The organism is Candidimonas nitroreducens (assembly GCF_002209565.1).
Lineage (GTDB): Bacteria > Pseudomonadota > Gammaproteobacteria > Burkholderiales > Burkholderiaceae_B > Candidimonas > Candidimonas nitroreducens.
Genome location: NZ_NJIH01000014.1, coordinates 1 through 115,343, shown reverse-complemented (window position 1 = coordinate 115,343; position 115,343 = coordinate 1). Strand labels below are relative to the sequence as shown.

General features: G+C 63.6%; 103 protein-coding genes, 1 other RNA gene and 1 pseudogene. 51 read left to right on the top strand and 54 right to left on the bottom strand.

The window, feature by feature from the left end; all coding sequences use genetic code 11:
• Positions 1-17: 17 nt before the first annotated feature.
• The 4 genes and pseudogenes from CEY11_RS22010 to CEY11_RS21995 all read left to right on the top strand — a co-directional run bounded on the left by CEY11_RS22010 (position 18) and on the right by CEY11_RS21995 (position 3,412).
• Positions 18-1,043, top strand: coding sequence for an ABC transporter substrate-binding protein (locus CEY11_RS22010; RefSeq protein ID WP_158215415.1), 1,026 nt, complete (start codon positions 18-20; stop codon positions 1,041-1,043).
• 122 nt (positions 1,044-1,165) lie between these two features.
• Positions 1,166-1,859, top strand: a pseudogene (locus CEY11_RS22005) (ABC transporter ATP-binding protein); the annotation flags it as partial.
• A 22-nt stretch (positions 1,860-1,881) separates the two neighbouring features.
• Positions 1,882-2,658, top strand: a complete 777-nt coding sequence (locus tag CEY11_RS22000) for an ABC transporter permease (RefSeq protein ID WP_158215414.1) — start codon at positions 1,882-1,884, stop codon at positions 2,656-2,658.
• Complete coding sequence (locus CEY11_RS21995; protein WP_158215413.1) at positions 2,651-3,412, top strand: ABC transporter permease; 762 nt, start codon at positions 2,651-2,653, stop codon at positions 3,410-3,412. Before CEY11_RS22000 ends, CEY11_RS21995 begins: the two co-directional genes overlap by 8 nt.
• A 44-nt stretch (positions 3,413-3,456) precedes the next feature.
• Here CEY11_RS21995 and CEY11_RS21990 read toward each other — a convergent pair whose 3' ends face one another.
• The 7 genes from CEY11_RS21990 to CEY11_RS21960 form a co-directional block, all read right to left on the bottom strand.
• A complete protein-coding gene (locus CEY11_RS21990) occupies positions 3,457-4,023 on the bottom strand; it encodes a MarR family winged helix-turn-helix transcriptional regulator (protein ID WP_088605573.1) in 567 nt (188 codons plus the stop codon).
• Positions 4,024-4,060: 37 nt separating this feature from the next.
• Positions 4,061-5,251 carry a Gfo/Idh/MocA family protein gene (locus tag CEY11_RS21985; protein WP_088605572.1) on the bottom strand — a complete coding sequence of 397 codons (1,191 nt, stop codon included), beginning with the start codon at positions 5,249-5,251 and terminating at the stop codon, positions 4,061-4,063.
• The gene (locus tag CEY11_RS21980) at positions 5,251-6,243 is read right to left on the bottom strand and encodes a PDR/VanB family oxidoreductase (protein WP_088605571.1); all 993 of its coding nucleotides are present in this window, start codon (positions 6,241-6,243) and stop codon (positions 5,251-5,253) included. The genes CEY11_RS21985 and CEY11_RS21980 overlap by 1 nt, the downstream gene beginning before the upstream one ends.
• 32 nt (positions 6,244-6,275) lie before the next feature.
• A complete protein-coding gene (locus CEY11_RS21975) occupies positions 6,276-7,265 on the bottom strand; it encodes an ABC transporter substrate-binding protein (protein ID WP_088605570.1) in 990 nt (329 codons plus the stop codon).
• Positions 7,266-7,313: 48 nt separating this feature from the next.
• Positions 7,314-8,603: a Rieske 2Fe-2S domain-containing protein gene (locus tag CEY11_RS21970; protein WP_088605606.1), complete on the bottom strand. Its 1,290-nt coding sequence runs from the start codon at positions 8,601-8,603 to the stop codon at positions 7,314-7,316.
• 279 nt (positions 8,604-8,882) lie between these two features.
• Complete coding sequence (locus CEY11_RS21965) at positions 8,883-9,617, bottom strand: class II aldolase/adducin family protein (protein WP_088605569.1); 735 nt, start codon at positions 9,615-9,617, stop codon at positions 8,883-8,885.
• A 184-nt stretch (positions 9,618-9,801) separates the two neighbouring features.
• Positions 9,802-10,698: a LysR family transcriptional regulator gene (locus CEY11_RS21960; protein ID WP_233155023.1), complete on the bottom strand. Its 897-nt coding sequence runs from the start codon at positions 10,696-10,698 to the stop codon at positions 9,802-9,804.
• Between the two features lie 235 nt (positions 10,699-10,933).
• Between CEY11_RS21960 and CEY11_RS21955 the strand changes: the two genes are divergently transcribed.
• From CEY11_RS21955 to fahA, 4 genes are all read left to right on the top strand, one after another.
• A complete protein-coding gene (locus tag CEY11_RS21955; RefSeq protein ID WP_088605567.1) occupies positions 10,934-12,994 on the top strand; it encodes a hydantoinase/oxoprolinase family protein in 2,061 nt (686 codons plus the stop codon).
• A 9-nt stretch (positions 12,995-13,003) separates the two neighbouring features.
• Positions 13,004-14,779: a hydantoinase B/oxoprolinase family protein gene (locus CEY11_RS21950; RefSeq protein ID WP_088605566.1), complete on the top strand. Its 1,776-nt coding sequence runs from the start codon at positions 13,004-13,006 to the stop codon at positions 14,777-14,779.
• A gap of 45 nt (positions 14,780-14,824) precedes the next feature.
• On the top strand, positions 14,825-15,805 hold the full coding sequence (locus tag CEY11_RS21945; RefSeq protein ID WP_088605565.1) for a Bug family tripartite tricarboxylate transporter substrate binding protein: 981 nt from the start codon (positions 14,825-14,827) through the stop codon (positions 15,803-15,805).
• A gap of 99 nt (positions 15,806-15,904) precedes the next feature.
• Positions 15,905-17,206, top strand: coding sequence for a fumarylacetoacetase (gene fahA / locus CEY11_RS21940; protein ID WP_088605564.1), 1,302 nt, complete (start codon positions 15,905-15,907; stop codon positions 17,204-17,206).
• A gap of 82 nt (positions 17,207-17,288) precedes the next feature.
• On the opposite strand, the gene CEY11_RS21935 is transcribed toward fahA, so the two are convergent.
• Genes CEY11_RS21935 through CEY11_RS21925 form a run of 3 tightly spaced genes read right to left on the bottom strand, consistent with a single transcriptional unit; the run spans position 17,289 to position 21,023 of the window.
• Entirely contained in the window at positions 17,289-18,698 is a 1,410-nt protein-coding gene (locus CEY11_RS21935; protein ID WP_158215411.1) for an FAD-dependent oxidoreductase, read from the bottom strand.
• A complete protein-coding gene (locus tag CEY11_RS25980) occupies positions 18,695-20,200 on the bottom strand; it encodes an FAD-dependent oxidoreductase (RefSeq protein WP_088605562.1) in 1,506 nt (501 codons plus the stop codon). The genes CEY11_RS21935 and CEY11_RS25980 overlap by 4 nt, the downstream gene beginning before the upstream one ends.
• Positions 20,187-21,023, bottom strand: coding sequence for an IclR family transcriptional regulator (locus CEY11_RS21925; RefSeq protein ID WP_158215410.1), 837 nt, complete (start codon positions 21,021-21,023; stop codon positions 20,187-20,189). Before CEY11_RS21925 ends, CEY11_RS25980 begins: the two co-directional genes overlap by 14 nt.
• A gap of 113 nt (positions 21,024-21,136) precedes the next feature.
• Here CEY11_RS21925 and CEY11_RS21920 point away from each other — a divergent pair, with 113 nt between their 5' ends.
• The 6 genes from CEY11_RS21920 to CEY11_RS21895 all read left to right on the top strand — a co-directional run bounded on the left by CEY11_RS21920 (position 21,137) and on the right by CEY11_RS21895 (position 28,313).
• Entirely contained in the window at positions 21,137-22,126 is a 990-nt protein-coding gene (locus CEY11_RS21920) for a Bug family tripartite tricarboxylate transporter substrate binding protein (protein ID WP_088605560.1), read from the top strand.
• A gap of 22 nt (positions 22,127-22,148) precedes the next feature.
• Positions 22,149-23,141: an NAD(P)H-quinone oxidoreductase gene (locus CEY11_RS21915; RefSeq protein WP_088605559.1), complete on the top strand. Its 993-nt coding sequence runs from the start codon at positions 22,149-22,151 to the stop codon at positions 23,139-23,141.
• 61 nt (positions 23,142-23,202) lie between these two features.
• Entirely contained in the window at positions 23,203-24,069 is an 867-nt protein-coding gene (locus tag CEY11_RS21910) for a fumarylacetoacetate hydrolase family protein (protein ID WP_088605558.1), read from the top strand.
• Between the two features lies 1 nt (position 24,070).
• Positions 24,071-26,146, top strand: coding sequence for a hydantoinase/oxoprolinase family protein (locus tag CEY11_RS21905; RefSeq protein ID WP_088605557.1), 2,076 nt, complete (start codon positions 24,071-24,073; stop codon positions 26,144-26,146).
• On the top strand, positions 26,143-27,918 hold the full coding sequence (locus tag CEY11_RS21900; protein WP_088605556.1) for a hydantoinase B/oxoprolinase family protein: 1,776 nt from the start codon (positions 26,143-26,145) through the stop codon (positions 27,916-27,918). Before CEY11_RS21905 ends, CEY11_RS21900 begins: the two co-directional genes overlap by 4 nt.
• 26 nt (positions 27,919-27,944) lie before the next feature.
• Complete coding sequence (locus tag CEY11_RS21895; RefSeq protein WP_088605555.1) at positions 27,945-28,313, top strand: hypothetical protein; 369 nt, start codon at positions 27,945-27,947, stop codon at positions 28,311-28,313.
• Positions 28,314-28,423: 110 nt separating this feature from the next.
• On the opposite strand, the gene ssrA is transcribed toward CEY11_RS21895, so the two are convergent.
• Positions 28,424-28,786, bottom strand: a transfer-messenger RNA (tmRNA) gene (ssrA, locus tag CEY11_RS21890).
• Positions 28,787-29,163: 377 nt separating this feature from the next.
• On the opposite strand from ssrA, the gene CEY11_RS21885 reads away from it, so the two are divergent.
• Together CEY11_RS21885 and CEY11_RS21880 are read left to right on the top strand one after the other, a co-directional pair.
• Positions 29,164-29,586, top strand: a complete 423-nt coding sequence (locus CEY11_RS21885; RefSeq protein WP_088605554.1) for an HIT family protein — start codon at positions 29,164-29,166, stop codon at positions 29,584-29,586.
• A gap of 273 nt (positions 29,587-29,859) precedes the next feature.
• Positions 29,860-31,041, top strand: a complete 1,182-nt coding sequence (locus CEY11_RS21880; protein WP_088605553.1) for an arabinose transporter — start codon at positions 29,860-29,862, stop codon at positions 31,039-31,041.
• 215 nt (positions 31,042-31,256) lie between these two features.
• Here CEY11_RS21880 and CEY11_RS25610 read toward each other — a convergent pair whose 3' ends face one another.
• The 4 genes from CEY11_RS25610 to CEY11_RS21865 all read right to left on the bottom strand — a co-directional run bounded on the left by CEY11_RS25610 (position 31,257) and on the right by CEY11_RS21865 (position 34,225).
• Entirely contained in the window at positions 31,257-31,421 is a 165-nt protein-coding gene (locus tag CEY11_RS25610) for a hypothetical protein (RefSeq protein ID WP_198958964.1), read from the bottom strand.
• 14 nt (positions 31,422-31,435) lie between these two features.
• Positions 31,436-32,515: a YeeE/YedE thiosulfate transporter family protein gene (locus CEY11_RS21875; RefSeq protein ID WP_088605605.1), complete on the bottom strand. Its 1,080-nt coding sequence runs from the start codon at positions 32,513-32,515 to the stop codon at positions 31,436-31,438.
• Between the two features lie 77 nt (positions 32,516-32,592).
• The gene (locus tag CEY11_RS21870; protein ID WP_088605552.1) at positions 32,593-33,528 is read right to left on the bottom strand and encodes a sulfurtransferase; all 936 of its coding nucleotides are present in this window, start codon (positions 33,526-33,528) and stop codon (positions 32,593-32,595) included.
• 259 nt (positions 33,529-33,787) lie between these two features.
• Positions 33,788-34,225, bottom strand: coding sequence for a nucleoside deaminase (locus CEY11_RS21865; RefSeq protein WP_088605551.1), 438 nt, complete (start codon positions 34,223-34,225; stop codon positions 33,788-33,790).
• 384 nt (positions 34,226-34,609) lie between these two features.
• Between CEY11_RS21865 and CEY11_RS21860 the strand changes: the two genes are divergently transcribed.
• Genes CEY11_RS21860 through CEY11_RS21850 form a run of 3 tightly spaced genes read left to right on the top strand, consistent with a single transcriptional unit; the run spans position 34,610 to position 37,687 of the window.
• Complete coding sequence (locus CEY11_RS21860; RefSeq protein ID WP_088605550.1) at positions 34,610-35,779, top strand: COG1470 family protein; 1,170 nt, start codon at positions 34,610-34,612, stop codon at positions 35,777-35,779.
• Positions 35,779-36,735 (top strand): ABC transporter ATP-binding protein, encoded by a 957-nt coding sequence (locus CEY11_RS21855; protein ID WP_143323017.1) that lies wholly within the window; start codon positions 35,779-35,781, stop codon positions 36,733-36,735. Before CEY11_RS21860 ends, CEY11_RS21855 begins: the two co-directional genes overlap by 1 nt.
• A complete protein-coding gene (locus tag CEY11_RS21850) occupies positions 36,725-37,687 on the top strand; it encodes an ABC transporter permease (protein WP_143323014.1) in 963 nt (320 codons plus the stop codon). Before CEY11_RS21855 ends, CEY11_RS21850 begins: the two co-directional genes overlap by 11 nt.
• Before the next feature lie 282 nt (positions 37,688-37,969).
• Here CEY11_RS21850 and CEY11_RS21845 read toward each other — a convergent pair whose 3' ends face one another.
• From CEY11_RS21845 to CEY11_RS21820, 6 genes are read right to left on the bottom strand one after another with little or no spacing between them, the layout of a single operon-like run.
• Positions 37,970-39,628, bottom strand: a complete 1,659-nt coding sequence (locus CEY11_RS21845; protein ID WP_233155019.1) for a 3-(methylthio)propionyl-CoA ligase — start codon at positions 39,626-39,628, stop codon at positions 37,970-37,972.
• 7 nt (positions 39,629-39,635) lie between these two features.
• Positions 39,636-40,610, bottom strand: a complete 975-nt coding sequence (locus CEY11_RS21840; protein ID WP_088605548.1) for a Bug family tripartite tricarboxylate transporter substrate binding protein — start codon at positions 40,608-40,610, stop codon at positions 39,636-39,638.
• On the bottom strand, positions 40,607-41,254 hold the full coding sequence (leuD, locus tag CEY11_RS21835; protein WP_088605547.1) for a 3-isopropylmalate dehydratase small subunit: 648 nt from the start codon (positions 41,252-41,254) through the stop codon (positions 40,607-40,609). Before leuD ends, CEY11_RS21840 begins: the two co-directional genes overlap by 4 nt.
• Before the next feature lie 10 nt (positions 41,255-41,264).
• The gene (locus CEY11_RS21830) at positions 41,265-42,665 is read right to left on the bottom strand and encodes a 3-isopropylmalate dehydratase large subunit (RefSeq protein WP_088605546.1); all 1,401 of its coding nucleotides are present in this window, start codon (positions 42,663-42,665) and stop codon (positions 41,265-41,267) included.
• Positions 42,658-43,548 (bottom strand): isocitrate lyase/PEP mutase family protein, encoded by an 891-nt coding sequence (locus tag CEY11_RS21825; protein WP_088605545.1) that lies wholly within the window; start codon positions 43,546-43,548, stop codon positions 42,658-42,660. The genes CEY11_RS21830 and CEY11_RS21825 overlap by 8 nt, the downstream gene beginning before the upstream one ends.
• A complete protein-coding gene (locus CEY11_RS21820) occupies positions 43,545-44,318 on the bottom strand; it encodes a Sua5/YciO/YrdC/YwlC family protein (RefSeq protein ID WP_088605544.1) in 774 nt (257 codons plus the stop codon). The genes CEY11_RS21825 and CEY11_RS21820 overlap by 4 nt, the downstream gene beginning before the upstream one ends.
• Positions 44,319-44,482: 164 nt before the next feature.
• Between CEY11_RS21820 and CEY11_RS21815 the strand changes: the two genes are divergently transcribed.
• The 4 genes from CEY11_RS21815 (at position 44,483) to CEY11_RS21800 (ending at position 49,121) form a co-directional block, all read left to right on the top strand.
• Positions 44,483-45,361 carry a LysR family transcriptional regulator gene (locus CEY11_RS21815; protein WP_088605543.1) on the top strand — a complete coding sequence of 293 codons (879 nt, stop codon included), beginning with the start codon at positions 44,483-44,485 and terminating at the stop codon, positions 45,359-45,361.
• 213 nt (positions 45,362-45,574) lie between these two features.
• Positions 45,575-46,378, top strand: coding sequence for a cysteine hydrolase family protein (locus tag CEY11_RS21810; RefSeq protein WP_088605542.1), 804 nt, complete (start codon positions 45,575-45,577; stop codon positions 46,376-46,378).
• A gap of 167 nt (positions 46,379-46,545) precedes the next feature.
• Complete coding sequence (locus CEY11_RS21805) at positions 46,546-47,436, top strand: amidohydrolase family protein (RefSeq protein ID WP_088605541.1); 891 nt, start codon at positions 46,546-46,548, stop codon at positions 47,434-47,436.
• A gap of 74 nt (positions 47,437-47,510) precedes the next feature.
• A complete protein-coding gene (locus tag CEY11_RS21800) occupies positions 47,511-49,121 on the top strand; it encodes an argininosuccinate lyase (protein ID WP_088605540.1) in 1,611 nt (536 codons plus the stop codon).
• Positions 49,122-49,151: 30 nt separating this feature from the next.
• Here the strand turns inward: CEY11_RS21800 and CEY11_RS21795 are convergent, their stop codons facing one another.
• Positions 49,152-49,967, bottom strand: coding sequence for an arylamine N-acetyltransferase family protein (locus tag CEY11_RS21795; protein ID WP_088605539.1), 816 nt, complete (start codon positions 49,965-49,967; stop codon positions 49,152-49,154).
• 164 nt (positions 49,968-50,131) lie between these two features.
• Between CEY11_RS21795 and CEY11_RS21790 the strand changes: the two genes are divergently transcribed.
• Together CEY11_RS21790 and CEY11_RS21785 are read left to right on the top strand one after the other, a co-directional pair.
• The gene (locus CEY11_RS21790; RefSeq protein WP_088605538.1) at positions 50,132-50,938 is read left to right on the top strand and encodes an SDR family oxidoreductase; all 807 of its coding nucleotides are present in this window, start codon (positions 50,132-50,134) and stop codon (positions 50,936-50,938) included.
• Positions 50,939-51,313: 375 nt separating this feature from the next.
• The gene (locus tag CEY11_RS21785) at positions 51,314-52,636 is read left to right on the top strand and encodes an MFS family transporter (RefSeq protein WP_088605537.1); all 1,323 of its coding nucleotides are present in this window, start codon (positions 51,314-51,316) and stop codon (positions 52,634-52,636) included.
• Positions 52,637-52,753: 117 nt separating this feature from the next.
• On the opposite strand, the gene CEY11_RS21780 is transcribed toward CEY11_RS21785, so the two are convergent.
• The 4 genes from CEY11_RS21780 to CEY11_RS21765 all read right to left on the bottom strand — a co-directional run bounded on the left by CEY11_RS21780 (position 52,754) and on the right by CEY11_RS21765 (position 57,886).
• On the bottom strand, positions 52,754-53,512 hold the full coding sequence (locus CEY11_RS21780) for an SDR family NAD(P)-dependent oxidoreductase (protein WP_088605536.1): 759 nt from the start codon (positions 53,510-53,512) through the stop codon (positions 52,754-52,756).
• A 171-nt stretch (positions 53,513-53,683) separates the two neighbouring features.
• Positions 53,684-54,694: a Bug family tripartite tricarboxylate transporter substrate binding protein gene (locus CEY11_RS21775; RefSeq protein WP_088605535.1), complete on the bottom strand. Its 1,011-nt coding sequence runs from the start codon at positions 54,692-54,694 to the stop codon at positions 53,684-53,686.
• 156 nt (positions 54,695-54,850) lie between these two features.
• On the bottom strand, positions 54,851-55,975 hold the full coding sequence (locus CEY11_RS21770; protein ID WP_088605534.1) for an alpha/beta fold hydrolase: 1,125 nt from the start codon (positions 55,973-55,975) through the stop codon (positions 54,851-54,853).
• 129 nt (positions 55,976-56,104) lie between these two features.
• Positions 56,105-57,886 carry an FAD-dependent monooxygenase gene (locus CEY11_RS21765; protein ID WP_158215409.1) on the bottom strand — a complete coding sequence of 594 codons (1,782 nt, stop codon included), beginning with the start codon at positions 57,884-57,886 and terminating at the stop codon, positions 56,105-56,107.
• 145 nt (positions 57,887-58,031) lie between these two features.
• On the opposite strand from CEY11_RS21765, the gene CEY11_RS21760 reads away from it, so the two are divergent.
• The 6 genes from CEY11_RS21760 (at position 58,032) to CEY11_RS21735 (ending at position 64,077) form a co-directional block, all read left to right on the top strand.
• Positions 58,032-58,556 (top strand): VOC family protein, encoded by a 525-nt coding sequence (locus CEY11_RS21760; protein ID WP_088605532.1) that lies wholly within the window; start codon positions 58,032-58,034, stop codon positions 58,554-58,556.
• A gap of 301 nt (positions 58,557-58,857) precedes the next feature.
• Positions 58,858-59,826: a Bug family tripartite tricarboxylate transporter substrate binding protein gene (locus CEY11_RS21755; protein ID WP_088605531.1), complete on the top strand. Its 969-nt coding sequence runs from the start codon at positions 58,858-58,860 to the stop codon at positions 59,824-59,826.
• Between the two features lie 180 nt (positions 59,827-60,006).
• Positions 60,007-60,801, top strand: coding sequence for an enoyl-CoA hydratase/isomerase family protein (locus CEY11_RS21750; protein WP_088605530.1), 795 nt, complete (start codon positions 60,007-60,009; stop codon positions 60,799-60,801).
• Between the two features lie 233 nt (positions 60,802-61,034).
• Positions 61,035-61,772, top strand: coding sequence for a gluconate 2-dehydrogenase subunit 3 family protein (locus CEY11_RS21745; protein WP_088605603.1), 738 nt, complete (start codon positions 61,035-61,037; stop codon positions 61,770-61,772).
• 10 nt (positions 61,773-61,782) lie between these two features.
• Positions 61,783-63,558: a GMC family oxidoreductase gene (locus CEY11_RS21740; protein WP_088605529.1), complete on the top strand. Its 1,776-nt coding sequence runs from the start codon at positions 61,783-61,785 to the stop codon at positions 63,556-63,558.
• A 120-nt stretch (positions 63,559-63,678) separates the two neighbouring features.
• The gene (locus tag CEY11_RS21735) at positions 63,679-64,077 is read left to right on the top strand and encodes a c-type cytochrome (RefSeq protein ID WP_233155018.1); all 399 of its coding nucleotides are present in this window, start codon (positions 63,679-63,681) and stop codon (positions 64,075-64,077) included.
• 170 nt (positions 64,078-64,247) lie between these two features.
• On the opposite strand, the gene copD is transcribed toward CEY11_RS21735, so the two are convergent.
• Together copD and copC are read right to left on the bottom strand one after the other, a co-directional pair.
• Positions 64,248-65,129 (bottom strand): copper homeostasis membrane protein CopD, encoded by an 882-nt coding sequence (gene copD / locus CEY11_RS21730; RefSeq protein WP_088605528.1) that lies wholly within the window; start codon positions 65,127-65,129, stop codon positions 64,248-64,250.
• A 16-nt stretch (positions 65,130-65,145) separates the two neighbouring features.
• A complete protein-coding gene (gene copC / locus CEY11_RS21725) occupies positions 65,146-65,526 on the bottom strand; it encodes a copper homeostasis periplasmic binding protein CopC (protein WP_088605527.1) in 381 nt (126 codons plus the stop codon).
• Between the two features lie 185 nt (positions 65,527-65,711).
• Here copC and CEY11_RS21720 point away from each other — a divergent pair, with 185 nt between their 5' ends.
• Positions 65,712-66,203, top strand: coding sequence for a DUF2165 family protein (locus CEY11_RS21720; RefSeq protein WP_088605526.1), 492 nt, complete (start codon positions 65,712-65,714; stop codon positions 66,201-66,203).
• Positions 66,204-66,211: 8 nt separating this feature from the next.
• Entirely contained in the window at positions 66,212-66,988 is a 777-nt protein-coding gene (locus tag CEY11_RS21715) for a transporter (protein WP_408608158.1), read from the top strand.
• A 19-nt stretch (positions 66,989-67,007) separates the two neighbouring features.
• Here the strand turns inward: CEY11_RS21715 and CEY11_RS21710 are convergent, their stop codons facing one another.
• The 3 genes from CEY11_RS21710 to CEY11_RS21700 all read right to left on the bottom strand — a co-directional run bounded on the left by CEY11_RS21710 (position 67,008) and on the right by CEY11_RS21700 (position 72,904).
• On the bottom strand, positions 67,008-70,229 hold the full coding sequence (locus CEY11_RS21710; protein ID WP_088605525.1) for an autotransporter family protein: 3,222 nt from the start codon (positions 70,227-70,229) through the stop codon (positions 67,008-67,010).
• A 340-nt stretch (positions 70,230-70,569) separates the two neighbouring features.
• On the bottom strand, positions 70,570-71,478 hold the full coding sequence (locus CEY11_RS21705) for an HpcH/HpaI aldolase/citrate lyase family protein (RefSeq protein WP_088605524.1): 909 nt from the start codon (positions 71,476-71,478) through the stop codon (positions 70,570-70,572).
• A 160-nt stretch (positions 71,479-71,638) separates the two neighbouring features.
• On the bottom strand, positions 71,639-72,904 hold the full coding sequence (locus CEY11_RS21700) for a CaiB/BaiF CoA transferase family protein (protein ID WP_088605523.1): 1,266 nt from the start codon (positions 72,902-72,904) through the stop codon (positions 71,639-71,641).
• Between the two features lie 295 nt (positions 72,905-73,199).
• On the opposite strand from CEY11_RS21700, the gene CEY11_RS21695 reads away from it, so the two are divergent.
• The 5 genes from CEY11_RS21695 to CEY11_RS21675 all read left to right on the top strand — a co-directional run bounded on the left by CEY11_RS21695 (position 73,200) and on the right by CEY11_RS21675 (position 77,501).
• Positions 73,200-73,379, top strand: a complete 180-nt coding sequence (locus tag CEY11_RS21695) for a YezD family protein (RefSeq protein ID WP_088605522.1) — start codon at positions 73,200-73,202, stop codon at positions 73,377-73,379.
• 93 nt (positions 73,380-73,472) lie between these two features.
• The gene (locus tag CEY11_RS21690) at positions 73,473-74,567 is read left to right on the top strand and encodes a sulfate ABC transporter substrate-binding protein (RefSeq protein ID WP_088605521.1); all 1,095 of its coding nucleotides are present in this window, start codon (positions 73,473-73,475) and stop codon (positions 74,565-74,567) included.
• An 80-nt stretch (positions 74,568-74,647) separates the two neighbouring features.
• Entirely contained in the window at positions 74,648-75,535 is an 888-nt protein-coding gene (gene cysT, locus CEY11_RS21685; RefSeq protein ID WP_233155016.1) for a sulfate ABC transporter permease subunit CysT, read from the top strand.
• On the top strand, positions 75,532-76,404 hold the full coding sequence (cysW, locus tag CEY11_RS21680; protein WP_088605519.1) for a sulfate ABC transporter permease subunit CysW: 873 nt from the start codon (positions 75,532-75,534) through the stop codon (positions 76,402-76,404). The genes cysT and cysW overlap by 4 nt, the downstream gene beginning before the upstream one ends.
• The gene (locus CEY11_RS21675) at positions 76,401-77,501 is read left to right on the top strand and encodes a sulfate/molybdate ABC transporter ATP-binding protein (RefSeq protein WP_088605518.1); all 1,101 of its coding nucleotides are present in this window, start codon (positions 76,401-76,403) and stop codon (positions 77,499-77,501) included. Before cysW ends, CEY11_RS21675 begins: the two co-directional genes overlap by 4 nt.
• Here the strand turns inward: CEY11_RS21675 and CEY11_RS21670 are convergent.
• The 8 genes from CEY11_RS21670 to CEY11_RS21635 all read right to left on the bottom strand — a co-directional run bounded on the left by CEY11_RS21670 (position 77,476) and on the right by CEY11_RS21635 (position 84,317).
• The gene (locus CEY11_RS21670) at positions 77,476-78,195 is read right to left on the bottom strand and encodes an ABC transporter ATP-binding protein (protein WP_088605517.1); all 720 of its coding nucleotides are present in this window, start codon (positions 78,193-78,195) and stop codon (positions 77,476-77,478) included. The genes CEY11_RS21675 and CEY11_RS21670 overlap by 26 nt on opposite strands.
• Positions 78,188-79,000, bottom strand: coding sequence for an ABC transporter ATP-binding protein (locus CEY11_RS21665; RefSeq protein ID WP_088605516.1), 813 nt, complete (start codon positions 78,998-79,000; stop codon positions 78,188-78,190). Before CEY11_RS21665 ends, CEY11_RS21670 begins: the two co-directional genes overlap by 8 nt.
• Positions 78,997-79,884, bottom strand: a complete 888-nt coding sequence (locus CEY11_RS21660; protein WP_088605515.1) for a branched-chain amino acid ABC transporter permease — start codon at positions 79,882-79,884, stop codon at positions 78,997-78,999. The genes CEY11_RS21665 and CEY11_RS21660 overlap by 4 nt, the downstream gene beginning before the upstream one ends.
• 9 nt (positions 79,885-79,893) lie before the next feature.
• Complete coding sequence (locus CEY11_RS21655) at positions 79,894-80,769, bottom strand: branched-chain amino acid ABC transporter permease (RefSeq protein ID WP_088605514.1); 876 nt, start codon at positions 80,767-80,769, stop codon at positions 79,894-79,896.
• A gap of 23 nt (positions 80,770-80,792) precedes the next feature.
• Positions 80,793-81,920 carry an ABC transporter substrate-binding protein gene (locus CEY11_RS21650; protein ID WP_158215408.1) on the bottom strand — a complete coding sequence of 376 codons (1,128 nt, stop codon included), beginning with the start codon at positions 81,918-81,920 and terminating at the stop codon, positions 80,793-80,795.
• A gap of 47 nt (positions 81,921-81,967) precedes the next feature.
• Positions 81,968-82,738 (bottom strand): SDR family NAD(P)-dependent oxidoreductase, encoded by a 771-nt coding sequence (locus CEY11_RS21645; protein WP_088605512.1) that lies wholly within the window; start codon positions 82,736-82,738, stop codon positions 81,968-81,970.
• A gap of 38 nt (positions 82,739-82,776) precedes the next feature.
• Positions 82,777-83,472 carry a dienelactone hydrolase family protein gene (locus CEY11_RS21640; RefSeq protein ID WP_088605511.1) on the bottom strand — a complete coding sequence of 232 codons (696 nt, stop codon included), beginning with the start codon at positions 83,470-83,472 and terminating at the stop codon, positions 82,777-82,779.
• A gap of 86 nt (positions 83,473-83,558) precedes the next feature.
• Entirely contained in the window at positions 83,559-84,317 is a 759-nt protein-coding gene (locus CEY11_RS21635) for a GntR family transcriptional regulator (RefSeq protein WP_088605510.1), read from the bottom strand.
• Between the two features lie 400 nt (positions 84,318-84,717).
• Between CEY11_RS21635 and CEY11_RS25840 the strand changes: the two genes are divergently transcribed.
• The 5 genes from CEY11_RS25840 (at position 84,718) to CEY11_RS21615 (ending at position 88,427) form a co-directional block, all read left to right on the top strand.
• Positions 84,718-85,230 carry a LysR family transcriptional regulator gene (locus tag CEY11_RS25840; RefSeq protein ID WP_233155015.1) on the top strand — a complete coding sequence of 171 codons (513 nt, stop codon included), beginning with the start codon at positions 84,718-84,720 and terminating at the stop codon, positions 85,228-85,230.
• Positions 85,231-85,265: 35 nt separating this feature from the next.
• Entirely contained in the window at positions 85,266-85,499 is a 234-nt protein-coding gene (locus tag CEY11_RS25835) for a type 2 periplasmic-binding domain-containing protein (protein WP_233155014.1), read from the top strand.
• 112 nt (positions 85,500-85,611) lie between these two features.
• Positions 85,612-86,499 carry an NAD(P)-dependent oxidoreductase gene (locus CEY11_RS21625; protein ID WP_088605509.1) on the top strand — a complete coding sequence of 296 codons (888 nt, stop codon included), beginning with the start codon at positions 85,612-85,614 and terminating at the stop codon, positions 86,497-86,499.
• Positions 86,500-86,634: 135 nt separating this feature from the next.
• The gene (locus tag CEY11_RS21620) at positions 86,635-87,216 is read left to right on the top strand and encodes an amino acid synthesis family protein (protein WP_088605508.1); all 582 of its coding nucleotides are present in this window, start codon (positions 86,635-86,637) and stop codon (positions 87,214-87,216) included.
• Positions 87,217-87,449: 233 nt separating this feature from the next.
• Complete coding sequence (locus tag CEY11_RS21615; RefSeq protein WP_088605507.1) at positions 87,450-88,427, top strand: 2-hydroxyacid dehydrogenase; 978 nt, start codon at positions 87,450-87,452, stop codon at positions 88,425-88,427.
• 558 nt (positions 88,428-88,985) lie between these two features.
• On the opposite strand, the gene CEY11_RS21610 is transcribed toward CEY11_RS21615, so the two are convergent.
• The 9 genes from CEY11_RS21610 to CEY11_RS21565 form a co-directional block, all read right to left on the bottom strand.
• Complete coding sequence (locus CEY11_RS21610) at positions 88,986-90,149, bottom strand: CaiB/BaiF CoA transferase family protein (RefSeq protein ID WP_158215407.1); 1,164 nt, start codon at positions 90,147-90,149, stop codon at positions 88,986-88,988.
• 58 nt (positions 90,150-90,207) lie between these two features.
• Complete coding sequence (locus CEY11_RS21605) at positions 90,208-91,431, bottom strand: CaiB/BaiF CoA transferase family protein (RefSeq protein WP_088605505.1); 1,224 nt, start codon at positions 91,429-91,431, stop codon at positions 90,208-90,210.
• A gap of 24 nt (positions 91,432-91,455) precedes the next feature.
• Positions 91,456-93,150: an FAD-binding protein gene (locus CEY11_RS21600; protein WP_088605504.1), complete on the bottom strand. Its 1,695-nt coding sequence runs from the start codon at positions 93,148-93,150 to the stop codon at positions 91,456-91,458.
• Between the two features lie 17 nt (positions 93,151-93,167).
• A complete protein-coding gene (locus tag CEY11_RS21595; RefSeq protein ID WP_088605503.1) occupies positions 93,168-94,343 on the bottom strand; it encodes an acyl-CoA dehydrogenase family protein in 1,176 nt (391 codons plus the stop codon).
• A gap of 204 nt (positions 94,344-94,547) precedes the next feature.
• Positions 94,548-95,336, bottom strand: a complete 789-nt coding sequence (locus CEY11_RS21590; RefSeq protein ID WP_088605502.1) for an enoyl-CoA hydratase-related protein — start codon at positions 95,334-95,336, stop codon at positions 94,548-94,550.
• A gap of 1 nt (position 95,337) precedes the next feature.
• Entirely contained in the window at positions 95,338-96,318 is a 981-nt protein-coding gene (locus tag CEY11_RS21585) for a Bug family tripartite tricarboxylate transporter substrate binding protein (protein ID WP_088605501.1), read from the bottom strand.
• 172 nt (positions 96,319-96,490) lie between these two features.
• Positions 96,491-97,378, bottom strand: coding sequence for a LysR family transcriptional regulator (locus CEY11_RS21580; protein ID WP_088605500.1), 888 nt, complete (start codon positions 97,376-97,378; stop codon positions 96,491-96,493).
• Between the two features lie 1,521 nt (positions 97,379-98,899).
• Positions 98,900-99,877, bottom strand: coding sequence for a Bug family tripartite tricarboxylate transporter substrate binding protein (locus tag CEY11_RS21570; RefSeq protein WP_088605499.1), 978 nt, complete (start codon positions 99,875-99,877; stop codon positions 98,900-98,902).
• A gap of 54 nt (positions 99,878-99,931) precedes the next feature.
• Positions 99,932-100,540, bottom strand: a complete 609-nt coding sequence (locus tag CEY11_RS21565; RefSeq protein ID WP_269845303.1) for an RraA family protein — start codon at positions 100,538-100,540, stop codon at positions 99,932-99,934.
• Positions 100,541-100,706: 166 nt separating this feature from the next.
• Between CEY11_RS21565 and CEY11_RS21560 the strand changes: the two genes are divergently transcribed.
• Complete coding sequence (locus tag CEY11_RS21560) at positions 100,707-101,606, top strand: LysR family transcriptional regulator (RefSeq protein ID WP_088605497.1); 900 nt, start codon at positions 100,707-100,709, stop codon at positions 101,604-101,606.
• A gap of 114 nt (positions 101,607-101,720) precedes the next feature.
• Here the strand turns inward: CEY11_RS21560 and CEY11_RS21555 are convergent, their stop codons facing one another.
• On the bottom strand, positions 101,721-102,398 hold the full coding sequence (locus CEY11_RS21555; RefSeq protein WP_088605600.1) for a Crp/Fnr family transcriptional regulator: 678 nt from the start codon (positions 102,396-102,398) through the stop codon (positions 101,721-101,723).
• A 398-nt stretch (positions 102,399-102,796) separates the two neighbouring features.
• Between CEY11_RS21555 and CEY11_RS21550 the strand changes: the two genes are divergently transcribed.
• The 7 genes from CEY11_RS21550 (at position 102,797) to mnhG (ending at position 109,716) form a co-directional block, all read left to right on the top strand.
• On the top strand, positions 102,797-103,204 hold the full coding sequence (locus CEY11_RS21550) for a hypothetical protein (RefSeq protein ID WP_143323011.1): 408 nt from the start codon (positions 102,797-102,799) through the stop codon (positions 103,202-103,204).
• Between the two features lie 232 nt (positions 103,205-103,436).
• A complete protein-coding gene (locus CEY11_RS21545) occupies positions 103,437-106,328 on the top strand; it encodes a monovalent cation/H+ antiporter subunit A (protein WP_088605495.1) in 2,892 nt (963 codons plus the stop codon).
• A complete protein-coding gene (locus CEY11_RS21540) occupies positions 106,328-106,669 on the top strand; it encodes a Na+/H+ antiporter subunit C (protein WP_088605494.1) in 342 nt (113 codons plus the stop codon). Before CEY11_RS21545 ends, CEY11_RS21540 begins: the two co-directional genes overlap by 1 nt.
• 160 nt (positions 106,670-106,829) lie before the next feature.
• Positions 106,830-108,446, top strand: a complete 1,617-nt coding sequence (locus CEY11_RS21535; RefSeq protein ID WP_088605493.1) for a monovalent cation/H+ antiporter subunit D — start codon at positions 106,830-106,832, stop codon at positions 108,444-108,446.
• On the top strand, positions 108,443-108,925 hold the full coding sequence (locus CEY11_RS21530; RefSeq protein ID WP_088605492.1) for a Na+/H+ antiporter subunit E: 483 nt from the start codon (positions 108,443-108,445) through the stop codon (positions 108,923-108,925). Before CEY11_RS21535 ends, CEY11_RS21530 begins: the two co-directional genes overlap by 4 nt.
• 103 nt (positions 108,926-109,028) lie before the next feature.
• Positions 109,029-109,310, top strand: a complete 282-nt coding sequence (locus CEY11_RS21525; protein WP_088605491.1) for a K+/H+ antiporter subunit F — start codon at positions 109,029-109,031, stop codon at positions 109,308-109,310.
• 76 nt (positions 109,311-109,386) lie between these two features.
• On the top strand, positions 109,387-109,716 hold the full coding sequence (mnhG, locus tag CEY11_RS21520) for a monovalent cation/H(+) antiporter subunit G (RefSeq protein WP_088605490.1): 330 nt from the start codon (positions 109,387-109,389) through the stop codon (positions 109,714-109,716).
• Positions 109,717-109,886: 170 nt separating this feature from the next.
• Here the strand turns inward: mnhG and CEY11_RS21515 are convergent, their stop codons facing one another.
• The 5 genes from CEY11_RS21515 to CEY11_RS21495 all read right to left on the bottom strand — a co-directional run.
• Positions 109,887-111,734 carry a potassium transporter Kup gene (locus CEY11_RS21515; RefSeq protein WP_088605489.1) on the bottom strand — a complete coding sequence of 616 codons (1,848 nt, stop codon included), beginning with the start codon at positions 111,732-111,734 and terminating at the stop codon, positions 109,887-109,889.
• Positions 111,735-111,798: 64 nt separating this feature from the next.
• The gene (locus CEY11_RS21510) at positions 111,799-112,857 is read right to left on the bottom strand and encodes a sensor histidine kinase (RefSeq protein ID WP_088605488.1); all 1,059 of its coding nucleotides are present in this window, start codon (positions 112,855-112,857) and stop codon (positions 111,799-111,801) included.
• A 205-nt stretch (positions 112,858-113,062) separates the two neighbouring features.
• Complete coding sequence (locus tag CEY11_RS21505) at positions 113,063-113,737, bottom strand: response regulator transcription factor (protein WP_088605487.1); 675 nt, start codon at positions 113,735-113,737, stop codon at positions 113,063-113,065.
• A gap of 221 nt (positions 113,738-113,958) precedes the next feature.
• Complete coding sequence (locus CEY11_RS21500) at positions 113,959-114,444, bottom strand: ExbD/TolR family protein (protein ID WP_088605486.1); 486 nt, start codon at positions 114,442-114,444, stop codon at positions 113,959-113,961.
• Between the two features lie 3 nt (positions 114,445-114,447).
• A partial coding sequence (locus CEY11_RS21495; RefSeq protein ID WP_408608157.1) for a MotA/TolQ/ExbB proton channel family protein occupies positions 114,448-115,343 on the bottom strand: 896 nt, incomplete at its 5' end.

Genomic DNA, 115,343 nt, shown 5'->3' with positions numbered 1-115,343 from the left:
ATAAGTGGAGACGAAACATGCACAAGCAAATCAGGGGCAAGCGGCCCTCAAAGGCCTGGATGGCGGCCGGTAGCCTCGTGCTCGGCTGTTTGATGATGGCGCTCAATTCCACGAGCGCCATCGCACAAGACGCGTCGGGCCCGACCAAAATCCGCTTCGTGGTCAGCCATCGAAGCGCACTGCTGTCCACCTTGCCAACGTATATTGCCGAAGACAACGGCCTGTTCAAGAAGCACGGGGTCAGCGTCGACTACATCAGCGGCAGCGGCGGCGGCAGCACCTTACGGCTGCTGTCCACGGGCGACGTCGACATGGCCGAAGGCGGTACGCCGGCGGCGATCCTGGCCGCCCATACCGACCCGAACATCGAACTGGTCGAAGGCTGGGCCCGATCGGCCAGCGTCATGGTCTGGATCGCCAAGAAGGCCAGCGGCATCACCTCGCCCGACGGGCTGGCCGGCAAGAAACTGGGCTACAGCAAGGCAGGCTCGGCGTCCCAGTGGCTGGCGGAAGAAAGCACGCACCGGGCCGGCGTCAAGAACGTCTCGTTCGTCTCGGTGGGCGGCATGGGCGACAACTGGACGGCCGTGAAAGGCGGCGTCATCACCGCCGGCTGGGCCATGGAGCCGTTCCTGAGCGAAAAGATCCACGACGACAACGCCGTCGTAGTGCTCGACCCCAGCCGCTACATCAAGCACTATTACCTCGAAGGCATCGCCGTCAACAAGAAGTTCGCCCAGAAGCACACGGCGGCCGTCAAGGGGCTGTTCGAAGCGCTGGACGAAGCCGTGCAGTTCATCAAGGCCAACCCTGAAAAAGCGGCGGAAATCGGCACGCATCACTACAAATCCTCGAAAGCCGTGCTGCTCTCGGGCATCCAGGCCTACCTGAAGAACGACGTGTGGAACATGAAGGTCGACACCGCCGCCTTCAATACCGTCATGAAGGGCATGGTCGACAGCGGCCTGATCGACAAAGAGCTGGACATGAGCAAGCTGGTCAAGCAGACTTACCTGCCAGAACGCCTGCGCACCCCCTTCTGACGGAACACCGCGATGTCCGCTACTGAGTTTCTCGAGTTGAAGGATGTCTCCAAGGTCTATGCCGTACGCCAAAAAGACGGCTCGACGCAACGGATCGAGGTGGTGCACGAAGTCACCCAGACCGTGCCGGAAGGCCACTTTGTCACGGTCGTAGGCCCCAGCGGCTGTGGCAAATCCACCCTGCTCAGCATGATCGCAGGGCTCAACTCGATCAGCAGCGGACAACTGCTGCTCAAGGGCAAACCCATTACCGCCCCACACCCGTCGCTGGGCATGGTCTTCCAGGAAGAGTCCATTTTCCCTTGGATGAATTCCCTCGAGAACGTGTCCTTCGGGCTGGAAATGCAAGATGTGCCCAAGCAGCAGTGCCGCGAACGCGCCCAAGAGGCGCTGAACCTGGTGGGGCTCAAAGGATTCGAGTATTCCTATCCCAAAGAACTTTCGGGCGGGATGCGCCAGCGTGTGGCGATCGCCCGGGCCCTGGCGCTGGATCCCGACATCCTGCTGATGGACGAGCCCTTCGCCGCGGTCGATCCGCAGTCGCGCATGTTCATCGGCACCGAACTGCGCCGCATCTGGAGCGCGACCGGCAAAACCATATTGTTCATCACCCACGACATCAACGAAGCCGTGTTTCTTTCCCAAGAGATCTGGGTCATGTCGAGCAGGCCGGGGCGTATCACCGAAACAATCAAGATCGACCTGCCCGACGAGCGCGACATCTCTATTCTTGGGTCGGATGCCTACACGCAATACACGGGCCACCTGTGGAACGCCATGCGTTCGGAATGGGAAGCCACCCAGGAATCCGCATAGCGCAGGGCATGGGGATCGCGACATGGACAAGCAGACATCCTGGTGGCCGTTGAAACCCAGGTGGGCCATCGCCTTACTCGTCCTGGCTCTTCTGGCCATCATCGAAGCGGTGACGCGGCTAGGCTGGGTGCCGGCCGTCATCCTCGCCCCGCCCACCAAGGTGGCCGGCGTCCTGTGGCAGATCGTGGCCTCCGGCAAGGTTTTCCCGCATCTGTGGCGCACGACCTGGGAAGTCGTGCTTAGCGTGCTGCTGGCCATAGCAGTGGGCGTGCCCATCGGCTTCGGGCTCTGGCGCGCCCCGCTGCTGGGCCGCGTGCTGGAACCCTATCTCGTGGGTACCTACGCGATGCCGCTGGTATTGTTCTACCCCTTCCTGCTGGTGATGTTCGGCCTGGGGGCAACCCCCATCATTGTCATCGCCGCGGCGATGGGGCTGATTCCCGTCATACTCAACAGCTGGGCCGCCTTCCAGCAAGTGCCCGACATCTACTTCAAAGTGTGCGCCAGCTTTCGCTGCACTGGCCCAAGAAAATTCTGGAGGGTGGTGTTCCCGGCCTCGGCGCCCATGATCTTCGCAGGCTTCAAGCTCTGCCTGATCTACGCCTTCGTGGGTGTCATCGTCATGGAATTCATGGTGGGCAGCGTGGGCCTTGGGTTCCAGGTCGCGTACGACTACGATGGATTCAAGATCAACGAGATGTACGCGTATGTCACCATCATCGTCGCGCTGGCCGCGGTCATTACGGCGATTCTGGCGCGCGGCGAAAAGCGCATCCGCGGGGAGATCGGCAATGGCTAGCAGCGCTCGACCGCAGGGCCGCGACTCTTACGCAATTCTGGGCGGGATGATTCTGGTCGCAATCGTCGTCTGCCTGCTCTGGCAACTGGTCTCGACCCTGATCTTCGCGGTACCCGCCCCCTTGAAAACGCTGGAGGCATTCGGCGGCATCGGCGGCGAGCTGGAGCCTGCCGTACGCTCGACCTTCGGCAACGCCGCGGCCGCCTTCCTGCTGGCCGTGGCCATCGGCACGATACTGGGCGTCGTCGTTGGCCGCAGCCCATACTGGTACGCGGTATTCAGCCCGCTGGTCGTGGTGGGCGGCGCCACACCGAAGATCATCATCTACCCCATTCTTTTGCTATTGCTGGGCCTGGGGCCGCGCTCGGTGATCGCCATGGGATTCATCGGCGGCATCTTTTCCATCCTGATCAACGTCATGGTGGCCATCAGGACGATGAAGCCGGTGTACGCCAAGGTGGCCTTGTCGTTGAACGTCAAGCCCTGGCGGGCGCTGACCAGGATCTACCTGCCGGCGGTGTCGCTGCCCCTGCTCACCGGAATACGGCTGTGCTTCGGGCTGACAGTAGTCAACGTCATATTCGCCGAGCTGTTCGCCTCCAAACACGGCATGGGTAAAGTCATCATGGACTATTACGGTGTCGGGCGCTATGCCGAAATGATGGCCATGATATTGATCTTGTTCTTCGTGGCCATGGGCGGCTCTATCGTGCTGTGGGCCCTGGAACGGCGCGTGCGGGGGCGAGTCAGCTAAGCCGGCGACTTATTTTCGGCGACTTATTCCATTTCCAAATCAAATCAGGCTTCGTTGGCGCGCAATTGCTCGGCCTGCTTGATCCAAACGGAAAGCTCCCGCGTGGACGGCAGGCGCCGCCCCACGTCTTCGAAACGCGCTTCGTCGTGGGCCATGTTGGACGCGATGCCCAGCAGCACCCTGCGGCAAGTCTGCACATCGTCGTCGGACAGGCCGCGCGTGCTGACGCTGTTGACCTCTTGGGCGAGCGGTACGAGCTTGTCTTGAAGCTGCTTGCCGGTTTCCGTCAAAAACACATACAGATTCTTGCGGTTGCCGGCCATGTGCTTGCGTTCTATGTAGCCCAGGGATTCCATGGCGCGCAGGGCCGAATAGGTCGTGGGCTCCATGAGCCCTGCCCGCTCGTTGAGTTCGTGCTGGGTCAGGCCGTCTTCTTCCCAGAGTATGCGCAGGAAAGCCCAATGGCCGAACAGCACATTGTGTTCCGCAAGGCGGATTTGCAGGCCACGCACCAGCGAGCGCGCCGCATGGCGGATGAGATGCGCCAGCCGGTCGTCGGGATCGATGTCCTGCCAGCGTTCCGAAACCTTGTTCTTTCCTTCCGAAACCATGTTATCTGCAATGGATAGTAAGCCTGCATCAATGATATCAGGTATGCCGCAAAGCCACGTCCTGCCGCGTTCGATGCGATTCCAGCATGGCCAGGCAGGCCTCGGTGGTGCCCCGGGCCCACTCGCCGGTATGGATGGGCGGCCGGCTGCCGGACACCGCGCCGAGCAGCTCGTCGATGACCTCGGCGCGGGGGACGGCACTGGCTTCCAGCGGCAGGAACGTATGCCGTTCGTCGGCATAGACTTCCAGGCCATGCGGCATGGGCCGGATATCGCCGTGTTCGCACGACACGATGATCGGGCCGAAATGCTGGAACAGCCTGGGCTCGCGAGCAATGCCCGGCGACACATAATCGGGCCCCCCGTAGGTTCGCGCTGCCTTCAGGCTGGCCTCTTGCTGCGCGGACTCGATAGCCTGCAGCCGCCGCCGCGCCGCGCCGTAGGCCGAGGGATTCTTGCTGTCCCCCATTTCCCCGATCCACCCCATCCACTCGTCGGTGTTGAAGTGACCATAGCCGTTGTAGCTGATGGACGCATAGGCGCCGCCCTCGAACCAGAGCAGCGCGCTGTAAGCCCCTTCGGTGGGGCGGGCAGGATCCCAATTGCCCAGCGCGCAGCGCACCCTCTCCAGGCGCTGCCCCGCAAGCAGGCGCACGATATCGACCTGATGCGCCGCCTGGCTGAAGACGGCGCCCCCGCCTTCGGCGGTGACCAGTTCTTCGGGCCGCCGCGGGCGGTACAGGTAATCGGTGTAATTCTGCGCCTGGATCATGGTGAGCCGGCCGAACTGCCCGCTGGCCACCAGGTCCCGCGCCCGCAAGTAAGGCGTATCGAAGCTGTGGCAATGCCCGACGATAAGATGCACGCCTGCCGCGCGGCACGCCGCGATCATGGCGTCACAATCGGCCAGGCTGAGCGCCATCGGTTTTTCCAGCAATACGTGCTTGCCCGCGGCGGCAGCCTGCAGCGTATGCCGCATGTGATGCTGATGCGGGCTGGCAATGTAGACGACCTCTACCGACGCGTCTTGCACAAGTTCGGCCGCGTCGGCATAGGTCGGGCCGCCGAAGTCGGCCGTGAACTGCCGCCGCGCCGCGTCGCGCGGGTCGCTGGCCGCGGCCAGGGCAATCCGCGCATCGGCCAGGAAAGTCGGCAGCATCAGGGTAAAGGCCCGGCCCAGGCCGATAACGCCAATTTTCAGCGGGGCGGGTGTTGGCGCGCCAGCCATCATAGATCCAGTACAAGCTTGTCGGATCGGGCCCTCGAAACACAGACCATGATCTGGTCGTCTTTTTCTTCAGGCATGAGCACCATGTCGCGATGATCCGCAACCCCTTCCAGCATATGCGTGCGGCAGGTGCCGCAGGTGCCGCTTTCGCAGGAACAGGGCACGGGCACGCCCGCCGCGTGCAGCACTTCCAGTATGGTTTTCCCGACGGGCACTTCCAGGCTGCGCCCGGAGCGCGCCAGCGCCACCGTGAAAGCCGTGTCGTCCGGCTTGCGCTCCCCTCCTTCGATGAAGCTTTCGAAGTGGACGCGGCTGCTCGACCAATGGCCCGACATGTCGCGGACGTCTTTCATCAGACTGCGCGGTCCGCAGCAATAGACGTGCCCTTTGTTCGGCTTTTCAAGCACGGGCCACAGATCGTAGCGATCGTGATTCGCCAGGCTGTGATGCAAGGTGACGTGGGGCCCATACGGAGGCGCTGAGAGCAGATCCCGGTATGCCGTGCCCTGCTCGTCGCACGTCAGATAATAAAGCGACCAGGGGATGGCCGAATCTTCACCCAGCGAACGGATCATCGACAGAATGGGAGTGATGCCGATGCCGCCGGCAATCAGGATCAGGCTGCCGGGGTCTTCCACCAGCGCAAAGGCATTGTCCGGGGCCTGTGCCGGCAAGATCTGGCCGGCAACGGTCTGATCCACCAGGCTGACGGAACCGCCGCGGCCCTGCTCGTCGCGCTTGACGGTAATGACGTAATGGCCGGCGTCGGCAGGCGCGTTGCACAAGGAATATTTGCGCCATTCGCCACTGGGTGCCAGCACGCGGATATGGGCGCCCGGCGTAAAAGCGGGCAGTGGCTCTGCGCCCTCCGCGACCAGCTCGAAGGCGTAGATGCCAGAGGCGATCTGATCTTTTTTGGCGATCCGCAGCGCCAGCGGCGCCGCAACGCCGCTGCCTGATCTAGCCCCTGCAATTTCGTCGAGTTCCAGCATAGTGCGGTGACCGCTCGCAATGGGATCCGCGTTCAGATCTTGAAGGATTCGTAGGTGCTGGGATGAAAGAGCTCTTCGATCGGTACCTGCCGGCAAGACAAGCCCTGCTGGAAGTGATGACGCGTGAAGGCTTCCAGGGTCTTGCGGTTCGCATGCACGCCGTATGACCAGAAATCTTCGCCCAGCGCCTCGCGGGCGGACTTGAGCTGCTCTTCGACAAACGGCAGCGTAACCTTGGTCGCCGACGTGTCGGACAGCTTTTCCAGCGCGCGCGCCTTGGACTGCTCGAAAGCCTTCAAAAGAGCGGCTGCCAGCCAGGGATGCTGGTCCGCCAGCGTCTTGCGCAGCCCCAGCAAGTGCATGATCGGGAAAATACCCGTACGCCGGTAGTAGTCCTTGGCAACCGCCGTGGGGTCGTCGAACAGCCAGCCGATGTCCGGATTGTGTTGCGCCGCCCCGAACGGCGCGCGGGGCGCCATGAAGCCATCTAGCTCCCCCCGATCCAGCATATCCGAAATCGTGGTGTCCGCGGGGGCATCCGTGAGGCTCACGCCGGCGGGCAGCGACAGCGATATCTTCTCGAGCCGCCCCGGCTCGTCGATGCCGCCGCGTACCCATTGCACATCGGACGGCTTGACTCCGTAGTCGTCCTCCAGCAAAGCCCGCGCCCAGACATTGGCAGTCAATTGATACTCGGGCACGCCGATGCGTTTGCCTCGCAGATCTTCCGGCGAGCGGATCCGGTCTTTGCGGACATAGATCGAAGTGTGCCGGAAGGCCCGCGACAGGAAAGCCGGCAGTGCAATATAAGGGCTCGTGCCTTGCGCTGCCTTGACCAGATAGCTGGAAAACGAAATCTCGCTGGCGTCGAAGTCTTGGTACCTGAAAGCCCGGAAGAACATTTCCTCGGGGCTGAGCAGCATGAAAGTCGGCTCGACACCGTCGATCTGAACTTCGCCGTCGTATAGCGGCCGGTTGCGATCGTAATCGCCCATCGCAATGGAAAGTGCTAGTTTGGCCACGCTTCCTCCTGTCTTTGTCTGGTGGGCATCGGCGATGCCCAATGCCGTCTACACAGCCTCTGTGCCCGTGACCGGGTGCACCTCACAGGCCCGCCAGTCGGTCTTCTTGGGGAAGATGCCCTGGAACGAGCAGACCGAAGTGCCGACATGGCCGCTGCCGGTTCCGATGGCCGGCTTGCCTGCCTGGAAGTCGCGCACCGCCTCCAGCATTACCCGGCGGAACTCCACCACGGCCAGATCGCCGGCCGCCAGAGTCTCGCCCTTGGAGGTTCTGTCGGCAATCGGCCCCAGGCTGATCCACATCGCCAAGTCCTGGTTGGGAAAACCCTTGATGCCGGTGAAATTGCCCGCCCGCATGGCCTGCCGGTCTTGCCAGAAGCGATTCTCCACGTTGCGATACGGCCGGTACAAGGGGTCGAGATCCGAACCCACGCTCTGGCCGAGGAAGCGGCGCCAAGCCTCGGTATCGGGCGTCGTCAGCGGATTGCCCCACGCCATGAAATAGAACACGGTGTGCGTGTCGTCGATGGGCACATTGAAGTTGGCGACGTTGTAGCGGTTGTTCGGCGGAATGAGCGCCGACGAAGGCGCGATGAAGACCGTCGAGCGGATATAGTCGGTTTCATCCGCATTCGTGATGGGGCGCCTGATGGCCGCGTAGCGAAAACCGTAAGAGGTGTGCTCTACCTGCAAACGCGGCGCCTTGTCCGTGGATGGGCGCAGCCACTTCTTGTCGGTTGCCTGGCCGCCGCCGACGCGCGCCGCCACCATGTCGGACGAGTGCAGGCTGGAACTATGGGAAGAGTCGATATTGCCTTCCAGGATCTGCGCCCAATTGCACGGCACGATGACCTTGGCAATGCTGACGCGCACTTGCTCGTCCGGCGCCCAGGGCGGCGGCACGAACTCGGGAACTTGATCCTGCGGGCCCATGTAGCCCCACACCATGCCGGCCCACTCTTTAGTCTGGTAAGCCCGATGCCGCACCTTGTTGGGCAAATCGCTGGAGGCCGGTTCGGACACCATTTCCAGCACCTTGCCGTCCACGTCCATCTTCCAGCCGTGGTACAGGCAGCGCAAACCACATTCTTCGTTGCGGCCATAAAAGAGCGAAGCCCCCCGATGCGGGCACCGTTCGTCCATGACCCCTACCCGGCCCTTGCTGTCGCGAAACACCACAAGGTCTTCGCCCAGGATCCGGGCACGCACCGGATCGCAATCGGGCTCGCTGACCTCTTCGGCCAGACAGATGGGCAGCCAGTGCCGGCGCATCAGCTGCCCCATCGGAGCATCACCCTCGATACGGCACAGCAGCTCGTTTTCTTCGTTGGTCATGATTCGAATGCCTCCTACAATTCGTCGCCCGACGCCGCCCTGGGATGCGATGAACACGCCAGGGTCACCACGCCTGCTTGCTGTTCGACTTGTCGGGCAGGCCCTTGGCCCTCGATCAAGCACCGGGCAACTCAATAATATTAGATCTCTAAAATTATTTCAAGATATCCGGCTGCGAACTAGCCCAAACTGAGAGAACGAGGTGAACCCGGGCCTGTCGACACTACAAGGAGCGCCGCGCCAAAGGAGCAGCACCCTCTCGCAACGAGCCCTGGACGGCGCTCATGCCTTGGGATTCTTCGCCCTTGCGGTCCACAGGCCCCACGGACGCTGCATGACCGTCTGGATCGAGCGATCCGCCAAGCGGCCTTCTTCAGGGTCGAGATAGCGGATCTCGCCCCCCAGATTGGTGGCCGTTTCCTGCAAGGCCGCGTTCTGCTGCGTGTAAATGGCGCGATAGACGGCAATCGGAAGCGTGCTTCCCACCGCGACGAAGCCATGCCCGCGCATCAGCGAGCTCGCCGCCTCGCCCAACGATTCGGCCAGGGCTGCCCCATGCTCGTGGCACGTGACCAGCATGTCCGTGTGCCCGAACTTCTCGGCAATATCGAAAACCGGCGCGCCATCGGCAAGAAACCCGGCCATATGGTAGATGGGCTTCAATGGAACCGATGAGACGGTGAAAGGAACCACCGTCGCCGAATGGCTGTGGACGATCGCCTGCACATCCGGGCGCCGGCGATAGATTTCGCCATGGATGAATCGCTCTAGATAGAGCTTGCGCTTTTCCGCAGCAACCGGATTGGAATCCAGGTCGAATTCGACCAGGTCTTCCAGCGTCACGATGCCCGGAGCCAGCGACCGGGAAAGGTAATAGCGGTCGGCCCGCGCCGGGCTGCGCAGGCTGACATGCCCGAATCCGTCCAGCACCTGGTTCTCGGCAAGAATCCTGTTTGCCAGCACCAGATCCTCCAGCCCCGCACGCGTGGCGTCATCCGTGATGTTGTCCTGCGCCATGATTCGTCTGTCTCCTGAAACAGCTATCGTTTTTTCGGCCGCGCAGTCATGGCGGCCGTGATGGGTGTCCATACTCTTATATGATCTTATTTGGCCATAATATTAGAGATCTAAATGTATATCAAGCAGCGAAGACAACGCACTGCCTGTCAGAATCAAGAGACTGAAGATCGAGCAGTTACCGCTAGCTCAATTGGCGACGTTCCAGCACTTTGGCCAGATAATCTATCAGGACTCGGGTGCGATAAAGAACCTTCCGGTTGGGGTAAAGAATCCAGAGGCCCGGCAGCTCGCCGTTGGAGTAGACGGACTCGAATTTGGGGAGAATTTCGACGAGCCGCCCCGACGCCAGGTCATCCTTGACGACGTTGCGGCTGAGGCGGGCGATACCCAGGCCCTGCCGCGCCATTTCGATCAGCAACAGATGGGTGTCCGTTTCGATATATGGCGTGATCGCATGAGCGATTAGTTTCTTGCCCTGCCTGAAGAACCAGTTTTTCGGTTCGTTGGTGGAATGAACCAGGCAATCATGGTTGTCCAGGTCGCCGATCTGCTTGGGCACGCCTCGCCGCGCGAGATATGCCGGAGCGGCGCAAAGCACCCGCTGGAATTCGTCGACGCGAACACCCACCACGCCGGCATCCGGCACCCGGCCCGAATGGACAGCGAGATCGTAGCCCTCTTGCACAAGGTTGACGGGACTGTCTGTCGTGGTAATCGACAGACGAATCTCGGGATACTCGCGGCAGAAGTTCACGAGAATCGGCGGGAGATAAACGGTGGCGGCGAAGTGGTTGATGGCAATGCGGATGACGCCGGCCGGCCGTGCCAGCAAAGAGGCCAGATCGTCGTTGATATCTTCGTAGTTCTGCAGCGTCGCCTTCGCCCAGTTCCATGCGACACGGCCCGGTTCCGTCAGTTTGACGCTGCGGGTGGTGCGTTCGAACAGCCGTACCTTGAGGGCCTTCTCGAGCGTGGCGATTTTCCGCGTCGCCAGGGACGGAGATGCGTTCAGGCGACGCGCGGCCCCGGCAATACTGCCCGCGTCGACAATTTCACAGAACAGGCGCAAAAGCTCCATCGACACCGACGATTCTCTTTTCGCCCTATCCGCGGAAACAGATTCCCTGGGGTAGGTACTTATGCCGCTCGCCATTTCAGGATCACGATCGGGAAAGAGTTGAAATTATTGCATGATTTGCACAGGAGGTAGTCGGAATTAGGCATTTTTTTGACGACAATCCTTCTACATAATGCTCCAGGAAACGGGCGGCCCATGAGGGCGGCCGGGCAAAAGCAGAAACAGGAACAAGCGTATGCGCTATATGGTTGCGGCTGACACCGGAGGCACTTTCACCGACGTCGCGGTATACGACGCCGAAAAAGGCGAAGTCAAGTACGGCAAGACGCTGACCAATTACGGCAATCTGGTCGAAGGAGCGCTGGACGGCCTGAACGTCACGGGCGTGGCCCTGGAAGATGCCATCCTGTTCAAGCACGGCACGACCCATGTCATCAACACTTTCATCCAGCGTACCGGCGCGAATACAGCGCTGATCGCAAGCCGCGGCTTCCGCGACACCCTGGAGATCGGCCGAGGCAATCGCCCGGTGCCCTTCGCGCTCGAGTACCGCCGCGATGAACCCCTGGTTCCACGAACCCATCGATTCGAGGTCGAGGGACGCATGGATGCCCAAGGACGAGAGATCCGGCCGCTGGACACGGCAGGCCTGCAGGCCCTTGCCGAACGCTTCAAGCACGATGGAACCGAAGCCGTTGCCGTCTCGTTCGTCAATTCCTATGCGAATCCGGCGCATGAGGAAGCGGCGGTGTCGCTGCTGCGCAAGGCCCTGCCCGGCGTCTACATCACCTGCGGAACCGCCCTGACCCGAGAGTGGTTCGAATACGAACGGGTCTCCACGGCGGCGGCCAACGCGTATGTCGGCTCTCAAATGGAAGAATATATCGGCACCTTCGATGCCTGCCTACGCGAGCGCCGATTCGAAGGTACGTTCTACATGATGGGCTCGAATGGCGGCGTTCTTTCAGTAGACCGCACCCTGGAACAGCCGGTGGCGCTGGTGGAATCGGGGCCCATCGGCGGATGTATCGGCGCCGCCGCCTATGCGCGTGCGCTGGGCATGCCGAAAGTCATAGCCTTCGATATGGGCGGCACGACGGCAAAGTGCGCGCTGATCCAGGACGGCCAGTTCGAAGTCCAGCCCATCTATTATGTCGGCGGCTACGACCATGGCTTTCCGCTCAAGACCCCCGTCCTCGACATTGTCGAAGTAGGCGCCGGCGGCGGATCGATCGCCGCGGTCGACGCCAGCGGCATCCTGACCGTGGGGCCGCGCAGCGCCGGTTCCGAGCCCGGGCCCGTGGCCTTTGGCAGAGGCGGCGTCGAGCCGACGGTTACCGACGCGAATCTGGCATTGGGGCGCATCTCGGGCGGCAACTTCATGCAGGGCAGGCTCAGCCTGGATGACGAGGCATCGCGCGCCGCGATTCGCCGCCAGGTGGCCGACCCCCTGGGATATCGGGGAGAGCCCGGCACCGATGCCGCGGCACAGGGAATACTCGATCTGGCCACCACCACGATGGCCTCGGCAATCAAAGAGATCACCATCGAACGCGGCCACGACGTGCGCGAATTCGGCTTGTTTGTCTTCGGCGGCGGCGGCCCCTTGTTCGGCTCCATCCTGGCACGCAGCCTGCGCATCCCCGAGGTGATAATTCCTCCGCATCCCGGCAATTTTTCCACACTGGGGATGCTGATCGCCGGCGCCCGGGTCGACCTTGCGCGTACAGTCGTGACCGCCGCCTCGGGCAATGCCCTGGAACTCGTCAACGCCGCCTTCGCGGAACTGGAAGCCAGCGCCGAAGCCACGCTGAACGCCGAACTCGGGGCGCAACAGATCCGCTACGAACGAGCCCTGGACATGCGCTATCGGGGACAAAAGCACACCGTACGCGTACCGTTCGAACCGGGCCAGACGATCGAGTCCCTCGTAGCGTCGTTCGGCGACATTTACAAGCGCCGCTACGGCCATGCCAACGAAAAAAACCCGGTCGAAGTGCTGGGTGTCCGCCTCGGCACCGAAGTGGAAATTCCCCGCCCCGAGCTGGCAGGCCTGATAGGCGCCCATGCAACCGCGGGCACGCCCGAGCCCACCGGCCGGCGCTCGGTCTACTTCCCTGCCCCGCACGGCCGCGTCGACGTCCCCGTCTGGCGCCGGGACACCCTGCCGCCGGGCTTCCTGCTGGACGGCCCGGCCGTCATCGAAGAATACAGTTCGACCACGATCCTGATGCCCGGCGATCACGCACGCATCGGCGAATTGGGCGAAATCGTCATTCGTTGCGGCACGGAATAAGGATCCCCCATGAACGCAGTCTCCGAATCCTCCATGGTCGCCGAACGCACGGCTTTCGATCCCATCACCATGGAGATCATCAAGCACGAACTGGTCTCCATTCCCAACCAAATAGATAAAAACATCACGCGCACGGCCTTTTCGCCGCTGATCAACGAATACAAGGATTACGCTGTCGGCATCGTCGATTCGCAAGGGCGACTGATTTCCCAATCGCGCGGCAGCCTCGCGATCTTCGTCGCCAACGCACTGGGCACGGCGGTAAAGGACGGCATCGCCCTGTTCGGGCTCGATCAGCTTCGCCGCGGGGACATCGTGATTTCCAATCACGCGGGTACGCTGGGCCAGCATCTGAACAACGTGGTGATGTATACGCCGGTGCGCGTCGACGGCGACGATGGGGAAGTCACCGCCTTTTTCTGCGTGCTGATGCATTGGATCGACATCGGCGGCATCATGGTGGGATCGTGCAGTTCCACCACCACCACCGAAGTCTTTCAGGAAGGTGTCCAGTTCCGCAGTGTCAAGCTGTTCGATCGCGGCGAACGCCGCGCCGACATGTTCCGCATGATCGAATACAACACGCGCTTTCCCGAAATGCTGCTGGGCGATGTAGAGGCTCAGATCGCCGGCTGCCTCATGGGGCGCGACATGGTCGCCGAAATCGTAAACAAGTACGGAAGCGCGACCTACCATGCCGCCGTCCATTCGATGTGGGACATTGCCGAGCAACGCGCCCGCGCCGCCATCAAGGCCGCGCCGTCAGGCGATTACACCGCCGAGTCCTTCCTCGACAACGACGGCCTTTACCTCGACAAGATTGTGCCCATCAGCGTGCGCGTCGTGGTCGACGGCGATCGGATCAAGGTCGATTTCTCCAATGTGGCGGATCAGTTGCCCGGCCCTCTCAACGCAGGCCGCAACGGGGGTGCCGTAGCGGCCGCCCGCATCGCAATCAAATACTTGTTTTCTCCCGACGATCCGGTCAACGAAGGAGACTTCCGGCCCCTGGAAGTCGAGATTCCGGAAGGCAAGTTCCTTTCGGCGCGCCCCGATGCGGCCATCGGCGGTTCGGGCAACATGATCCCCACCGTGGTCGACACCATTCTGAGAGCGATGGCCGACGCCTTCCCCGACAGAGTCGCCGCGGCCCACCACGGCACCTACGGCGTGCACGCCTTCCATGGCATCAGCCCCGCGACAGGGGCGCAATTTTTCCACCTCGACACCTGCGTGGGCGGCTGGGGCGCCACTTCCTCGATGGATGGCTACGGCCCGTCCCGCTCGAATGTCCACGGCGACACCTCCGACGTGCCGGTGGAAATGCAGGAGGCTTTTCACCCCTATCGCCTCGAATCCTATGAAATCCGTCAAGATTCCGCGGGCCCGGGCCGCATGCGCGGAGGGGTCGGAGTGATCAAGCAATACCACATCACGGGCCCCTGCCGGCTCAACCTGAAAATCGACCGAACCAAGTGCCCGCCATGGGGCCTCGCCGGAGGCGGCGCCGGAAAGCCTGGCGACGTGGAGATCCACCGGACCAGCGGCGAAATCCTGAGAGTCCTCAAGGATGATCACGAACTGAACGCCGGCGATCGGGTGATTATCAAGACGGGCGGAGGCGGCGGCTACGGGCCGGCACGCGAGCGGGATCCCGAACGGGTTCGCAGAGATGTCGAGAACGGCTACGTCTCGCGCGAGGCCGCACGCCGCGACTACCTGGTGGAAATCGACGAACAAGGCCGATTGGATCCAGACATTACGGCAAAACTGCGGCGCGCATGAGTTGGCGCGCCCTCATTCTAGAACAGGCAAACCGGAGACAATGACATGAAACGCTGGAAACTCGTTCTTACAAGCCTTATGGCCGCCACCTATCTGGGGTCGGGCTGTGCGCAAGCCCAGGGCGCGGGCGACTACCCGAACCACCCTATCCGCATCATCGTGCCGTTCGGCGCAGGCGGCGTCACGGATGTGCTTGCCCGGGTTCTGGGCAAAGAGATCGGCAAGGATTTCGGCCAGCCGGTCGTGGTGGAAAATGTCGTGGGCGCCACCAGCATCATAGGCACGCACAAGGTTGCTCGAGCCGAGCCCGACGGCTACACGCTGCTGCTGACGTCCAATGCCTTTACGATCAATCCGGCGCTACGAAAATCGCTGCCCTTCGACCCGATCAAGGACTTCACGCCGATAACGTTACTGGCGGCTTCGCCGAACATGCTGGTGGTCAGGAGCGACTCTCCGTACGACACCGTGGCGAAATACATAGCGGCGGCCAAGGCCGCGCCGGGGAAAATCACTTTCGCATTCTCGGGCATCGGCACCTCGCTGCACATCGCAGGGGAACAGTTCAGTCTGATCACCGGAACCCGCTACAATGCCATCCCCTATGCCGCGTCGAATCAATCGATCCAGGCTGTCATCGGAGGCCAGACCGATTCTTCCTGGTCGGCGGTCAATTCAGCCCTTCCTTTTGTCCAGAACAAGCGCTTGAAGGCACTTGCCATCGCTACCGACAAGCGCTCTTCATTCGTGCCGGATGTCCCGACTTTTTCCGAGCTGGGCATCAAAGGCATGAAAAGTGAAACCTGGCTGGCACTGCTCGGCCCCGCCCATCTGCCGCAGCCCATTGCGATCAAGCTGGATACCGAGCTGAAGAAGCTGCTCGCACGGCCGGATATCATGGAAAAAATTGTCTCCCTGGGCGCCGAACCCGTCGGCACGGAACTGGACAAGTTCGGTGCACAGATCCGCGAGGAAATCGCGATGTACCAAAAGATTGTCAAATCCGCCGGGATCACACCTAATTGATATAGGCATGATGCCGCGGCTTTGTGAGGCCCCGCCGCGGCATCCGAAAGCAGCGCGACTGCGGGCCGCCCAAGGGCCCATTTACAGGGGAATCGCGACATGCCGGTTGAACTGAACGAAACGCATGACCCGCTATTGACGAGTTGGGTCGCCGGCGCAAACGAAGCCGGCACCGATTTTCCGATTCAGAACCTTCCTTACGGCGTTTTCGCGCGCGCAGGCAAGCCGCGAGTAGGCGTCGCAATTGGAGACAGCATCCTGGACGTAGCCGAGGCTGCACAGGCCGGCTCGTTCACGGGAATGGCGGAAGTCTCCGCAAAGGCCTGCCAAAGCGGGCAACTCAATGCATTGATGGAACTCGGCCCCGACTATTGGGCCGCGCTGCGCCTGGGTCTTTCCAGGCTGCTCAGGCAGGGTGGCGCCACAAAAGCGGCGGAAAGCTGCCTCGTGGATCGCAAATGCGCGCAAATGCGGCTTCCCGCGAGCATCAGCAATTTCACGGACTTTTACACCTCCATCCATCATGCCACCAACGCCGGCCGGATGATGCGCCCCGATGCGCCGCTGCTGCCGAATTTCAAGCATATGCCCATTGCCTACCATGGACGGGCGTCGTCGGTGGCGGTCAGCGGAACGTCGGTCAGACGGCCCAAAGGGCAGTCGCGCGCCAAGAACGCCAGCCTACCGTCTTACGGCCCGACCCAGCGCATGGATTTCGAGCTGGAGGTGGGCTTTTACGTCGGCCCAGGCAATGCCATCGGCGAAACCGTCGCCCTGGCCGACGCGCCGGGCCATATCTTCGGTTTGAGCCTGGTCAACGACTGGTCTGCCCGGGATATTCAATCTTGGGAATACCAGCCGCTCGGCCCATTTCTTGCCAAGAGTTTCCTGACGTCGGTCTCGCCCTGGATCGTCACGCTGGAAGCGCTGGCCCCATTTCGCGTGGCGGCTGCCGACCGGGGCCGCGACGCCCCCGACCTGCTCGCCCATCTCGACGATGCGCAAGATCGCACGCATGGCGGAATACACCTGCAGCTCGAGGTTTTTCTGCAGACACCGAAAATGCGCGGCGCAGGCATATCTCCTGAGAGAATCAGCGGGTCGAACTTCGACGGCCAATACTGGACGATTTTCCAGATGCTCGCACATCACACCAGCAACGGATGCAATCTGCTTGCCGGCGATCTAGTGGCCAGTGGCACCGTGTCCGGTTCCGGCCTGTCCGAAGCCGGGTGCCTTTTGGAAATGACGCTGGGAGGAACGCGCCCTCTGGCATTGCCCAATGGGGAAACCCGGAGCTTCCTGGAAGACGGGGACGAGATCCTTTTTCGAGGGTTCTGCGAACGCACCGGCGCCGCGCGTATCGGTTTTGGCGAATGCGCGGGCCGCATCGAAGGGTAAGCCGGAGGAGCCCTGTTAAGGTTCCCTGTAAGCTCGAGCATCGGCCTTCCCGGATTACCGGGTCGGCGCCGTACTTCCTCAGCTAACGTACACGGGCCGATGCTGCTGCCTGGGCGCCGGCCTTGCGTCCCGTAACGAGTGCGCAGGCCAGCCCTCCCATATAACCACGGTTGCTCAATCCTCCGACATCGCACCCCGCCGCATAAAGATTCGGAAAGGCACAATAGTCGACGTCCGCGGTGTCCGCCAACAACATCGGAAGCGTGGAAACCGTTCCAGTTCGCCGCAGAACCCGCATATCCACATCCGTGGCGAGGCCGCCGCAAGTGAAAGTGATGCCCGCCCGCACCTTGACGGCAGTGAATGGCGCCGTTGCTATGGGGTGCAAGTTACGCCTTCTTGGCGGCACGAGTTGATCGGCCGTACCGGCCGCCAATGCAGTGTTGAATGCCTGAATCGTATTCAACACTTCTTGCGCGGGCAGGCCCCAGGCCTTTAGCGAATCGGCCAACGCCTCTATGCTGTCCTTCCGTAAGACCGAAGCGCCAGCGGCCTCGGCACGGGTCACGCTGACATGAGGCGGCGCAAGTACGAATTCACGCGACATCGCTGCAATATCGTTGTCGATAATGTATATCGCCGTCGCTTTTTCCTGTCTGGCTATCTCGGCATTCAGCGCTTCCTCTCCGGTGCCGGCCGACTCGTCCACAAAGCGGCGGCCGCTGAGATTCAATGCCAATGCATAGTTTCCGTATCGTTGCGTCATATCGGAAAATTGCCGCGGCCCGAAGCGCGCGGGCGGCGCGGCCATGGCATGGCCATAGAACTCGCCCATGCCTCTCGTCAAGGCCGCGCCCAGCTCCATCGCAGCGGTCAGGCCGTCTCCGGTGCTCCACGGATTGGCGCGTAGATAGATATTGTCCGTCTCGGAAGTGATCCAGCGTGCAACCAATTCCGGGTTGCCCTGAAATCCGCCCGTCGCAAGAATGACGGCATCCGCCTCCAGCGTGCTCGTGTCAGTCTCGGATAAGTACACATCCACCTCGTAGCCCCAGTTGCGCACGGGCCGCAGCCGGTGCATTGCAACGTCCGTCCGGATCCGGCCGCCCAGCAGCTCGACCCGGCGAACCATGGCAGAGATCACCTGATCCGGCGCCACCGTCCGCCCCTGGCCGTACCATTGGAACGGACGAACCGGGCCGCATTCGACGCCTTGGCTCTCGAGCCAGCCAAGATCCTGAAGATGGCTCTCGAACACCATATCCTGCAAAGACTCGTTGCCGCGAACTTCGCTGCGAAGCGCAGAAGCTTCCTTGAATGTCCACACCAGGCCATTCGACAACCGCATCGATCCGCCCAGCCGTTTGCTTTTTTCTATGACGGTAACGGCCGCGCCCGCCTCGAGCGCCGAAACGGCGGCGCACAATCCTGCCATACCGCCGCCCACGATCAGGACGGCCGGGGCATCTGTCGGTTTCGCTTCCAGCTTCAAGCCTCGCCTCGCTTTGAAACGCATGTAAAGGGCGACACCGGCACGACGCCATGACGCACCTCGTCGGCCGCCAGCCGGCCCGCTATACGGCCAGAGACGAACGCCCATGCAAGATGGTGGCCGTGTCCCTTGAGCAGCAGCCCCCCCTGCCCGGCCGATCCCGCCGCATACAGGCCGGGAATAGGTGCGTCTGCGGCATCGAGAACCTCCAGGCGTGGACTGACCGCCAGCCCGCCATCCGCAATCACCGTCACCGCGTGGATGGGCCCCAGCAATAGATATGGGCCGCTCTCGAAACCTGCCGATTGCGCCGCCTGTTGCAGCGCCTCCACCGGCATGTTGTTGCGTACCGCAAGTGTCCGGACTTCCTTGCCCCGCGTGCACAGATCGGGGCGGTTGCGCTCATAGTCATCAATGTAGGCGTACGCGACACCTGGCGCGGTGGAAACGAAGTTCGGCCAGTGCGAACAAAGCTGCAGCCGAGGGCCGTCCATGAACAGCCAGGCGGCATTGTCCGGCTGCCTGGCGATGCCATGGCCGATCTTCTCGCCTTCGCGCAAGAATGTTTCACCGTTTTTATTTACCAGCACGGCGCCCAACTTGAGCAGATGCGCTTCGGGAGCCAAGGCCGTCGTGACGAAACTCATGATGAACGGACGCGCCAGCCTTGGCGGCAACACGCGCATCGCCCATCGCATGATGGTAGTGATCGGCCGAACGGGAGGCAGCGACAAGAACCAAGGCCGGCGTGCAGGCGGCGCAAACCTGAAACGCGGGTCGTTGAGCGCAATGTCGCCATTGACGATCCGGCCTCCCACCACACGCCCCATCCGTTGACAGTCTCCGGTAGCAAGACTGTTGACCGCAGGGATGCCCGTCTGATCCGCATTGCCGAACTCAATCTTGAATTCACGGCTGGCGTTGAAATCGCCGCCAGCCAGCACAACGGCCTCCGCACTCAGGATCCGGGACTGTCCATCCGGCCCGCAGGCCTGGACGCCCACGACGCGGCCATCGGCATCTTGCAGCAGTTTCTCGGCCCGGGTCTGCAGCAGGCACTGCACGCCGGCTCGGCGCGCCCGTCGCGACAAATGGTAGATGTATGAACCAGAGTTGGGCAGCACATTATGCATGCGCGGCTTTCTGTGGGGCGGTTCTTCGAAGACGCCGATGAATTCCACGCCGCTTTCGCGCAGCCAGGCGACGGCGTCGGCCGCATGGCGAGTCAGCACTTCGCACAAGGCCATGTTGTCCCGCGCGGCCAGATCTGCGGCCCAAGCCGGCATATCGGCCAGATGATCCTTCCAGGAGTCCTGGATCCCTGCCGCACGCTGATCGGGCGTTCCCGCCGCCGTGATCGAGCCGATCGACCACCCCGTGCTGCCGCCCAGACGCTCGCCTTTTTCGAGCAGCAGAACCGAGCGGCCGGCCTCGGCTGCCGTGATGGCCGCGGCCAGGCCAGCACCGCCGCCGCCGATCACGAGAACATCAGGCTTCTTCATGAAGTTCTCCTACGCGGACTTGCGGCCAGACGGCGGCCAGCTTCTCTGCCGCGGCTATGACCTTGGGCGCGCACTGCTCCAGGGCAGGGCGATCCATATGAGCCACCGGCGCGGCCAGGGTTATGACCCCCACGCACAAAGGCTCGTCCTGATCGAACGGCCGGATAAGGATCGGAGCGCCTACCGCCCCCACGCCCAGGCCGTGTTCCTCGTACGAAATGGCGTAGCCCCTTTCGGCCGTCAGGCGCAGGTCGGCCATGATCTTCTTGATGTCCACCAAGGAATGCGGAGTCATACGCGGCAGCCCACGCGCAAGAATCAGGCGGCGCGCATCGGCTGGGTCGAGTGTGGCCAGCCATGCCTTGCCAGCGGCGTGCGTATGAAAGGTGATTTCCGTACTGTAGTTCGGGTCGATCTGGAGTATTCGCTTCTTCGTCAGAATCGACATCACCCACGTGATGGCGTCCTGTTCGACAACGGCCAGCCGAATGAACTCTCCGGTCTGATCCGCCAGTTCGCGCAGAATCACCTGGCTCTGATTCAACAGCCGCGAACGCGACATCTTTCTCATGCCGACATTGCTGATCCGGTAGGTCAGGCAGTAATTGCCGCTGTGCTCGTCTTTGAAGACGTACTGGGTTGCGATGAGGGTGTTGAGCAGCTTGAACGCGATGGATTTATTCACTCCAAGCAGATTGAGGATTTCTGTGAACGACAAGCCCTCCCGTGAATCGGCCAGTCGTTCGATGATAAACAAGGCCCTCTCTACGCCGGCGATGGTCTCGGTCTGTTTCTCTTCATGGATTTCCGGGATCTTGCTCATATGTCTCGCCCCTTGGTTGACAGAGTTAAGGTAACCCATGTTACCATACGATCGGTTTCATTGGTAACCATGGTTACCTTAAAAGCAAACCACCCTTATCATCGGAGACAGACATGCCCATCGACCTACCCCGTCGAGCACTAATTTGCAGCACGCTGGCTTTCGGAGCGCTTGGCGTGCAGATACAGGCCCACGGCGCGGCAACAGAGCGTTTTCCTTCCCGCCCAATCAAACTCATCGTTCCATATCCTGCAGGCGGCTCCACCGACCAGCTGGCGCGCATGATTGCCGAACCAATGTCCAAATCGCTGGGCCAAGCGGTCTACGTGGAAAATCGCGGCGGGGGCAACACCATGATCGGCTCGGCCGCAGCCTCGCGCGCGCCGGCGGACGGCTACACGCTGCTGGTCAACAGTCTGGCATTCTCTGTCAACGTGTTGGTGACCAAGCATTCGTCCTACCGCACAGACGATTTCATACCCGTGGCGCCCCTGGTAACAACGCCTTATGTGTTGAGCGTCAATCCGGGCGTACCGGCCCAGTCGCTGCAGGAATTGCTCGATTACGCAAGACGCGCGCCCGACAAGGTCAACGCAGTCTCGCTGGGGGTGGGCGGCGTCACTCACCTGCTCAACGAGCGGCTGGCTGCAGCGACCCATGTCCCTATCACCAGTGTGCATTACCGCGGGGCGGGCCCCGCAATGATCGACCTGCTGTCGGGCCAGGTTCAATTTTTCATCGATACGGCCGTGACTTCCATGCCGAACTTGCGCACGCACAAATTGCGGCCACTCGCGGTTACCTCCGCGGAGCGAATGAAGCTACTGCCCGAAGTGCCGACATTCAAAGAACTAGGCTACCCGGAAATGACGCAAGAGTCCTGGTTCGGCGTATTCGCGCCGAAGGGAACGCCAGCCGACATCGTGCAACGGCTCAACGTCGAGGTGCGAAAGGCCATGGCCTCGCCCGCAGTCCAGCAGATCATCACTCATGACGGCCTGCAGGCGCCCCAGTGGACGCCGCAAGAGTTCGACCAGTTCATACGTCGGGATTCCGCAACATGGGCCGCCATCGTAAAGAAGCTGAACATCCAATTGGACTAGGCCAACACTGACTGCAGAATCCATGAAAGCCATTGAAATCAGCCAACCTGGCGGGCCTGACGTACTTCGCTTGTGCGAGCGGCCAGAGCCCAGCGTCGGTCCACACGACGTACTCATCCGCGTAGCGGCGGCTAGCGTGAACCGCCCGGACGTGCAACAACGCAAGGGATTGTACGATCCGCCACCGGGCGCCTCGGACATCCCCGGCCTCGATACCGCCGGCATCGTCGAACGGGTCGGCGCCGCTGTGGAACGCATCCGCCCAGGCGACCGAGTTTGCGCCTTGTCCACCGGCGGCGGCTATGCGGAGTTATGCGCCGTACCGCAAGGACAGGTAATGCCCGTGCCCGCCGGACTGAGCCTGACGGAAGCGGCGACACTGCCCGAAGTGTTCTTCACGGCCTGGCACAACGTTTTCCAACTTTCCCGACTGGAAAGGAACGAAGCGCTGTTGATTCAGGGGGGCACCAGCGGCGTGGGCCTTGCCGCCACTCAAATGGCGCGCGTGCTGCGTCATGCGCGCGTGTTCGCCACCGCCGGCAGTGCCGAAAAATGCAGCGTCAGCGAGGCCTACGGCGCCCAATGCGTGGATTATCACGACCCAGCCTGGGGCCAGGCACTGCGCGATCTTGCGGGCGAGCGCGGGTTCGACGTGATCCTGGATTCACAGGCCGGCGACTATGTCGACATCGAAGTCGGACTGCTGGCCATAGGCGGCCGTCTCGCCCTGATCGGCAACCATCGCGGCGAGTACTCGACTCTGCGCACCCGCTCTTTCGTGCAGCGCAGCCTGACGCTTACCGGCGCGCAGATCCGCCGGCGCGACACCGCCTTCAAACAAAAAATTGCCAATGAACTCGTCCAATACGTATGGCCCGAGCTTGCGCAACGGCGCATCCGCACACTGGTGCAGGCCGCTTTCCCGCTCGAGCAGGCTGCGGCTGCGCAGCAAATCCTCGACGACAACCAGCAGATGGGCAAAGTGGTATTGATCGTAGATCGGGCCATTGCCTGAGCGCGCTGCAGCCTCCTTTGCACCTTTCCAACTCTCTTTCTTCTATCAGGACAGGCTCTTTATGAAGTTCATCAGTTTTGAAATAGATGGCCGTGCCTCTTGCGGTATCCAGCAGGGCGACAGCGTACACGACTTGAGCCCGGCCTTTCCAGGACAGGCCTATGACTTGAAAGCCCTTATCACCCGCGACCTGCTGGGCGAAGCCATGGCCTACGCGCGCAGCCACGAGGCTACGCTGCGGCTCGCCGATATCAAGCTCCTGCCGGTCATCCCGAACCCCGAAAAGATCATATGCGTCGGCCTCAACTACGGCGAACATGTGCGCGAAACGGGGCGTGAAGTTACCGAAAGCCCGACACTTTTCTTACGGGTTCCCTCGTCCCAGCTCGCGCACGGCGCGGCGCTCGTGCGCCCCGCCGAATCGGCCAGGTTCGACTACGAGGGCGAGATAGCAATCATCATCGGCCGCGGCGGGCGCCGTATCGCGGCGTCCGATGCCTGGTCGCACATTGCCGGCTATGCCTGCTACAACGACGGATCCATACGCGACTGGCAAATGGCGACCTCTCAATGGACGGCCGGCAAGAACTTCTGGCGCACCGGCGCCTTCGGCCCGTGGATGACAAGCGCCGACGAAATCCCTCCCGGGCAAGTAATGACACTGGTCACGCGCCTGAACGGCGAGGAAATGCAGCGCACAACGACGAACAAGATGATCCACAATATCCCCCAGCAGATTGCCTACATTTCCACCTTCGTCCCGTTGGCGCCGGGCGACGTGATCGTAACCGGTACACCAGGCGGAGTGGGCGCCAAACGCAACCCTCCGGTATTCATGAAACACGGCGATGTCGTAGAAATCGAAGTCGATGCCATAGGCGTGCTTCGCAATACGGTATGCGACGAAAACCTGCTGGCGGAGGCTTGACATGCAAAAAGGCAGCAGGCTCGCCGCGGACATCGGCGGCACATTCACCGATGTCGCCTATTTCGACCCCGTCAATGGCGCACTGTCCCTGGGCAAAGCGCTGAGCACACCGAGCCGGATGGTCGACGGCATAGCCAGCGGCGTTGGCAAAGCCAACGCCTCGTTTGGGCAAGCCGAAACCTTCCTGCACGGGTCGACCGTCGCCATCAATACCCTGCTGGAGCGCAAAGGCGCACGCACGGCATTGCTGATCACCGAGGGGTTCCGGGACATTTACGAGATCGGCCGCATCAATCGGCCCGATGCGTATAACCTCTTCTTCCGTAAACATGTCCCGCTGGCCGAGCGGCGCTTGCGCTACGAGGTGCGCGAACGCTTGACTGCCGAAGGAGAGGTGGACACTCCCCTGGACGAAGCGGGGGTTCACCTGATCTGCGACCGCATGATCGAAGAAGGCATAGAGGCTGTGGCGATTCTATTGCTGCACTGCTATGCCAACCCCGCTCACGAACTCGCCGTGAAGGCGATCGTGCAGCAGCGCCTGCCTCATGTGTTCGTCACCGCCTCGCACGAGCTGTCACAGGAATACCGGGAATTCGAGCGCTGCTCCACCACTGTCGCCAACGCATTCATCGGGCCGATCGTGAGCCGCTATGTCGCGCAGATCGACGCACATCTGCAGCAGGCGGGTTTCGACGGCAAATTCCTCATCGTCCAATCCACAGGCGGCCTTTATGAATCGCATCAAGCGCAGCGGCAATGCGTGCGCATGCTCGAGTCAGGGCCGGCCGCGGGGGTAATCGGCGCCCATGCCCTGTGCCGGGCGCTCGGGCTGCGAGATGCGGTGGCTTTCGACATGGGGGGCACCACCGCCAAAGCGGGCGTGATTCATGACGATACCGTGATGACCACCAATCTCGCGATGGTCGGCGGCTACAACGAAGGCCTGCCGATCCAGATACCTTTGGTGGACGTGTTCGAAGTGGGCACCGGAGGAGGCAGCATCGCCGAGGTCGACCTGGGCGGTGCGCTGCGCGTCGGCCCGCGCAGCGCGGGTGCAGAACCCGGGCCCGCCTGCTACGGCCGCGGCGGCAGTTTCGCCACAGTAACGGATGCGAATCTGGCTTTGGGGCGCCTGGATCCCCACAACTTTCTCGGAGGCGAGATGCCGCTGGACGCCGCAGCAGCCGCGCAGGCCATCCATGCCAATATCGGGGTGCCCTTGGGGCTGGACACCGTGGCGGCAGCCGAAGGCATTTTGCAGATCGCGGTTACCAAGATGTCCTACGCCGTCAAGGGGGTCTCGACCGAAAGAGGCTTCGATGCCGCGGCCTTTCCAATGATCGCCTACGGTGGAGCGGGCCCGCTGCACGCAAGCGCTATCGGCCGTGAAATCGGGATCCAGCATCTCATTATTCCGCGCGCGCCCGGCCATTTCTGCGCCTTCGGCATGCTGCATTCGGATCTGCGCTACGACAACGTACGCACCACGTTCCGCAAGCTGGAAGAGCTCGACTTCGATGAGCTGGAGCAGGCATTGGGCGAGCTAGCCGCGCTGGGACACCGCTCTCTCGACGAAAGCCACGTACGAACCGCCAATGTCAAAGTCGACTATGCCGCCGATATGCGCTATGTCGGGCAAGAACATTCGGTGGCCGTGGACATCACGACCTCGATGCTGACCGCGCGCGACCGCACGGCGCTGAAAGCACGCTTCGACGACGTGCACCAGTTCCGCTACGGAACCTGCGCGCCGGCCGAGAAAGTGGAAATCGTCACGCTGCGCGCCACGGTAATCGGCGTCATGGATAAGCCACCCATGGAACAGATCCCGCAAGGCGATGCCGCACCGCCGCCCCGGGCGCTCCGGCCAACCCGCAATGTGTACTTCAGCGAAACCGGCAAGGCCGTGCCCACCAAGGTGTACGACCGCGACCATCTGCTGGCCGGCAACCGTATCAGCGGGCCCGCCCTCGTGGAAGAACACGCGTCCACCACCGTAGTGCTGCCGGGCGACGAACTCGAGGTGGATATCTACGGCAATCTGAGAATCGATCTGGGAGTCAAATCGGCATGAACACACCCACCCAACACAAGCACGCGGACGCAGTGTTAACAGAAATCGTGCGCAACGGCGTGCTGGCCGTAACCGAGGAAATGAAAACCAACCTCATGCGCACGGCCTACAACATGATCATCTACGAGGCGCTCGACTTCACCGTCGGTCTTTTCACCGCCGAAGGCCAGACAATTTCCATCGGCATCGGGCTGCCGAGCTTCATCCGCGGCATGTCCAACACGATCAAGGCCAAGTTGGCACACTACGCCGAACCGGGAAACGGCTCGATCGGCCCCGGGGACATCCTGGTTACGAACGACGCATACATTACCGGCAGCCACCTGAACCACTTCACATTCAGCCAACCCATATTCTTTGAGGGCAAACTCAGCGGCTGGGCGTGCTGCATGGCGCACTGGCCTGATGTAGGGGGGGCACTCGGCGGCGTAACCTCGGACATCTATTCCGAAGGCATCCAGATTCCGGTAATGAAATACCAGGATGCGGGGCGCACCAACGAAGATCTGGTGCGCATCATCAAGACCAATGTGCGCCTGGCCGATCGCGCGATGGGCGATTTGCGTGCGCAAATCGTCGCCGTCAACACCGGGCACCGGCGTTTCAGCGAAATCCTGCAGCGCTACGGGCGTGAACCGGTATTGAAGTCGATCGCGAACATCATGGATCTATCCGAGGCCGCGGCGCGCGCCCGCACCCGCTCGATTCCCGACGGGGTCTATGAGGCGGAATCATTCATGGACGACGACGGACTGGACATCGGTGCGCGCGTTCCCATCAAGGTTCGAGTGATCAAAAGCGCAGACGAAATCACCGTCGACCTTTCGGAAGTCAGCCCTCAAGTCAGGGGCTTCTTCAACTCGGGGCCCAGCACCGGCTATTCCTGCGCGCAAGTGGCATATAAATGCCTCACGTCGCCCACGGACTATCCCATCAATGAGGGCAGCTTCCGGCCATTGAAAGTGGTCGTGCCGGAAGGCACAGTGGTCAGCGCCAGCAAGCCGGCCGCCATGCGCAAATGGATGACCTTCCCGATGACTGTCGTGGACACCATCTTCAAGGCAATGGCCCAAGCCATCCCCGATCGCACCATTGCGGCACACCATGCCGATCTCGTGATCGCACTCTTCCACGGGGTCTCTCCGCGTGACGGAAAATTCTTCATCGGTTTCGTCGGCCCTACCGGCGGAGGCTGGGGAGCCAAGCAAACCGAAGACGGAATGAGTGGCGTGGTCTGCTCCAACGACGGCGACACACACAACAGCCCGTGTGAACAATTGGAAGCCAAGTACCCCATCCTGATCGAACGCCAGGCTTTACGGGCCGATTCCGGAGGAGCCGGCCGCCACCGCGGCGGCCTGGGGACGGAAACCGTCGTGCGCGCGCGCGCCTCCATCTCGGTCGACGTGCAATCGGATCGCATGCACTGCCCCCCTTGGGGCCTGGAGGGCGGCCATGCCGGGGCAGCCAATGAAGTGTTCGTGGTGGCCGGAGGCGAAGATCCCTCCGTCGCGCACACCGGCAAAGTCCGCAACCAGCGGCTCAGGCCAGGAGACCGCCTGTTCCTGCGCGCCGGCGGAGGCGGTGGTTTCGGCCCGCCGCAACAGCGCGACCCCGAGCAAGTGGCGCAGGACGTGCGCCAAGGCTACGTCAGCGTGAGCAACGCAAGGGAAAAATACCGCGTCGCCTTGTGCGCGGATGGTACCGTCGATAAACAGGCCACACAGGCCTTGCGCAGTTCGACGGCAACGACGGCCGCTACGGTCATGTAAGCATCCACTAAAGGAGCACGCTACCCATGGCAGCCACCAGCACGACAAGCAACAATCTGGCCCTGCGGGCCATCGGCCTGGTGGCCGCCTGGCGGCGGGCAACGGCCGCGCATATGGCACTTTCCGGAGGGATTTCCTGCGCTTGCGGTTCGGCGTTCGACGGCTTGTCCAGCGCCGACCTGGAGCGCGATCTGCTCATGTACACCTATGAAAAATACCGTGGCGCCGACACCTTGCGGCCGCTGTTCGAGAAGGCGGGCTGCATAGATAATGGAGACTGTGATCTTGCGAGCCTGGTACGCGCCATCACCGAAGCCCCGTTTATCGACCAGGTGGCGACCGGTCATTTGCTGGACGATCTCGAGAAGGCGATCTCAGGGTTGAGCAAAAATTGATCCGGGCTCTTCCTCATAAAAGGGGGACAGGCATTCGCCGAGCGCCCATGCCAGCCGCAGCAGAAAAAAACCCGCAGAACTTGGCGTTCGTGCGGGTTTGAAGTATGGGTTGGTGGAGTCGGCGGGAATTGAACCCGCGTCCGCAAGCCCTCTGCAGGCAGTTCTACATGTTTATTCGATCAATTTTGAGTTTTAACCTCGGAGCGTGCCGACCGACAGGCCCTTCCTTGGCGATTCACTTTGATTTAAGACCTTACCCAGTGACCTGGCAAGGCCCGATTCTTTGTAGATGACACTGCTGTGGGTTGCCCCACCTGACCCAAAGACAAATCAGTGCAGTGGCTCACCGCTTAAGCGGCCAGAGCGAAACGCTCGTCGTTGGCGTTTGTAAGTTTCCAGTGGATTTACGAGCTTACTGGTGCTCGACATGCCCTGCTCTGTTTCGCGACCCACGTCGAAACCGGATCGACCCCAATGTGACCGGTCAGTATAGCATTTATAGGGGCCGGCTACCCATGTGAACCGTCTTGCATGTGGCGGGCCCGCCACATGCAAGACGACGGCCATGACGACTGCAGACAGGCGGCCACGACGGCGGCAAGCCGGCGCCGGCGGGACATGCCGGGGCGCCAGGCGCCGAGGGCCGCGCCGCCATCGGCACGGCCGCTATACTATGCCATAGCATCGCCGGCGCTGTGCCGGAACATCATCGGCGGGCGGGGCTGTCGCGCACAGGGCCAGTCGAACTACATGCGCTCCACCCTGCCCGCTCAACGCCCGCCGATTCTCTTTCCTCGCTTTACAGATCTCTTTCTTACGTCCCTTTCTTACGCCCTATAAACGAACCGCCATGAGCTACGACCCTCAGAATATTTTTGCCAAGATCCTGCGCGGCGAAGCGCCCTGCACCAAGGTGTACGAAGACGAGCACACGCTGGTCATCATGGACGTGATGCCGCAAGCCGACGGCCACGTGCTGGTACTTACCAAAGAGCCCGCCGCCGAAATCTTCGAACTGTCGGAACAGGCCGCCATGGCCTGCATGCGCAGCGCGCGCAAGGCGGCCATCGCGGTCAAGACGGCGCTGGGCTCCGAGGGCATACTGGTTGCGCAGTTCAATGGCCGCGCCGCCGGCCAGACCGTACCGCACGTGCACGTGCACGTGGTGCCGCGCCAGAATGGCGAGCCGCTGCGCCCGCACGCCGCGCAGATGGAAGATGCGGCCAAGCTGCGCGCGATGGCCGACAAGATCATTGCGGCCTGGCCGCAATAGCGCAATAGCTCAATAGCCGGCAAGGGTGCTCAAGCCCGCGTGCGTGCTCCGCACCCGCCTCCGGGTTTGACTGGCTCGCGGCCTTTTGCAAAAATGACGGCGTTTGACGAGCCCGCCGCCGCTGTGCCGGCGCGGCGCCCGTCCCGACCGTAAGCGTTCCACGTCAACCAACGCGCTCCGCGCCGATAATCGGTATCGGCGGGCGCGCTGACGTGTCCGCCCTTCCCCTTTAGCGGCCTCTACTGCTTTTCGCACCCGAGGACTGCTCGTTTCATGACTACTTCCACATACTCCGCTCACCGCCTGCATTTGTGGTGGCTGACGCTTGCGCTGTTTCTTTCCTACCTGAGCGTGGCCATGTCACTGCCGGTAGTGTCCATTTACGTGACCGATGGCTTGAAATTCAACAATCTGGCTGGCGGGCTGGCGGTTGGTATCGCCTTTGTCTCTACTATCGCTACCCGTACGCGCTCGGGCCGCCTGTCCGATCAGCGCGGTGGCAAAACGGTGATGACGATAGGCTTGCTGGTCTACACGCTGGCCAGCCTGCTTTGCATGCTGGCGGTCTGGCGCGCGCTGCCGGCGCATGCCGCCTACGCCGTGCTGCTGCTGGGACGCCTGGCGCTGGGGCTGGGCGAGAGCCTGGCGGTGGTCGGCATGCTGGGCTGGGGCGTGGCGCTTTCGGGGCCGCAGCAGGCCGGACGCTTCATGGCGCTGATGGGCATGGGCATGTACGGCTCGTTCGCCGTGGGCGCTCCCATGGGCCTGGCCCTGTACCACCACTGGGGATTCGGCGGCGTGATGCTGGCCAGCGCCTTATTGCCGCTGGTCGGCTTGGCCATGATCCGCTGCCTGCCGGCGATTGCCGGCCAGCCCGGCGAGCGCGTCTCGTTCTGGAGCCTGCTGGGCCGCATCGGTGCGCCGGGCACGGTGGTGGGTCTGCAGGGCGTAGGCTTCGCGGCCATAGGCGCGTTTCTATCGCTGTACTACATCGACCGCGGCTGGCCCAGCGCCTGGATAGGCCTGAGCGGGTTTTCGGTGGGCTTTGTGGTGGTGCGGCTGTTCTTCGGTCACTTGCCGGATCGACTAGGCGGGCGGCCGGTCGCGCTGGTTTCCCTGCTGGTGGAAGCCGCCGGGCAGGCGCTGCTGTGGCTGGCGCCCGCGCCGGCCTGGGCCTTGGCCGGCGCGGTATTGACCGGCTGCGGCTGCTCGCTGGTGTACCCGTCGATGGGCGCGGAGGTGGTGCGGCGCGTGCCGCCGCACCTGCGGGCTACGGCCATGGGCGGCTTCGCCGCATTCCAGGATCTGGCCTATGCCGGCACCGGCCCGCTGGCCGGCTGGTTCGCCGACCGCTGGGGCTACGCCGTGGTGTTCCTGATAGGCGCCGCGGCCGCGCTTGCGGCCTTGATCACGGCCACCTCGGTCGACCGGCAGGAGCCGGGCCGGCAGGCGTAGACCGGATCCGGCGGCGCCGCAGCCTGCCGCGGCCGTACGGCTGCCATCGCGGCTCTTATAAAGAGCCTGCACGGCTAGAGAGCAAGTTTGGCTCAAGTGTTTACCGGGTTTTCGTGGCGCTTGCCTAACGCAATGCTTCGAAGCATGTAAACACCTGAACTGGAAATGCTCTAAAGGGGAAAGATAGAGCCCGCGAACCCGCGGGCCCACAGGAATCAATATGTCGCGGCGCAGTGGCCGCCGCTGGGCGCCTGGCCGGATCCCAGCGCGATCAGCGGCGGTTCATGGCGCACGTCGACCGGCGCGCTGTGCGCCCAGTCCCAGGCGAAGAAGGCCAGGAGAGCGACCCAGAAGATGGTGGTGAGCAAAGGCTTATTCACTATGTCGCCCCTGGTCAGAATGCATAGTGACGCCGGATGCGCACACCGACGAGCGAACCGAGGAAGGCCATGGCGACCCAGATCCAGCCGTGCACGCTGCCGGTGGATATACCGCTGACCATGGCGCCGATATTGCAGCCGAAGGCCAGGCGCGAACTGTAGCCCAGCAGCAGGCCGGCAACCACACCCACCAGCCATTGCTTGCCGGTCAGGGGCTTGGACTGCGAGCGCGGCTTGCCCAGCGCGATCCACAAAGCACCAGCCAGGATGCCGATGTCGGTGATGGAGGTGACGTCGAGGAAGACCGACTGGTGCAGCGTCTTCATGTTCACCGCCTCGCTCCAGAAATGATTGACGGTCGGATCGAACAGGCCCGCGGCGGTGGCGAGCTTGGCGGCCCACAGCCCGAAGCCGTAGACGATGCCCCAGGGCTGGCCGGCAATGGCCAGGTTCAGCGACGCCAGTACCGCCAGCAGTATCGCGCCGATCAGCAGCTTGCGGCTCATGCGCGGCGCCGCGCGGTCGGAACGCCACAGCACCAGCGCCGCCAGTAGGGCCAGGCCCAGCAGGGTCAGGCCCAGCGCCTCGCCTGCGCCCAGGTGCGCGACCAGCCCGTAAGGCGACAGCGCCCCCAGCGACAGCCAGCGATCCAGCGTGGCCGAGCCAAGAAAACTGCCGATGGCGAATACCGGCAGGATCACGGTGTTCAGGGGTATGCCCAGGCCCGCCTTGTACAGCGTGCCGGAGCCGCAGCCGTCGGCCACCTGCATGGCCGCGCCGAAGACGAAGGCGCCTATCAGCAGGCTGAAGCTGGGGGGGCCGAGCGCGGCCATGAGGTCGCCGGGATAGGCCGCCAGCATGGGCATGCACACCACGGCGGCCAGCGCCAGCAGCAATAGCTGCGCCAGTATGCCGCTGGGATCGCGCCGTTCGATGAAATTGCGCCAGCCGGTGGTAAAGCCGAAGCGCGCCCCGGCCAGCACCGCGCCCATGCCCAGGCCCACCAGGAACAGCAGCGCCTGACGCAAGGCTACGAACCAGGCCAGCATGGCCACGAAGGCCAGGATGGCGACCGCCAGAAGAACGCGCCGCAGCCCGCCGCCGCCCTTGTCGGCCCTTGCTTCAGCGGCCGCTTGGGCGGGAGCCGCGGCCGCCACTGCTGCTGCGCTGCTCAACTTACCAGGCCCTTGAGTTTCATGAGGATCTGCTTGCCGCGGCTGGGTACGTTCTGCATCGGCAGGCTGGAATCATGCGTCCATTCGGCCAGCGAAGCCGGATAGAGCCGCACGTTCTTCACGCCCACGACTTCCGACAGCGCGAACCAGTCGGTGGCGGCCCAGTGGCCGGTATTGCAGAAGGAAATGGTTTCCTGTGCCGGGTGGGCCAGTTCGGCTGCGGCGATCTGGCGGGCCTTTTCAGGGTCGACGAAGATCGACGTGCCGGGCTTGAACCACTTGCCGTTTTCCAGGCTGACGGCGCCCTTGATGGTGCCGGGAACCAGCGCGGTCGGGGCCTTGACATCGCCCAGGTAGAACTTGCGCGGCCGCGCGTCGATGAGGCGGGTCTGCGGGTTGTTGACCTGTGCGGCCACTTGTTTGGTGGTGGCAATCAGGCTTTCGTCAAGGTGTACCGCATACTGCGTGGGCGCGACGCTGGGCACTTGGCGGTCTTGCGCCAGCCCCGCGCCGGCCCAAGCCTTGAGGCCGCCGTTGAGGATGGAAAGATTGGTCAGGCCCAGGTATTTGAGCGTCCAGTAGACGCGGGCCGAGCCGCCGAAGTCGGTGGAATCGGCGCCGGAAGACACCACCACGGCATGTGTATTGGCGTCCAGCCCAAGGCTGCGTACCAGCGCCACCAGCTTGTCTTCGGGAGGCAGCTTGCCGGGGTCGTCGGCCGGCCCGCGCCACTGCCCGTAAGGCGCCGATACCGCGCCCGGGATATGGCCCGCGGCGTATTCCTTGGGCAGACGGATATCGATGACGCGCACGTCCGGATTCTGGCGTATGCCATTCAGCTCGGTGGGGGTAAGCAATGGCTGCGCGGCCCACGCGGACGCAGACAAGCCCACCGCAACAGCAGCGAGCAATGAGGAAATCAGGGATTTCATGATGTGCAGGAGGAAAAACGGATGGAGATCTATATTGTCTCAGACCCGGCCATATTATTTCATATCATTTAATAATTTATATATAGATTATTTTGATATTAAGAACAGGCGCCGAGCCGACCCGCAACAGGCGGCTACGAAACCGGTGACCACCGCGCGGGAATGCCGCAAGCCGCCCCGCGGCTCACGGCTCACGGCTCACGGCTCACGGCTCACGGCTCACCGCCCGGCGGCCGATGAGGCCGGCTGGTGTCCGGCGTCAAGTGCCGATATCTTCATTCCACAGCGTGGGGCGCGCGGCAATGAATTCGCGCATCATGGCGATGCAGTCTTCGTCTTGCAGGACGTCGACCTGCACGCCGCGGGTGCGCAGCAGCTCTTCTTCGCCCATGAAGGTGCAATTTTCGCCGACGATGATGCGCGGAATCTTGTAGAGCAGGATGGCGCCGCTGCACATGGCGCAAGGTGACAGCGTGGTGTACAGCACCGATTCGGCGTAGACGCTGGCCGGCTGGCGCCCGGCATTCTCGAATGCGTCCATCTCGCCGTGCAGTATGGCGCTGCCCTGCTGCACCCGGCGGTTGTGGCCGCGGCCTATGATGCGTCCGCGATGCACGATGACCGAGCCGATGGGAATGCCTCCCTCGGCCAAACCCTGCTTCGCTTCCTCGATGGCGGCTCGCATGAAGTCGTCCACTGCCTTGTCTCCTTTTTGATCCGGATGTTGTCGTTGCCGTCGCTGTTGCGCTTGGCTTGCAGCGCCCATCATAGCGCAAGGCGAAATGCGTTCCGCCGCCCGCGCGCACCTTCTTTCGGCCCGATTATTACATATAGAAACAATAAATTCTGAAACAAAGTGGCAATTTTTTCTGTCACTTGAGCCAATGACGCTTTCCGTTGCCGCCGTATAAAGATCGCGCAGCGACTGCGGCCTGCGGTACTACCGCAAGGCTGTGGGGTGGTGCTGTGCCTTCGTCGCGATGGGTTCGGATACGGGCGCTCAGAGTCCTTCAAAAAGAATGGCGCGACAGCCTCCACTCCGGACGGATGCCGTGCCGAGAACTGGAGATAGAACGTCGCCATGCGCAGCCTACTTTCCCTATTCGTGACGGCTCTGCTGAGCCTGTTCCTGGCCTCGGCCGCCCTGGCCGAAGGCAGCGGCTCGAAGGTTCAGGGCTTCTACCTGCTGACCGACTACCCTTCCGTCACGCTGCGCCCCGGCAGTACCTCGACGGTTTCCCTGGAGCTGGACAATCGCGGCATGGCGCCCGAGCGTATGGCGCTGCACGTGGACGGCGTGCCCAAGGGCTGGAAGGCCACGCTGCTGGGCGGCGGCCAGCCGGTGGGCGCGGCCATGCCCGGCACCGATTCCAATGTGTCGCTGCAACTGCAGGTCAAGGTGCCGGCCGACGCCGCCAAGCAAACGCGCACCCTGACGGTACAGGCCGACGGCGGCGGGCAGAAGCTGAGCCTGCCGATCGACGTGGCGCTGGCCGACCAGCTGCCTTCCAAGCTCAGCCTCGAGGCCAAGCTGCCCGAACTGAAGGGCGGCCCCAGCTCATCGTTCGACTATCAGTTCACCATCAAGAACGATAGCGGCAAAGACTTGCTGGTAAGCATGAACGCACAGGCGCCCCAGTATTTCGACGCCACGTTCACCGAAAGCTACGGCAGCCAGCAGCTAAGTTCGGTGCCCATCAAGGCCGGCGCCTCGAAAGACATCAAGCTCAGCGTGCGCCCGCCCAACCTCGTGAAGCCGGGCAACTATCCCATCACGGTCACCGTCGCTGCCGGCGACACCACGGCCACCACCAAGCTGAAGCTCGACATCGTGGGCCAGCCGCACCTGACCCTGGCCGGTCGCAACGGCCTGATGAGCACCAGCGCCGAGGCCGGCAAGGCTTCGACCTTCCCGGTGGTGCTGACCAACGACGGCAGCGCGCCCGCGCAGAACATCAAGCTTAGCGCCACTGCGCCCTCGGGCTGGCGCGTCGACTTCCAGCCCAAGTCGGTAGAGCAGATACCGCCGGGCCAGCACACCGAAGTGCAGGCGCACATCACGCCTTCGGACAAATCGCTGGCGGGCGACTACATGGTGAATCTGCAAAGCGCCTCGCAAGGCCAGTCGGCCAATGGCGACCTGCGCGTCTCGGTCACCACGTCGAGCCTGTGGGGCATCATCGGCGCCGTGCTGATCGCCATCGCCATCCTGATCCTGGTGGGCGCGGTGGCAAGATACGGGCGGCGTTGATGAACGCGCCGGTCATCGAGGCGGCCTCCCTCGTCAAGCGCTATGGGGCCACGACGGCCGTGGACGGCGTGTCGTTCGACGTCGGCCAGGGCGAGATCTTCGGGCTGCTGGGCCCCAACGGCGCGGGCAAGACCACGACCATCCTGATGCTGCTGGGCCTGACCGAGGCCAGCGGCGGCAAGGTGCGCGTGCTGGGCCACGACCCCTGGCGCGAGCCGCTTACCATCAAGCGCCGCCTGGGCTACCTGCCCGATTCGGTGGGCTTCTACGACCACCTGACCGGGTTCGAGAACCTGGCCTACACCGCGCGCCTGATCGGCCTCCCCGCGGCCGAGCGCCGTGCGCGCATCATGCAGGCGCTGGACAAGGTGCGCCTGGCCGAAGCCGCAGACAAGCGCGCCGGCGCCTATTCGCACGGCATGCGCCGGCGCCTGGGCCTGGCCGAAGTCATCATGAAGCAGGCGCGGGTGGCCATCCTGGACGAGCCCACATCGGGGCTGGATCCGCAGTCCACGGAAGAATTCCTGGAACTCATCCGCGAGCTGAAATCCGACGGCGTGACGGTGCTGCTGTCTTCGCACCTGCTGGATCACATGCAGCGCATCTGCGACCGCGTGGCGCTGTTCCATCGCGGCCGCATTGCGCTCATCGGCAGTGTGCGCGAACTGGCCGGCCAGGTGCTGGGCGACGGCTTCGAGGTAAGACTGGAAGCGTCCGGGCCGCCGCTGCAGGAACCCCTGCGCGGCGTGGCCGGCGTAAGTGGCGTGCAGGTATTGGCCGACGACACGTATCTGCTGCGCGCCAATCGCGACGTGCGCGCCGATGCCGCCCGCGCGGCCGTGCAGGCCGGCGCCGCGCTGCGCCAGTTGTCGGTTACCGAACCCAGCCTGGACGCGATCTACAACAGCTACTTTCAGTCCGGCAAGACACAGGAGGAACCCGCTCATGCAACGTGAAGGCTCTCCATGGCAAGGCCTGTCGGCGGTCACGCTCAAGGAACTGTCGGATCACTTCAGCAGCGCCCGCATGCGCGTGCTGGAATGGCTGGTGATACTTACGGCCGCGGCGGCGCTGTACGGCGCGCTGCAGGGCGTGCGCAGCACCACCGCCGAAGACCCGTTCGTGTTCCTGCGCCTGTTCACCGATGCCCAGGCGCCGCTGCCCTCTTTCGCCGCCATATTGGGATTCCTGATCCCGCTGGTGGCCATAGGCCTGGGCTTCGACGCCATCAACGGCGAATACAGCCGGCGCACCATGAGCCGCATCCTGTCGCAGCCCCTGTACCGCGACGCGCTGCTGCTGGGCAAGTTCCTGGCCGGGCTGGCGACATTGGCCATCTGCCTGATATGCCTGTGGCTGCTGGTGATCGGGCTGGGCCTGATCCTGCTGGGCGTGCCGCCCAGCGGCGAAGAGATCGGCCGTTCGCTGGTGTTCCTGGTGGTGGCGCTAGTCTATGCGGGTGTGTGGCTGGCCGTGGCCATTCTGTTCTCGACCATATTCCGCTCGGCGGCCACTTCGGCGCTGGTGGCGCTGGGCCTGTGGCTGTTCCTGGCCCTGCTCTGGCCCATGCTGGCGCCCGCCCTGGCCCAGGTGATCGCCCCGCCCGACATGATGTCGCTGCTGTCGGGCCAGCCCAGCCTGCACACGCTGGAATGGCAGCAGGCGCTGCAGCGCATCTCGCCCACGCAGTTGTTCGGCGAGTCGGTCATTGCGATACTCAGCCCGATGACGCGCGCCATCGGCCCGGTGTTCCTCGACCAGTTGGAAGGCGCGGTGCTGGGCTCGCCGCTGCCGCTGGGCCAGAGCCTGGCGATCGTCTGGCCGCAGGTGGTGGGCCTGGTGGCCGGCTGCATCCTGCTGTTCGCCGCCGCCTACGTGGTGTTCCAGCGGCAGGAGGTGCGGGCGTGAAGAGCCGGGCGGGATGCAGCACAACGCGCAGCCGTGACCGGATACGGCAAGCCTTCGCAATGCCGCGATGCGCCCGCATGCCGGGGCAGACTTCGGCCGCTTCAGAGTTTCAGCGGACTAGGGCAAGTTTGGCTCAAGTGTTTACCGGGTTTTCGTGGCGCTTGCCTAATGCAATGCTTCGCAGCATGTAAATACCTGAACTGAAAATGCTTTAATGTGAAAGAAGCCTCTTTCATCCTCGGGGGTGGCCGCAACTGCCATCCTCGTTAGGGCCTGTTGACGCTAAGAAGGGGTGCCCGCGCGCCGGCAATAATCGAGCACCTCGGGCATCTCGCGCACCTTCGCCTTGAGCATTTTTCCAGTGGCCCCTAAAGGGATGGCGTCGACGAATATGACGTCGTCCGGCATCTGCCATTTGGCAAGCTTGCCTTCGAAAAAGCGCAGCAGTTCGTCGCGGCCGAGGGTCTCGCCCGGCTTCGTCACGGCGACCACTATGGGCCGCTCGTCCCATTTGGGATGCTTGACGCCTATGCAAGCCGCCAGTTGAACGGCCGGATGGGCCATCGCGATATTCTCGATGTCGATGGAGCTGATCCATTCGCCGCCCGACTTGATCACATCCTTGCTGCGATCGGTGATCTGCATATAGCCATCGGGGTCGATGGTCGCAACGTCGCCCGTCGGGAACCAGCCGTCCACCAGCGGATCCGCCGCGCCGGCGGAAAAGTATGCACCGACGACCCAAGGGCCTTTCACATACAAGTCACCAAAGGTTTTGCCGTCCCAGGGCAGCTCGGCGCCCTGCCTGTCGACGATCTTGAAGTCGACGCCGAACAGCGCCCGCCCCTGCTTGCGCCTGAGCTTCATTTGCTGGTCGCGCGGCAGCTTCAATGACTTGTTTTTCAGGGTGCACAGCGTGCCCAGCGGGCTTGTTTCGGTCATCCCCCATGCGTGGATGACCTCTACCCCGTGTTGTTCTTGAAAGGCCTCGATCATGGCGGGCGGGCAGGCGGCTCCTCCGATCACGGTGCGCTTGAGAGAAGAAAAATGCAGGCCGCCACGCTTCACATGATCCAGCAGCATCTGCCAGACCGTGGGGACGCCTGCGGCAAATGTCACGCCTTCGCTTTCCATCAGCTGGTAAACCGACTGCCCGTCCAGGGCATTGCCGGGAAACACGAGCTTGCAGCCGGTAAGCGCGGCAGCGTATGGAATACCCCAGGCATTGACATGAAACATGGGCACCACGGGCAGGACGGCATCACGGGCGGACAATGCCATGGAATCGGGCAGCGCCGCGCCGTAGGCATGCAGCAGAGTCGAGCGATGGCTGTACATCACGGCCTTCGGGTGCCCCGTAGTCCCGCTGGTATAGCACAGGCTCGACGCGGCATTTTCGTCGAACTCGGGCCAGCTGTAATCGGCGGACTGCCCTGCGACCCAGCTTTCGTAGCTCATCAGCCCCGGAATCCCGCTGTCGGCAGGCAAGTAGTCGTCGTCGCACAGGGCGACATAGTGCCCGATGGTTTTGCACTGGGCATGCACGGCCTGCACCAGAGACAGGAAGCTCAGGTCGAAGCACAGAACCCGGTCGTCCGCATGGTTGGCTATCCAGGCAATCTGATCCGGATGCAAGCGCGGGTTGATGGTATGCAGCACCCGGCCGGATCCGCTGACGCCGAAATAGAGTTCCAGGTGCCGGTAGCCGTTCCAGGCGAGAGTAGCGACCCGCGCCGACAGCGGCAGGCCCAGCCCGTCGAGCGCCCGCGCCACCTGCCGCGAGCGGCGGGCCACGTCGCGCCACTGGTAACGGTGCAAGTCGCCTTCGATGCGGCGCGACACGATTTCGCCATCGCCATGATGGCGCTCTGCATGGACAAGCAGCAAAGATATCAGCAGCGGATGCCCTTGCATCAAACCCATCTGCAGTGCGTCTGTCATGGCTTCCTCAATTAGACTTGCTCAGCCCGCTTTCACGTACGATATCAGCCCAGCGGGAAAATTGCGACTTGAGGAAATTTTGCGCATATTGCACCGATCCTGACAGAGGCAGATCGCCGGCAACCAGCATCTGCTTCTGCAAGGCGGGCTGAGTCAACACCTTCCGCACTTCCTTATTGAGCAGATCCACCACTGCCGGCGGCGTTCCCGCGGGCGCGACCAATACCTTCCATTCGCTGACATCGAGATCCGGACAACCCGCCTCGGCCAAAGTGGGCACATCCGGAAGCAGGCTCAGCCGCTTGGACGACGAGACGGCCAAGGCACGCAGATGCCCGCTGCGTATCAGCGGGAGCACGCCCGGCGGCGTGCCGAACATTACGTCCACGACACCTCCGGCGACGTCCTGCAACGCAGGCCCAGAACCCTTGTAAGGCACCTCGACAAAGGTCGCGCCGACCTGGCGACCGAACACCTTGCCCACCAGATGCCCCACGGTGCCAACGCCGGCCGTTGCCAGTGTCATGCTTTTATGCTTGAGCGCCGCCTTCAGGTCGGCCACCGTGTGATAGGGCGAATCGGCCCGTACGACAAGAACTACGGGCTGCTCCGCCACGGTCGCGACGGCGCTGAAGTCCTTCAAGACGCTGTACGACAGAGTTCGAAAAAGCTCGGGATTGATGGCCATGGTCGCAGTCAGGCCCATGCCCAGCGTATAGCCGTCCGGCTTGGCCCTGGCAACGGCGTCCGTGCCGATGATGCCGCTGGCGCCTGGCTTGTTTTCGACAATGATCGTCCATTTCGTATCGGCGGAAATCGCATTTCCAAGAATGCGAGCCATGTGATCGGTGCCTCCTCCCGGAGGGGCGGCGACGATGATCCGGATGGGCCGCTGCGGGAAATCGGCTTGGGCGTGAGCGCAGGCGTTGGCCATCAAAAGAATGGTAGCGGCAAGCGCCTGCGCAAAATTCGCGAACTTCATCGTGTTGTCTCCTGTGTATCAGTTTGCAGCCAGATCCAGGGCCGCCGTTGTCGATCCATTTCCTGAAAGGCCGCAATTTCCGCCTTGCGGCGCAGCGTCAGGCTTATCGCGTCCAGGCCTGCCAGCATCATTGCCCGCTCGTTCGCGGGCACTTTGAATGGCCAGTTGCGGCCGTCCGGCACCTGCACGCGCTGCAGCTCCAAGTCCACCGCCAGCGTCAAATTTCCGGCCTCGGCCTGCCCGGCCAGATCCTGGATAAGCTCGCGCGGCAAGGTCACAGGCAAGAGCCCGTTGCGATAGCAGTTGTTTTGAAATATGGCGCCAAAACCCGGGGCCAGAACCGCACGGATGCCAAACTGCCTCAGCGCCCACACGGCCTGCTCGCGCGACGATCCGCAGCCGAAATTCGCCCCGGCCAGAAGGAAACGGGCCTGGCGAAACGGCGGCTTGTTCAGCACGAAATCGGGATTCTCCACACGTGTGCCTTGGCCGCCGGGCAGATAGCGCCACGAGGCCAGCAGCTTTTCACCGTAGCCCTCTTTGCCCGGACTGGTCATTTCACGCGACGGGATCAATGAGTCGGTGTCGATATTGTCCCTGACGAGCGGAGCCGCCAGGCCCTCTATGCGTACGAATTGTTCCATCCGGAAGCCCTCAAGCAAGCAAAGGACGCGGGTCGGCGATACAGCCGGCCAGCGCGGACGCGGCCACCGTCGCGGGGCTCGCCAGATGCGTCCGCACGCCGGGCCCCTGCCGCCCTTCGAAATTCCGGTTGGTGCTGGAAATTACGCGGCGCGCTTGCCGGCCCGGGCTGTCGAAACTGTCGCCGCCGGCATAAAAACACAGCGAACAGCCGCTCTCGCGCCATTCGAAGCCCGCGGCAAGAAAGATGCGATCCAGGCCTTCGGCCTCGGCCGCCTGCTTGACCGCGGTAGAACCCGGCACCACGATGGCCTTCACGCCTTGCGCCACTTTCCGGCCCTTGAGCACGGCCGCGGCCATGCGCAGGTCGGACAGCCGGCTATTGGTGCAAGAGCCAATGAAAGCCGCATCGATGGGCACCCCGGCCAAGGGCTGCCCGGGCCGCAGATCCATGTACTTCAGGGCCGGCTCGGATACGGCCAGATCCGCCGGCACCCTATCGGCAATACCCGCGGCCTGGCCGGGATTGGTGCCCCAGCTCACCTGCGGCGCCATTCCCGTGCAATCGATGACAAGAGACCGATCCCAGGCCGCATCCGGGTCGGAGGCAAGACCGCGCCAATGCGCCACCGCCGTATTCCACTGGTCTCCCCTGGGCGCATACGCCCTGCCCTGCAGCCAATCGAATGTCGTATCGTCCGCGGCCACCAGCCCTGTCCATGCGCCAAACTCCACGGCCATATTGCATAACGTCGAGCGCGCCTCGACGTCGAGCCCGCGTACGGCATCGCCGCAGAACTCGATCGCGTGGCCGGCGCCGCCATTGGCTCCATACAGGCTGATCATCGCCAGCGCCATGTCCTTGGCTGAAACGCCAGGCGCGAGGCGCCCCGAAAACTCGACTCGCATGGTGCGCGGCTTCGTGCGCACCAGCGTCTGGGTGGCTACCGCATGCTCTCCCTCTGTGGTGCCTATGCCCCAAACCAGCGCCCCGACGCCTCCGAGCGTACAGGTATGGCTGTCGCAGCAGACCATGACGGAGCCGGGCAGGACTATGCCTTGCTCGGCCGAAACGATATGCGAGATACCCTGCCGCGGGTCGCCGATATCGAACAAGGCAATGCCGGCCGCCCGGGCGCCGGAGCGAAAAGACTGGATAAAAGCCCGGCCACCTTTGAACAGCGTGTCATCTCCACGTCCGGGATGCGTATCGATAATATGATCCATCGTCCCGAACACCATGGCCGGCTGCGCAAGGGCGCGGCCGCTTTCCCGAAGAGCCCCCAGCACCGCCGGCCCCGCCCGGTCGTGCAGCATCACCCGATCCACCTGGATCAGGCTTTGCCCCTCGTCCATTTGCGCAATGACGTGCTGATCCCAGATCTTCTGGATAATGTTGCGTGCCTCAGGCATTTTCGTGCTCCAGCAGGCCGCCCAAATAGCGTTTTTCCAGGGCAAAGACCTGCTCGAAGCCGGCCAGGCGCTTGAGGGTGTCGAAGCCGGCAAGTTCCGCCCCCGGGCCTCCGGGATAGCCGTTCGCAAGCACGGCCGCGAGTGCGCCCTGCATTCCCTGGACGGCGGCCATGAGCAGTGTCCCAGGCAGGCTGACGCGCGCTATCCCCATGGCCTGCATTTCGGCGAAGGTGAATCGGGCCGGCGACTTGCCGCCCTCCACGACATTAATGGCGACCGGGCCGCGAATCCGCTCGACCGCCTCCCGCGCCAAGTTTTTATCGGTGAGCCCGTCAATGAACAGCATGGTGGCGCCCGCTTCCAGATAGGCATTTCCGCGGCGCACGACCTCCTCGATACCGCCCACCGCCAAAGCGTCGGTACGGGCGTTGATGACGAAATCGGCATCCCGGCGCGCCTCGGCGCAGGCGCGTATTTTTGCTAGGGCGTCTTCAATCGGCACTATTTGCTTGCCGTCCAGGTGCCCGCAACGCTTGGGCAGCACCTGGTCTTCGATATTGACGCCCGCGCAGCCGATCTGCTCGAACGCCCGCACCGCATACCATGCGTTCACCGCATTGCCGAAACCCGTGTCGGCGTCGGCCATTACCGGAATATCCACCGCGTCGACGATGGGCCGGGTGGCGGCAAGCATGTCCGACATCGACATGAAACTATAGTCGGGCAGCCCCAGGCGCGTCATCGACATGCCAAAGCCCGAGCATTGAATGGCGGAGAAACCCGCCGTGGCAATGATCCTGGCGGAAAGCGGATCGAACGCGCCCGGCATGACCAGCAACTCGGGCGCCAGGATCAGCCGGCGCAGCAATGTCGTCTTTTTCATACGGGAGACTCCTCGGTGAAGTCGCGCAGGCGGAACTCCTGCAGGTGTCCGGATGGATTGACATCGCGCCCCTGGTCAACCGGAAGGTCGACATTGAAGTGGCGTTTCAGGGCGTCCGCGATCAGCTCGTAGCAAGACCCCATGCGCACCACCGTCATATCTTCGAAATTGATGATCGTCGATGAACGCTGGTACAGGTGACAGGGACGCAGCCCGTAATTCAGCTCGATATCCGCAATGGCCCGGATTTCGGGCTGCACGTCCTCCAGCCGGAACTTGGTGCCGGTGCCGGACAAATTGGCCGACGACCCGAATACCGGATGCAAGGCTTCGCGGCTCAGCTTTCCTATTGCGGAATGGATGCGCCCACCATTGAGCAGCATGCCGATAGTGCCGTCCGCGGTACTGGCTCGCAGCAATTCCGGATCCACCTTCTGCAGCAGGGGATGATCCCTGTGGTATTTCGCAATCACGCCCATGGGCAGATCGTGATCCACCGTGACGCATTCGACCATGGCCTGCCGGCGCGGATCCAGATCGTGGATTTCGCGCTGCCCGGCTTCATCCGTGATCAAGGCATTGCGCTTGTGCGGCCCACGCCCCTTCTGGCGGTAGATGCGCTCGAGTGCCGCCGGCGACCCTCCCCAGATTCCGTAGCCCACCCTGTTCGGGCAGATGGCAATACCGCCGGCACTCAGGACGGAGAACACTCGTAGAATGTCGCTATCGACATCCAGCCGCTGGCCGATCTCGTTGGTTTGCTCGTTCATTGGGACTCCTGATAGTTGGCGAGACTGGCTTCGGCCTCGCGAGTTGAACCTATGCTACACAGCCCCTACATAAAATAAAAACGATCATTCTTTGATGAAAAAGTTAGAAAATTTAATCAATTGCCCTATTCAAATCGCCATATTCATTTTCTTCAGGTGATCACGTGAAGCTTGGAAACCTTCCTACGCTTCAGGCGGTAATCCGCCGGGGCAACTTTGCCGCCGCAGCCCGAGAACTGGCGCTGACGCCAAGCGCGGTCAGCCAGCAAATGCGCCAATTAGAGGACTACTTCGGCAGCCCCTTGTTCGACCGTTCGGGCAGATCCGTCAAGCCCACCTCCTTCGCCCTGGAAGTCGTCGCCACAGTGGACGGCGCGCTGGCGCAACTGGATGCGCTGCGCGACCGCAACCGGCCGGAAGTCAGCGGACGCCTGCGTTTGGGGGTCATCAACAGCGTGCTTTTGTCCACCCTGCCCGCCATCCTGCGCACCACCAGCCAGCGCTACCCGAACTTGCGCGTCACACTGGAACCCGAGAACACATCGGAAAAGCTGCTGGAAGCCCTGAAGGCCGGCGACATCGACGCTGCTGTCGTCGTCCGGCCGCGCACCGGAATCTCGCGCAAACTCGTTTGCGAAGCCGTATTCGAAGAGCCGTTCATATTGGCCTACCCGACTCAGACTGCGCAGCCCCACGAAGTGGAAGCAATAGTCCGGGCCTTGCCATGGATACGCTATAACGGCAGCCTGGAGGGCGGCCGCCTCGCCACGGCTTTTGTTCGAAGCATTGCCCCCGACCTGCACCCGCAATACGAAGTCATGACCGCGCATGGCGTGCTGGGCATCGTCGCGGAAGGCTTGGGTTTTTCCGTCATACCTGCGCCACAGAAGCCGGTACTCGACCTGTGCGACGTCAAGCTCATTTCTTTGGGCGAACGGATGCCCAAGCGGGAAATAGTATTGGCGCGGCGTTCCGCAGATGTGGACAGGCGCCGCATCGATGCCTTGCATCAATGCGTAAAGGAGGTTTATGCCTCTATATAGAATAGAAGAAAGATGGAAAGAACAAGCCCAGGTGCAAGTGCAAGTGCAAGTGGGTTCATTGGAAAATAATTTATAGGAAAAATAATCGCACGACGCTTTTTTGGATGACGGCCTTTTCATTGAATCATTGAATCGCAGCACTGCAGATTTCCCGCGTTCCGGATCAAAGCCGCCAACCGCGGCGCATCTTGCACCTGCGTAAAGAAGTAAGCCATGCCTCGCTCTATACAACTGCTGCTGGTCGACCCCCAATACGATTTCTGCGACCTGCCCGGCGCGGCGCTGCCCGTGGCCGGTGCCGACGCGGATCTGCGCCGCGCCGCGGCCCTGGTGGATCGCTGCGGCCATCTGTTCTCCGACATCCACGTCACACTCGACTCGCATAGCCCGCTGGACATCGCCCACCCCTGCTGGTGGCGCGACGCGCAAGGCCAGCGTCCCGAACCGTTCACCGTCATCGGCGAAGAGGATCTTGCGGCTGGCCGCTGGCTAGCGGCCGACCCGGCGCAAGCCGCGGCCAGCCTGGCCTATGTACGGGCGCTGGCCGAACGCGGCCGCCACCAATTGGTCGTCTGGCCGGAGCACTGCCTGGTTGGCACGCCGGGCCACAACATTCACCCGGCCGTGATGCAGGCCATAGGCGCCTGGGGCCGCGGCCGCCTGCGTGCGCCGTGTTTCATCTGGAAGGGGCTGTCGCCGAATACCGAACACTATTCGGCGCTGCGTGCAGAAGTGCCCGACCCGAACGATCCGCGCACCCTGCCCGACCGCGGCTGGCTGGCGCGGCTGGCGCAGGCCGACACGCTGCTGATCGCCGGCGAGGCTTTGTCGCATTGTGTGGCCAACACGGTGCGCGACCTGGTGGAGCTGCTGGGCGCGGACAGCGCCCGCAAAATGGTGCTGCTGGAAGACTGCTGCAGCACCATCGCCGGCTTCGAAAACCTGAGCACGCAGTTCCTGGCCGACATGGGCCGCCTGGGCATGCAGGTACGGCGCAGCGACACGCTGTACTCCTGAACCAACCCCGGCCGCGCCGGTACAGCCCGCGCTTGATTTTCCAGGCGCGCGGGGCGTACATTCGTCCTTCGCATACACCTATTCATTATGCAAGCGGACGACCGCCGCGTGCCTGCCGCCGCCGGCCAGGCACCCGCAACGTCCGCAAGCGGAGGAACGATCAGCTCATGCAAGACCCGGACGTATCAGGGAATCCCACCCATGCCCTCTGCCTGGCCCCGCTAGAAGACGTACAGCCCGCAACGTTCGGGATTCCGGACGGCGCCTGCGATACGCACGCGCATGTGGTGGCGGCCGACCCGTCATACCCGATGGTGCCCGAGCGCAGCTACACGCCGCCGCCCGCTCCCGAAGAAAAATACCTGGCCATGCTGGCCGCCACCGGCATGCAGCGCGGCGTGCTGGTGCAGATCAGCGTGTACGGCGACGACAATCGCTACATGCTCGAAGTGCTGAAACGCCATCCGCGGCAATTGCGCGGGGTCGGCGTAGTGCGTGCCGACGTAAGCGAGCGTCAGCTGCGCGACATGCACGATGCAGGCGTGCGCGGCCTGCGGCTCAATGTACTGTTCGGCGGCGGAACCGGGTTCGAGGCCATGGAGAAACTGGCACCGCGCATCGCCGACATGGGCTGGCACATGCAGTTCCTGATGGACATCCGCCATTTGCCCGAGATGATGCCGCGCATGCAGAAACTACCGGTGCCGGGCGTGGTCGACCACATGGGCCATATTCCGGTGTCCCTGGGAACGGCACACCCGGGCTTCCAGGCCCTGCAGCATCTGGTGCGCGACCATGGCTGGTGGGTGAAGCTTTCCGGCGCCTATCGCATCAGCCAGGACTTCCCGCAGTTCCGCGACGTGGTGCCCTGGGCGCAGGCCCTGGTGGCAACGGCATCCGAACGCATGCTCTGGGGCAGCGACTGGCCGCACGTGTCCGTGGGCCGCATGCCCGACACCGGAGTGCTGCGCAACCAGCTGGCGCTGTGGGCACCCGATCCCGCCACCCGGGCGCGCATCCTGGTCGATAATCCCGCCAGGCTCTATGATTTCGACTAACTGATTTCCACGAGCCGGGCCGCGGGAATGCGCGACGCTGCAGCGCGGCCCCATCACACAAGGGGACGAGCATCATGAACCGCAAGACCGCACTGCTCATCTGCGTGCTGCTGGGCGCGCCGGCGGCCGCCACGGCCGCCGACACCGGCCAGGCGCCGTGCCACACCACGGAACAATGCAACCGCGAGGCCGCGAAGGCCGGCGTCATGGGCGGCACCCGCGTGGGCGCGGGCCTGGCCACCAGCCAGGCCGACCAGGCCCAGGATCAGTTCTATTGGCTGAACCAGATCAACCGCGCCTCGGCGGTCATGCTGACCGAAGAGAAGATCATCTCGCCGGAAATGGGCCGCAAGATCGCCAAGGGCGTGCAATACGTCATCGACCAGGCCGCCAAGCCCGGCGGCCGACGGCCCAAGGACGTGCTGCAGATAGAACGCATCATTACCGAGGACATCGGGCCCGATGCCTCGCTAGTACATACCGGCCGCAGCCGGCAGGACATGTACGCCACCTTCCGCATGGCCAAGCTGCGCACCGAGCTGCTGGATTATTCCGACGCCTTGGACAGCCTGCGCCGGCGCATCCTGGCCACTGCGGCCAAGAATGTCGAGACCTACATCCCGGCCTACACCAACGGCGTGCAGGCCATGCCCATTACTTACGCCCATTATCTGCTGGCCTACGAGGCCTCGTTCGACCGCGATGCGCAGCGCATACACGAACTCTACAAGAGGCTGAACCGCAGCGCCATGGGCACCGCCGTGCTGGCCAATTCCAGCTGGCCGCTGAACCGCAAGCGCATGGCCGACCTGCTGGGCTTCGACGGCATCATCGAGAATTCCATGGACTCCAGCCAGGTCGCGCCTTCCGACATCTCGCTGGAAGCCATGGGCATCGTGTCATCCACCGCCATACGGCTGGGCGCGATACTGGGCGACATCCACACCCAGTATCACCAGACGCGGCCCTGGATGCTGCTGAACGAAGGGGCTACCTACACCAGCAGCGCCATGCCGCAGAAGCGCAACCCCGGCGTCATCATGCGCGCCCGCGAAGCGGCTTCCAACGTGGTGGGCCTGGCGCAGACCGTGGTTTTCCGCGCGCACAACGTCACCACCGGCATGACGGACTACAAGGATCCCTGGGCGCAGATCGGCTTCTTCCCGCAGGCCATGCAGATGATCAAGGACATGAACGTGGTGATGGACGCACTTACCGTCAACCCCAAGCGCTCGCTGGAAGAACTGGAAAACGATTGGACCACTTCCATGGAGCTGGCCGAAACCCTGCAGCGCGAAGACAAGATACCGTTCCGCGTGGGGCACCGATTCGCCTCGGCCATCGTCACGTATGCGCGGGCCAACGGCTACAAGCCCAAAGACTTCCCCTACGACAAGGCGGTGGAACTCTACGCCGAAGCCATCCGGAAATTCAAGCTGCCCGACAGCACCAAGCTGCCCATGTCCGAAGCCGAATTCCGCCAGACCCTGTCGCCGGTGTACATGGTCAACACCCGGGTCGGCATCGGCGGCCCGCAGCCGCCCGAGGTGCGGCGCATGCTGGGCGAGGCCCAGGCTACGCTGAAGGCCGACGAAGACTGGATGAGCCAGACCCGCAAGCGGCTGGCCGACGCCAACACCCGGCTCGACCAGGCATTCGCCCAGTTGCGCGATTCGGGTTCCTGAACCCTGCGCTCCACCCCGCGCCGGCCCGGATCACAGCGTATCGAGCCGCGCGGCCAGCCCCGGCAGGCCCGCCACGTCCAGGCCGAAATCATCGGCCAGCACGGCAAGAATCTCGGCGCCGCTGGCCAAGCTGCGGCGCTGCGGCTCGCCCTGCCCCTCCATCGGATAAAACGTGTAGTCGCGGTTTTGCAGCGCCAGGCGGCCCTGCGGCACCGGCCGTGCCGCAATCAGGTTCTGCGTGAACAGCGAATGCGGATGCGTGGAGACATAGTAATTGGCTACCTCGTAGTCTATGAGGTATTGCGGCGACAGATCGTAGCGATACAAGGTGCACCATTGCCCCTGCGTCCGACTCTGCATGCGCCATTGCCCCGCGCCGCACAACAGGCGGAAATCGCCATGCGGCGTGGCCTGCAGCGCATCGGGGCGCAGTTCCAGCACCCCCGTCAAGGTCTGTCCGCCGAACCCCACGTCCACCACCCGGCGCACGCCGTCCAGATCCACCGCCAGCAGCATGTGGCTGCGCGCCGTCTGGGCATCTTCGGGCTTCATCCATAACACGCGCGCGGCCAGGCCGGTGACCTCGAAGCCGATCTGGCGCAACGCTTGGCCCAGCAGCAGATTCTGCTCGAAGCAATAGCCTCCGCGCCCCTGGAACACCAGCTTGCGCTCGACATCGGCCAGCTCCAGGCTGACGGGCAGGCCCAGGAACGGGCTCAGGTTCTCGAAGCTGATCGCCTGCGCATGCTGCAGGACGATCGCGCGCAGCACCGGCAGGCTGGCAGCGATGTCTCCGCGATAGCCGATACGGGAAAGGTAGGCAGGAAGGTCGAGGGTATTGTGCATAAGGGGTGCGCGTGCAAGAGTCGGGCCGGCGCAGATACCGCCGCGCCGGAAGGCCTGGAGCCGGTTCGTATCTTAATACCCGATACGAGATTACGATACCGGATGCGGTGCATAAGGTTCGGCCGGCCCGAACCCGCCGCGGGACACCACAAGGAGAACATCGCATGGATTTCGGAATTGCAGGCAGGACGGCTCTGGTTTGCGGCGCCAGCAAAGGACTGGGCCTGGGCTGCGCGCAGGCGCTGGTGCGCGAAGGCGTAAATGTAATCATCGTGGCGCGCGGCGCCGAAGCGCTGCAGGCCGCCGCCCGCTCGCTGCAGGCAATGGCCGCTGAATCTGCCGCCGGTGCCGCGCCGCCCAGCGTCAGGCACGTGGCGGCCGACATCACCACCGAAGCGGGCCGGGCGGCAGTCTTCGCGCAGCAACAGGACTTCGACATCGTCGTCACCAATGCGGGCGGGCCGCCACCTGGCGATTTCCGCGACTGGGATCGCAAGGCGTGGGTGGCGGCGCTGGACGCCAATATGCTGACGCCGATCGAGTTGATCAAAGCGACGGTCGACGGCATGGCGCAGCGCGGCTATGGGCGCATCGTGAACATCACCTCGAGCTCGGTGAAATCGCCGATCGACATACTCGGACTATCCAACGGCGCGCGCAGCGGGCTGACGGGTTTCGTGGCGGGTGTGGCGCGCAGCGCCATCGCAGCCCAGGGCGTCACGATCAACAACCTGCTGCCCGGCGCGTTCGACACGGATCGCCTGCGGCATGCAATGGAGGCTGGCGCCAAGAAAACAGGGCGGGGCTTCGATGCGCTATACGAAGCACGCCGCAACGGCATCCCGGCACGCCGCTTCGGCACGCCGGCGGAATTCGGCGAAGTCTGCGCCTTTCTGTGCAGCATGCAAGCGGCCTACCTCACGGGCCAGAATATTCTTCTGGACGGCGGCGCCTACCCGGGCACGTTCTGATACGCCAAGCGCTCGGGCGACATATGCCGCGGCCGGCATGAACCATATCGCAGTTCGTATGCCTCGCACGGGGGGCTGGCGGCGCGCCGCCGCTGGCCTGCCGCGCAAAGCAGTCCGCCCGGAACTAGTATAATAAACAGTCTTGCCACGCTGCCGGCTCATTTGCCGGTTGTCCAGAATGGCACACAAACCTGCAGGCCGCCGTTCGTTTCTGCACCCGCCCGCTCCCGGCCCATCGGCCGAGTCCCGGCGGCAAACCCGGCGCATCGCCCAGGATCCCGTTTCCGCAAGCAGCCATAACCGCAACGCCCCAGGGGCGTTTTCGGCGTTGGGCGGCGACTGGACAGCAGCAACATCAGGAAGAAACCACTTAGCATGAGTACTCAAACATCCACAGTCCCTGCCGCGGCCGCGGCGCCGCACTACAGCGCGGAAGAAAAGCGCAAGCGCGTATTCGCCATCGTCGCGGCCTCGTCGGGCAACCTGGTCGAATGGTTCGACTTCTACATCTACGCATTCTGCGCGATCTACTTCGCGCACGCATTCTTTCCCCAGTCCGATCCCACGGTGCAGCTGCTGAACACTGCCGGCGTGTTCGCTGCCGGGTTCCTGATGCGGCCCATCGGCGGCTGGCTTTTCGGGCGCATCGCCGACAAGCACGGCCGCAAGATATCGCTGCTGATTTCCGTCGTCATGATGTGCGGCGGCTCGCTGGTGGTGGCCTTCCTGCCCACCTACGCCAGCATCGGCGCCTGGGCCCCCGGCCTGCTGCTGCTGGCGCGCCTGGTGCAGGGCCTGTCGGTCGGCGGCGAGTACGGCACCACCGCCACCTACATGAGCGAGGTCGCGCTGCGCGGCCAGCGCGGCTTCTTTGCCTCGTTCCAATACGTAACGCTGATCGGCGGCCAACTGCTGGCGGTGCTGGTGGTGGTCATATTGCAGCAATTCCTCAGCCTCGACCAGCTGCGCGACTGGGGCTGGCGCATTCCCTTCGTAGTGGGCGCCGTCACCGCGGTCGTGGCGCTGCTGCTGCGCAGCACACTGCACGAGACCTCCACCGCGGCCACCCGCGCCAACAGCGAGGCCGGCACCCTTACCGCCCTGTTCCGCCACCACAAGGCGGCGTTCTTCACCGTGCTGGGCTTTACCGCCGGCGGTTCGCTGATCTTCTACACCTTCACCACCTACATGCAGAAGTATCTGGTGAACTCGGCCGGTATGCCGGTCAAGACCGCCAGCTATGTGATGACCTTCTGCCTGTTCGTCTACATGTGCCTGCAGCCCGCGTTCGGCGCGCTGTCCGACCGCATCGGCCGGCGCAACAACATGCTGCTGTTCGGCGGCCTGGGTGCGCTGTGCACGGTGCCGATCCTGGCCACCCTGCACCACGTGACCAACCCCTATGTTGCGACAGTGCTGATCATCGTGGCGCTGGCCATCGTCAGCTTCTACACGTCCATCAGCGGCATCGTGAAGTCGGAAATGTTCCCGCCCGAGATCCGGGCGCTGGGCGTGGGCTTCGCTTACGCGGTGGCCAACGCCATATTCGGCGGAACGGCCGAATACGTGGCCCTGGGCCTGAAATCGCTGGGCAACGAAACCAGCTTCTTCTGGTACGTTACGGCCATGATGGTAGTGGCCTTCCTGGTCAGCCTGCGCCTGCCGCGCCGGGCGGCCTACCTGCACGACGAGCACTAGGGTAGTCCGCTAGCCCACGGAATCCCTGTTCATGAGCCGGGCCAGGAACCCGGCCGGCAAAGCGCGGGGCCGCAGACGCCACGGCCTCGGGCTCGGCCCTGGGCTCGCCCGACAGGCCTATAGGAACATGCCGCCCGAGATCTCGATGCGCTGGGCGTTGATCCAGCGGTTCTCGTCGCGCAGCAGGGCCGCGATGGCGCCGCCTATATCGTCGGCCTGGCCGACGCGGCCCAGAGCCGTGTTGGCTGCGATACCGCGGTTGACCTGTTCGTTGTCGCGCACCACGCCGCCGCCGAAATCGGTGGCGATTGCACCCGGCGCCACGGCATTGACGGCGATGCCGCGCGCACCCAGCTCCTTGGCCATATAGCGGGTCAGCACCTCGATGCCGCCCTTCATGGCGCCATAGGCGGCATAGCCCGGCAAGGCAAAGCGCGCCAGGCCCGAGGACAGGTTGACGATACGCCCGCCATCGGCGATCAGGGGCAGCAGCTTCTGCGTCAGGAAAAACGGGCCCTTCAGATGTATGTTCATCAGCTCGTCGAACTGCGCTTCGGTGGTCTCGGCGAATGCCGCGTGGATGCCGATGCCTGCGTTATTCACCAGAAAATCGAAATTGGCGCGCTGCCAGCGCTGTTGCAACGCGCCGGCGACTTGCGCGGCGAAGGCCTCGAAGGTGTCGCTGCGAGCGACGTCCAGCTGCAGCGCAAGCGCCTGCCGCCCCGCCTGCTCGATCTGCCGCGCCACGGCCTGCGCCTCGGACTGATTGCTGCGATAGGTAAGAATGACGTCCACGCCCTGTCCCGCCAGCGCCAGAGCGGTATTCCTGCCCAGTCCCCGGCTGCCGCCGGTGACGATCGCGATCTTGCTATCCATGCCATGACTCCTGGTCTCTGTTCACACTGAAAGAGGTGCTATACCCCTTTAGTGTAAACAGCTAAACAGGTGCGGCCGGCGAGGTGCGGCCGGCGAGGTGCTGGCGGAGATGTGTGGCCGGCGCTGCGCTGCAGCTTAGCCGCCGCCGGGCCGGTACGGGCCGTACCCAAGCTATTGAGGCGCGATATCTGCCTTGCGCAGAACTTCGGCCCAGCGGAGTGTTTCGGCCTTGAGGCGATCGCCGAGCTTTGCTCCGCTGGAATATGAAGCATCGATCGAAAGCGCCGCCAGCCGCGATCTTACGGCGCTTTCGCCAAGAGCCCTCTTGACCGCAGCCGATAATTTTTCAGCCTGGTCTTGCGGCAGTCCCTTGGGCCCGAACAGCCCCCACCACGAGGTCACATCGATATCGGGGAACCCTGCCTCTGCCATCGTGGGGACATCGGGAAGGCCGGGCACTCGATGCGTGCCGGTAATGGCCAAGGCCCGCACCTTGCCGGCCCGGATCTGCTGCAGCGCGCTGCTCAGGCCGGTGAACAGCATCGACACCTGGCCGCCGATGACGTCGTTGAGCGCCGGGCCTACGCCTTTGTAGGGCACATGCGTCATGTCGGCCCCGATGGTCGTACGGAACAGCTCTCCGGCGATATGCGGCGGGCTGCCCAGCCCCGCCGAGGCAAACGACACCGCGCCGGGAGCAGACCGCGCCAGCGCAACCAGTTCCTTGACGTTCGCGGCCTTGACCCGGGGGTTGACGATGAGCACCAGGGGCGCGGTCGCGACGGTCGCAATCGGCTGCAGGTCGCGTTCCGAGTCGTAAGGCATATGCTTGAACAGCGACGGATTCACTGAAAGCGCCATGTCGCCCATCAACAGCGTCGTCCCGTCCGGCGCCGACTTGGCGACGTAGTCCGCACCGATATTGGTACCCGCCCCCGGACGGTTATCGACAATGACAGGCTCGTCGAGTTCTTTCCCGAGTGCGTCCGCCAAGTGCCTGGCGAGGATGTCCGTGCCGCCGCCGGCCGCGTACGGCACGACGATGCGCAGCGCTCTGGGCCGCGCCGAGCCGCTCGAGGGCCAGCCGAGCGCGGACACCGCCGCGCCGATCGTCACTATGCAGAAGCCCCGGCGCCCGCGCGCACCCGTAGCGGAAGTTTCAGGCAAACCACGAAAATTCATTGATGTCTCCAGTCAATATTGCTGCCAGTCGGCCTGATACGGGTTTACGATCAGCACGGCAAGCGCGTTGAACGAACAAGGCGCGCAGCCGACGAACAAGACATGTAGTACGGCCGGGCAAAGCAACGCCGCTGTCTTTTTGATCGCGGATCCGTATCAAAGGCCTCGGGCCCACGAATCAAGCAGCTGGGCCACACGCTCGATGTCGGGGCCCTGCGTAAGGTAATGCGGGGCTCCCTTGATCTGCACCAACTGCCCACGGCTACCGGCAGCAGTGCACCACTCGCGGATCTGGCTCGGAAATACGGTTTGATCCGCGCTGTATTCCACTATCAGAACCGGCGCGCGCGTCTTGCTTAGACACTCCGGGCCCAGCGCACGCGTATGCCATGGGCTCCACTGGCTCAGGAACGACCGCAAGGTGCAGAACCTGGCCAGCCCGTTCGCCGCCGCGTTGTAGAGCCGCGCATCGCCGCCCAGGCCACCCAAGCCGCGATCACTCGCATCGAGCGTCAAGTCCACCGTCCGGGGGTCTGCCTGCGTCCGGCGCACAATAAAGGCATCGTCGGCGATCTCTGGCGGTACCGAGCGATCCAGTTCCTGCAAGCGGCATTCCACCCAAGCCACGATGCGTTTCAAGCGCCGCTCCTGGGCAAGCCGGAATTCCCTGACCCACTCCCGATCCAGCGGGGCCGTCCTGCCTTCCGCAAACAAGTCCCATTGCGGGTCAATCCGCGCAGCGTCGCTTTCATCCAGCACGGACGGATCGATCTTCGCAAGCAACTGCGTGGCTCGACCGGGGTGTGCCGCCACCAGCGCAAGCGCATCGGCGGCAGGCAGGGCTGCGGCGGCAATATCGCATAGCCTCCCATCGGGCGTCGTGCGGATGCTGGGCAGTTCGGCCTGCTGCTGGTAGAGCGCGGCAAGCGACCCGCCGCCGGAATTTCCAAGCATGACGATCTTGCGATAGCCCCTGTCGCGCAGAAACCTCATGCCCGCGGCCACGTCATGAAGCGCCATCTCCATGAGCAGCACTGAATCATTGCCGACATAGCGCGTATTCAAGGCCAGCAGGCCCGCGTTGTGCTTGGCCAGCGGCCCCAGCAGATAATGGCCATGAAAGTTGCTGGTCGGATGAAACACGATGAACGCCAAATCCAGCGACCCGTCGGCGGCAGGCATGTAGTTTCCATACACCTTCGGGTTCGCCCGCTGGAGTCCGCTCTGGCTTTCCATGTAGCCGCCAGGCACGGTTGCAAGGGCAACAAGCTGCGGGCTCATGGCTTCCCCTTCGTTTGGACGGCTTTGCCTGCAGCGCCGAGGGTTTGCCCCGCCCCTGCCCCGCGCCTTTGCGGCGCACAGGCCCTTGGCTCGGCCCGGCCCAAGGCCACTGGCAATGGTTTCTTCATTTCAAGCTCCTCGGACTTTATCAATCAGGGACTCGGCATCCCCGGCACCCAATTCCTCGCCCATCCACGCAATGTGCTGATCCGGCCGAACCAGAACCAGCGAGGTGAGGTATGGGCCGCGCAACTGGGGCTCGTGACATTCGACGACATCCAGAGGCAGGCCCACCGCCCTTGCCGCGGCCGCCAGGGCCTCGACGGTTCGAGGGCGGGACTCGATCACAAACAGCGTAAACGCCCGGCCGAAGAGATCCAGCGTGGAACGGCCATCGCTCAGCCACACATGCGGCGCACGCGCGCCGACTTGCGCATAGTACGGAAAGACCATGACCTCAGAAGCGGCCAGCTCTGTGTCCTGAGGCTCGGGCACGACACCTTGCGCAAGGTGCACGCCCAGGCGCTGGCGTTCCCGCAGTGCAGTCGGGGTCACGGGTGAGCCGTCGGCGAAGTGCGTGGCCAGCCCGGCGGCAATACCGGGCCGCGGCTCGGGCTTGCTTCGATCTGTTTTCGACTCTGCCTGCGCACATATGGGCGAACCTGCATACCTATAGCCCAAATCGACGCCGAGCTTGTACCATTCTCTTAACATGGTCGCGGCAAACCGGCGGCCGACCTCATAGCGTACGATCGCGCCCTCGCGCGTCGCATCCAACAGCCGCGGCTGCGAACCCGGCGACAGCGTGCGCATCAGGTTTCCCGTAGCTTCGCGTACCGTGCGCAACGCAATCTGCCGACGCTCGGACTCATACGACTGAAGCAAACCTTCACCGCCCCAACCGCGAAGCGCCCCCTCCAGCTTCCATGCCAAGTCGACCGCATCGGCAATACCCGTGTTCATGCCGAAACCGCCGGTCGGCGACATCACATGAGCGGCATCGCCGGCGAGAAAGACGCGCCCCTGGCGGAAGCGGCGGGCCACCATTTCGCGGCGCGCCCAAGGCATGACGGAAATGACTTCGAATGGAACCTCCGCCCCCAAGGCCCGCCGAATTGCCGCGCGGACTTGTTCGGATGTCAATTTTCCCGACTGGCCTATGTCGGTAATCGACAATCTCCAGACGTCGCGGCCGCTGATGGCGACCATGGACGCCCATGTCCCTTCCTCTCCGATGAAGAAGTGGCGATAGGCAAGAGGCTTGTTATAGATCTTGTAGATATCGGGGCACCTGAACATGACGTTGGTCGAGTACGTAAGCACGTTACCCGCATCGTCTTCGGCACCCAAGGCCTTACGCACACCGCTGCCGCCACCGTCGCACGCCACCAGGTAGCGGGCCCGGATCGCCACGTCTTGCCTGGCGCGAAGATCCTGCACCCGGGCGACAACGGCGCTGCCGACCTCCTCGAAGCCCAGCATGCGATGCTCGTATTTCAACGATACCGTGCCGAAAGTGCGAGCCTTCGCCTGCAAGATCGGATCAAACATGGTCTGAGGACAGCGGATGCGCGATTCCGGGCTGTGGCCGGACTGCAATTCTTCCGCGCCCCCGGAAGGGGTGGCAAAAGCCTCGCGCCCCAGCTCGTAGCCCGCCACGCTGGTCAGATAGACCATGTCCTGCGGGTAATCTTTAGGGAAGTCGCAATGCTTCATTGCATCGACGATTCCCCAGCGACGGCAGAACTCCATGGTTCGGATATTCACCCCGTCCATCTTGGGCTGCTCGATGACGCCGTCGGTTTGCTCTACCAGCACACAGCGGACGCCACGCCATCCCAGCTCCAGCGACAATGCCAGCCCCACGGGGCCGCCGCCGACAATCAGGACATCTGTCTCTAGCTCTTTCATATTCCGTCTTGCTATGCATTTCATATCATTGACGGCATTATGTCATTAATGCCAAAATGGCACAAGTGTCATATCAACGCATGTAATGTAATCAGCACATGTTTTTCCGGCGCACGCGAAACGCGCGGCGCCTTAGGAGCCGTCAATGAACTTCACCCCCCTGGGCCTGGATCACGTGGCCTATCGCTGCAAGGACGCGCGCGAAACGACCGAGTTCTACACCAAGCTGCTGGACATGCCGCTCGTGGCGGCAATTACCTCTGAATATGTTCAGTCCACCAAAGAGCGCTGCCCACACATCCACATCTTCTTCCATATGCGCAATGGCGGATGCGTGGCTTTTTTCGAGGTTCCGGACGAACCTCCCATGGATCGCGATCCGAATACGCCCGCATGGGTTCAGCACCTGGCGCTGGAACTGCCGGACATGGAAACCCTGATGGCCGCCAAACAGAGACTGGAGGCCGCCGGCGTAAAGGTAATCGGCCCGAAGGACGGCCATATGTGCGTATCGATCTACTTTTTCGATCCGAACGGCCACCGCCTCGAACTGACCATACGGAAGATCGTCCCGGACGAGCGCACCGAGCGCGACGCATACCGTATTCTCGACCGCTGGATGGAAACCAAATCCGAGGTGCGAGACCTCGAGCTCGAACGGCCGATCTGACCAGCCGCAACGGCCTGGCGACAAGCTGCTTCCCACGCGCCGCAATCGCCGGGCGCGGCGCCCGGCCGTCAATATCTTTCCCTGCCCGATCTCGACACGGCCAGCCGCCGCCACGCCCCGTAGCCGCACGGCCACGCTCCAGGCGCCGCGCCGCCGCACCCGGCATATATTTCCATTAGATGAAATTAGAAGGTGCCGCAATCGCCCGGTGTACGTACACTGGGCCCTGGCGCGGCAAGGTGGCGTTCGCCGCCTGCCGGCCCCACATCCGAATCAGACATCCACGACCAAAGGAGACCTTATGAAACTCAAAACACTTTTCCTGGCGGGCGCGCTGTGCGCCGCGGCAGTGTCCACAGCCCCCGCCAGCGCGGCATTTCCCGATAGACCCATAGAAATAGTGGTGCCCTTCTCGCCGGGCGGCGGCACCGACCAGATCTCGCGCACCATCGCCGAAGGCATGTCCAAGGCCCTGGATCAAAGCGTGCTGGTGCTGAACAAGCCAGGCGCCGGCACGGTGATCGGCACCGGCTACGTCGCCAAGAGCAAGCCCGACGGCTATACGCTGGTCATGGCCACCTTCGCACACGCGGTCAACCCCGCCCTGTACAAGAAGCTGCCCTTCGACGCCGACAAGGACTTCACCCCGATCGCGCTCATAGGCACCTCTCCGAACGTGCTGGTGGTCAACGGCAACAGCCCGTTCAAGACGGTCAAGGACATCATCGCCTACGCCAAGGCCCATCCCGACAAGCTGACCTTCGGTTCCTACGGCACGGGCACCTCGGCGCATTTGTGCGGCGCCCTGTTCGAAGACCTGGCCAAGGTGAAGATGACGCACGTGCCCTACAAGGGCAGCAGCCCGGCCATCACCGACCTGCTGGGCGGCCAGATCAACATGGTGTTCAGCACCGCGGCCAGTGTCTCGCAATACGTCAAGAGCGGGCGGCTGCGCGCCATCGCCGTCACCTCGAAGCAGCGCTCTTCGGCCTTTCCCGGCGTACCCACCATCGCCGAATCGGGTCTGCCCGGCTACGAGGCCGAAAGCTGGTACGGGCTGCTGGCACCGGCAGACACGCCCGCCGACGCCATTGCCAAGCTGCACGACGCCACGGAACAGGCCATACGCTCCAAGGCGTTCCAGCAGCGCATCGCCATCGAAGGCTTGAAGCCGCATACCGGCCAGCCGCAAGACCTGCAGGACTACATACTGAAAGAAGAAAAACTCTGGCGGCGGGTCGTCAACGACTCTCATATCTCTCTGAACTGAGCCCCGGCGCCCCAAGGCCCGCATCGCGGAAGACTCCGGCGCACGGTACAGCCCCCCGTGCGCGGCGCGCCGCCCGGAAGCACCAAACAGCCTGCGCACTGCAAGGCAGCCCGCAGGCATCCGGCAAGTCTATGGAGCGACGCGGCGACGTTTTTTTACCAAAGCAAAGTTGAATCACACATGAGCACATCCGACCTGATCCGCCTGGAAATCGAACAAGACCTGGCCATCGTCACCCTGAACCGCCCCGAAAAGCGCAACGCGCTGAACGACGCCATGCGCGAAGAACTGCTGGCCGTGCTGCGCGAGGCGGCCGCCGACAAGGCCGTCAAGGCCCTGATCCTGACCGGTGCCGGCCAGGCCTTCTGCGCCGGCGGCGACATCGCCGCCATGCAAGAGCGCGCACAAGCGCCGGCCGGAGAAGTCGCCTTCAATGGCTGGAGCCGGCAGCAGCGCACCCACCAGGCCGTGGCCTTTCTGCACGAGCTGCCCAAGCCGGTAGTGGCGGCGGTCAACGGCCCGGCCACCGGCCTGGGCGCCGACATCGCCATGGCCTGCGATTTCGTCGTGGCCGGCGCACACGCCAGCTTCGCCTGGAACTATGTATTGCGCGGCCTGATCCCGGATGGCGGCGGCATGTACTTCCTGCCGCGCCGGGTCGGGCTGGTCAAGGCCAAGGAACTGATCTTCTCGGGCCAGACCATCGATGCGCCGGAAGCCCTGCGCATCGGCGCGGCCGACCGGCTCGCCGAGGCCGATGCGCTGCTTGCCGAGGCGCGCAGCCTGACGCGGCAATTCACCCAGGGCTCGGGCGCCGCCATCGCGCTGGGCAAAGCCACGCTGAACCAGAGCTTCGAACTGGACGCCCACACCATCTTCGCCCAGGGCAGCCAGGCCCAGGCCATCTGCTACACCACCACCGAGCACCAGCAATCGGTAGCAGCGTTCCTGAATCGCAAGAACCGGAACCGCTGATCCGGCGCCAGCCTTTCCACGCGGTATTTCAAACCAGCCGCCTTGGCCGCGATCAAGGCGGCCCCTCAAAACATTACCAATCTTTTCATTAATGGAAATATGTTTTCTATTAATGAACATGTCAGTTTCCTGCCGCCAAAATCCATGATGGGCTTGTTGTCATCTTAGAGGGTAACAAACCATTACGCGGCGCCCGTCCCGTCCGGCGGGAGATGTACATCCAGGAGAAGCACATGGACGAATTCAAGGAAAGCCGACGCACCTTTCTGCGTGGAACCGTCATAGGAGGGACTGCCGCGGCGGGCGGTGCCCTGCCGCTGGCGGTGCTGGCGCAGCAAGCCGCGAATACGGCTGCGCAACCCGCCGCGGCCGCCGCGCCGGCCGCAGAGATACCTGCCGGCTATGTCTTTCTGACCCCCGACGAACAGGCCTTCGTCGAAGCGCTGGTCGAGCACATGAGCCCCGCGGACGGCGACTTTCCCGGCGGCATGGATCTGGGCCTGCACACCTTCATCGACCGTGCCCTGGCCCAGGATTGGGGCAAGGGCGACAGGCTGTACGCCAACGGCCCATGGAAACAGGGCACGCCCAACCAGGGATACCAGCTGCCGCTGACGCCAGCGCAGCTGGCCCGCACCGGCATCCGCACGACCGGCGCCGCCTGTACAGAGAAATACGGCAAGGGCTTCGACCAGCTCACCGAAGCGCAGCGCGAGGAAGTGCTCAAGAGCCTGCAGTCGGGCTCGCTGGAATTGAAAGACGGGCCGCCGCCCAAGGAGTTCTTCGCCCTGCTGATGCAAATGGTGGTGGAAGGCACGTTCAGCGATCCGATCTACGGCGGCAACAAAGACAAGGCGGCCTGGAAGGCCATAGGGTTCCCCGGTGTGGTGGCCACGCATGCGCTGGACATCGTCAATTACCGCAACAAACCCTATCCCACCAAGCCGCTGAGCATTGCCGATCTTGCCTGAGGAGCCCGACATGGCCAAAACATTGAAAGAAGTCGACGTAGTCATCATCGGGATGGGCTGGACCGGCGGCATCCTGGCCAAAGAGCTGGCCGAGGCGGGCCACACCGTGGTGGGGCTGGAGCGCGGCGCCGACCGCACGCCGGCCGAGGATTTCTCGGTGCCGCACGTACGCGACGAGCTCAGCCACAGCAAGCGCCACGTGATGATGATGAATACCAAGGTGGACACGCTTACCATCCGCAACGACATCAAGCAGGAGGCGCTGCCCATGCGCCGCCTGGGCTCGTTCCTGCCCGGCCAGGGCCTGGGCGGTGCGGGCGACCACTGGAACGGCCACACCTGGCGCTGGACGGATCACGACCTGAAAGTCCGCTCGATGTACGAAGAGAAATACGGCAAGAAGTTCATCCCCGCCGACATGACCATCCAGGACTGGGGCGTGGACTACAAGGAATTGGAACCGTACTACGACAAGTTCGAGAAGACGGCGGGCATCTCCGGCCAGGCGGGCCGGCTCAACGGCAAGACCGTAGCCGGCGGCAATCCCTTCGAAAGCGAGCGCACGGACGACTATCCCTGTCCGCCGCTGCATCGCAGCTATGCCGCCGAAGTCTTTGGCGAGCTGGCAAAGAACAAGGGCTACCACCCTTTCCCCACGCCCACGTCCAACACCTCCAAGCCCTACACCAACCCGGACGGCATGACCTTCGGGCAATGCCAGTACTGCGGTTTCTGCGAGCGCTACGGCTGCGAATCGAATGCCAAGGGCAGTCCGCTGATCACCGTCATCCCCATGGCCAAGAAGCAGAAAACTTTCGAGCTGCGCACGCACGCCTGGGTCAACCGCATCAACACCGACAAAAGCGGCAAGGTCGCCACGGGGGTCACCTACACCAACGTCAATACCGGCGAACAGTTCTTCCAGCCGGCCAAGCTGGTGATCCTGGCGGCATTTGCGCTGAACAACGTCCACATGATGCTGCTGTCGCGCATCGGCACGCCTTATGATCCGCGCACCGGCAAGGGCGTGGTGGGCCGCAACTACTGCTATCAGACCGGCGCCGGCGCCACTCTGTTCTTCGAAGAAGGCCACATCTTCAACCCCTTCATGTCCACCGGCGGCCTGTCGACCGTGATCGACGACTTCCATTCCAACTGGGACTTCGATCGCACCGAGGCCAACTTCATCGGCGGCTATACCGTCACCGGCGGCATGTATCACGGCCGTCCGATCGAGTACCACCCGGTGCCCGCCGGCACCCCGGCATGGGGCAAAGAGTGGAAGGCGGCCGTGCGCAAATGGTATCTGCGCTCGATGTCGATAGGCTCCTCGGGCAGCGTGATGGCCAACCGCTACAACTACCTCGACCTGGATCCCACCTACACCAACCAGTTCGGCGAGCCGCTGATGCGCATGACCTTCGACTACAAGGGCAATGAACAACGCATCTCGGGCCATGCAGCGAAAATCATCAACGAGCTGGCGCGCACGGCCAACCCCACGCATCTGAACGAAGCCAAGGCGCGCATGTCGTGGTCGGTGGTGCCCTACCAGAGCACGCACAACACCGGCGGCACCATCATGGGCACCGATCCTTCGACCAGCGTGACCAACAAGTACGGCCAGGTCTGGGGCGTGCACAACCTGTTCATTACCGGAGCCTCGCTGTTCCCGCACAACTCCGCCTACAACCCCACCGGGCCGGTGGGTGCGCTGGCGTACATGGCGGCCGACGCGATCAAGAACCAGTACTTCAAGAATCCGGGCGCGCTGCTGCACGTCTGAGCGCGGCCGCGCACGGACGGGCGCGCCGTGCCTGCCGCCGCCACGCAAGCAGCGGTGGGCCCCGCCCCGTTCGCGGCCACCCACGGCAAGCCCGAACCCATTACTTACAAGGAATTCAACATGAACCCAAGCATCTTCAAACGCAGCGCCCTGGCCGGCATGGCCTTGTGCGCGGCAAGCGGCATGGCCCTGGCGCAGGACGCCGCACCCGATGCCGCCCAGATCCAGCGCGGTAAGCAAGCCTTCCAGGTTTGCCTGGCCTGTCACAGCGTCACCAAGGGCCAGCAGGGTATCGGCCCGAGCCTGGCGGGCGTCTACGGCACCAAGGCCGGCGACGTGGCCGGCTATCGCTTCTCGGGCCCGATGAAGCGCAGCGGCTTGATCCTGGACGCCGCGACGCTGGATAAGTTCATCGCCAATCCCCAGGCGGTGGTGCCGGGCACGCGCATGCCCTTCTCGGGCATGCCCGACGCCAATATGCGCAAGGATCTGATCGCCTATCTGTCCACCTTGAAATAAAAGGCGATGCCGGGGCTTCGGCCGCCGCCTTGCGGCCGGCCCGAAGGCCCGGCTCGGGCGCGGTCAGAGTCCGTCGACGCGCCCGGGAGCGCCGTCTCTGTATGGCCCGCGGCACAAGCACGAAAAGCACAAACAGCACGCCTATCGAGGCATGGCCGGCACGGCCCGCACTATGCGGGCTCCAGGGTGGCGAACCAGCTGACCAAGGCCAGCACCAGCAAGCCCAGCGTGATTTCGGTCAGCACCAGCCTGCCGAACCAGCGCGCGGCGGCCGCGGAGTCCAGGCGCATGCGCGGTACCAACACATAGCGGTTCACCACTGCGGCCAGCGCCATCAGCGCGACCAGCGCTATCTTCAGCGACAGCAGCAACTGATACAGCGACGCCCAGTGCCAGGGCCAAGTGCCCAGCACCAGGCCGGTATTGACCGCGCCGCTGGCGATCACCAGGGCAACGGCGACATGCCCGGCCCAGGAATAGCGTACATGGGTATGCACTACCGCGGCGCGTCGGCCGTCGTTCAGGCCTTCGAGCGTCAGCCATAAAACCGGCAGGCCGCCCAGCCAATAGGCGCCGGCGTACAGATGCGCGAGCTGCACGGCGCCGGCCAGCACAGCCTGCTCGCCCGTGTGGCTGGCGGCATGCCCGACAAAAGCCATGCAGCCCAGCATGGCCGCGGCCAGCCACAGCAGCGCCGGGCGGCGCCAGGGCCGCGCCCCGGCCAGCGCGCACACGGCCGCCGCCACGGAAAAGCCCAGCTGCCAGCGCCATACCCGGCCATAGGCCGTGCCCAGCACGGCCCGCCAGGTCGAGGGGTCATGCACATCGGGCCAGCCGCTGCCCATCTGGCCGGCCTCCAGGCCCAGCAGCAAGAAGGCGCACACACAGGCCGCCAGCGCGCAGGCGCGCAGCAGCGCTTCGCTGCGGGCACGCGACCAGCCCCGCGCTGCGCGCGGGGTCAGGCATTCGACATAAATGCCGGTGCCCAGCAATACATAAAGCGAAACGAAATGGACGAAGCGTGTGCCGATGTAGACCGAGGCCAGGCTCATGGGTCGCCTGCCGGCGCTATTTCACGCTGAAGGAGTACTGCCCCTTGGTCTTGTGGCCGTCCACCGCCACCGCATGCCAGTCCACCACGTAGCTGCCAGCGGGCATGGGCCCCTGCACGGGAACGCGCAGCACGGCCTTGTCGTGCGCGTCCACCGCGGGCTTGCCCAGCTTCACGGCCGCCGCGCCAGGCCCCTTCAGGGAAATGCCGGTGAAAGCCGGCTCCACCCCTTCGGAAAAGTGCAGCTCTATGGTTTTGGGCGCTGCGGCCGCCACACTATCGGCGGCCGGCATTTGTGATTTAAGATGCGCGTGGGCAAACGCGGCCGGCGCAATCAGCAGAGCCAAGGGAAAAACCGAGGCGGCGGCCAGGCCGCGCAAAAAACGAGGGGAAGACATGGCAAATATCCCGAACAATTTGAATAAGAACAGTTACTATAAATCCGATAGCTTGCGCGGCCCTGAACCCGCCGGCCCGCCGTCGCGGCCAGTCTAGACCGGCCGCGGCCGGCGCCAGTTCTGAAGCGCCCGCCACACCCTTCAAACCATACGCAAAAACCGACCACGTCACCCTGGAGACGGCCGTGACCCTGCGCTACTCGAAGATCTTGTTTGTCGCCGCGATGGCGCTGTACGCAACGCTGGTGGCCTTCGGCAACATCACCGATTACGGCACCAACTTCGCCTTTGTACAGCACGTGTTCATGATGGACACGATCTTTCCGGACTCCGGCATCAAGTACCGAGCCATCCAGGCGCCCTTCATGCATCACGCCGGCTATGTGCTCATTATCGCCTGCGAAACGCTGACCGCGGTGCTGTGCTGGGCCGGCAGTGTCCGGCTGCTGAAGCAACTGCGCGCGCCGGCCGAGCGCTTCAACCGCGCCAAGCCCCTGGCCGTGGCCGGATTGTCCCTGGGCTTTCTTACCTGGCAGGTAGGCTTCATGTCCATAGGCGGGGAATGGTTCGGCATGTGGATGTCCAAAGAATGGAACGGACTGGACAGCGCCTTCCACTGCTTCGTCATGTTCATCCTGGTGCTGCTGTACCTGGTGCAGCGGGACGGTGAACTTTGAACACCGCAATGCGGGCCGGGCCCGCCCGCGCCGCTCGAGCCACCCGGCCCGCCGCGAAGGCGCTGCTTGCGCTGCTGCTCGCCCTGCCCGCGGCCTCCAGCCTGGCGCATCCGCTGGTCAGCGACGACACCGGCACCGTGGGCGCCGGCCATTGGCAATACGAATTGAACGCGGAACAGACCGCTGCGCAGCCCGACACCGGCCGGCAGCAGCTGTGGAGCACCTCGCTCACGTATGGCGCGACGGACACGCTCGACGTATACGCCAACCTGCCCTACACACGGCTGCAGTACCCCGCCGCCTCGCGTGGCAGCGGGCCGGGAGACACGGAAATCGGCATGAAATGGCGGCTGCTCGAAGACGGGGCCTTCAGCTTCGCCCTCAAGCCCAGGCTGATGGTGCCCACCGGCAGCAGTGCCAGAGACCTGGGCAGCGGACGCCCGGGCGGCGGCGCTACGCTATTGGCCGAATACAGCCAGAACGGGTTCACCGCCGTGCTGAATTCCGGGGCGCTGTGGCAGCCCAACGACCAGGGCAAGCGCACTCTGGCATGGCAGGCCTCGGCGGCGGCGCTGTACGCGCTGCTGCCCACGCTGCAGGTGGCGGCCGAGATCGGCGCATCCAGGAACTTGGATCACGGCCGCGACGACAATCCGGCCTTCGCCATCGTCGGCGCGATCTACAGCCCGACGCGCCGCCTCGACCTGGACGTCGGCTACCGCAAGGGCCTGAATTCGCAGACCTACAGCCACTCGGTCATGGCCGGCCTGACCCTGCATTGGTAAGGCGGCCGGGCGCCGTCTTCTACCACCTCATGCGAAAACCCACGCGCCCTATGACGGAATAGCTGTTTCCGAACTGGTTCAGGCTGGTGTCGACCAGGCCCTCGCCATAGAGGGAATACTTGTCATTGTCCCAGTTGTACGACCCACCCACGCCCAGGCTGGCCCACAGCCGGTCGTTGCGGCTGGCGAAGCTTTCGCCGGCAACATCGACCTTTGTGCCGTTCAGGAATTCGTAGTGGAGGTTCGCCACGCCGTACACATGGGTGCGGACGGACGCGTTCTTGGCCCCGATACCCGAACTCTCGTGATCGAGCGCCACGCCCAGGCGCCCCTGAAGGCTTTCTCCGCGGGCGTTACTGACACGGGCGCCGAAGGCGTCGGTAAAGGTGTCGAAATCGACATTGGAATAAACCAGCTGGGTTTGCGGGGTAACAGACCAGCCGGAACCCAGGGCGATGCGCTTGCCGCCTTCGAGGGATGAGGCGTAGCCGAAGCCGTCGTTGCCCTGGGCCAGGCTTCTGCGGGCAAGCCCCGAGCTCAGGTCGCTGTCGTACCACGTCAGGCGCGCCTGGCCGTCGAGATAAATGCCGTTCGCGCCGTACCAGGTCAGTGTTGCGCCGACGCCGTAGCCGTCGGTGTCGATTTCGCCGTCGCCGTGTGCCGACTTGGTGTCGGTTCGGCCATGGGCATAGTGGGCAGCCAGGCCGCCTATCAGCTTGCCATGGTCGGACTCGGCCAGCTGGCGATCCACACCGATTTGCAGCCTGTAGATGTTCTGATCGTAGGTGGTGTCGGATGTCGAGGCTTGCGGCTTGATGTGGCTATACGCACCTTCGACGCGGCCCCATGCTCCGCTGCCCTCGATCGCAGCGCCGGAATTGCCGGCCGCGGCAGGCGGCTTGCCGGCCGAACCGGTATTCTGGCCCAGCTGATTCCCGGCGCCCGCCCAGTAGCGATTGCCCACGCGCTCTTGCAAGGTAGGCACGCTGTTCAGGGCGAGCAGCGCTTGCGGGTATGCTTCGTACGAGGGAACGCCGGCCTGATACAGCGGCGTTGCCGGCTCGACCGGCGCCTGGCCGGCCTGCTGCGGGTTCAACTGCGAACGCAAATACCAGTCGCCATCGCCCGGCGTCGATACGCCGCCTTGATAAAGCTGGTAGGCATAGGCGCCGGCGACGATGGCAGGCTTGCCATGGACGGCATAGTCGCCAACCAGAGAGAAACTGCCGTCGGACTTGCCGCCGACCCCAATGACCCGGATACCTTCGGCGGTGGGCGCGCCCTTGCCGCCTACATTATTGACGAGCAGCCGCGTAGTGCCGGCCGTATCGCCGCCGACAAGCAGCCTGTCGGTTCTGGAGCTGTCGTCGCCCAGAACCGTATCGATCAGCAAGCTGCCGTCCGTGCCGACGTAATTGCCTGCCACCGTCAGGACATCGCCGGCGGCGCCGTCCTGCATGCTGACCGTGCCGGCGCTGTGCAAGTCGCCGCTGATCGAGTAGATGCCGGCACCGCCGCCCCGGGCGACAAAGGATGAGGTGGCGTCGATATTGAGGCGGCCATCGAGCGCCAGCGCGGCCATGCCGTCCAGGGTGGCGCCGTTGCTCAGGAAGACACCGGTATTGTCTTCATTGGCCTCTCCGACCTTCCAGGCGCCGTCATTGATGGCCAGCGTGCCGCCATCGAGCCTCACGATTTCCCAATTGACGATGCTGCTGCCTTTGGCGCTTGCCTTGACGCCTTGCAGATTGAGCGTGTCGACCATGCCGTCGGCGCTGGAGGTATCGTCTCCACCGTCAAGCACCTGGCTGCCGTCATAGGCCGCGGCACTTACCGTGGCAGTGTCGGAGCCGTCCTGGCCATAGAATCCGCCGTTCAGCGTGCCCTGTGTCCAGACGAAGGTATCGTTGCCCTCGCTATTGACAAGGCCGTCGCTGCTCTGGGGGTCGTCCCGGTCGTCGCCGAAAATATTGCCGCTGTACGACCCGCCTATCAAGTTGAACGTGTCGTCGCCAGGGCCCAGGCTGGTGTCGCCCTTGATTTTGCCCGCGCTCGTCACAACGGTATTTCCGGTTCCGAGATCCTGTATTGCAAGGCCGGATGAAGTGCCTACCGTCGCGGTGGAGGCGATATCGACGGTGGCTCCGTGGAGGCTCAAGGTCTGGATGGCCGCCCCCGTGCCGCCGCTGACCTCGCCATTGACGACGACCGAGGTTGCCCCCGACCCCATATTCCATGCGTCTATGCCATCGACTCCGCCGGCTATGGTTCCCGCAGACTGAATCACGGAAAGATCCGATGCGTTACTTTCGTTGTACGCAACAACACCGGCACCCTCCGAGATGGCGGTGCCGGCGGTGGTGATATGAGTGGATCCGATGCCGCCGTTGTAGGCGAGTATGCCGTTTTCATTACCGTTGATGGTGCCGGCTGTCTGGCTTATGCGTATGTCTTTCGAGCTGCTGCCCTGGTTGTATGCCGCCACGCCGGTCTGATCCACGGCCGTCACGTCGCCGGCGCTGCTGATGGTGATGGAGCCCGTGCCCTGGTTGTTGCCATAGAGGCCGAAATAGTGGCCAGAGACCGTCCCGCCCGTCTGGGTCAGCGTGATGTCCGTGGCAGTGGAGTCGTTGTAGACATAAACCCCGTAAGTATCCCAGCCGGTGCCTGTCTGGATCACGCTTCCGGCGGTGGTAACCGCCGCGGCTCCGATTCCGTAATTGTCGATACGGATGCCATGCGTCAGGCCTGTGATCGTTCCGGCGGTTTGCTCAACGGCGACATTGCCCGCGCCTGCCTCGTTGTAAGAAAAAATGCCGTTGTCGCCGTTGCCGGCTACGTTGCCGCCAACGACGATCCGGGTCGTCCCAGTGCCGGACTGGTCGGCGTTGATGCCGTCCGTCCCGCCCGTGATGACGCTTCCGCTTTCCTGCGAGAAGACGATATTGCTGCTTCCCGAGGCGCCGATATCAAAGCCGGCGCCGCTGCTGTCGATCTTGAGCGTGCCGTCTGCGACGATAGTGAGGGGCCCCGCCGAGCTCGTCAAAGACTCTCCGCTGGAGACCCCGGAGCAAAGATAGCTGCCATCGGGCTGCCCGCTGCATGCCGCCCAGGCGGTATCGACCGAGCCCGTCCATGCCGCGGGCAGCAGCACCGGCAGGAAAGCAATACCTGCCGCACGAACCGCCACGCGGCCCCATGACGCCGCCGCGCTATTGGCACGGGAATGTCTATTAGCCATAAACCCCACCCAAAAACATTTGGTTATAGATTATATTTTTTGATTCAAAGACACTATTCTAGGCAGCAATGACAGATTATGTGCGATTTTTTGAATAATTAATGAAACTTGACAGTAGCCGCCCCAGGTATTGCGCGGGCTTCCCTTACGCTTTGGGCCCAAGGGCAATGGCTGCCGAGAACGGAGGCGGAGATGCGCAGCCCCGGGCTGGCTGGCGACGCCAGCGATAGCGCATAGCGCGGGATGCGCCACGCGCAGCAAGGCTGGGCAGGCCGCCCGGACAAATACAAGCAAGCCCGTACGGGACGATGGCGGCGGCGCAGCCCGAGCGCCGCGGGCACTACTTCTTTTCGAACCGCTCGGCACGCTGCAGCAGCCGGCGGGCGCGCTGCACGATGGGCACGTCGATCATTTGATTATCGAGCCGGAACGAGCCGCGGCCCTCGGCGGCCACTTCAGCATCCATGGCAACGATCTTGCGGGCCCGTTCCAGTTCTGCGGCAGTGGGCGCATATTCTTCATTGAGCACGGCCACCTGGCTGGGGTGTATGCAGCTCGCCCCTTCGAAGCCGAACTGCCGCGACCGGCGCACCATGGCGCGAAACGCTTCTATGTCGCGGAAATTGGCGATGGAGCCCAGGAAGCCCAGCGGCAGCAGGCCGGCCCCGCGGGCCGCGTTGATCATGTGCTGCTTGGGCATGCGCATTACCTCTTCGATCGGTTCGCAGCCCCACGCCAGTGCCAGGTCTTCCCCGCCCAGCATCATCGCCACGGCGCGCGGCGAGGCGGTGGCGATTTCGCCCATGCGGTCGAAGCCCTCGGGAGTTTCGACCGCAAGCAGGAAGCGTGTGTGGCCCGGCTGCAGCTTGGCGCGGGCCTCGCATTCACTGACCAGCTCGTCGATGAGCCGCACATGCGAACGGCCTTCCACCTTGGTAAGCGAAATCGTGCCCACGTCGGGGCCGATAACCGCTTCGACGTCCCGGACGGCCAGCGACAGCGGGTGGTTGATGCGCACCGACACGTCCAGGCCCGCGGCCCGCAACTGGCGCGCGGCGGCGCCGACGGCCTGGCGCGCCGCTTCTTTTTCGCTGGGCGGGACACTGTCTTCCAGATCGAGCTGCACGGCATCGGGGCCGGCCGCCACGGCCTTGGCCAGGAATTTCGGCACATTGGCCGGCACGTACAGGATGGAGCGCCATGCGGACAATACCTTGGCGGCGGGGTTTTCTACGGAAGATTGATTCATGTCTGTCTCGGCTTATGTAGATATAAAGTAGATATAAAAATAGTGAGTGCCCCTGAAAAGCCGGCAGCTTCCCGGGCTCGGCTGAAGCCTCTCGCGGCACAACGGCACCCGACGCGCCAAGGCACTGCCGGAACGCTCGCCGGCGAGGGCGGCCGCGCCTTCAGGACGCAGCCTGGTCTTCAACCACGACCCCACTGTCGAGCAAGTCTTGGTACTGTGCCGCGTCGATGCCGATTTCGGCCAGCACTTGGCGGTTATGCTCGCCCAGGCGCGGCGCCGGCGTACGTATGCTGCCCGGCGTACGCGACAAGCGAGGCACCACGTGGTGCATGGGGAACGCGCCCATTTCCTCGTCCGGGTAATCGGCCAGAATCTCGCGCTCGATGAAGTGCTCGTCCTCCAGAACCTGCGAAATATCGTAGACCGGGCCTATCGTGACTTCCGCGGCCTCGAAGAAGGCCACGTTCTCGGCCTGGGTGCGCTGCGCGATGAATTCACCAATAATAGCGTCGAGCTCGGCCGCATACTGCACCCGCAGCGCATTGGTCGCATAGCGGGGATTGCTCACCAGGTCGGCGCGGCCTATGGAGCGGAACACCCGCTCCGCCATTTTCTGCGTCGAGGCGGACAACGAAACATAGCGCCCGTCCCGGGCCAGGTACACATTGCGCGGGCCCGAGTTGGTGGAACGGCTGCCCACGCGCTGCTTGACCTCGCCCGAGAGCCGGTAATTCGCGGCCTGGGGGCCCAGCACGTGGAACAATGGGTCGAGCAGCGGCAGATCGATCACCTGCCCGGCACCGCCGCCCATTTCTATCGAGCGCAAGGCGATCAGCACCGCCGTGGCCCCATAGCTGCCGGCGAAAGCGTCGGCCAGATACATGGGCGGCAGTACCGGCTCGCGGTCGGCAAAGCCATTCATCGAGGCAAACCCCGAGATGCCTTCGATCAGGGTGCCGAAGCCGGGACGGCGCCGATACGGGCCTTCCTGGCCCCAGCCCGAGATGCGCACCACGATGAGCCGGGGATTGGCCTGCAGCAGCGTCTCTGGCGCCAGGCCCATTTGTTCCAGCGTGCCGGGCCTGAAGCTCTCGACGAAGACGTCGGCTTTTTTTGCCAGGCCAAGCAGCAGGTCGCGGGCGCGCGGGTCGCGGAACCTGATCGCCACGCTTTTCTTGTTGCGGCTGTACAGCTTCCAGTTGGTTTCGACGCCGGCGGTGCGCCATGCACGCAACGTATCGCCATCGTGAGGCTCGACCTTGACGACCTCGGCGCCGAAATCGGCCAGCGTCTGGGTCAGGGAATTGCCCGCGAACAGGCGCGAGAGATCCAGAACGCGAACCCCATCCAGGGCACCGGGCGGCGCCGGACGATAGTCCTCGGTCTTCAGTTTGGAGGGCTTGCCGCGGCTCGACGACGCATTCATTGCTGATCCTCTGTGACGATACTAGGGGTATGGTATTACAAAGTGGATTTTGGACTGCCTGATCCCGCCTTGCGGCTTTCGAGCCGGTTCCTGGCGGGCGGCTCCGGACGACGCCGCGGCTTGCGCGGCGCCTGCATGCATGCATGCAGGGTGCATGCCCATACATATAGACATGATGAATATTGAAATCGCTAAATATTCCTATAGGTTCGGCGTGCCCGCGCCTTAGAATTCTTCACGTAGACCGGCGCCAGGCGCGGGACTGCACGGCACCCGTCTCCAATACTTGAAGAATATGTCTTTGTCTCCTGATACCTTCGACCCATCCCGGTTCGACGAACTGGTCGCGCTGCTGGGGCAGCTCGTCGGGCCACTGCATTACGGTACGGTGGAACTGACATTTCATCAGGGCAGGCTGGTGCAACTGGAAAAAAAGGAAAAACTGCGCGTGGCGGATTCCCGGCCGCGCAACTGAGCCATGCCGGCCTTGCGCCGGTTCCCGCAACAACGACCATTCTGCTGACTGGACCACCGGAAGCCGAAGCCCCCACTTCTGACCGGAGGTTCCATGTCCTACCCCTACGCGCTGCGCCGCGCACATTCCGCGGCGCAGCGCCGCACTCTTGCACACTTCCTGGCCGGCGCGGCCCTGGCGCTGGCCGCCGCGGCCGGCGCGCATGCCGACACCACGCTGCTGAACGTCTCGTACGACCCCACCCGCGAACTGTATGCCGCCTTCAACCCGGTGTTCGCCGCACACTGGAAACAGACTAGCGGCGAGACCGTCACCATCAGGACTTCCAACGGCGGCTCGGGCAGCCAGTCGCGCGCGGTGATAGACGGGCTGGGCGCCGACGTGGTGACTCTGGCACTGGCCTATGACATCGACGCTATCGCCGACAGAACCGGCAAGCTGCCCGAGAACTGGCAAAGCCGCCTGCCCGGCAATAGTTCGCCCTACACCTCGACCATCGTGTTCCTGGTGCGCAAGGGCAACCCCAAGCACATACGCGACTGGGACGATCTGGTACGCAAGGGCGTGCAGGTGATCGCGCCCAATCCCAAGACCTCGGGCGGGGCGCGCTGGAATTATCTGGCGGCATGGGGCTATGAGCTGAAAAAGCAGCTGGGCGACCTGGCGCTGTTGAAAGACCCGGCGGCCAGCCAACGGGTCGCCGCTGCGCAGGAAAAGGCCAAGGAATTCGTGGCCCGCCTGTACAAGAATGTGCCGGTGCTCGACTCGGGCGCGCGCGGCTCGACCAATACCTTCGTCAAGCGCGGCATCGGCGACGTACTGCTGTCGTGGGAAAACGAGGCGCTGCTGGCGAAATACCGCCTCAAGGGCGACTTCGACATTGTCGTGCCGTCCATCAGCATCCTGGCCGAGCCCCCCGTCGCGGTGGTCGACGGCAATGCCGACAAGCACGGCGCCGGCAAGGTGGCGCGCGCCTACCTGGAATATTTGTATTCGCCCACAGGCCAGAAGATCGCCGCGGCCAACTATTACCGGCCGCTGCACCCCGAATACGCCAACGCCAAAGACCTCGCCCTGCTGCCCAAGGTGCAGCTGTTCAAGCTGCAGGACGTATTCGGCAGCTGGCGGCAGGCGCAGAAGACGTATTTCGCCGACGGCGGGGTATTCGACCAGATCTATTTGAAATGAAACGGCCCCCACTCTCACTATCCAGCGCGCGGCTCGCAGGCGGCTTGGATTCGCTAGGCGTAGCACAGTCCGCAGGGACTGTGCTACAAGCCCCGGCCTTGCCGCATGCCGCATCCGCCGTGCGCGTGCGGCGCCGCGGCGCTTTCTCGGTGCTGCCGGGCTTCGGCCCGGCGCTCGGCTGCACCCTGGTCTACCTGAGCCTGGTGGTGCTCATCCCCTTGTCGGCACTGGCGCTCGAGGCGCTGCAGCTGGCGCCGGCACGTATCCTGGCCCTGCTGGATTCCCCGCGGGTGCTGGCGGCTTTCCGTGTCAGCCTCGGCTGCGCATGCGCCGCGGCGCTCGCCGCCGGCGCCCTGGGCCTGCTCGTCGCCTGGGTGATGGTGCGCCACGACTTCCCCGGCAGGAAGCTGCTGGATGCGCTGATCGACCTGCCGTTCGCGCTGCCCACCGCCGTCGCGGGCATCGTGCTGACCACGCTGTATTCCCCGAAAGGCTGGCTGGGGCAGTGGTTCGCACCCTGGGGCATCAAGATCGCCTACACGCCGCTGGGCATCGTGATGGCGCTGATCTTCATCGGCCTGCCCTTCGTGGTACGCACCGTGCAGCCCGTGCTGCAGGAACTCGACCCTGCCCTGGAAGAGGCCGCCGCCAGCCTGGGCGCGGGGCGCGGCCATGTCTTCCGGCGCGTGATCCTGCCGAACATACTGCCGGCGCTTCTGACGGGATTCGCGCTGGCCTTCGCACGCGGCGTGGGGGAATACGGCTCGGTCATATTCATCGCCGGCAATATGCCCATGCGCTCGGAAATCGTGCCGCTGCTGATCGTCACCCAGCTGCAGCAGTTCGACTACGCCGGCGCCACCGCCATCGCGCTGGCCATGCTGGCCGTGTCCTTCACCCTGCTGTTGCTGATCAATCTGCTGCAGGCCTGGACGCGCCGCAATACGGGCAAGGAAGGCCGCAAATGAAGCCATCCGCCACAGGCGCCCGCGCGCGCAGCGCCGCGCAAAACCGCTGGCCCGCCCGCATCCTGACCATTGCCGCCGTATGCGTGTTGTCGATATTCCTGGTGCTGCCGCTGCTGGCGGTGCTGGAGCAGGCCTTCGAACAAGGCGCCACGGCCTACTTCGCGGCCCTGGCCAACCCGGACGCGCTCTCGGCACTGCGCCTGACGCTGCTGGTGGCGGCCATCGTGGTACCGCTGAACACCGCCTTCGGCCTTGCCGCCGCATGGGCCGTGGCGCGCTTCCGCTTTCGCGGCCGCAGCCTGCTGATGACGCTGATAGACCTGCCCTTCTCGATTTCGCCGGTGATCTCCGGCCTGATCTATGTACTGATCTTCGGTGCGCAAGGCTGGCTCGGCCCTTGGCTGGATCGCCACGACATCCACGTGCTGTTCGCCACCCCCGGCATCGTGCTGGCCACTTTGTTCGTGACCTTTCCCTTCGTGGCGCGCGAGCTCATACCCCTGATGCTGGAGCAAGGCCAGGACGAAGAGGAAGCCGCGCTCAGCCTGGGCGCAAGCGCCTGGGCCATGTTCCGCAAGGTAACGCTGCCGAATATCAAATGGGGCCTGCTCTACGGCATACTGCTGTGCAATGCGCGCGCCATGGGCGAGTTCGGCGCCGTGTCGGTAGTGTCGGGCCACATCCGCGGCCTGACCAACACCCTGCCCCTGCAGGTCGAGCAGGCCTACAACGAATACGACTTCACCGGCGCCTTCGCAATCGCCTCGCTGCTGGCGCTGCTGGCCATCGTCACGCTGCTGGCCAAGACGGCGCTGGAATGGCAGCAAGCGCGCCAAGGGCGCGGCCGCAAACATCACAAGAACCCATGAGCATAGAAATCCGCAACGTCAGCAAACGCTTTGGCGACTATGCCGCGCTGGACGGCATCAACCTGGACATTCCCGAAGGCGAGCTGGTCGCGCTGCTCGGGCCCTCGGGCTGCGGCAAGACCACCTTGCTGCGCATCATCGCCGGCCTGGAGCAGCCCGACGAAGGCAGCATCGCCATCCACGGCGAGGACAAGACCACCGAACATGTGCGCAACCGCGGCATAGGCTTCGTCTTCCAGCACTATGCGCTGTTCCGCCACATGACGGTGTTCGAGAACGTGGCCTTCGGCCTGCGCGCCCGCCCGCGGCGCCGGCGGCCAAGTCCGGCCGCGATCAGGGCCAAGGTAACGGAGCTGCTGGATCTGGTGCAGCTGGGCTGGCTGGCCGATCGGCATCCCGACCAGCTCTCCGGCGGCCAGCGCCAGCGCATCGCGCTGGCCCGCGCCCTGGCCGTCGAGCCGCGCGTGCTGCTGCTGGACGAACCCTTCGGCGCACTGGACGCCAATGTGCGCAAGGATCTGCGCCGCTGGCTGCGCGACCTGCACCGCAACCTGGACGTGACCAGTGTCTTCGTCACCCATGACCAGGAAGAAGCTATGGAAGTGGCCAGCCGCGTGGTGGTCATGAACCAGGGCCGCATCGAGCAGGCCGGGCCGCCGGCCAGCGTCTACGATCACCCGGCCACGCCCTTTGTCTCGCGCTTCATCGGCAGTGTCAACGTCTTCCGGGGCCGTGCACGGGAAGACGGTATCGACCTGGACGGCTGGCGCTTGCCGATACAGGCGCCCGCCGCGGCGGAGCCGGTATCGGCCTTCGTGCGGCCGCACGACATGCAGCTGACGCGCCGCCCCGAAGCCGGCCTGCCCGCCGTACAGGTCGAACACGCGCTGCCGCTGGGCGCCCTGGTGCGCCTGGAGGTGCGCATGCCGCAACACGCCGCCGAGCCCCCCATATGCGTGGAGATCCCGCGCCGCGACTACGACGCCCTGGAAATCGACAAAGGCGGCCCGCTGTTCCTGCGGGTGCTGGAAGGCCGGGTTTTTCCCTCGGCGGCGCAGGCCTCCCCTGCCTTCACAAGCCCAGGAACAGCCGCCTGATCTCGGGGTGCGCGAGCACCGCGGAAGCACGGTCGAACAGCTTATTGCGGCCAAGTTCCATGACCACGCCGTAGTCGCAGCACTCCAGCGCCTGGCGCGCATTCTGCTCGACCATCAGCACCGACAAGCCCGAGGCGGTGAGTTCGCGGATAGTGTCGAACACCATGCCCATGGCCTGCGGCGACAGGCCCAGCGAAGGCTCGTCCAGCAGCAGCAGGCGCGGCCTGGCCAGCAGCACCATGGCCATTTCCATGATCTGCTGCTCGCCGCCGCTGAGGTTGCCCGCCATGGTGTGCCAGCGCTCTTTGAGGCGCGGAAAGCGCGCCGTGACCTGCTGCAGCTCGGCTTCCAGGTCGGCGGGACGCAGGCGCCGCGTGTAGGCGCCCAGCTTCAGGTTTTCGGCCACCGACAGCAAGGGAAAATTGCAGCGCCCTTGCGGCACCAGGCCTATGCCCAGGCGCAGCCGGGCCAGCGAATCCAGCGCGGTCACGTCGCGCCCTTCGAAGTGCACCGCACCGCCGCGGCAGCGCACGATGCCGGCCACCAGCTTGAGCAAGGTCGACTTACCGGCGCCATTGGCGCCGATGATGGTGATCCAGCTGCCGGCGGGCACGGCCATGTCCACACCATGCAGGATGGTCAGGTCGCCGTAGCCGCCGACGGCCTGGTCGATGCGCAGCACGGTGTCAGTCAAGGCGGGCTCCCTGCTCGGTCGCCGCAGGGCCGCGATGGCCCAGATAGGCTTCGATCACCCGCTCGTCATTGGCCACCTCCGCAGGGCTGCCGTGCATCAGCACGCGCCCCTGTTCCAGCACGTAGACGCTGTGCGATATGTCGAAGACCAGCTTCAGATTGTGCTCTACGATAAGCAGCGCCACGCCACGACGGTTGACGCGCAGCAATTCTTCCTTCAGCCCCTCGACCAGTGTGGGGTTAACCCCGGCCATGGGCTCGTCCAGCAATAGCAGCTTGGGCTCGTTCATCAGCGCCATGCCCAGCTCCAGCAGCTTCTTCTGCCCATAAGACAGGCCGCCGGCCAAGGCGCCGGCCAGGCGCTCGAGCCGCAGCTCTTCCAGCATCGCATCGGCGCGCTGCGCCATCTCGCGCTCGTGGCGGCGCACGGCGGGCGTGCGCAATAACTCGCGGAAGTAAGAAAAACCCGGTGCGGCCTGCGCCGCCGCCAGCAGATTCTGGCGTAACGTAAGTTCGGGAAACACGCGCAATTGCTGGAAGGTGCGGCGCAGGCCCAGGCGGGCGATGCGCTGCGGCGACAAGCCTTTCAGGTCGCGGCCGTCGAGCACCACGCTGCCGGCGTCCCTGGCCTGGAAGCCGCAAATGCAGTCGAACAGCGTCGACTTGCCCGAACCGTTGGGCCCTATCAGGCCCGTAATGCTGCCGGCGGCCAGCTCGATGGAAACGCCGTCCAGCGCATGCACGCCGCGATAGGCCTTGCGGATGCCGTCGGCCTTCAGCACCTGGCTGGCGGTTGCGGCGCTCATTTGCCCGTTCCCGCGCCCGCGGCGAGCGGCCGGCCGAACCAGCGCGCCATGCCCTGCGGCATGAACAGCACGATCAACAGCAGCAGCATGCCGTAGATCAGCGACTTGACTTCGGGCGCCATGCTCAGCGCCTCGGGTAGTACAGTGAAGATCACCGCGCCCGCCACCGGCCCCCACAAAGTGCCGGCGCCGCCGAGTATGACCATGACCAGCAGCGACTCGGATATGGAAAAGCCGAATATGCCCGGGTCGATGAAGCTCAGGTAATGCGCATAGCAGGCGCCCGCCAGGCCCGCCAGGGCGCCGGAACAGGCGAAGGCGAACAAGCGTATTTTCAGGGGATCGATGCCGGCGGCAATCGCCAGCGGCTCGTTGTCGCGCACCGCGATCATCGCGCGGCCCAGCCGCGAAGAAACGATCAGCCAGGTCGCCGCGACCGCCAGCGCGGACAGCACAGCCATGAAGGCCAGCCATGCGCTCTTGCCCTCCAGCGCCATGCCGAACAGGCGCGCGGTGGGAATATCGGCAATACCGAGGGCGCCGCGGGTCAGCCCTATCCAGTTGCTGGCGACGATCTGCAGCAATAGCGTGGCCGACAGCGTCACGATCACGAAGGAATGGCGCGACAGGCGCAGCGACGGCACGCCCAGCACCACGCCGCTGAGCGCGCCGACCGCGGTGGCGCAGGCCAGGGTCAGGGAAGAGTCCCAGCCCAGCCGCAGCGTGAGCAGCGTCGAGGCATAGGCGCCCATGCCGAAAAAAGCCGGGGTGGCCAGCGACAGCAGCCCCGAATATCCCAGCATGATATTGAGCGACTGCGCCAGCAGCACGTACATGCCCGTCATGACGCCGATATGCAGGAAATAAGGAGAAATCGCGCTCACGGGGCACCTTCAGACGCGAACCGACTTGCCGAAGATCCCTTGCGGGCGCAGCAGCAGCATGATGATCATCAGGGCGAAACCGACGCCGTCGCGATAGGTGGCGCCGAGCATGCCGCTGGCGAAGCTTTCGGCCACGCCCAGCAAGAGACCGGCCAGCATGGCGCCTGAAATATTACCCATGCCGCCGATGATCACGACCGCGAAGCTCTTGAACACCACATCGGTGCCCATGTTCGGATACAGGTCGAACATCGGCGCCATGGCTCCGGAGGCCAGCGCGCACAGCGCCGCCCCCGCCGCGGCCGTAATGCGTGTGACGCGCCTGATGTCTATGCCGACCATCAGGCAGGCGTCCTTGTTTTGCGCCATGGCGCGCATGGCGCGGCCGGTCTCGGTGCGGCGCAGGAACGCCACCAGCCCGGCCAGCGCCACGACGGCCACCACGGCGACGAAGATGCGCTGGCCGAAGAACAGCACGCCGCCCAATTCCAGCGTAGTGCCGTCGAGCGGCGAATCGATGTGCAGCGGCGTCGCGCCGAACACCAGCCGCACCAGATTCTGCAAGATGATCGATACCGCAAGCGTGGCCAGAATCACCGTTTCGAAGGGCCGGTTCAAGGTAGGCAGGAATACCACTTCGGCCAACAGCAGGCCGAAAGCGGCCATCGCCGCCACCATGACCGGATACCCCAGCCAATAAGGCATGCCCATGCTCTGGCCCAGGAACCACAGGGTGAATGCGCCCACCATGTAGATCTCGCCGTGCGCGAAATTCACTTGCTCGAGAATTCCGAACACCAGCGCCAGGCCCACGGCGGCCAGGCCGTAGCCCAGGCCGACGCTGAGGCCGTTGGCGAGAAATTGCAGGAACAGGGACGCGTCCACGGTGGTGCCTCGCGCAGATCCGCTTACTTGCTGGGGATGAGCTTGACGCCCAGCTTGCCGTGCTCGACCTGAACCAGCATCAGGTTGTTGTGCGACTGGTTGTGGTCGTCGAAGGTGATCGGCCCGAGTATGCCCTGGTAGTCGGTCTTGGCCAGCGCCTCGCGCACCGCGTCCGGCCCGGTCGAGCCGGCGCGGCGGATCGCGTCGGCCGCGACCATGATGCTTTCGTACACGCCATAGGCCACATAATGCGGGCCCTGCTTGTGCTGCGCGACGAAGGGCTTGACGAAGGCGTCATTGGCCGGCGAGCTGTACTGGTCGAAGTACGGATACACCGTCCACGAGCCGTCGAACTTGCCGCCGGCCAGCAAGCCCTTGGCCAGCGGGGCGAGCAGCGGCGGGCGTGCCACCAGCGGCATCTTCAGGCCGAACTGGGTGTATTGCTTCATCAGGTTGTAGCCCTGCTGGTCGAGCATGAAGACGGCCAGCGCCTGCGGCTTGGTCGAGCGCAGCCGGGTCAGCACGGGCAGGAAATCGGTCTCGGTGCTCTTCACATAGTCTTCCGACACCACCTTGGCGTCGGCGCCCAGCCGCGCCTTCACCAGCTTGACCGCGCTGCGGCCGTAGTCGGTGTCTTCGGCAATGAAAGAAATGGTCTTGGTGTGCGCGAGCTGCGTGCCGATCACGCTGGCCAGCATGCGGTCATTGGGCACGGTGCGAAACACCCACTTGTTGCCGCCCACGCCGGCCTTGTCGGTAATTTCCGGCAGGGTCGAGATCGACACGATCATCGGCTTGTGCGCCGACTCGGCCAGGGGCATGACCGCCATGGTCGCGCCCGAACACAGATCGCCCATCAGCACGTCGACCTTGTCCTGCGAAATCAATTTCTGGGCCGCCGACACGGCTTCGGCCGGCCGGCACTGGCTGTCGAGCATGGTGAAAGAAACCTTGCGGCCCAGCACCCCGCCGCGCTTGTTCAGCTCTGCGATCGCCTGCTCGGCACCCCATTTCATCTGCTGCCCGAGGAACGAGGCGGGGCCGCTGATCGGGCCCGTAAAGCCGATCTGGACGTCGGCGGCAAAAGTGGGCGCAGCGGCGCCCAGGGCTAGCGTGGCGGCTAATGCGCACAACAAGGCAGGTTTACGCATGGCAGTGTCTCTCCAGGAAATTATCGGAACATGGGCATGAAACGGAATCATGTGGCCAGGTACCCGCCGTCGACCGGCAGGGTGACCCCGGTGATGTAGGCCGCCAGATCGGAGGCCAGGAACTGGACGGCGTTGACGACATCGGCGACATCGCCGATGCGCGCCAGCGGCACCCGCTCCAGAAACTTCGAGACCGCGGCGCTGTCGGCGCGCGTCACCGCGGTCATGGCGGTGGCGATGCCGCCCGGCGCCACGGCGTTGACGCGTATCCCCAGGGGGGCCAGTTCCAGCGCCAGCGCCTGCGTCAATTGCTTGAGCCCGCCCTTCGAAGCGGTATAGGCGACGGAATTTTCCACCGCCACGCAGGAATGGATCGAGGCCACATTGACGATGCATCCGCCCTGGGCCCGCAACAGCGGCAGGAACGCGCGGCTGGTGTAAAAGGCGCCCGACAAATTCACATCGAGCGTGCGCCGCCATTGCTGCGGCGCGTCCGCGGCGCCGAAAGCGCCCCGCAGCAGCACGCCGGCATTATTGACCAGTACGTCGCAACGGCCGAAGCTTTGCCCGACCTCGGCCGCCGCGTCCAGCATCGCCTGCTCGTCGGCCACACTGCGGTGATACGTCTGCACCACGCCGGACTGCGCGCGGATGTGCGCGGCCGTCGCCGCCAGGCCTACCGCATCGATGTCGATCAACGCCACTCGCGCGCCGCGCGCGGCAAAGGCCAGCGCCGTGGCCCTGCCGATGCCGGCGGCGGCGCCGGTGATCACCGCCACGGCATCGGTGAAGCTTGGTATTTGCGGATTGATGGACATGCTTGCTCTGCGGCCTTTCCGAGTGGCGGGATTACGGATCAGGCCGTGTGGCGCACCATGAAATCCAGCGAGCGGCGCTCGGCCAGCGCGGCGGCTTCGGCCACGAATCCGTCTCCGTCCTGGCGTGCGAAAGCGTGGTCGCAGCCTTCATAGACATGGGCCTCGAACTGCGGCAGCCTGGCCACCTGCTCCAGGATCTGCGCACGTACCGGCGGCGGCACGAAATGATCCAGCGCGGCAATGTGCAGCAGCGCCGGCGGCGTGGCCGGCGTCGCCGCCGGCAGGACATCCTGCAAGTTCACGCCGTAGTAGCTCACGGCGCAGCGCAGCGGATGCCGCAAGGCGGCCTGGATCGACAGGCGCCCGCCCAGGCAGTAGCCGAGCACGGCGATGCGGTCGTGGCCCAGCGCCGCCTCGAGCCAGTCGCACACCGAGCCGATGTCGGCCAGCGCGAGCTCCGGATCCATGCCCTGCATCAAGGCCACGGCCTGATCGAAATGGCCGGGGGTCTGCGACTCGAGCACCACATTGCGCTGCTGGCGCCAGAACAGGTCGGGGCAAACCACGTGGAAGCCCAGCTCGGCCCAGCGCCGCGCGGCCTCTTTCATGGCATGGTTGATGCCGAAGATTTCCTGCACCAGCACAATGGCCGGCGCCTTGCTGTCGGCGGCCCGTGCGTACAAGGCGTCGAACTCGAGGCCGTCGTGGGATTTGATCTGGATCGTCGTACTCATAGTGATTCTTTCCGGGTCTGGTGCGTTGGACAAGGAGCCGAGGTCTGCGCCCGGCGCAAGGGCCGCCCTTCGGGCGTACACAGGCCCTAGACGCCGCTTTGCGTCATGAACTCCATCGAATAAAGAGCAGGGTTGTGTATGGATCGGACGAATTCGACCAGACGGCCGTCTTCGCTATACAGCCAGGCCTGGACTTCCAGCACCGGGGCGCTTTCGGGCAGGCCCAGCACGGGCGCGGCCGCAGCGGGCAGCGCGATGGCCGTGACCTTGTGGCGCAGCCGCGTGACGCGCAGATCGTAGACCTGTTCGATGGCCTCGTAGATGGAATTCATTTCCGGCCGCAGCAAGGGCCGGATCCCCGACAAAGGGCCCGGCACGTAGACACGCGTCCAGGTGGATACCTCGGCCTGCCTGGGCAGGTGGCGCGCGCCGGTGAGCCGCAGCCAATACCCCGAGGCGCTGGTTTCGCTGGCCAGGCCCGGCTCGTCGGGCTGCGACACATCGCTTACATCGTCGATGCGCATGACGGTGTCGCCGGCAAAGCCGAGCGTGTCGCCCCACCCGCTCATGCGCTGCACATAGCCCGCGACCGGCTCCTGGCGCAGCACGCGCGTGCCGACCTTGCGGGCGCGCTCGACCATGCCCCACTCGGCCAGCAGCTGCAGGGCCTGGCGCAAAGAGCCGCGGCTCGCCTTCAGGCTGCGCGCCAGCTCGACTTCCGTCGGCAGCACGCTGCCGACGGCGTACACGCCATCAAGAATGTCTTGCGCAAGATCGCCCGCAAGCCGCCGGTAAAGCGGCGGCTTGGCGGCCTGGGCCTTGCCCTTGGTCGAAACTGTCTCCAATTTGAATAGACCTTATTTTCAAGTCCATACTTAAAAATTTGGTCTAGAGCATAAACCACAACGCTCGTGCCCGCAAGCCGCAGTTTCTTACCAATTTCCTGTCGATCGCCCTCCCTCATTACCCACGAGTTGACCCTTGACGAGGGCAGTGTCCGACAAGCGGAAGCTCGCATGTCGCGAATTACAATCCCGCATATGAACGGCGCGCAAAACGAGCAGCGAAACACCGCCGCGCCAGGCCTGCCTCGTGGACGTCCTGCCCATGACCGCCACGAACAAAACCACCCGCAAGCAACTGTGGGATGCTTCGCACTGAGGCGATGGAACGACTACCGGGGAAAATGATGAAATTCCGACTGCGTCAGACGGAAGTCTTTCGCGCCGTCATGTGACCGGCTCAATGAATGGTGCGCCAAAGCTGTTGTTCACTGCACAACCGGCGATCAGCCGCATCGTTTCGCACACGGAACAGACCTTAGGCTTGGAGCTGTTCAACCGGGTCAAGGGCAAGCTCGTACCGATGCCGGAAAGCGAGGCCTTGTTCCAGGAAGTCGAAGACTTCTACCAGCACGCATTACGCGTCGACGAGTTTTCCCGCAATCTGGCCACCGGCCCGTCCGGCGTGCTGCGCGTGTCGGCAAGCCCATACCTGAGCAAGGGTTTGGTGTCGCGTGCCGTCACGCAGTTCTTGCAGCGCTGCCCCAAGATACGCGTACATTTCCATTCACCCCTACTTGCAGACATGGCTCGGGAAGTGCTCAGCAACAAGGTGGATCAGCCGTCTCGGAGCTGCCGCTGGAACATTCCAATCTTGCCGCATTCCAGTTCGACGAAGAGCACATGGTGTGCGTGGTGCCTAAGGGCCACGAGCTGTGCTGGACAAGCCGCGTCGACATTCATCAAACCGATGTAGCCTGCTCGCTGGTTCGTACCGGAGCACGAATAGCCATGGTGGACGAACTCACGGTGGGTGGCCTAACTTGGGAAGACTTGCGAGTACTGCCTCTATCCGAAGAGATCAAGCTGACGCCCAGCATCGTGCGATCGAAATTCGACAACGGACACATCCATGCTGAAAAGTTCGTGGATGTCCTGACCCAGCAAGCGCAGCAGGACAAAGCTCACAAGGCCAAGATACACAAACGACAAACCGGCAATCCAACAATTAACACGAAGGCATAAGCGATATTCAAATCGGCAATGGACAGCCGCTTCCTGTACACCGTAGCATGCGGATCAATAACTGTGCACCGCAGAACGATGCACTATTGGCCCTCCGGAGGTGGCTTTCGCAATGAAGATTGGATTGATTGGCGCCGGCAATATCGGCAAGCATTTTGGGACGCGCTTATTGGCCCACGATTACGAATTGCTGGTGCATGACCGCAGCACGGCCGCGCAGCAGCATCTGGCCGGAAAGGGTGCAACTATCGTCGCCAGCGCGCGGGAACTAGCCTCCCAAGTCGAAGTTGTGCTGCTATGCCTGCCCATGCCGCGTATCGTTGCCGATGTGGCTGCGGAAGTGGCGCAAGGCAGTGCCGTAAAGATCGTGGTGGATCTGTCCACCACCGGGCCATCCGTTACTCATGAAATCGATGCACTGCTGCGCCAGCACGGCGTTGCGCTGATCGGAGCGCCGGTCAGCGGAGGCACCGTCGCGGCCGAGAAAGGCACACTGGCAGTGATGCCGGCGGGCCCCGAAGCCGCATTTCGTACCGTCGAGCCGCTGCTGCGCATACTTGGCAAGAACATCTTCTACCTCGGCACGAATCCTAGCTTGGGCCAAACGATGAAGATCATCAACAATACGCTTTACGCCACCAGCATGATTGCCAGTTGCGAAGCACTGGTCTATGGCGCCAAGGCGGGGCTCGACGCCAAAACCATGCTGGACGTGATCAACGTGTCCAGCGGCCGCTCGTTCTCCACTCTCGAACGCATTCCCCAATGCGTACTCGATCGTAGCTTCCCGACCCGCTTCACCACAGAGCTCCTGCACAAGGACGTGGCCTTGTGCCTGGACGAAGCCATCAAGCTCGGCGTACCCATGCAGGTGAACCCCGCGGCACGCCAGTTTCTGGCCTTTGCCATCACCCAGGGCGATGGCGACAAGGACAACGTCTACACCATCCGCCATATCGAGCAATGGGCCAACGCCCAGTTCGGTGTAAAGCCGACTTGACTGAGCCACGCACCGTTAGTGCACGCCACACCCGTAAATTCTAAAACCCAAAGCCGCCCAGCACGGCCGGTAGGCTGCCCTTTTCCTGCGCCTTTTTCATTCACATTCTTTCAATAACCTTAATAGGAGCGTTTCATGTCCCTGATCAAAATTCGCAAGAAGCTGCTCAATATCGAAAGCATCTACCACGAAGGCGGCCCCGCACGCAGCGAGCCCATCAAAGCAGGTTCGATCGCCGTAGTGATTCATAATCCGTACGCGGGCAAATACTTCGAAGACCTTTCGGAACTGGTCAAGGACTCCACGGAAATGGCCATGGAAATTGTCCCCGAGTTGATCGACGCTCTGGGAGGTGCCGACAAGATTCAGGCATACGGTAAGGGCGCCATTGTTGGGCTCAACGGCGAGCTGGAGCATGGAGCGATCTGGCATATCGGCGGCGGCTATCCAATGCGTAAGCACCTGCCCAAAGCGAAATCGATCGTGCCGGCCGCCAAAGTGGTCGCCTCCGCGGGCACTCGGCTACAGATTCCTTTGCATCACATCGAAGCATGCTATGTGCGTAGCCATTTCAGCACTATAGACGTGGGAGTCATCGACGGCCCTCGCCCCGACGAGCTTCTGTACGCACTGGCGATGTCGACAGGAACCCGGGTTCACGAACGTCTGGGCGGCCTGCGAGTCGACGAAATCAAAATCGGCGACGGCCAGCGCTGAAGAGGGCGACAGCGACACGATGGTCAAGCTTTCCGGCGCCAAAGTGAACTGAGCCGAACTCGAAACCGGACAGCCGACAACGACTGCACAAAATTCGCAAAAACATGCCCTGCTGCGCGTTTTTACAATGTTAGTGTATGACCTTGTACGGCAAGTCGGGGGTGGCGCGAACCATAACAGGCGTTCCTCATATTCACAACATCGTCCTCTTCACATTTTCAACTTTCTGCACAATGAAACCCCTGCTTCTGGTTCTGGTTTTCCTGTCCGAAGAACACCGCACGCTGGTATCCGAAAACTTCGAAATGCTCTACGCGCCCAATGAGAACCTGGGCGCGAACCGATCCAACGGCGCCGCGCAGATTGCTGCACACGGCTCGGACATACGCGTGGTTCTGACCAACGGCACTAACGGCCTGTACGCCCATGAAATCGAAGCCATGCCGAAACTGGAACTCGTTTGTACCGTAGGCGTAGGTCACGAGAACGTTGACTTGAAGGCCGCGGGCGCCCGCGGCATCCCTGTATGCAACGCTGCGGGCACCAATGACGAAGCCGTGGCCGACCATGCCATGACCATTCTTCTAGCCGCCATTCGCCGTCTTCCTTTTCTCAACGATGGCGTACGGCACGGCTTGTGGCGCGATGACATCCCGCGCCCGCCCCACGTTTCGGGCCGCAAAATGGGGATCTTCGGCCTCGGCGCCATCGGCAGGAAAATAGCCAAACGCGCCATGGCATTCGACATGCAGATCGGCTACCACAGCCGCACGCGCCGGGACGAGACTGGCTACCTCTGGTTCGGCGACATTCTTAAGCTGGCGTCGTGGTGTGACTTCCTGGTGATCGCCGCGCCCGGAGGCACAGAGACATACCACGCCGTGAACAAACCGGTGCTGGAAGCATTGGGGCCACAAGGCGTAGTAGTGAATATCGCGCGCGGGACGCTCGTCGATACCCGGGCGGTCGCCGACGCGTTGCGCGACAAACGCATCTGGGCTGCGGCGCTCGATGTGTACGAAAACGAGCCTACGCCGCCCGCTTCACTACTCGAATTCGAAAACGCAATATTGACGCCCCATGTCGGCGGCATTTCGCCGCAGGCCATTCATGCCTCTGTGCTGAGGTTTCTCGAGAATGCCGAGCGGCATTTCGCCGGCCAGCCTCTGCTCACCCAGGTGAATAAGGCGCAGCAATGGAGCATCGTCTGAGTAGCCAGCCCTAATGCCTAATGGCGCGTCCAATGACTCTGTATCTGCAGCACCTCTATTTTGCCGACAAAACTCGCTTTCTGAAAAATAAAACATAAAAACTTCAGGTAGAACAATTGCGCCAGGCGCAAGCGGTAGTTCTACCGCTGGACTACGGCTTGAGACTCGAAGTGCGCTTGAACCGCCCCACGGTGTCGTCCCAGGTCTACTACCTGCGGCACTGTCGCGGTTGGCGCAAGCTCGCTCGGGACAAGCTTTACCCGCAAAGCGACCCATACCCTGATCAAATTCCCGGGCGAAGCCTATAAGCCGCTGATCGAGATGTGCGGCCGACACCAGCGCAGCATGCCGGAATGCGCGTAGCGTGCATGGCTGGAACACTTGAGCATCGTCGAGGCACTGGAAGAGTGCAGCCCGGATTTTGCCGAAAACATGATGCACAAATACACTGCCGCGACGCGGAAAAACCGCGGGCTGCCGCGGCAGCCCTTTTAGTGTGGCCTAGCACCCGCCCTTGCATCGCTGCTAGCAAAATGCAAGCAGCAAGTCGGCCGTCAGTCAGGCTGACGCGCGCACGACCCCCCGAGCCAACAGATCCTCGATTTTCTCCGCCTGAAAGCCGAGCAATTTCAAGACTTCGACCGAGTGTTCCCCCAATGCGGGCGCGTGCCGGCGGATCGAGGCCGGCGCATGCTTGAAGCGAATCGGGGTCGCCAGCAACTGGGTGTCACCCGCAACCGGATGACGGTGCGGAACCAGGCACTCCCGAGCCTGAACCTGCTCGCTCTGCGCCGCTTCGGCCACGGACAGAACGGGGCTGATGCAAACCTCCTTGTCTTTCAATTGTTCGAACCACTCGTCGCGCGTACGTGTCAGGAACAAGACACGCAACGTCTCGCGAATGGATTCCTGCTGCGCGTCGTCCGCATATTGAAGCTCCGACCATTCGGGGTGGCCCAGAGCCTGGCATAGGTTCCGATAAAAGTGCGGCTCTATCGCTGACAAAGTGATGTAGCCGCCATCCGCCGTTTCATAGATGTCCGACCACGGGTAGCGGCCATTGTGCCGCTCCTGGCCGCGAACCGGCGCCGTACCGCTACCCACGTAGCTGGACAGGGCGGTGACTGCCAGCGAAAATGCGCTGTCGAACAACGCGATATCAATGTACTCGCCTTCGCCGGTTTTTTCGGCCCGGCGCAGCGCCATCAAGATACCGATGGTCGCCATGCTGGCCGCGGTCAAATCCGAAATCTGCGGGCCGCTCATTGCGGGCGGGCCGCCTCGCCTTCCCAGCAGGCTCAGAATTCCGCTGATGGACAGGTAATTGGGATCATGCGCGACCACGTCGCGCAGCGGCCCATGTTGCCCGAAACCCGATAGCGCACAATAGACGATTTTCGGATTCACCACGCGCACCGCGTCATAGTGAATGCCAAGCCGCTCGACCACGCCGGGCCGGAACTGCTCGAATACCACATCCGCGCGTCGGGCCAGGCCCAGGAATATCGCGCGGCCGTCGGCGGACTTGAGGTCTATCGCCAGGCCGCGCTTATTTCGGTTCAGCATCATATGCCGCGTGGACACGCCCTGTACCAGCGGCTCGACGCGACGGAAATCGTCGCCCTGGCGAGTGTCTTCAATCTTGATCACATCGGCGCCGAAGTCGGCCAGCATCTGTGTGGCGACAGGGCCGGGAAGCTGCCGGGAAAGATCCAGCACCACCACACCTTCGAGAGGAAGCGTTTTCATGAACCATAGTCCTGTAGTCGTTTTCGGGACGTCAATCCTGATCCATCCCAGCCACCACACGCATGCTCAGCAGCCTGTCTATTTCGGCGCTGTCGAAGCCGAAATCCTGCAGCACTTCCAGGGTGTGCTGCCCCAGGCGCGGGGCCGGGCGGCGATACTGCGCCGGCGAACCATGGAAGTTCACCGGAAAGGCCAGCATCTCGAATTTGCCCACTGTGGGATGCTCGATCTCGATCAGGGTCTTGTTGTGCGCCACTTGCGGATCATGGCGTAGCGCATAGGCCAGGTCTTGTACCCGCGCGGCCGGCACATTGAAGCGCGCGAACAGGGCAAGCAGTTCATCAATGCCGCACCGCCCGAATTCGCGTTGCAGTTCGGCATCGACGAAATCGCGGTTGGCGCACCGGGCAACATTGGTCGCGCTGCGCGGGTCGGCGGCCAGGTCGCTGCGTTCCAGCGCCTTGCACAGCGAAGACCAGAATTTCTCGGTGAAGCAAGCCAGGAAGAAAACGATGCCGTCCTGGCTGACGAAATTCCGGTAAGGGCAGAAACTGGGATGGCCGCTGCCCAGCCGGGGCGGGGCCTTGCCGGTGACGAGCGTTTCGCCGTCGCGCGGCACCGTGCTGAATATGGTCGCGCCCAGCAAGGAAAGATCCAGCCGCTGCCCCTGCCCGGTGCGCTCGCGATGCAACAGCGCGGCCGCCACCGAAAACGCCAGCAAGGCGGCAGCATTAAAATCCGGCATGGGAGTGCCCACCCGGGCGGCCCCGCTGTCGGGGTGCCCGGTCATTTCCATCACTCCGCTGAGCGCCTGCACGATCGGATCGTTGGCGGGCAGATGCGCGTATGGCCCGTCTTGCCCGAACGCGGAAATACTGGCGAACACGATACGCGGATTGACCGCGCGGACGGCGTCATAGCCGATACCCAGGCGATCCATCGTACCGGGCCGGAAGTTCTCGGTAACGACATCGGCGGCGGCCGCCATGCGCAGAAACGCCTGCCTACCGTCGTCGGACTTCAGATCCAGACGGACGCTGCGCTTGTTGCGATTCTGAGAAAGAAAATTCACACTCTGGGCACCTATGTACACGGTGCCCATGCTGCGCGACAGCTCACCGGCCGACAGTTCTTCGATCTTGATGACTTCGGCGCCCATGTCGCCGAGCATCATCGTACCCAGCGGCCCCGCGGTCATGACTGTCAGGTCGAGTACACGATAGCCCGAAAGCGGTTGGACAGGATTATCGGCCATGGAGGGTTCCTGAAGAGAAAAGAGTCAGTAATCGAGTCGCGTAATCGTCGGCCCGGCCTCGCCGCGCCGCAGGGTGTAGCTGTGCGCCAAGCCGGGATCGGTGTCGAGGTGATCGAGCCGGTAGTGCGCGCCTCGCGTCTCTTCGCGATTCAGGCAGGCGCGCAGTACCAATTCGCTGGCCTGCGCCATATTGCGTACGCTCAGAACGTCCATCAGCGTATCGGGCCCCACGCCCATGCCGGCGGCGATGTGATCCTGCACGGCACGCATAGTGGCCAAAGCCGTGCACAGGCCCTCGCCCGTCTTTTCGACGAGGCAATGCTGCTGCATGGCACGGCGAACCTCGCTCGCCATAACGGCAAGCTGCGCCGACGCCTTGGGATGCGATGCCAGCTGGCTCAGTTCGCCTAGCGTCGAATCAAGTGTTGCCGGTGACGGGCGGTACTTGCCTGATCCGGCCAAGGCCCGACGCGCCGCCGCCACGCCGCTGCGATGCCCAAATACCTGACCTTCGGCCAGCGAATTTCCGCCTGGACGATCGGGCCCGCGCACGCCACCGGCGAGCTCGCCGATCACGAACAGGCCGGGCACCGTGCTCTGGCCGTCCGGATCGATCATCCGCACCCCACCGTTCATGCACTGGAAAACCACTCCTACTTCCAGTGGATCGGCCGCGATATCGATACCGCGCGCGCTCAGCCAACTGATGGTGTTCGGCAGCACCCGGGCCAAGGCGTCAGCATTCACATGTGCGAACGAAAAATACACCCCGCCGTGCGGCGATCCGCGGCCTTCGGCCACCTCGCGCGCCATGGAGATATCGATAAACCGGGAAATATTGGCAGTGGTGAACGGAAAGCTCTTCGCTTCGTAGACCGCGTCCAGCGTAGCCTCAGGCGGCAGATAATCCCGCAGGAACTCCCGGCCACTGCCGTTCATCAGCTTCGGTTGCAGGCGAAATGAAGACCCGCTGAAAAGCTGCACATAAGGATGGATAAGCGCCGGGCCCAGTTGATGGAACTCCATGTTCACCAGCTCGGCGCCGTGCCGATAACAGATTGCCTGGCCGTCGCCCGTCATCTCGGCGGTCGAGACCTGCAGCTCGAAGGCGCCATGTAGCCCTCCGGTTCCCAGAATCACCGATGGCGCCCGGTATTGCACCAGTTTCCGCGCTTTTGCGTGATAGCCCAGCACGCCGGCGATGGCGCCTTCGGCATCCCGGATCAAGTCGACTAGCGCGATGTGCTCGTCCACGCAGACTCCGGCCTGCAGCATCGCCTGCGACAATGCCTGCACAAAAGCCTTGCCGGTTTTTCCGCGCACCCCAAGCGCGCGGGCATAACTGCCGAAATCGCTCTGGATCAGCTTGGGCCCCGCGCGCTCGCGATCGAACGGCACTCCCAGCGCCATCAGGTCTCGGATGCGATGGGGCGCTTCCTCGGCCAGGACGCTTACCAGCGACTCGTCGATGAAGCCCCGCCCCGCGCGCATGGTGTCTTCGAAGTGCTTGCGCGGACTATCATCGGCCACGCCGAAACCGGCCGCGCCCATGCTCATGATCTCGCTGGCGCCGTGCACCGTGCTGCCGCCCTGCTGGAATGCCGTCTTGGTCAACAACCGAACCTCGGCGCCCTGCTGCCGAGCCGACAGCGCGGCCCGGCTGGCCGCGCCGCCACCGCCGACCACGATGACATCGGCACTGCATTCAATAACTTCCATATTCAACCGGCTCCTGTTCAGTTAACGAGTTCGCGGGCAACGATATTGCGCAGGATCTCGCCGGTTCCGCCCAGGATCTGGAAGACTTTGGCTTCGCGGAAATGGCGCTGCATGGCGTATTCCATCGAATAGCCATTGGCCCCCATGATCTGCAGGCCTTCCATCGCCATCTTCATATAGGTGTCGCCGGCGAAGAATTTCGCTTGCGCGGATTCGACGTTGCAGGGCTGGCCGGCAGCCAGAAGGCTCGCGCCCCGATACGTCAGCAGGCGCGCGCAGTCGATCTGTGTCTGCAGCTCGACCAGACGGTGGTTGATCGCCTGAAAAGACGCGATCGACCGGCCGAACTGCTTGCGCTCTTTGGCGTAGCTCAGCGCCAGATCCAGCGCACCCTGCGCCGCGCCGACCACGATGGCCGACAAGGCAATGCGCTCTTTGGCCAACACACCCATCAACTGTTTCCAGCCCAGGTGCAGGTCGCCGATCAATTGGGCGCCGGATACGCGCGCATCGACAAAGTTGATTTCGCAGGACCGCACCATATGGCCGCCCAGCAGATCGATGGGCCGGACTTCCATGCCGGCAGTGGGATTGGGCACCAACAACAAGCTGATGCCTTCATGCTTGCCTTCGCCTTTCTGGGTGCGACAGGCGAGCAGGATATGGTTGGCCTGGACCGCGCCGGTAATCCACATCTTGGTGCCGTTCAGGATGAAGTCGTCTCCCTGGCGCACCGCCGTGGTTTTCAGGCTGGCGGCATCCGAGCCCGAGCCATTCTCGCTCAATGCGAACGAGAAGAATGTCTTGCCCTCGCCGAGCAGAGGCAGCAGATGCTGCTTGATGGCTAGTGGCGCCAGTTGCACCAGCGCGCCGCCCACCATATTGACGTTGATGTTCCAGTATCGCGCCAGCGTGCTGCTGTGGTAGCCGATGACCTCCAGCATGCCGATCATGTCCAGGTAGCCTCCCACGCCGCCGTACTCTTCCGGCAGGGTCACGGCGAACCAGCCCTGCTTTGCCATGAGATCGACAAGCTCGGCGGGGAAACGCTTTTCTTCGTCGTGCCTGCGCAGGTAGTCCGGCGTGGCGTGCTGCGTCAATGCGCGATGCACGCTTTCCCGGAATTCGAACTGCTCGGCCGTCAAATAAGGCGCCAGTTCGCGACGCCCCATCAATCGCTCGAATTGCTCCATTACCGACTTGCTCCTTTTGTTGAGTATGCTGAGACCGGAAAGCAAAAGCCATTCTATAGACGGCACTTTGGCCCGGCTATTGCGGATATGGCTGCACCCTATACCTTGTTGTTATCGATGGGACGCGCGCGGACAAGGCATGCGGCATGCCTCGCTGCCCACGGCCAATCTGGAATTGAAGCAGGACAACGACGGCAGGCGGAGTCAGGTGCCGGTAAAGGCCGGAGCACGCTTTTCAATGAAAGCGGCCATGCCTTCTTTCTGGTCGCGCGTGGAGAACAGCAGGTGCAGGGCGCGTGTTTCCAGCGTCAACGCGGCCTCGAGCGGCATATCCATGCCGCGCATCACGACGTCCTTGATCAACTCTGCCGCCAGCGGCGGCATGGCGGCGATCCGGCAGGCCATGGCGATGGCCGTCGGCTCGACCGCATCATCGGCCACGACTTCGCTGACCAGGCCCATCGCAAAAGCTTCGTCGGCCCCGAAGACATCGCCTGTCAGCAAATAGCGCAAGGCCTTGTGTTTTCCAACAGCGGCGGTCAGGCGCTGTGTGCCGCCGCCTCCCGGCATGATGCCGATCTTTATCTCGGGCTGGCCGAACTTGGCGGATCGGCCCGCGACGATGATGTCGCACAGTTGGGCCAACTCGCAGCCGCCGCCCAGCGCGTAGCCCCGCACCGCCGCGATCACGGGTTTGGGACAAGCCGCTGTCGCGCGCCAGAGATCGAGCACGCCGCGCTTCATCATGTCGACAGTACCGGCGTCGGCCATTTCCTTGATGTCGGCGCCCGCGGCAAAGGCCTGCGGGTTTCCCGCCAGCACCACGCACCGCACCTCGGTCGATCGCGCGCACTCGCCCAGGTAGCCGGCCAGTTGACGGCGCACTTCCATGCTCAATGCGTTACGGGCGGCCGGACGGTCTACCCGCAGCAGCCGCACGCCGTCGGCGGGCGACTCCACCCGCACGACCCTGCTTTCGTCGATGGGCGGCATGTTATTTTCCGGCGTTCGCCTGGGATACCTTGGTAACAGACTTGTCCAGCGCGGCGGCGATTCCGTTCGACATTTTCTGCATGGCTGCGCCGAAAGTCGGGCCGTCCATGTACAGCACCTCGAAGTTGCTGCGCGCCACGGCCGTCTTGAACGCCTGAGTCTGCATGGCCTGATGCAAGTGCTGGTTGAGGTAGGCATAGACGTCGTCCGGCAAACCCGCCGGCGCCACGATGCCCTTCATGTTCTCGAGGTAGATGTCGTAGCCCAGTTCTTTCAGCGTCGGCACATTCGGCAGTCCCGGATAGCGATCGTTGGAACTGAGCGTCAGGGGCCGCATCTTGCCACTGTCTATCCACGGCTTCATCTGGTCGGGCGATCCCAGGGCAATCTGCACCTGGCCGCTCAGTAATGCCGTCATCACATCGGCATCCCCCTTGTACGGAACATGCCGCGTGTCGATGCCGGCGGCCCTGTTAACCAACAGCATCATCGAATGCGTAAGGCTGCCGACCCCGGAGGTGCCGTACATCAGCTTTCCGGGATTCGCCTTGGCATAGGCCACGAGGTCGGCAAAGGTGTGTATCTTGCTGTCTGCCTTGACCGCCAGCATGGTGCGCAAGCGTATGACGTGGATGATGGGCCGGAAATCCTTCGACAGGGTATACGGCACCTGCTGGTAATTGGGCAGCGAAGTGCTTTCGCTGCCGCCCGCCACCAGCAGCGTATAGCCGTCCGGTGCGGCGTGCGCGACTTTTTCGGCCGCGATCACACCGGACGCGCCTGGCCGATTCACCACCACGATGGGTTGCGGCATTACTTCCTTAGCGCCGATGGCAAGCGCGCGGGCAATGAGATCCGTGCCGCCGCCCGCGCTGAAGCCCACGATGAGTTGTATGGGCTTGACCGGTTCCCAGGCCCAGGCAGAAATGGGCAGAACCATGCATGCGAACAGACACGCGCCAATATGCATCAGGGTTTTCATGTTGTCTCCTCTCGTTCTATGACGTTGTCCGGCACGAGAGCCGGAGCAGCGCCTATGTTACGTAGCGGAAACTCCCCGAACAATTGCCGTTTTGGCTGCGCGTTATGCCTTACTGTTATCCCCCGACGGCAGCGCGCCCGACCGGGCATCGTCCCACGACCCGCTATCGGCTTTACGCGCCGTGCAGTTCCCGCAAGATCTCAATGAACTTGTCGACGTGCACGGCAGGACGGCCGAACACCGATCGGATGATGCTGGGCATCAGCGGGATTTCTTCGCGCAGCGGGCGTATCTGCAGGCCCGGCCACACCCCGCCACGCGCAGTGTACTCGTCGACGATTCCCGTGCCCACCCCGGCGCGCACCAGGGAACATGCGATCTCGGTCTGCAGGATCGTGATGTGGCGTGTGAGCGGCACCCCGGCGGCATCAAAGGCCGCCGCGACCATCTGACCGAACTGGATGTTTTCGTGATGCGTGATCAGCGGGTGATTCGCCAGATCGGCCAGGCTGACGACCTCTAGCGACGCCAGCGCATGGTGGTCGGGCACGACACATACCATCCGGCCGCTCATGAACGACTCGACCGTCAAATTGGGATGCTCGAGCGGCTGTACCGATACCAGCAGATCGACCTTGTTGCTCAGCACTTCGGCCGCCATGGTATGCATCAGCGCCGTATGATAGTTGATTCCGATACGCGGATAGCGTTGCGTAAAGCGCGCGATGGCCTCGGGCATCACGGCATAGCTCAGGCAAGGACTAGAACAGACGTTCAGCGTTCCCGTGGGCCCCTTGGCCAGGTCGATGGCGAACTCGTCCACTCGCATCGCGGTCTGGTACAGGGTTTCTACTTCGCGGAACAACGCCTCGCCCTCGAACGTCGGGATCAGCTTGCCTTTGGTTCGGTTGAACAACGTGAACCCCAGAGACTGTTCGGTATGAGCGATCATCCTGCTGATGGCGGGCTGGGAAATAAACAGCAATTTCGCTGCGCCGTTGATCGAACCAGTCACCATCACCGCCCGAAACACTTCCATCTGGCGTAATCGAAATTTCATGTGCGATTTGAGTCAGCAGAGCCTGCCAGCCGTCATTCCGAGCAGTCGGATACAAAGGGTGGCGGCAAGTCAATGAGGGCTTCATAGTAGCACCCAGCATGATCTGGCCGAGACTGGGGACGGGCGCGCTGGATTGCATCCCGAACTTCCGCACTTCCGGCCGCCTGGCTGGGTTCGTTCTACTGGCTGATTGCCACGATGATCGCCGCAGACGCTGACGTGGTCATGGCGCCGCACAGGCCCAGAAACACCGACTTAGAGCGAGGCAAGTTGCTAGGCCGGTGCGATCACGTCGCACTAGAGAATTTTTTATTTAAATATATACATATCATAGGCTATTCCTGTCATCGTTGACGTGAGTAGTCATGCATGCTTACTCGCAAGACCTTCAAAAGCGCGTTCTGAGAACTCTGGCACGTGGTGAGGGGCCTACCGAAATTACCCGGCGCTATGAGGTAAGCCGCTTGAGGATGGATCAAGTGAGCTGGCGACGGGAGCAAGAAAGTCAACGCCACAGCCGGCCTGTCCATGGGTGGATATAGACGCTCGCGCATCGCTCACAAGGAGGTGCAGATTCGGCAGTGGATTCAGACCACGCTGGGCCTAATTCTTGTGGAGTTGAGCCAACGGCTGGCCGCAGAAGGTATTCAGATTACAGTTCCGAGGTTGTGGCATCAGTTGAACAAGTAGGGACTGAGTTTTAAAAAAACCTGCATGCCAGCGAGCAACTGCGCGCAAACATGCATCAGGCGCGGCGGCAGTGGATCGCTGAACAGGCGCATTGGCATGCCCGTCGCTTGGACTTTCTTGATGAAACGGCTACCACTACAAATATGACGCGCCTGCGAGGACGTTCCCTGCGCAGCCAACGCTGTGTGACCTCTGTTCCCCATGACCATTGGAAAAGCCCCACCTTCATTGCGGGCCTACGCGACGATGCAATCAGGGCCCACTCGTGCTGGAGGATCCGATGAATGGAGCTGTATTTTTTGCTTATACCCAAACTTTCCTGTACCCACCCTACGGCCAGGCGACATCGTCGTGGCTGATAACCTGTCTTGCTATAAGGTATCTAGTATCAGGGAGGCCATCGAAGCGGCGGGCGCGGACACCGCGCTATCCTCCGCCGTATTCGCCAAACCAGAACCCCGTCGAGAAGACGTTCTCTAAATTCAAAGCGCTATTGCGGCGGCCGGCCAAGCGTACCGCGGACTCCATGTATCAGGAGATTAGTAGGATCCCGGATCTATCTACCTCTCGCGAGTACATCAATTACTTCATCTCTCGTGGTTGTAAATATGTAAATCAAAAACGCTCTAGCCTTATCCTGCGAGACTTACCACCGCAGGATTTTCAATTTCGGCAAGCTCCGGCATTTGTCCCTTCAAAACAATCACCCCCAAGGGCTGAACATACATCCAGCCTTGGGGGCGACCGGTACTACGTCCGTAGCTTGGCCTTCACACCATAGTCGATGACAGCCCCCTGGGTCGGCTCATCCCGACCCAGAGGCCGCACAGTTCATTCCATCTTCGCGCCCGACAATTTCACCAGGTCGCCGTAGCGGTCGACTTCTTCGGACATGAACTTGGCAAATTGTTCCGGCGTCTGGGCCGGCCCGACCTGCACGCCCATGGCTTCGAGCTTCTTGTGGATGTCCGGATCGGCCAGCACCAAATTGATCTGCTTGTTCAGTTCGGCCAAGACAGGCGCCGGCGTGCCGGCGGGCGCGGCAATTCCGTACCAGGCCGACGCATACATGCCCGCGACGCCGGCTTCGGCGAAAGTGGGCACATTGGGCAGCTCGGTCAGGCGCGTCCTGGACGCCACGGCCAGGGCCTTCAGTGCCCCTGCCTGCACCTGCGAGATCGAGCCGGTGTCGATCATGAAATCGAGATGCTTGCTCAACAAGTCACTGACCGCCGGGCCGCTGCCCTTGTAGGGAATGTGCGTCACCTGGATGCCGGTCAGGTGCACCAGCAGCGACGAAGCCAGATGCTGCGAAGAGCCCACACCAGCCGAGCCGTAGTTCAATTTACCGGGATTCTTTTTGGCGTAGTCGAGGAACTCGGCCACGCTATTGAAAGGCGAAGACTTCGGCACCTCCAGCACGTTGGGGATCGAACCGATATAGGCCACGGGCGCGAAACTCTTCTTCGGGTCGAAGCCCAGGCGCGAATACAGATGCGGGTTGGCGGCATTGGTGGAGCTGGTCACCACCAATAGCGTGTAGCCATCGGGTTTCTCACGCACGAACGAGGCGGTGCCGATATTGCCGCCGGCGCCGGCCTTGTTGTTGACGACCACCGCCTGGCCCACGCGTTCGCTCAAGCCCTTGGCAATGAAGCGGCCGATGACGTCGGTGGCCCCGCCGGGCGCCCATGGCACCACCAGCTGGATGGCATGGTCGGGGAATGCCGCGGCCCGGGCCAGTCCGCAACTGGCCGCCAATACGCCGGCCAGCACGCTGGCCGTCATGTGTTTCCTGATGATCCGCATAGCATCTCCTTTCCGGGCATGTCCATGCCCTTGCATTTGTGAATTCGGGTTTTCTCAGGACGCCAGTCTGGCGTCTATCCAGCTGTCGTCGTATACGCCGCGGGCGATGCCGGCCAGAATGGCCTGCTCGTCGCGCAACTTGGCGCGCGCCAGGCCGCTGACCCGCTCGGCCCGGGCCTGCGGCACGAACACCACGCCGTCGCTGTCGCCCACGACGATGTCGCCGGCGTGCACCACCACGCCGTCTATCGCCACCGGCTCGCCGATGACGCCCGGGCCGTTCTTGTAGGGCCCCTTGTGGGTAACGCCTCGGGCAAAACAGGGAAACCGCTGCTCGGAAAATGCCGTGACGTCGCGCACCGCGCCATCGATGACATAACCCACGGCGCCACGCATGCGCGCCACCGACATCATGATTTCCCCGATCAGGGCGCGATCCACGCTGCCGCCGCCGTCGATCACCAGCACATCGCCCGCCTGAACCTGCCGCAGCGCCAAGTGGATATACAGATTATCGCCAGGAGCCACCTTTATCGGCAGCGCCCTGCCCACCAACTGGCCTTCCCCATGCATGGGCTTGAGCGCGTGCGTGCCGCACAAGCGATCCATGCTGTCGCTGATGAGCGAGGTGGCAACACCAGAAAACATCTCTGCAAAATCCACTGTCTTGTCCGTCCGGCTAAGTGGCCGACAGGCGCCGCGAATGCGGGCTTGCAAGCCGTGCTTGGTTGAAAGTATGTATTTTTGACCAAGCCAACTATTCCGTATAGCTAATTTAATTACAATCAATACATTCCTTTTAAGAATATATTGAAAACCCGCCGCACTTATGTTCACGTACAAGCAGCTGGAAGCGCTTTATTGGGTGGTCAAGCTCGGCACCTTTTCGGCGGCCGCGCAGAAGCTGTTCACCACGCAGTCGGCGGTCACCAAGCGTGTGCAACAACTGGAAAGTATTTTCGACGTGCCATTCTTCGTGCGCGAGGGCAGGCACAAGACCCTAAGCGCACAGGGGCAGGAAATTTTCCTTATCGCCGAAGAACTGTTGGCGCACCGCGAACGGCTGTCGCGCGATTTCAAGCACCGGGCGCGCACCCACAAGAAGCTGACTCTGGGCGTCACGGAAATCAGCGCCATCACCTGGCTGCCGAACCTCATCGACCACTTGAAGAACCGCTACCCCGAAATCCACGTCGACGCGGTGATCGGCATGTCGGGCGAACTGCGGCAAATGCTGGCCGCCGGCAAGATAGACGCGGCCTTCATGCAGGCTCGCTCCATGCCCAACGATTTCCAGGAAATCCCCCTGCGCTATCTGGATCTGATGTGGGTGGGCGGCAAGTCGCTAAACCCGGATCATGTCTACCACGCCCGGGAAATCGCCGAGATGCCATTGATACGGCAAAGCAACGAATCGGCGCTGAGCGCAATCTACGATGCCTGGCTGCTGCCCCACAAGGCGGCCAGCAATATATTCACCATCAACAACCTGATCGCTACCGCCAGCCTCTGCATGTCGGGCATAGGCATCAGCTGCATACCCCAGGACTATTTCATGCCCATGGTCGGCACCCGGCGCCTGGTCAGGCTGCAGACTTCCAAGGCCGCGCCACGCATCCTGTATTCCGCTTATTTCAGGAAACAGGTCGACGACGACTTCCACACGCACATCGCGGAAATCGCCGCAAGGCATTGTGATTTCTCCAATACGATGCTGGGCGCCGAATGATACTGGGCTCCGAATAGATATTGGGCGCCGAATGAGCATGGCGCCGGACGAGCACAGCGCCGGGCGTAGAACGGCGGGCACCTGCCGATCTCAGCGTTTCAGCGTTTCAGAGGATCAGCCGTAGGCCCGCAGCCTGTCGGGATCCAGCAGGGTGATGTCCCTGCCCTGCACCTCGATGAGGCCGGCCGCCGACAAGTCGTGCAGGATCCTGGAAAAGTGCTCGGGCGTCAGGTTCAGGCGCGAGGCCAGCACCGCCTTGCTGACATCCAGGCTGACGCGCGAGCCTTGTTCCAGGGCCTGCGTGCGCAACAGATAGCCTATTACCCGCTGCGCACCGGAACGCAGCGAATAGGCCTCGACATCGGCGACCAGGCCTTGCAGGCGCCGGCTCAGGCCGGCCAGCATCTTGCGCGCAAAGCGCCCGTCGCGCTCCAGCCCTTCGAACACCGTGGCTTGCGGAATGAACAACAGCAAGGTGTCGGCCAGCGCCTGCGCCGAGACGATATAGGGTTTGCTCAAAAACATCAGCGCTTCGCCGAAGCTGTCGCCGGGGCCGGCGATGCGCACGACCTTTTCGTCGCCTTCGGGCGATACCACCGTCAGTTTGACCTGGCCGTACGCCACGCAGTGAAACCCGGTGCATGGGTCGCCGCGGCGGAACACCACGCCGCCGCGCGCCACCTCGACTTCCGCAACCGCCGGCGCGATCTGCGCCAGCTCTTCCTGCGAAAACTCGTCGAAAAGGGGCAGCCGGCCAAGCAGCTGCGGAATTCTGGACTTGTGTGTAGTCATGGTGTTGCCGATAGTATGCAATGAAAAACGCGCGCTGCCGGAGGAAAAAGCGGTCGCGAAAAAAACGGGAACAAATTGCCGAATTGCAGCTCGAATAAGAGCACGGAACAAGGCGTCCCCCAAATACCCACCGGCCCATTGCGGCCGCCACTCGCGTCTTGCGGGCTGCGGCAGCGCAACATGGCAACGGCCTGAAGCTGCGGAATCGAGTGCAACGACAGCAATTACGGTAACAAATTGCTGGCATTTTTGACCAGCATGCCGGTATGAAGGCCCTTGAGTAGAAAAATGTTTCTACGCCGGCTAAACAGGCACCTAACTGTAACCGGCCCGGCGCAAACGGTTTTATACTTGGCTCATAGTAGCTTCGAGGTTCAACAACACACAGAGGTGAAAATATGGCTTTTCGTGTATCGAAACTTACGTGTCAGACCCTGGCCGCCGGCCTGCTGAGCGCTGGATTGTTTTCCTCGGTAGCAATGGCCGCAGGCCCCAGCAGAAACGCCGACTTGCGCGCCCAATACCAGTCCGACGTCGCCTTCTGCAAAAGCAGCGCCACAACTGAAAGCCGCGCCACCTGCATGAAGGAAGCCGGCGCGGCCTACGAAGAAGCCAAGCGCAATCGCCTGGTCTCGGGCAGCCACGACTACCAGCAAGACTCCACCAATCGCTGCAAGTCCCTGCCCGCGGGCCAGCAGCAAGACTGCATGATGCAAATGTCCGGTCAGAACACGGTGACCAGGGGCAGCGTCGAAAGCGGCGGCATTCTCAGGGAAACCACCATCACGGTTCCGGCCGGCAGTTAATTTTCGCCTTTTCGCAACAAACTGCGGCGCTCCGCGGCGCCGCGTTCTTGCACATACCGCCCTGCAGCAGCCTGCGGGGCGTTTTTATTTTCGCTGCGATCCGGGCCGCAGCCCGGTGGCCCCGGCGGCTAGCGCCGACAGCGGCAGCGCGCATGGCAACGCGGCATAGAACGCAATACCCATCTGTATCGTATTATTGAAGCCCTTCATCTTCAGATTCGCGTAAGCCTCGATGCCGCTGATACTCATACTGGCACTGCCTCTTGCCGGCAGCCTCGTGCTGGCCGTGCTGCCGCGCGACGCCCGCAGGCTGCAGGCGTGGCTGACCGGCCTGGTGGCATTGGCCTGCGTGGCGCTGCTGCTGGCGCAGTGGCCCGAGATCGCCCGCGGCGTGGTGGTGCGCAGCGTCATCCCCTGGGCGCCGGAATTGGGGCTGGACATGGCATTGCGCCTGGACGGCTACGCCTGGCTGTTCGCGCTGCTGGTGACGATAATGGGCGCGCTCGTCACCCTGTACGCCCGCTACTATCTGTCGGCGCAAGATCCCACCGCGCGCTTCTTTTCATTCTTCCTGCTGTTCATGGGGTCGATGCTGGGCGTGGTGCTGTCGGGCAACCTGGTGCAGTTGGTGGTTTTCTGGGAAATGACCAGCCTGTCCTCGTTCATGCTGATCGCCTTCTGGCACCACCGCATCGACGCGCGGCGCGGCGCACGCATGGCCTTCGCCGTCACCGCCGCCGGCGGCCTGTGCCTGCTGGCCGGCGTGCTGATGCTGGGCCACGTCGTCGGCAGCTACGATCTCGACCGCGTGCTGGCCTCGGGCGAACTGGTGCGCCACCACCCCTGGTATCCCGCCATCGTCGCGCTCATCGCCCTGGGCGCGCTCAGCAAAAGCGCGCAGTTCCCGTTTCATTTCTGGCTGCCGCAGGCCATGGCCGCGCCTACCCCGGTATCGGCCTACCTGCATTCGGCCACCATGGTCAAGGCCGGGGTGTTCCTGCTGGCCCGGCTGTGGCCGGTGCTGTCCGGCAGCGAACAATGGTTCTGGATCGTCGGCGGCGCGGGCCTGTGCTCGCTGGTGCTGGGCGCCTACGCGGCCATGTTCCAGCAGGACATGAAAGGCGTGCTGGCCTATTCCACCATCAGCCACCTGGGCCTGATCACCCTGCTGCTGGGCATGAACAGCCCGCTGGCGCTGGTGGCCGCGGTGTTCCACATGATCAACCACGCCACTTTCAAGGCCTCGCTGTTCATGGCGGCGGGCATTGTCGATCACGAAACCGGCACGCGCGACATCAACCGCCTGTCCGGGCTGCGGCACAGCATGCCGCTGACCACCGTGCTGGCGACCGTGGCGGCGGCTTCCATGGCGGGTGTGCCGCTGCTCAACGGTTTTATTTCGAAAGAAATGTTCTTCGCGGAAACCGTGTTCATCAACGGCGACTGGCTGCGCCTGTATGGCCTGCCCATACTTGCGGTGCTGGCCGGCGCCTTCAGTGTGGCGTATTCACTGCGTTTCATCCTGCAGGTCTTTTTCGGGCCGCCCGCCCACGACCTGCCGCGCCCGCCGCACGAGCCGCCGTACTGGATGCTGCTGCCCAGCGCCCTGCTGGTGCTGGCCTGCCTAGTGGTGGGCATGCTGCCGGCGCGCACCGTCGAGACCGTACTCGAGGCCGCTACCGGCTCCATTCTGGGCGCTGCCGAGCCCCACTACGATCTGGCCGTTTGGCACGGCTTTAATCTGCCGCTGGCCATGAGCCTGGTGGCGATGGCCGGCGGCATAGCGCTTTACTGGCTGCTGCGTCCGGCCTGGCGCGCCAGGCCCGGACAGGTTCCACTGTTTCCGGATCCGGGCCGACGCATCTACGAGGCAACCATGGAGGCGCTGGACGAGCTTGCGCGGCGCGGCCTGGAATACGGCAGTTCGCCGCGCCTGCAGCCGCAACTGCTGCTGGCCCTCGTCGCTACCATAGCCGCGGCCGTGCTGCCGCTGCACCACGGGGCCTGGTTCGGGCCGCAGCCGACCGCCCCCGTCAACCCCTGGTTCGCGCTGCTATGGATCGCCGGCGCCGCCTGCGCCATCGGCGCCGCGGTGCAGGCCAAATTCCACCGGCCGGCGGCGCTGCTGCTGACTGGCGCGGCCGGCCTCGTCACCAGCCTGACATTCGTCTGGTATTCGGCGCCCGACCTGGCCCTGACCCAGCTTGCCGTCGAGGTCGTGACAGTGGTGCTGATCCTGCTGGGCCTGCGCTGGCTGCCGCGCCGCCTGCGCTCCGACGCTGCCGCGGCGGCGCCCGATGCCGTGGCACGCCGTATCCGCGACCTAGTGGTGGCGCTGCTGGCCGGCGCCGGGCTGGCCGCCCTGGCTTATGCGGTCATGACGCGCCCGGCCGGCAGCAACACCTCTGCCTTCTTTCTTGAAAAGGCCTTGCCGGAAGGCGGTGGCACCAATGTGGTCAACGTGATACTGGTGGATTTCCGCGGCTTCGACACGCTGGGCGAAATCACCGTGCTCGGCATCGTCGCGCTCAGTGTGTATGCGCTGCTGCGCCGCTTCAGGCCGCCGCCGGAAAGCCTGGAAATCCCGGCGCCGCGCCGTGGCGCTGCCGACGACTCACCGGCGCCCGACCCGGCTGCGCCGCTGCCCGCCGGGCCCATGATGGTGCCCGCCGTGCTGCTGCGCCTGCTGCTGCCGGTGGCCGCCCTGATTTCGCTGTTCTTCCTGCTACGCGGCCACAACCTGCCGGGCGGCGGCTTCGTCGGCGGCCTGATCATGGCCACCGCCATCATCCTGCAATACATGGCCGGCGGCGTCATCTGGGTCGAGTCGCGCCAGCGCATCCACCCGCAGTACTGGATGGGTATCGGCCTGCTGCTGGCCGGCGGCGCCGCCGTATCGGCCTGGTGGTCGCTGCGCCCGCTGCTGTCGGCAGGCTCGTGGCAGTTGTCGCTGCCGCTGCTGGGCACGCTGCACGTATCTTCGGTACTGGTCTTTGACATCGGGGTGTACATGCTGGTGATCGGCGCCACCATACTGATGCTGCTGGTGCTGGCGCACCAGTCGCTGCGCCTGTACCGCCAGCCGGCCGGCGCCGCTGGCCAGCCGCAACGCAGGAGCCTCTGATGGAAATCGTCTTCGCCACGGCCATCGGGCTGCTCGCCGCCTCCGGAATCTGGCTATTGCTGCGGCCGCGCACCTTCCAGGTCATCATGGGCCTGTCGCTGCTGTCGTACGCGGTCAACCTGTTCATATTCGCCATGGGACGCCTGATCGCGGCCCGGGCGCCGGTCATCGACGCGGCCAAGGGCGCCAACCCGGCCCTGTACGCCGATCCGCTGCCGCAAGCCCTGATCCTGACGGCCATCGTCATCGGCTTTGCCACCACCGCCCTGTTCCTGGTCGTGCTGCTGGCCTCGCGCGGCCTGAGCGGCACCGACCACGTCGACGGGAAGGAGCAGCCATGAGCGCGTCCGCCCGGCCGCCCGAAGGACGCGCTCCCTCCCACGGGGAGGATGGCGCGCAGCGACAGGTGGGCAGTCACACGTTCGCGTCCGCCCGGCCGCCTGGAGGGCGCGCGACCCCTCCTACGGCGAGGATGTCGCGCAGCGACAGGAGGGCATATCAATGAACCTTTGGGTGCACCTGCCGGTACTGCCTGTCATCGTGCCGCTGGCCGCAGGCGCGGCCATGCTGCTGCTCAAGGACACGCGGCGCCGCACCCGCCAGGCTTTGGGCCTGGCCTCGGCGCTGATCCAGCTGCTGGTGGCAGTGCAGCTGCTGCGCCTGGCCGCGGGCTGGGCGCCACACTCGTGGCCGCAAGGCATCAGCGTGTATCTGCTGGGCGACTGGCCGGCGCAGGCTGGCATCGTCATCGTGGTGGATCGCCTGGCCGCGGTCATGCTCACGCTCTGCGCACTGCTGGGCTGCGCCACCCTGATTTACGCCTGCGCCCGCTGGGACAGGGAAGGCGCGCACTTCCACCCCTTGTTCCAATTCCTGATGATGGGCATCAACGGCGCATTCCTGACCGGCGACCTGTTCAACCTGTTCGTCTTCTTCGAGGTGCTGCTGGCGGCGTCCTACGGCCTGATGCTGCACGGGTCGGGCCAGGCGCGGGTCGGCGCCGGGCTGCACTACATCGCCATCAACCTGCTCGCCTCGTTCATTCTGCTGGTGGCCATCGCCCTGATATACGGCGTCACCGGCACGCTGAACATGGCCAGCCTGGCGCTCGCGGCCGGCCAGCTCAGCGGCGGCGACCGCCACCTGTTCGAGGCGGCCGCCGCCATGCTGGGCGTGGCCTTCCTGATCAAGGCGGGCGCGTGGCCGCTGAATTTCTGGCTGCCGGCGGCCTACGGCGAAGCTTGCGCGCCGGTGGCCGCCGTATTCGCCATCATGACCAAGGTCGGCGTGTACGCGCTGCTGCGCATCGGCTCGCTGCTGCTGCCCACCGGCGCCCCGGCCGCATTCGGCGGGGCCTGGATGTTCCCGGCCGGCCTGCTGACGCTGCTGTTCGGCATGTTCGGGCTGCTCGCCGCCCACCGCGGCGAGCGCATCGCGGCATACTGCATCATCGTGTCTTCGGGCACATTGCTCGCCGCGCTCGGCATGCCGGGCGTCACGCTCACCGGGCCGGCGCTGTTCTATCTGGTCAGCTCGGTGCTGGCCACCGGCGCCTTCTTCATGCTGGTCGAAATGATCGGCCGCACCCAGTCTTTCGGCGCGGACATGCTGGCCGTCAGCCAAGAGGCCTTCGGCCTGGAAGACCCCAACCCGGGCCACAGCGACGACGTGGTGGGCGTAGCCATCCCGGCGGCCATGGCCTTCCTGGGGCTGGCATTCATAAGCTGCGCGCTGGTCATCGCCGGCCTGCCGCCGCTGTCGGGGTTCCTCGCCAAGTTCTCACTGCTGTCGGCCGCACTGGATCTTTCGACATCGGCATTTCCCGTCGACGCCTGGCTGCTGCTGGGCGCGGTGCTGGCCTCGAGCCTGGCCGCGATCATCGCCCTGAGCCGCGCCGGCATGCACATGTTCTGGAGCCAGGAGGACATCGTGGTGCCGCGCCTGCGGGTCAGCGAGGCCGCGCCGGTGGCGATCCTGGTGGCGGCATGCGTCGCGCTGGCCGTCTGGGCCGGGCCGGTGCAGCGCATGCTGGACGATACCGCCAGCTCGCTGGATCAGCCAGCCACCTATATCAACGCCGTGCTCGAGCAGCCCAGCAGCCGCAGGGGCTCGCCATGAAGCGCTATGTTTCGTTCCTGGCCCTGCCGGCCGTGCTCCTGCTGCTGTGGCTGCTGCTGAACAATACCCTGGCGCCCACGCAGATTCTGCTGGGCGCAGCGCTGGCGCTGGTGCTGGGACGCGCCGCCATGGCGCTGCGGCCGCTGCGCTCGCGGCTGCGCAAGCCGTGGGCGATCGCCCGGCTGCTGTGCGTGGTGGCGCTGGACGTAGCCCGCTCGAATCTGGCGGTCGCCCGCCTGATCTGGTCGCGCACGCAGCAGCCCACCCCGGGCTTCATCCGCATCCCCCTGGAGCTGCGCGATCCGCACGGCCTGGCCTTCCTGGCCTGCATCGTCACCTACACGCCCGGCACCGTCTGGACAGAGCTGGCCAGCGACGGCTCGCTGACGCTGCACGTGCTCGACCTGGATGAAGAATCGCACTGGATCGACCTCATCAAACAACGCTACGAAAGCCCGTTGATGGAGATATTCGAATGACAAGGAACAGCAATCAAAAAGACAAGGATGCTGCTTCGCCTCGCCGTACTATGTGTGGTGTCCGCGGCTTTGCGCCCCGTTCTCTTTTTGCCTGCAAACCCCTATGAATTCCATACTGCTCTGGGCAGGCGGCTTTGCGCTGGGCTGCCTGGCGCTGGCCACGGCCTGCGCCGCCCTACGCCTGCTGCGCGGCCCCACCCCCCAGGATCGCGTGCTCGGGCTGGACGCCATGTACATCAACGGCATGCTCATCGTCCTGGTGCTGGGCATGCGCGACGGCACCAGCCTGTACTTCGAGATTGCGCTGCTGATCGCCCTGTTCGGCTTCGTCGGCTCGGCGGCCATGGCCAAGTTCCTGCTGCGCGGCGAGGTGATAGAGCCATGAACACGACCACACGGCGCCCCGAAGGGCGCGCATCCTTCTTCAGGAACTACAGCGCAAGGCGCAACCGGGAGGCATCATGAACGACTTGCCGCTGTGGGCTGCCCTGCCCGCCGCCCTGCTGCTCGTGGCCGGCGGCCTGCTGGCGCTGACGGGCTCGCTGGGCCTGCTGAAGTTCAGGACTTTCTATGCCCGCATCCATGCACCCACGCTGGGCAGCACCCTGGGCGCGGTGGCGGTGCTGCTGGCGTCGCTGCTGCTCTCGTCGGCGCGCGCCGGCCACCTGGTGCTGAATGAACTGCTGCTGGTGCCGCTGCTGTTCATCTCGGCGCCGGTCACCGCCATGCTGCTGATGCAGGCGGCGCGCAAGCGCGACGCCCGGCATACCGACGCCCCGCCTTCGGCCTGAAGGCCGAGCCTCGGCGCCCTATGGCGCCGGGCGCCAGCGCGGCTCCCCCATTCATACGGCGCGATCAAAAAGAGAACAGGGCACGAAGCCGTACTAGTATTAATGTGAAAGAAGCCCCTTTCATTCTCGGGAGAGGCGGCGCCCGCCATGACCGTTAGGGCGTACAGGCCCTACAGCTCCAGCTGCATGCCCATTTCCACCACGCGGTTCGGCGGAATCTTGTAGAACCGCGTGCTGCGCGTGGCGTTGCGCGCCATGAAGGCGAACAGGCTGCGCCGCCAGCGCATGCGCAAGGGCAGCCTGCGCACCACGATCACCGTCTGACGCGACAGGAAGTACGAGGTCTGCATGGGATCCAGATTGAGCTCGGGGTGTTCGTGGCCGATCTGCTCGAGCAGCTGCGGCACATTGGGCTCTTGCTTGAAGCCCCAGGTGGCCACCGCCTGCCAGCTGCTGCGGCTCAGGCGCTGCAGCTCGAAACGCTCGTCGAAGGGCACATAGGGCACGTCGCTGCTGCGCACGTGCAGGAACAGCACCTGCTCGTGCAATATCTTGTTGTGCTTGAGATTGTGCAGCAGCGCCGGCGGCACCGTGTCGACGATCATGCTCATGAAGACCGCGGTACCTTCGACCCGGGTGGGCGGATACTGCTCCAGCGCTTCCATGAAAGACTTCAGGGGCTGATGGTCGCCCGCCAGGGTATCGTGGATCTTGGCCCGGCCCTGCTTCCAGGTCAGCATCAGCGTCAGGATGCTCAGGCCCACGATCATGGGCAGCCAGCCGCCTTCCACGATCTTCAGCGCATTCGACGAGAACAGCAGAATGTCCATCACCAGGAACAGGGTCAGCAACAGCATCCACAATACGCGCCGGGCGCCCGTCGAACGGCCGGGCAGCACGGCGAAGGCCAGCATGGAAGTCATCAGCATCGTGCCCGTGACGGCAAAACCGTAGGCATGCGCCAGCCGCTCGGACGACTCGAAAGCCAGCACCAGGATCAGCACCGCCACGAACAGCAGCATGTTCACCCGCGGCAGATAGATCTGCCCTTCTTCGCGCGCCGAGGTGTGCAGGATCGTCATGCGCGGCCAGAAGCCCAGCTGCACGGCCTGGCGCGTCACCGAGAACGCCCCCGAGATCACGGACTGCGAGGCAATGACAGTGGCGGCGGTGGCCAGGGCCACCAGCGGCGCCAGGGCCCACGACGGAGCCAGCAGGAAGAATGGATTGGCAATCGCCGTGGGGTCGGCCAGCAGCAGCGCGCCCTGCCCGAAGTAGCACAGCACCAGGGCCGGCAGCACCAGGCCGAACCAGGCGCGCTGTATGGCCGGGCGGCCATAGTGTCCCATGTCGGCATACAGCGCCTCGGCGCCGGTAAGGGCCAGCACCACGGCGCCCAGCAGCAGGAAGGTGCCCCAGGGCGCGTCGGAAATGAAGGTCAGGGCCCACATGGGGTTCAGCGCCAGCAGAATGCTCGGCGTCTGCACGATGCGCCAGGCGCCGAGCAGGCCTATGACCACGAACCACAACAGCATGATGGGCCCGAACAGCTTGCCCACCGCGCCGGTGCCGCGCGACTGGATCATGAAGAGCGCGGCCAGCACCACCACCGATAGCGGCACGATCAGGTGATCCAGCGTATGCGAGACCACGCCCACCCCCTCGATGGCCGAGAGCACCGAAATCGCCGGCGTGATCATGCTGTCGCCATAGAAGAGCGACGCGCCGATCAAGGCCAATACCGTCAACACCCACCTGATACGGCCTTTTTTGCCGCGCACGGCCAGCTCCATCAGGGCCAGCGTGCCGCCCTCGCCGCGGTTATCGGCACGCAATATCAGCATTACATACTTCAGCGAGGCGATCAGTATCAGCAGCCAGAACAGTATCGACAGCACGCCCAGGACGTGCTCCTGATCCAGGACATGGAACTCGGACAGCGACGCACGTATCGTGTACAGCGGACTGGTGCCGATATCGCCATACACCACTCCCAGCGCCCCGAGCAATACGGCCATCCCCGGGGGCTTGCCTTCTTTTGCAGCGTCATGCGTCGTCACGATTCATACCTTTGCAATTCGATTATTCCTGCCTGGTCAGCCGGGCGCCCATGCGCGGGCCCGGAAACACGATGGCGATGCGCGTGCCGGGAAATGCCGGCCGGCTCGTCAGGCTCCACCAGGCGCCATGGGCGCGGGCGATCTCGCGCACGATGGCCAGGCCCAGGCCCGAGCCCCCGACGTTGGCGCGCGGAGAACGATAGAAAGCCTCGAAGACCCGCTCGCTGTCGGCCGGATCGATACCCGGCCCGTCGTCCTCGACCGCCAGCGACGGCGGGTTGGCCCCTATGATCAGGCGTATGTTCTTGGCGCCCGCGCCGTAGCGCAGCGCGTTGTCGACCAGATTGCTGAGCATTTCTTCCAGCAGCAGCGGATCGGCGTCCACCCATACCGACTCGTCCGGGGCCACCATGTGCAGCTGCACGCCCGCCGCCCGGGCCGAAGGGATCCATTCGGCGCCGCTGATGCGCGCCCACTCGCACAGGTCGAGGCGCTCGAAGCTGTCCTGCGGCTGGGTGGAAGAATCGACACGGGCCAGCACCAGCAGCTGCTGGCCCAGGCGGATCATGCGGTCGGTCACGCTCTTGATGCGCTCGGCGCGCGGCCGCACGTCGTCGGGCAGCTGGCGCGCGAGCATCAGTTCCGATTCCAGCTTCAGGCCGCTGAGAGGGGTGCGCAGCTGGTGGGCGGCGTGGCCGATGAAGCGCTTTTGCGCCTGCATGGAATCGTCCAGGCGCACCAGCAGATCGTTGAAGTGTGTGACGACCGGGGCGATTTCGGTGGGCAGGCCGGAGGGATCCAGCGGCTGCAAGTCGTCGATGGAGCGCTGGCTGATTTCCTCGGACAGGCGGTTGATCGACTCCAGCCCCGAACGCACCCCCGAGATCAGCACCCAGGCGAACAGCAGCACCAGCAGCGCCTGGCTGAGGATCATCATCCAGAAAATATCTTCCAGCAGCCAGGCATCCAGGCTGATCTGGCGGGTAATGGCCCAGATGGCGATCAGGTCGAGCAGCACCAGCAGGATCACCGCCGGCAGCAGGCGCATCACCAGATGCCGGGCCAGCGAGCCGCGCGGCATCAGCGCGGCCAGGCTGCCTGGCGCGAACCGGGATCTCAGGGGGCGGGCGGAAGATGTGCTGTTGGACATAATTAGGGTGCCGCGCGCTCCAAATCCAGGCCCCTAGGGCCTGTACAAACCATCAGGAATGCCGCGCCGGCGTTCCGGGCCGGAATATCGCAGGCAGCATGCGCGCGCGGCGCACCCGCGCGGGAACCGTGCCGTCTCAGGCGGCACTTTCTACGTCTAGCAGATAGCCGAAACCGCGCACGGTCTGTATGCCGGCCCCGGTGCCTTCGAGGCGCTTGCGCAGGCGGTACACGTAGACCTCGACGGCGTTTTCGCTGAAATCTGCGTCCCAGGCGGACAGGGAATTGACGATCTGGCGCTTGGTGACCACGCGCCCGGCACGCCCCATGAGCATTTCGAGCACCGACAGTTCCCGCACCGACAGGGCCAGCCGCTCGCCGTGCACGCGCACCTCGCGCCCCACGGTATCGAACACCAGCGGGCCGGCCTCGATGAAGGGCTGGGCCTGCCCGGCCCGGCGGCGGGCGAAGGCACGCACCCGTGCGGCCAGTTCGGGCAATTCGAACGGTTTGGTGACGTAATCGTCGGCGCCGGCGTCCAGGCCCGCCACCCGGTCTTCGACGCCGTCGCGGGCAGTGAGAATCAGTACCGGGATCTGCTGCCCATTGACGCGCAACTGGCGCAACACGTCCAGCCCGCTCATGCCGGGAAGGTTCAGGTCGAGCAGGAGCAGGTCGTAGGCCTGGCCGGCCACCGCCCCCAGCACCTGGTCGCCTTCCTGCAGCCAATCCACCGCATAGCCTTGTTCAACGAGGAATTCCTGCAGCGCGTGGCCCAGCGTGGTGTCGTCTTCGATTACTAGAACTCGCATGCCGTGATTCTATATCGAACCGGGATTTTATGGGCAGGCGCCACCCCGCCGGCCGGGGAGGTACGGCCATGAGCAAGGAAGCGGTGCGCCGGACTAGCAACGGGATTAGGGGGTAAATCAGCAGTGGCCGGCGCCTCTGGGGCCGGGGCGCCGGCCACCAGGCCAGGCGATACTTGGCTTAAGTTGTGTTGGCTTGGTTGGCTGGCAGGCCCGAGCCCAGGCTATCGCGGCGCGGCGGGTGCGGCCGCAGCAGCAGGCGCCGCGGCAGCGCCTGCATCGGGCGTCCCCGAAGTAGGCAGGGGCCGCGTCATGAAGCCCAGGTGCTTGATGCCCGCCATGCGGGCCTGGCCCATGATCTTGGCCAGCACCTCGTAGCGCGTATTCAGGTCGGCGCGGATCTGCAGCTGCGGCTGCGGATCGAGCCTGGCCTGCACCTGGAAGCGCTCTTTCAGCGCGTCCATGGCTACCGGCTGGTCGTCCCAGAAGATTTGCCCCTGGTCGTCGACCGCCAGGTCTATGGCCTTGGGCTGCTCTTTGGCCTGTTCGGCGCTGGCCTGCGGCAGATTGATCTTGATCGAGTGGCTCAGCAAGGGGGCGGTGATGATGAAGATCACCAGCAAGACCAGCATGACGTCGATCAGCGGCACCATGTTGATCTCCGAGACCGTATGGGTGGCCGACTTGCTGTCGAAACTGCCGAATGCCATGGATCAACCCCTTTTCGCGGAAGGCAGCTTGCGCACCTTGGTCTCGCCGACATCCACCTGCTGCCCGGTGGACAGGAAGGTGAACAGATCATGCGCGAAGGCATCGAGGTGCGACAGGTAGACGCGGTTGCCGCGTACGAAGCCGTTGTAGGCGAGCACGGCGGGAATCGCCACCGCCAGGCCCAGGCCCGTCATGATCAGGGCCTCGCCCACCGGCCCGGCGATGCGATTGATGGTAACGCCGTCGGACAGGCCGATGCCTACCAACGCATGGTAAACCCCCCAGACCGTGCCGAACAGGCCGACGAAAGGCGCGGTCGAGCCGATGGAGGCCAGCACCGTCAGGCCGTTCTCGAGCTTGGCGGTTTCTTCATCGATGACCTTGCGGATGGTGCGGGTGACGAACGCCCCCGTGGAACCCTTCTCTTCGAGCTTGAGCGCGCCGTACTTGACGTGGTGGTTGCGGGCATGGATGGCGTGGCTCGCCAGGTGCGCGAAGGGCTCGCTCGCGCCGTGGGTGCTGATCTCGTTCTCGACCTGCTCCAGCGAACTGGCGCTCCAGAATTCGGTCAGGAACTTCTTGGAACGGTGGCGGTTGCGCAGACCCAGCAGTGATTTGGCGAAAATCAGGTACCAGCTGATCAGCGACATGAACAGCAGAATGCCGAACAAGGCCTTGCCCACCGTGTCGCTGTGCTGGACAAAATGCAGTATGCCGCTGTCCTGCGCCAGCGCAGCGGCGGCCCCCACGGCGCCGGCCGCAGGGGCGGCGGCTGCGGCTGGGGCCGCGGCGGCGCCGATAGCCGGCGCGGCTGCAGCGCCAACGGCGCCGACGGCCGGCGCCATGGCCCCGGCTGCGCCAACGGCGGGTGCGGCCGCCCCTGCGGCTGCGGCGCCGG

Coding starts and splice junctions, on each gene's coding strand:
- CEY11_RS21960 (WP_233155023.1), bottom strand. CDS start 10,698: ATGGAGCTTTTGCGCCTGTTCTGTGAAATTGTCGACGCGGGCAGTATT.
- CEY11_RS21915 (WP_088605559.1), top strand. CDS start 22,149: ATGAAAGCCATTGAAATCAGCCAACCTGGCGGGCCTGACGTACTTCGC.
- CEY11_RS21580 (WP_088605500.1), bottom strand. CDS start 97,378: ATGAAATTTCGATTACGCCAGATGGAAGTGTTTCGGGCGGTGATGGTG.
- CEY11_RS21745 (WP_088605603.1), top strand. CDS start 61,035: ATGGACGAATTCAAGGAAAGCCGACGCACCTTTCTGCGTGGAACCGTC.
- CEY11_RS21775 (WP_088605535.1), bottom strand. CDS start 54,694: ATGAATTTTCGTGGTTTGCCTGAAACTTCCGCTACGGGTGCGCGCGGG.
- CEY11_RS21955 (WP_088605567.1), top strand. CDS start 10,934: ATGCGCTATATGGTTGCGGCTGACACCGGAGGCACTTTCACCGACGTC.
- CEY11_RS21705 (WP_088605524.1), bottom strand. CDS start 71,478: ATGAATCAATCTTCCGTAGAAAACCCCGCCGCCAAGGTATTGTCCGCA.
- cysW (WP_088605519.1), top strand. CDS start 75,532: ATGAAGCCATCCGCCACAGGCGCCCGCGCGCGCAGCGCCGCGCAAAAC.
- CEY11_RS21640 (WP_088605511.1), bottom strand. CDS start 83,472: ATGAGTACGACGATCCAGATCAAATCCCACGACGGCCTCGAGTTCGAC.
- CEY11_RS21570 (WP_088605499.1), bottom strand. CDS start 99,877: ATGCGGATCATCAGGAAACACATGACGGCCAGCGTGCTGGCCGGCGTA.
- CEY11_RS21540 (WP_088605494.1), top strand. CDS start 106,328: ATGGAAATCGTCTTCGCCACGGCCATCGGGCTGCTCGCCGCCTCCGGA.
- CEY11_RS21920 (WP_088605560.1), top strand. CDS start 21,137: ATGCCCATCGACCTACCCCGTCGAGCACTAATTTGCAGCACGCTGGCT.
- CEY11_RS21825 (WP_088605545.1), bottom strand. CDS start 43,548: ATGAAAAAGACGACATTGCTGCGCCGGCTGATCCTGGCGCCCGAGTTG.
- CEY11_RS21550 (WP_143323011.1), top strand. CDS start 102,797: ATGGCTTTTCGTGTATCGAAACTTACGTGTCAGACCCTGGCCGCCGGC.
- CEY11_RS21910 (WP_088605558.1), top strand. CDS start 23,203: ATGAAGTTCATCAGTTTTGAAATAGATGGCCGTGCCTCTTGCGGTATC.
- CEY11_RS21590 (WP_088605502.1), bottom strand. CDS start 95,336: ATGCCGCCCATCGACGAAAGCAGGGTCGTGCGGGTGGAGTCGCCCGCC.
- CEY11_RS21700 (WP_088605523.1), bottom strand. CDS start 72,904: ATGAATGCGTCGTCGAGCCGCGGCAAGCCCTCCAAACTGAAGACCGAG.
- CEY11_RS21995 (WP_158215413.1), top strand. CDS start 2,651: ATGGCTAGCAGCGCTCGACCGCAGGGCCGCGACTCTTACGCAATTCTG.
- CEY11_RS21855 (WP_143323017.1), top strand. CDS start 35,779: ATGAACGCGCCGGTCATCGAGGCGGCCTCCCTCGTCAAGCGCTATGGG.
- CEY11_RS21945 (WP_088605565.1), top strand. CDS start 14,825: ATGAAACGCTGGAAACTCGTTCTTACAAGCCTTATGGCCGCCACCTAT.
- mnhG (WP_088605490.1), top strand. CDS start 109,387: ATGAACGACTTGCCGCTGTGGGCTGCCCTGCCCGCCGCCCTGCTGCTC.
- CEY11_RS21900 (WP_088605556.1), top strand. CDS start 26,143: ATGAACACACCCACCCAACACAAGCACGCGGACGCAGTGTTAACAGAA.
- CEY11_RS25835 (WP_233155014.1), top strand. CDS start 85,266: ATGGTGGACGAACTCACGGTGGGTGGCCTAACTTGGGAAGACTTGCGA.
- CEY11_RS21740 (WP_088605529.1), top strand. CDS start 61,783: ATGGCCAAAACATTGAAAGAAGTCGACGTAGTCATCATCGGGATGGGC.
- CEY11_RS21800 (WP_088605540.1), top strand. CDS start 47,511: ATGAACCGCAAGACCGCACTGCTCATCTGCGTGCTGCTGGGCGCGCCG.
- CEY11_RS21870 (WP_088605552.1), bottom strand. CDS start 33,528: ATGAAATCCCTGATTTCCTCATTGCTCGCTGCTGTTGCGGTGGGCTTG.
- CEY11_RS25840 (WP_233155015.1), top strand. CDS start 84,718: ATGAATGGTGCGCCAAAGCTGTTGTTCACTGCACAACCGGCGATCAGC.
- CEY11_RS21795 (WP_088605539.1), bottom strand. CDS start 49,967: ATGCACAATACCCTCGACCTTCCTGCCTACCTTTCCCGTATCGGCTAT.
- CEY11_RS25980 (WP_088605562.1), bottom strand. CDS start 20,200: ATGAAGAAGCCTGATGTTCTCGTGATCGGCGGCGGCGGTGCTGGCCTG.
- CEY11_RS21605 (WP_088605505.1), bottom strand. CDS start 91,431: ATGGCCGATAATCCTGTCCAACCGCTTTCGGGCTATCGTGTACTCGAC.
- CEY11_RS21785 (WP_088605537.1), top strand. CDS start 51,314: ATGAGTACTCAAACATCCACAGTCCCTGCCGCGGCCGCGGCGCCGCAC.
- CEY11_RS21840 (WP_088605548.1), bottom strand. CDS start 40,610: ATGAAGTTCGCGAATTTTGCGCAGGCGCTTGCCGCTACCATTCTTTTG.
- CEY11_RS21615 (WP_088605507.1), top strand. CDS start 87,450: ATGAAACCCCTGCTTCTGGTTCTGGTTTTCCTGTCCGAAGAACACCGC.
- fahA (WP_088605564.1), top strand. CDS start 15,905: ATGCCGGTTGAACTGAACGAAACGCATGACCCGCTATTGACGAGTTGG.
- CEY11_RS21650 (WP_158215408.1), bottom strand. CDS start 81,920: ATGCGTAAACCTGCCTTGTTGTGCGCATTAGCCGCCACGCTAGCCCTG.
- CEY11_RS21760 (WP_088605532.1), top strand. CDS start 58,032: ATGAACTTCACCCCCCTGGGCCTGGATCACGTGGCCTATCGCTGCAAG.
- CEY11_RS21510 (WP_088605488.1), bottom strand. CDS start 112,857: ATGCCGCGCGGCTCGCTGGCCCGGCATCTGGTGATGCGCCTGCTGCCG.
- CEY11_RS21530 (WP_088605492.1), top strand. CDS start 108,443: ATGAAGCGCTATGTTTCGTTCCTGGCCCTGCCGGCCGTGCTCCTGCTG.
- copD (WP_088605528.1), bottom strand. CDS start 65,129: ATGAGCCTGGCCTCGGTCTACATCGGCACACGCTTCGTCCATTTCGTT.
- CEY11_RS21950 (WP_088605566.1), top strand. CDS start 13,004: ATGAACGCAGTCTCCGAATCCTCCATGGTCGCCGAACGCACGGCTTTC.
- CEY11_RS21965 (WP_088605569.1), bottom strand. CDS start 9,617: ATGGCGCAGGACAACATCACGGATGACGCCACGCGTGCGGGGCTGGAG.
- CEY11_RS21735 (WP_233155018.1), top strand. CDS start 63,679: ATGAACCCAAGCATCTTCAAACGCAGCGCCCTGGCCGGCATGGCCTTG.
- CEY11_RS21805 (WP_088605541.1), top strand. CDS start 46,546: ATGCAAGACCCGGACGTATCAGGGAATCCCACCCATGCCCTCTGCCTG.
- CEY11_RS22010 (WP_158215415.1), top strand. CDS start 18: ATGCACAAGCAAATCAGGGGCAAGCGGCCCTCAAAGGCCTGGATGGCG.
- CEY11_RS21790 (WP_088605538.1), top strand. CDS start 50,132: ATGGATTTCGGAATTGCAGGCAGGACGGCTCTGGTTTGCGGCGCCAGC.
- CEY11_RS21990 (WP_088605573.1), bottom strand. CDS start 4,023: ATGGTTTCGGAAGGAAAGAACAAGGTTTCGGAACGCTGGCAGGACATC.
- CEY11_RS21600 (WP_088605504.1), bottom strand. CDS start 93,150: ATGGAAGTTATTGAATGCAGTGCCGATGTCATCGTGGTCGGCGGTGGC.
- CEY11_RS21505 (WP_088605487.1), bottom strand. CDS start 113,737: ATGCGAGTTCTAGTAATCGAAGACGACACCACGCTGGGCCACGCGCTG.
- CEY11_RS21645 (WP_088605512.1), bottom strand. CDS start 82,738: ATGTCCATCAATCCGCAAATACCAAGCTTCACCGATGCCGTGGCGGTG.
- CEY11_RS21780 (WP_088605536.1), bottom strand. CDS start 53,512: ATGGATAGCAAGATCGCGATCGTCACCGGCGGCAGCCGGGGACTGGGC.
- CEY11_RS21895 (WP_088605555.1), top strand. CDS start 27,945: ATGGCAGCCACCAGCACGACAAGCAACAATCTGGCCCTGCGGGCCATC.
- CEY11_RS21830 (WP_088605546.1), bottom strand. CDS start 42,665: ATGCCTGAGGCACGCAACATTATCCAGAAGATCTGGGATCAGCACGTC.
- CEY11_RS21665 (WP_088605516.1), bottom strand. CDS start 79,000: ATGAGCGCCGCAACCGCCAGCCAGGTGCTGAAGGCCGACGGCATCCGC.
- CEY11_RS21555 (WP_088605600.1), bottom strand. CDS start 102,398: ATGACTACACACAAGTCCAGAATTCCGCAGCTGCTTGGCCGGCTGCCC.
- CEY11_RS21770 (WP_088605534.1), bottom strand. CDS start 55,975: ATGAGCCCGCAGCTTGTTGCCCTTGCAACCGTGCCTGGCGGCTACATG.
- leuD (WP_088605547.1), bottom strand. CDS start 41,254: ATGGAACAATTCGTACGCATAGAGGGCCTGGCGGCTCCGCTCGTCAGG.
- CEY11_RS21880 (WP_088605553.1), top strand. CDS start 29,860: ATGACTACTTCCACATACTCCGCTCACCGCCTGCATTTGTGGTGGCTG.
- CEY11_RS21620 (WP_088605508.1), top strand. CDS start 86,635: ATGTCCCTGATCAAAATTCGCAAGAAGCTGCTCAATATCGAAAGCATC.
- CEY11_RS21515 (WP_088605489.1), bottom strand. CDS start 111,734: ATGGCCGTATTGCTCGGGGCGCTGGGAGTGGTGTATGGCGATATCGGC.
- CEY11_RS21715 (WP_408608158.1), top strand. CDS start 66,212: ATGCGGGCCGGGCCCGCCCGCGCCGCTCGAGCCACCCGGCCCGCCGCG.
- CEY11_RS21905 (WP_088605557.1), top strand. CDS start 24,071: ATGCAAAAAGGCAGCAGGCTCGCCGCGGACATCGGCGGCACATTCACC.
- CEY11_RS21810 (WP_088605542.1), top strand. CDS start 45,575: ATGCCTCGCTCTATACAACTGCTGCTGGTCGACCCCCAATACGATTTC.
- CEY11_RS21500 (WP_088605486.1), bottom strand. CDS start 114,444: ATGGCATTCGGCAGTTTCGACAGCAAGTCGGCCACCCATACGGTCTCG.
- CEY11_RS21885 (WP_088605554.1), top strand. CDS start 29,164: ATGAGCTACGACCCTCAGAATATTTTTGCCAAGATCCTGCGCGGCGAA.
- CEY11_RS21625 (WP_088605509.1), top strand. CDS start 85,612: ATGAAGATTGGATTGATTGGCGCCGGCAATATCGGCAAGCATTTTGGG.
- CEY11_RS21925 (WP_158215410.1), bottom strand. CDS start 21,023: ATGAGCAAGATCCCGGAAATCCATGAAGAGAAACAGACCGAGACCATC.
- CEY11_RS22000 (WP_158215414.1), top strand. CDS start 1,882: ATGGACAAGCAGACATCCTGGTGGCCGTTGAAACCCAGGTGGGCCATC.
- CEY11_RS21750 (WP_088605530.1), top strand. CDS start 60,007: ATGAGCACATCCGACCTGATCCGCCTGGAAATCGAACAAGACCTGGCC.
- CEY11_RS21690 (WP_088605521.1), top strand. CDS start 73,473: ATGTCCTACCCCTACGCGCTGCGCCGCGCACATTCCGCGGCGCAGCGC.
- CEY11_RS21585 (WP_088605501.1), bottom strand. CDS start 96,318: ATGAAAACCCTGATGCATATTGGCGCGTGTCTGTTCGCATGCATGGTT.
- CEY11_RS21850 (WP_143323014.1), top strand. CDS start 36,725: ATGCAACGTGAAGGCTCTCCATGGCAAGGCCTGTCGGCGGTCACGCTC.
- CEY11_RS21545 (WP_088605495.1), top strand. CDS start 103,437: ATGCCGCTGATACTCATACTGGCACTGCCTCTTGCCGGCAGCCTCGTG.
- CEY11_RS21710 (WP_088605525.1), bottom strand. CDS start 70,229: ATGGCTAATAGACATTCCCGTGCCAATAGCGCGGCGGCGTCATGGGGC.
- CEY11_RS21820 (WP_088605544.1), bottom strand. CDS start 44,318: ATGAACGAGCAAACCAACGAGATCGGCCAGCGGCTGGATGTCGATAGC.
- CEY11_RS21985 (WP_088605572.1), bottom strand. CDS start 5,251: ATGGCTGGCGCGCCAACACCCGCCCCGCTGAAAATTGGCGTTATCGGC.
- CEY11_RS21525 (WP_088605491.1), top strand. CDS start 109,029: ATGAATTCCATACTGCTCTGGGCAGGCGGCTTTGCGCTGGGCTGCCTG.
- CEY11_RS21695 (WP_088605522.1), top strand. CDS start 73,200: ATGTCTTTGTCTCCTGATACCTTCGACCCATCCCGGTTCGACGAACTG.
- CEY11_RS21980 (WP_088605571.1), bottom strand. CDS start 6,243: ATGCTGGAACTCGACGAAATTGCAGGGGCTAGATCAGGCAGCGGCGTT.
- CEY11_RS21765 (WP_158215409.1), bottom strand. CDS start 57,886: ATGAAAGAGCTAGAGACAGATGTCCTGATTGTCGGCGGCGGCCCCGTG.
- CEY11_RS21860 (WP_088605550.1), top strand. CDS start 34,610: ATGCGCAGCCTACTTTCCCTATTCGTGACGGCTCTGCTGAGCCTGTTC.
- copC (WP_088605527.1), bottom strand. CDS start 65,526: ATGTCTTCCCCTCGTTTTTTGCGCGGCCTGGCCGCCGCCTCGGTTTTT.
- CEY11_RS21755 (WP_088605531.1), top strand. CDS start 58,858: ATGAAACTCAAAACACTTTTCCTGGCGGGCGCGCTGTGCGCCGCGGCA.
- CEY11_RS21560 (WP_088605497.1), top strand. CDS start 100,707: ATGTTCACGTACAAGCAGCTGGAAGCGCTTTATTGGGTGGTCAAGCTC.
- CEY11_RS21535 (WP_088605493.1), top strand. CDS start 106,830: ATGAACCTTTGGGTGCACCTGCCGGTACTGCCTGTCATCGTGCCGCTG.
- CEY11_RS21595 (WP_088605503.1), bottom strand. CDS start 94,343: ATGGAGCAATTCGAGCGATTGATGGGGCGTCGCGAACTGGCGCCTTAT.
- CEY11_RS21845 (WP_233155019.1), bottom strand. CDS start 39,628: ATGACAGACGCACTGCAGATGGGTTTGATGCAAGGGCATCCGCTGCTG.
- CEY11_RS21675 (WP_088605518.1), top strand. CDS start 76,401: ATGAGCATAGAAATCCGCAACGTCAGCAAACGCTTTGGCGACTATGCC.